This is a genomic window from Rathayibacter sp. VKM Ac-2857, assembly GCF_013205025.1.
In the GTDB taxonomy this organism is placed as follows: domain Bacteria; phylum Actinomycetota; class Actinomycetes; order Actinomycetales; family Microbacteriaceae; genus Rathayibacter.
In genome coordinates, this window is the sequence record NZ_JABMLE010000001.1 from 1 (window position 1) to 113,699 (window position 113,699).

The following is a 113,699-nucleotide window of genomic DNA, read 5'->3' on the forward strand; positions in this document are numbered from 1 at the left end:
GAGGTCGCCCCGGAGGTGACTCCGACGCAGCTGAGGAGGATCGTCGGCCGTCTGCGTGATCAGCTGCACGAGGAGCCGCTCGTCCAGCGCCATGCTCGGGCCCGCCAGGACCGTGCCGTCTGGATCACGCCCGACGTCGACGGGATGGCCACCCTCTGCGCGCTCCTCCCCGCGCCGGACGCGATGGGGATCGGCGACCGCGTCGACCGCATCGCCCGCTCCCTCCGCGACGGCGGCGACCAGCGCACCCTGGCCCAGCTGAAGGCCGACGTGCTCACCGACCTGCTGCGCGACGGCGACATCGCCGGCACCACTCCCGCGAGCGACGGGCCTCAGCTGTCCGCGTCGTACGTGCCCGGGATCCGCGCCGAGGTGCGGCTCACGCTCGCCGCGTCGACCGCCGCGGGTCTCGACGACGCACCGGCGGATCTCGACGGCTACGGCCTGATCCCGGCCGACCTCGCTCGTGCGCTGGTCGCGACGGGCGCGTCGTTCACCCGCGTCCTCACCGATCCAGACACCCGCGCCGTGAGGTCCGTCGGCCGCACCTACCGTCTCCCGCCGCCGCAGATGCGCCTGCACCTGCAGCTGCGCGATCAGACGTGCCGCTTCCCGGGCTGCACCCGCACCGCATCTCGGGCGGAGGCGGACCACACCCTCGAGTGGCGCAACGGCGGCGAGACCTCGCTCGAGAACCTCGTCTCCCTCTGCACCAGCCACCACCACGTGCGCCACGGCGACCGCTGGACCTACGTCCCCCGCCCGGACGGCGGCATCGGGTGGACCACCCCCACGGGCCGCATCGTCGTCGTACGCCCGCCGGCGCTGGCTGGGGCGCCGCCGGGCCCCCGCTTCGTGGACGTCCCGCCGTTCTGAAGGACGCGGGTCTCGATACGCGCTGCGCGCTACTCGACCAGGAGGGGCTGCCGCCGCGGCGGTTCCGTGCGCCGCCCGCATGCGTCAGCCCGCGCTCATCATGCTGGTCGAGTAGCCCCGCAGGGGCGTATCGAGACCCGCCGTCATCAGCAGGGCGGGTCTGCAGACCCGCGTTCTGACGCTGGTGGATCTCGATACGCCCGCTGCGCGGGCTACTCGATCAGCATGGCTTTCCCCCTCTACGCGCTGCGCGCTGCTCGACCAGCAGGGAACGCACGCGCTGCTCGACCAGCAGGGGCGCGATGCCGCTACAGGCCCGCGGGCTTGGACGGCGTGCGGAGCCAGGTGTCGAAGAAGGCGGAGAGGTCCTGGCCGGAGACCGACTCGGCGAGGTCCTGCAGGTCGGCCGTGGTCACGTTGCCGTAGCGGTTCTCGGCGGCCCAGCGCTGCAGCAGCGTGCCGAAGGCCTCCTCGCCGATGGTGGAGCGCAGCTCGACCAGCGTGAGGCCGCCGCGCGCGTAGATCGGGCTGTCGAAGAGGCCGAGCGCCCCCGGATCGGCGACCTGCGTCGCCCAGAACGGGTCGTCGGCGGGGATCGCCGCGACCTCGGCGGCCGACTCCTCGACGGTCGGGCCGCCGTCGTGCTCCGCCCACAGCCACTCGGCGTAGGTCGCGAAGCCCTCGTTCAGCCAGATGTCCGCCCAGACCCGCGGGGTGACGCTGTCGCCGAACCACTGGTGCGAGATCTCGTGCGCGACGGTCGAGGTGTCGGCGCCGCCCGAGTAGAACGACCGCCCCTGCGTCTCGAGGGCGTAGCCGATCTCGTCGTCGTCGACGACGGCGCCGCCCGAGCGGAACGGGTACGGGCCGAAGACGGTCGTGAAGTAGTCGATGATCTCGCCCTGGCGCGCGAGCGCGGCCTCCGTGCTCGCGCGAGCGTCGCCGGTGAGGTCGCGGTCGACGGCGTCGATGCTGACCACGCCCCCCGCCCGCGAGCGCACCAGGTCGTAGTCGCCGATGTTGACCATCGCGAGGTAGCTCGCCATCGGGCTGGTCTCGACCCAGCTGGAGGTGGTCCAGCCGTTGCGGGTGACGGGCGAGCCCACCGGGACGCCGTTCGCGACGGCGGTGCGCCCCTCCGGGACCGTGAGGGTGAAGGAGTAGCGGGCCTTGTCGGCCGGCGAGTCGTTGACCGGATACCAGGTCGAGGCGCCGTCGGGCTCGCTCGCGACCAGGGCGCCGTCGTCGGTCGACCACCAGCCGTACGGGGCGCCGGTGGCGTCGACCGGGTTGCCCGTCGTGCCGGCGTAGCGGATGTCGACCAGGGTCGGCGCGCCCTTCTTGAGCGAGCGGGCGGGCGTGATCGTGAGCTCGTCGCCGACCTGCGTGAAGGCGGCGCCCTTCGTGTTCACCGAGACCTTCGAGACCGTCAGGCCGCGGAGGTCGAAGGAGAACGAGCTCAGCTCCTGCGTCGGCGAGAGGGTCACGACGGCACGGCCGGTGAGCGCCCGCGGGGCCGGGTCGTAGGTGAGGAACAGGCTGTAGCTGAGCGCGTCGAAGCCCGAGCTGCCGAGGCCCGGGAAGTACGGGTCGCCGGAGCTGGTGCCACCGCTCGTGCCGGCCTTGGCGGCGGTGTCGGCGAGGGCCGGCGCCGGGAGCGCGACGGCTCCGGCGACGAGGGCGGTGGCGAGGAGCGCCGGAACGACACGGCGAGCGGAGGCGGGCATGCGGCTCACGCTAGACCCTCGGGTGCGCTCCCTAGCCTCGCCGCTCCAGCGCGGCCAGCAGGTACGGCGCCGTCCGGCTGCCGTCCGCCCGCGCGACCTGCTCCGGCGTGCCGGTCGCGACGATCGAGCCGCCCGCGTCGCCCGCTCCCGGGCCGAGGTCGATCACCCAGTCCGCGTCGGCGACGATCCGCATGTCGTGCTCGACGACGATCACGGTGTTGCCCGCGTCGACGAGGTGCTGCAGGTGGCCGAGCAGCCGGTCCGCGTCGGCCGGGTGCAGTCCCGACGTCGGCTCGTCGAGGAGGTAGAGGGTGTCGCCGCGCTGCGCCCGCCGCAGCTCCGAGGCGAGCTTCACCCGCTGCGCCTCGCCGCCGGACAGCTCCGGCGCGGGCTGCCCGAGCGCGACGTAGCCGAGACCCACGTCGAGCAGCGCGTCGAGGTGCCGGCCGATCTCCGTCTCCTCGGCGAAGACCTCGCGCGCCTCGGTGACGCTCAGCGCGAGGACGTCGGCGATCGAGCGCCCGCCCCAGGTGACCTCGAGGGTCTCGGCGTTGTAGCGAGTGCCGCCGCAGGCCGTGCACGGCGCCTGCACGGTCGGCAGGAAGAGCAGCTCGACCTCCATCGTGCCCTCGCCCTTGCAGACCGGGCAGCGGCCGCTGGGCATGTTGAAGGAGAAGCGGCCGGCCCCGTAGCGACGGCGCTTGGCCTCCGGAGTCGCCGCGAAGAGCGCGCGGACGCGGTCGAACAGGCCGGTATAGGTGGCGACGTTGGAGCGCGAGGTGCGCCCGATCGGCGTCTGGCCGACCTGCACCACCCGGCGCAGCCGCTCCGCAGGTCCGGTCGCGCTGCCGGTCGTGACGCCGGAGTCGGCGTCGAGCAGCGGGTCGTCGGAGGACGACTCGTCCGGCTCGGGGCTCTCCCCCGCGAGATCGGCCTGCAGGCTCGCGCGGAGCAGGTCCGGGAGCGCCTGATTGACCAGCGTCGACTTGCCCGACCCGGACACCCCCGTCACCGCGGTCAGCGCGCCGAGCGGGAATGCGACGTCGAGCCCGCGGAGGTTGTTGCGCGCCACGTCGACCAGCCGCACCTGCGCGTCGGGCGTCCGCCGTACGGGCAGCGGCGGCGTCGGCTCCGCGGTCTCGGGGAAGAGGTAGCGCCGGGTGATCGAGTCGCCCGCCTCGCGCAGGCCCGCGAGCTCGCCCGAGTAGACGACGGTGCCGCCGCCCGAGCCGGCCGCCGGGCCGATGTCGACGATCCAGTCGGCCTCGCGGATCACGTCGAGCGAGTGCTCGACGAAGAAGACCGTGTTGCCGCTGTCCTTCAGCGAGCGCAGGATGCCGAGCAGCGCCTCCGTGTCGGCCGGGTGCAGCCCCGTCGACGGCTCGTCGAGCACGAAGACCACGCCGAACAGCCGCGAGAGCACCTGGGTCGCGAGGCGCATCCGCTGCAGCTCGCCCGAGGACAGGGTCGGCGTCGACCGGTCGAGCGACAGGTAGCCGAGGCCGAGGTCGACGATCGGCGCCATCCGGCCGAGCAGGTCCGAGACCAGGCGCTGGGCGGCGAGCCGCGTCTCGGGAGGGAGGGGCGCGCCGCCCGCCGGGATCCAGTCCGGCTCGAGCACGCGGGTCAGCAGCGCCGCGAGCTCCTCCAGCGGCAGCGCCGACAGCTCGGTGATGTCCAGGCCCTCGAAGCTCACCGCCAGGGCCTCCGGCTTCACCCGCTTGCCGTGGCAGTCCGGGCAGGCGACGCTGACCAGGAAGGTCGCCGCGCGCTCGCGCATCCGGGCGCTCTTGGAACCGGCGAAGGTGTCCATCACGTAGCGGCGCACCCCGAGGAACGTGCTCATGTAGCGCGGTTCGGCCCCTGCCGCCACGGCCGCCCGCACCTCGGCCGGCCCGCGATCCGTCCAGACCGGGACCTGCGGCGACTCCTGCGTGTACAGGATCCACTCGCGCTCCTCCGCCGGAAGCGTCGTCCAGGGCACGTCGATGTCGTAGCCGAGCGAGATCAGGCTGTCGCGCAGCTGCTTGCCGTGCCAGGCGGTCGGCCAGGCCGCGAGCGCGCCGTCCCGGATCGAGAGCGAGCCGTCCGGCACCATCAGCTCCTCGGGCACGTCGTAGACGCGGCCGATCCCGTGGCAGGCGGGGCAGGCGCCCTGGACGGTGTTCGCGGAGAAGTCCTCCGCGAGGAGCATCGGCGCGCCCTCGGGGTAGGTCCCGACCCGGGAGAAGACCATCCGCACCACGGACGAGAGAGTGGTGGCGCTGCCGAGCGTCGAGCGGGCCGAGCCGCCGGAGCGGCGCTGCGGCAGCGCGACGGCCGGCGGCAGTCCGTCGATCGCGTCGACGTCCGGAACGCCGACCTGGTCGATCAGCCGCCGCGCGTACGGCGCCACCGACTCGAAGTAGCGGCGCTGCGCCTCCGCGTAGAGCGTGCCGAACGCGAGCGAGCTCTTGCCCGAGCCCGACACCCCGGTGAAGGCGACCAGCGCGTCGCGCGGGATGTCCACGTCCACGTCGCGGAGGTTGTTCTCGCGGGCGCCGCGGACGCGGACCCGGTCGAGGCGGTGGTCGTCGGGGGTGCGCGCAGTCATCCGACCAGCCTGCCCTGTCCCGATGTGCGCTCAGTCCAGGCGGGGGCGGTACGCGCGGACGACCGGCGGCGACTCGAGCGTCTCCCGCTTCACGACGTCGAGGCGCTGCAGCAGCGCGGGGATCGTCGGCGTCATCTCGAGCCGGACCTCGAGCTCGCCGTCGCGGCCGGGCAGGGAGAAGGAGACCTGGGCCGCGGAGGCGCTCCAGAGCAGCCGCTCGCGCAGGGGGCGAGCGGTGGGCTGCTCCGCGAGTCCGCCGACCTCTTCGAGCACAGTGGCGAGGCGGCGGGCTCGCACCTCGGCCGGCACGTCGCTGAGGAGGTTGGGGCTGAACAGCACGCCGCCGGACATCTCCTCCGCCTGACCGGGGTCGCCGGGACCGACGATCGCGGCCTCGACGGCGGCGGCGGCCGCCAGCGTCGACGGGTGCAGCGCGATCGTGCGGGCCGGCGGTTCGGCGTCCTCGAGCGCCGCGCGGAGGAGGCCCGTGGCCGCGGCGGCGAGCTTGGCGCCGTTCGTGGTCGCGAAGACCACGACGCCCAGACCGGACTCCAGGTGCCAGCGCATGTTCGAGGACCAGCCGGGCAGCCCGCCGGAGTGATGGGCGATCGCGCCGAAGCGGACGTCCTGCTCGATCACGAGCCCGAGACCGTAGGCCGAGCCGTCGAGGGTGCTCTCGCCGGCGCGGGGGCTGAGCGCGGGGACCGGGGTCCAGCCGCGCTGCATCTCGCGGCGGGAGGCGCGGCTGAGGACGGCGTCGTCATCGTTCCCGTCGGCACCGTCTCCGTTCTCACCGTTGTCGTCCGCGCCGACGAACGCCGACGACAACCAGCCGCTCCAGCGCGCGATGTCGCCGACGGTGCTGTACATGCTCGCCGCGCAGGCGCCCACGCCGGTGCCGGTGTACGGGCGGGCGGTCCAGGTCGCGCCCTCGTCGAAGCTGCTGAAGCCCCGCGCGAGGTCGGTCCCCGCGGGGTAGGCGTTCACGTCGTAGCGCGTGCTCGCCAGGCCGAGCGGCTCGAGGATCGTCCGGGTCGCGAAGGCGACGAAGTCCTCGCCGGAGACGTTCTCGACGATCACGCCGAGCAGCCAGAAGCCGATGTTGGAGTACTGGTAGACCTCGCCCGGCCGTTCCGTGAAGGTGAGCCCGCGCGCGATCAGCGCGAGGAACTCCGCGCGCGGCATCGCCATGACGTGGTCGGCCCAGCCGTTGTCCTCGGGCAGCCCCGAGCAGTTGCTGAGCAGCATCCGGAGCGTCACCGGCAGTACCCGGCCCGCGGCGTCGACCGGGTCCGCGAACTCGGGCACGTGGGCGCTCACGCGGTCGTCGAGGTCCAGCAGCCCGCGGTCGCGGAGGATCAGCACGGCGGCCGCCTCGAAGCTCTTCGACATCGACGCGATGCGGTGCACGGTGCCGGCCGCGGGCGTCGCACCGTCGAGGCGGTGCTCGCCGATCGCGTGCTGGAGGAGCAGCCCGTCGCGGTCGAACAGCGCCCAGCTCAGCGACGGAGCGACCGGCGCGCCCTCGTCGAACCAGTGCGCGAATCGGTCCCGGAGCTGCGGAGTCATCCCCTCATCCTTCCGCACGCGATCCCTCCGCACTCGCCCCTGGAGCTCGCACGGGGCCGTCCCTGCGCAGCTCCACGAGGATGCGGCGCAGGTGGATCGCGACCAGGACGCCCGGGCCCATGCTCGTCCCGGTCGCGGCGGCGCGGGCGTCCACGGCGCGCACGAGCTCCTCGACGGCGGCGTCCGCAGGCTCCAGGGAGCGGTCCTCCGGCGAGCCGCCCGTCACCACCGCATCGCCGACCGCGTGGCAGGCCGCGCTCAGCGGCGCCGCCAGCTCCGCGTCGAACGGCAGCGCGCCCGGGCGGTTCCAGATGGTGTCCGCCAGCGCGGCCGTCATGTCGCGGACGTGGAAGAGCGTCCCGTCGAGGGTCGCCAGGCGGAGGTGGTCGGTCTGCGAGCTGTGCCGGTGCAGCAGCGCGCGCGGATTGCCCTTCCGGCTCTCATCGCCGTCGACCAGCGCGCGCCGGACCTCGGCCGCGGTCGCCGCCAGCTGCTCGCCGTTGGTCGACCAGGCCTCGTGCTCGGGCGGCCAGGTCTCCTCGAGGGCGGTGCCCATGTCGTGCAGGTGGGTCGAGAGCTGGCGCTCGAACTCGTCGACGCGGGCCGTCGCGGCCTCGGAGGTGAGCCCCGGAGCGACCAGGAGGTTGACCAGCAGCCCGACCATCACGCCGACCGCCATCTGCACGAGGTAGCCGAGCGAGTAGTCCTCCGCCTTCGCGCCGCCGATGATCAGCACGAAGAGCGCCGCCATCGGCACGTACTCCCGCCCCGCGCCGAACCAGCCGGTGCCCGAGAGCACCACGCCGATGCCGACGATCAGCGGGATCGTCCACCAGGTCGGGCCGACGGTCACCACGACCAGCACGGCCAACCCGATGCCCGCCGCGAGCCCGAGGAGGGTCTGCAGCCCCGTCTTCGCCGAGCCCATCAGCGTCGGGTACATGCTGACGAGCGCGCCGAGCGGCGCGTAGTACGGGTACTGCTCCGCGACTCCGGGCACGTGCGGGGCGACGGCCCAGGCGATGCCCACCGCCACCGCGGTCTTCAGTGCGAGGAGCAGCCGCGGGCCGGAGACCGCGTCGCGCCAGGCCCGAGCGGCCCGGGTGAGGCGAGGGCCGGTCACGCCTGGTTGTCGAGATGCGCAGCGTCGAGGCGGGGTGCGTCGAGCCGCGCCGCGACGTCCGCGGGGAACCCGCCGGTCGCGATCGGGCTCCAGCGGGTCGGTGTGATGCGCAGCAGCGACTTGTCCTGCAGTCGCATCGCCGCGCGGTACTCGTCCCAGTCCGGATGCTCGCCCGAGATGCTGCGGTAGTAGTCGACGAGCGCGTCCTCCGCCTCCGGCATGTGCAGGACCTCGGCCTCGCCGTCGACCTGGATCCACGCGTCGTTCCAGTCGTCGGAGAGCACGAGGACCGAGGCGGCGGAGCGGCGCTCGGCATTGCGGGTCTTCGCCCGGCCGGGGTAGGTCGAGATCACCAGGCGGCCCTCGGCGTCGACGCCGCCGGACACCGGCGACATCTGCGGCCGGCCGTCGGCGCGGGTGGTGGCGACGAGCATCCGGTGCCGCGGTCGCACGAAGTCGAGCATGCCGTCGCGGTCGACGGCGGTGGTGGTGGAGACGGTTCTGGCCATCCACCCAGGCTAACGAGCACCCCTTCCGAACTAGGTGGTTCTACCCGGTCGTGTCGGCCGGAGCCCAGGAACGGCGTGCCTCCTCCCCCTGAGAGGGGCCGGGCCCGGGCGGGCGCTGGCGCGGAAGGACGGGCGCGCTGTCGCTAATTTCTGGACGGAACTCCCCCCCTCCCGGCCCCGAAAGGACCCCGTGCCCACCTCCTCCCCCCTCTCCCCCTCGCGCCGCTCCGTCGCGGTCGCCGCGGCCTGGTCGCTGCCCGTCATCGCTGTCGCCGCTGCGGCGCCGCTCGCGAGCGCCTCCACCGTCCCGGTCGTCCCCGGCCAGCCGGACACCTACCCGAACCCCACCTTCTCGGCCACCCGCCAGTCGGTCGGCGACCCGAGCCTCAAGGCGACCAACAACACCGGCTACGCCCGCACCGACTTCACCGCCGTCCCCGACGACGGCGACTACGCCTCGTACAAGACCGGCTGGACCTACGTCATCACCTCCGCGAAGCCGGTGTCGAACATCAGCTACGACACCACCAGCCTCGCGATCGGCGTGCAGGGCGCGCTGACCGACGGCCTCTACACCTACTCCTGGACCCTGACCCGCGCGGCGGAGACGACCTGGGTGCGGGTCAAGCCCACGGCCTTCCCGCAGGAGATCCGCTTCGTGCTGACCGACACCACGTCGAACCCGCAGGGCGTCGTCGGCAACGCGACGGCCACCTCGAAGGCGTAGGCCACCGGCGGGCTCGCCTACTCGGGCGAGCCCGCCTGCTCCGCCGGGCCGACCAGGCGTTGAAGCCTCGCGCGCTGCTCGTGGAGCACCACGACCAGCGTGCTGTCTCGCTCCCGGAGCCACTGCTCCAGCGACGCGTCGAAGAGCGCGGCCGCCGTGCGGGCGGCGAGCGCCGCGTCCTCCGCCGGGACACTCCGCTCGACCAGCGCGTCGCGCATCGCGTCGGCGAGCACCGCCGACTTCAGCAGCTCGCGCTCGCGCAGCGCCGGCTCGGACACGATCACCGCTCGCCGCGCCGCGATCTCTCCGCGCCAACCCTCGAGGTCCCCCGCCGCGACCGTCACGAGTCCGTGCATCAGCAGGCCCAGCGGATCGAGGCCCGCGGGCGCCGCGGCGAGCAGTCGCGCCACCACCTCCGGGAACTCCCGCTCGCGGAGGAACAGCACGTCGCGCTTGTCGGGGAAGTGCCGGAAGAAGGTGCGGGTCGTGAGCCCGGCCCGCTCGGCGATCGACGGCACCGTCGTCGAGGAGTAGCCGTGCTCGGCGAACAGCTCCATCGCGGCGCGCTCGAGGCGCAGAGCGGCGTCGGGGGCCCAGCGTGACATGGAGACAGGCTAGCCGATGACACGACGTGTCATCAAGTGTACGGTGACGACACGTCCTGTCATCGAGCACTGGAGACCCGTTGCCCTCGAACCCCGCTGTGCCCACGAACACCGCCGCCCGGCTCCCCTCCGCCCGCGCCGACCTCGTCGTCGGGCCCGCCGCGCTGCACGTCCCCGGGCCCGGCGAGCTGCTCGTGCGCAACCGCGCCGTCGCCGTGAACCCGCTCGACGAGCTCAAGCAGTGGACCGGCGACCTGATGTACCGCTGGCTGCCCTACCCCTCCGTGCTCGGCGAGGACGTCGCCGGCGAGGTCGCGGCGGTCGGGCCCGGCGTCGACCGCTTCTCCGTCGGCGACCGCGTCGTCGCCTACGCGGTCGGGATGGAGCGCGGGCGCCGGCACGACGCCGAGGGCGGCTTCCAGGAGTACACGGTCGTCCGGGCGGATCTCGCCGCGCCGATCCCGCCGCAGCTGGCGGACGAGCAGGCCGTGGTGCTGCCGCTCGCGGTCTCCACCGCCGCCACCGCGCTCTTCCAGAAGGACCGCCTCGCGCTGCCCCACCCGTCGGCCGAGCCCGTCGCCACCGGCCGGACCGTCGTCGTCTGGGGCGGCGCCACCAGCGTCGGCAGCAACGCGATCCAGCTCGCCGTCGCCTCCGGCCACCGCGTCGTCGCCACCGCCTCGCCCGGCAACCATGCCCGCCTCCGCGAGCTCGGCGCCGACGTGGTCGTCGACTACCGCGGCCCGAGTGCGGTCGCCGACGTCGTCGCCGCGATCGGCGGCGCCGAGGTGGCGGGGATCCTCGCGGTCGGCACCGGCTCCGCCGAGCCCTGCGTCGCCGTCGCGGCCGCCACCGGAGCCCGCCGGGTCGCCCTCGCCAGTCCCTCGGTCTCCTTCGGCTCCCTGCCGCGGAAGGCGGGGCTCTCCCTCCCGTTCGTGCGCACGATGTCGCGCCTCGTCGGCGCGAACCTCCGCCTCCAGTTCGCCGCCCGCCGCCGCGGCATCCGCGCCCGCTACGTCTGGGGCGCCACGCTGATGAGCAACGAGGTCGGGCCGATGCTCTGGCGCGACCACCTGCCGAGCGCGCTCGCCGACGGCCGGCACCGCTGCGCGCCCGAGCCCGAGGTCGTCGGCACCGGTCTCGGCGCCGTGCAGGGCGCGCTCGACCGGTTGCACGCGGGGGTGTCGGCACGGAAGCTGGTCGTGCGGCTCTGACCGCGAGCCGCTCCGGTGCGCCACTATGGACCGTGCCGCTCCCCTCCGCCGCCGGACCGTCCGTGCCCTCCACCCGCTCCTGGCTGCTCGTCGCGCCGTCGCTCGTCGTCCTCGGCTGGGGCGGCAACCAGTTCCTGCCGCTGATGCAGCTCTACCGCCAGCTCGAGGGCTACACGCAGACGCAGGTCACGATCCTGCTCGCCGCCTACGTCCTCGGCATCGTGCCCGGCTTCGCCCTGGCCGGCGGCTGGTCCGACCGCTTCGGCCGCCGGCCGGTGCTGCTGGCCGGCCTCGTCCTCGGGGTCCTCGGCAGTGTCGTGCTCGCCTGCTCCCCCGCCTCCGTGCTCGGTCTCGGCATCGGCCGCTTCATCAGCGGGCTCAGCGTCGCGGCCGGGATGGTCGTCGGCACGGCCTGGATCAAGGAGCTGTCGATCGCGACGGGAGCGTCCTCGGCCGGCGCCCGCCGCGCCTCCGCGATGCTCACCATCGGCTTCGGCGGCGGTGCGGGAGTCGGCGGCGCGCTCGCGCAGTTCGGCCCCTGGCCGACCGTGCTGCCCTACTTCGTGCAGTCGGCGGCCTGCGTCGCGGCCGTCCTGGTGCTCCTCCGCGCGCCGGAGACCCGCGCCTACGACCCGTCCGCCGGCCGCCTCGCCGGCGAGCTCAGCATCCCGCGCCCCGCCCGCGCCCGCTTCGCCGCCGTCGTCCTGCCGCTCGCCCCCTGGGTGTTCGCGGCGCCCGCCCTGTCCTTCGCGGTCGGGCCGAGCCTGGTCGCCGACCGCCTGCCCGGCGTCACCGTCGGCTTCGCGACCCTCGTCACCGTGATCACCCTCGGCTGCGGCTGGGTCACCCAGCTCTTCTCCGGCCCGCTGCTCGCGCGGCTGCGCGGCCGCGGCGCCCTCGTCGGCGGCGCGCTCACGGCGCTCGGCGCGCTGCTGCTGATCCCGGCCGCCGTCGGGCAGCAGCTCTGGCCGGTCCTCGTCGCCGCGCCGGTCTTCGGCTGCGGCTACGGCCTCGCGATGGTCTCCGGGCTGACCGCCTCGCAGGCCCTCGTCGAGACCCGCGACCTGGCGAGCATCACCGCCGTCTACTACTCGGTCACCTACGCGGGCTTCCTCGTGCCGGCGATCCTGGCCGCGCTGGCCGTCGCCCTGCCGATGCCGCTGCTGCTGGCGGCGACCGCGCTGGCGATCCTCGCCTGCGTCGCGCTCGCGGCCCGTGGACTGCGCCGCCGGTCCGCGCCTACGCTCACCTGAACCGTCGTCCGCCCGAAGGAGACCCCGTGTCAAAGGTCCGAGTCCACAACTTCTCCGTCTCGCTCGACGGCTACGCCGCCGGGGAGGGCCAGTCGCTCGAGACCCCGTTCGGCCACGCCGGCTCCCGGCTGGTCGAGTGGGCGATGGGGACCCGCACCTTCCGCAGGATGGGCCTGCCCGGTCCGGGCGAGGGCTCGCAGGGCGTCGACGAGGCGTTCGCCGGCGCCTGGGCGGACGGCGTCGGCGCCGAGATCATGGGCCGCAACAAGTTCGGGCCCCAGCGCGGTCCATGGGAGGACGAGGAGTGGACCGGCTGGTGGGGCGAGGACCCGGTCTTCCACACGCCGGTCGTGGTCCTCACGCACCACCCGCGCCCGACCGTCACGATGGCCGGCGGCACGAGCTTCCACTTCGTCGACGCCGACCCGGCGACCGCCCTCGAGCGGGCCCGCGAGCTGGCCGGCAGCGGCGACGTGCGCATCGGCGGTGGCGCGGCGACGGTGCGGCAGTTCCTCGCCGCCGATCTCGTCGACCGGATGCACGTCGTGCTCGTCCCGATCGTCCTCGGCCGCGGCGAGCGGCTGTGGGACGGGCTCGAGGGCCTGGAGCAGCGCTTCCACATCGAGGCGACGCCGTCACCGTCCGGGGTCGTGCACCTCGTCTTCGAGCGCCGGGAGCGCTAGAACCGCGCCGCTACCTCGTAGAGCACGTCCTCGTCGCCGGCGTACAGCCCCTCCATCCGCGGCCAGTGCGCGATCACGTCGGTGAAGCCCAGCGCCTCGGCGCGGCCGGCCGAGTCGGCGTAGCGGTCGACGCTCTCGAGCGAGTAGTCCGGGCCGGAGTCGAGCGAGAGGTGCCGCTCGATCGAGCGCGGGTCGCGACCGGCGGCCTCGAGCGCGTCGTCGAGGCGCTTCGAGAGCTCGGCGACCGCCGCCCACCACTCCTCGGTGCTGCGGCCCTCCGGACCCGTCGTCACCCAGCCCTGCGCCCGCTCGGCCACGAGCGCGAGGCCCTTGGGCCCGTTCGCCGCGAGCACGAACGGCACGCGCGGCGACTGCACCGGCTCCCCCACCATCCGGGCCCCGCGCGCGGTGAACCAGGCGCCTTCGAGGTCGATGCCGCCCGAGCCGGGCACCTCGTGCCGCAGCAGCACGTCGAGTGCCGCGACGAACTCCACGTAGCGCTCGTGCCGCTCCCGCGGCGAGTGCAGCTCCTGCCCCAGCACCGTCGCGTCGAAGCCCGTCCCGCCCGAGCCGACCCCGAGGACGAAGCGGCCGCCCGAGATCTCGTCCACCGTGGCGATCTCCTTCGCGAACGGCACCGGGTGCCGGAAGTTCGGCGAGGCGACGAAGGTGCCCAGCCGCAGCGTCTCGGTGACCACCGCGGCGGCCGTCAGCGTCGGGATCGTCGCGTGCCAGACCTGGTCCGCGAGCGAGCGCCAGGAGAGGTGGTCGTAGGTCCAGGCGTGATCGAAGCCGAGCCCCTCCGCGGACTGCCACTTGCGGCGGGCGGTGGACCAGGGCTCCTGCGGGAGGATGACGATGCCGTGTCGCATCGTCCGAGTGTAGGGAGGAACGTGTCGGTACGATGGTCGGCGGTGTGCCGGGAAGTCTGGTCGGCGGACGCGGCCCTCTGGCGCGTTCTCACGTGATCCGACGACCTCCCGAAGGAAGCCCCTCCGTGCCCCATACCCCTGCCGCCGAGCCCACCCGCTCCGAGCCCACCCGCCAGGCGCCGCACGCGATCTGGCGGGGCCTGCGCCAGACGCTGCGCTCCGACGCCGTCGGCGGCGCCCTGCTGCTCGGCGCGACCGTCCTCGCGCTGGTCCTCGCCAACTCGCCCGCGGCCGGCTTCTACGAGACCGTCCGCGACTACGAGTTCGGCCCCGAGGCGCTCCATTTGAACCTCAGCGTCGGCGCCTGGGCGGCCGACGGACTGCTCGCGATCTTCTTCTTCGTCGTGGGCCTCGAGCTCAAGGAGGAATTCGTCGTCGGCAAGCTCCGCGATCCGCGCACCGCCGCGCTCCCGGTGGCCGCCGCGTTCGGCGGGGTCGCCGTCCCCGCCCTGATCTACGTCGCGATCAACGCGACCGCCGGCCCCGACGCCCTCCAGGGCTGGGCGATCCCGGTCGCCACCGACATCGCCTTCGCCGTCGCCGTGATCGCAGTCGTCGGCAAGAGCCTCCCGGTCGCCCTGCGGACGTTCCTGCTCACCCTCGCCGTCGTCGACGACCTGCTCGCCATCACGATCATCGCCGTCTTCTACACCTCGGCGATCGCCTTCCTGCCGCTGCTGCTCGCGCTCGTCCCGCTCGGGATCTTCGCCGTCCTCGTCCAGCGCGGCGTCCGCACCTGGTGGATCCTGATCCCGCTCGGCGTCGCCACCTGGGCGCTCGTCCACGCCTCCGGCATCCACGCGACCGTCGCGGGCGTGCTGCTCGGCTTCGCCGTCCCGGTCGTCGCGACCGCCCGCGCCCGCGTCCGCACCGGAACCGGCAGCGACGGCGAGCCCGAGTACGACGGGCTCGCCGCGCACTTCGCCGACCGCTGGAGCGGCGTGTCGGCCGGCGTCGCCGTCCCGGTCTTCGCCTTCTTCTCGGCCGGAGTGACGATCGGCGGCCTCACCGGCCTCGTCGAGTCGTTCCAGGACAGCATCGCCCTCGGCATCATCGTCGGCCTGGTCGTCGGCAAGCCGCTCGGCATCCTCGCGACCACCTTCCTGATCACCCGGCTGCCCGGCCTCCGCCTCGACCCCGCGCTGCGCTGGCCGGATCTGGTCGGCATGTCGATGCTCGCCGGCATCGGCTTCACCGTCTCGCTGCTCGTCGGCGAGCTGTCCTTCGGCGTCGGCAACGCGGCGGGCGAGCACGTGAAGGTCGGCGTGCTGGCCGGCTCGGTGATCGCGGCGGCGCTCGGAGCGACGGTGCTGTCGGCGCGGAGCCGCGGCTACGCGCGGTCCGGAGTCCTCTCGGACTGACCCCCCGCCAGCCGCATCGTGCCGCCGGCCCGCGCCGCGAACGCCCGCGCGGTCGCCGCGATCGTCCGCTGCATGACCCGCACCGCCGCCGTCGGCGCGAGGTCCGCCGGGCGGGCGAGGCTGATCGTCCGGCTGAGCGTGGGCTCCTCGAGCCGGATCGAGCGGAGCCCGGGGCGGCCCTGCAGCACCATCGCCGGCACGATCGCGACGCCGAGCCCGCGCTCGGCGAAGCGCAGCACCGCGTCCATCTCGGCGCCCTCCAGCACGACGTCGGGCATCAGGCCCGCGGCGGCGAACGCGGCATCGGTCGTCCGGCGCAGGTCGTAGCTGGAGTTGAAGACGATCTGCGGAAGCGCGGCCACCGCCGCCAGGCCGAGGGCATCACCGGCGGCGAGCGCCGGCTCGTCCGCCGAGGAGACCACGACCAGCTCCTCGACCAGCAGCGGCGTCACCGTGAACGCGCCGACGGCCGCCGCCGTCGACGTCGTCACGAGCGCGAGGTCGAGCTCCCCGCGCGCGAGTCGATCGAACAGGCTCCGCGAGCCGTCCTCGGCCAGGTGCAACTCGATCGCGGGATGCGCCGCGTGGAAGGCGTGCAGCACCTCCGCGACGAGGCTGATGCAGAGCGTCGGCGTCGCGCCGAAGCGGACCCGCCCGCGCTCGAGCCCGGCGAGCTCGGCCAGCTCCCGCCGCACCGACTCGGCGTCCGCGAGCATGCGCCGCGCGAGCGGCAGCAGCAGCTCGCCGGCGGAGGTGAGCGTGCTGCCGGAGCGCGCCCGGTGGAACAGCTCGGAGCCGAGGTCCTGCTCGAGCGCGGAGATCTGGCGGCTCAGCGAGGGCTGCGCGAGATGCAGCTCCTCGGCGGCGCGGGTGAAGCTGCCGAGGCGCGCGACCTCGACGAAGCCGGACAGCTGCTCGAAGTTCATGGCCATAGCGTAAGCGCATGCCGAGCCCCAGCATTATGCATTGGAGTAATCGAAGCGCCCTGCCTAGCGTGGAGTCATGACCACTTCAGCGACCACCACGACCCCGGAGCGCCGGATCTCCACCTCCGTCCTCGTCATCGGCACCGGCGGCTCGGGACTTCGCGCCGCGATCGAGCTGGCCGAGGCCGGCGTCGACGTCCTCGCGCTGGGCAAGCGCTCGAAGTCGGACGCCCACACCTCGCTCGCCGCCGGCGGCATCAACGCGGCCCTCGCGACGATGGACCCCGACGACAGCTGGCAGCAGCACGCGGCCGACACGATCACCGAGTCCTACCAGCTCGCCAACCCGCACACGGTCGAGATCGTCACCTCGAACGCCGCCCGCGGCATCCAGGACCTCGAGCGCTACGGCATGCCGTTCGCCCGCGAGGACGACGGCCGCATCTCGCAGCGCTTCTTCGGCGCGCACACCTACCGCCGCACCGCCTTCGCCGGCGACTACACCGGCCTCGAGATCCAGCGCACGCTGGTCAACCGGGCGGCGCAGCTCGACATCCCGATCCTGGACACCGTCTACGTCACCCGCATCCTCGTCAACGAGGACGGCGCCGTCTTCGGCGCCTACGGCTTCGACCTCGTCGACGGCACCCGCTACCTGATCCACGCCGACGCGGTGATCCTCGCCGCCGGCGGTCACAACCGCATCTGGCGCCGCACCTCCTCGCGCCGCGACGAGAACACGGGCGACTCGTTCCGCCTGGCCGTCGAGGCCGGCGGGCGCCTGCGCGACCCGGAGCTGGTGCAGTTCCACCCGTCGGGCATCATCGAGCCCGAGAACGCGGCCGGCACGCTCATCTCCGAGGCGGCCCGCGGCGAGGGCGGCATCCTCCGCAACGGCCTCGGCGAGCGCTTCATGGGCAAGTACGACCCGGAGCGGATGGAGCTCTCCACGCGCGACCGCGTCGCGCTCGCCTGCTACACCGAGATCAAGGAGGGCCGCGGCACGCCGAACGGCGGTGTCTGGCTCGACGTCTCGCACCTCCCGCGCGAGACGATCATGACCCGCCTCCCCCGCGTCTACCAGACGATGCTCGAGCTGCAGATGCTCGACATCACGAAGGACCCGATCGAGATCGCGCCCACCGCGCACTACTCGATGGGCGGCGTCTGGGTCCGCTCGGACGACCACAGCACCGACGTCCCCGGCCTCTACGCCATCGGCGAGGCGTCCAGCGGTCTGCACGGCGCCAACCGGCTCGGCGGCAACTCGCTGATCGAGCTGCTCGTCTTCGGCCGCATCGTCGGGCAGGCGGCGGCGGAGTATTCCGCCTCGCTGACCGCTCAGACCCGCTCGGCGGCCTCGGTGCAGGTCGCCCGCGACGAGATCGCCGACCTGCTCGCCGCCGACGGCGAGGAGAACGTGCGGGCCCTGCAGCGCGCGATCCGCAACACCATGACCGAGCACGCCGGCGTCGTCCGCGACGAGGCGGGCCTGCTGGCCGGTCTCGCCGAGCTGAACGCCATCGAGGCGCGCATCGCCGGCATCGGCATCCACCCGGACATCGCGGGCTTCCAGGACCTCGCGCACGCCTTCGACCTGAAGTCCGCCGCGATGGCGGCGCGGGCGACCCTCGAGGCCGCGCTGGAGCGCCGCGAGAGCCGCGGCTGCCACAACCGCAGCGACTACCCCGAGATCGACCCGGCGCTCCAGGTGAACCTGGTCTGGTCGCCGTCCACCGGGATCACCCGCGAGGAGATCCCCGCGGTGCCGGAGGAGATCCAGGCGCTGATCCGCGAGGTCGCGACCGCGGGGAAGCTGCTCGAGTAGCGGCACCGCTCGCGCTCCGCGCACACGACGACGCCGGCCCGGATGATCCCGGGCCGGCGTCGTGTCGTTCCGCATCCGATCAGGCGCGGCTGCGGGCGCGTCCGCCGAAGCGGGTGTAGAGGAACAGCACGATGATCGCGCCGATGATGGAGCCGATGATCCCGGCCGGCTGGAGGAAGCCCTCCATCGGGTCGTGCTGGAAGATCAGGAAGCCGAGGAAGCCGCCGACGAAGGATCCGACGATCCCCAGCACGATGGTCATCAGGATGCTGATGTTCTGGCGTCCCGGCACGATGAGGCGGGCGAGAGCGCCGGCGATGAGGCCGACGACGATGAGGCTGATGATGAGTCCGAGCACGGGAGTCACCTTCCTGTCGAGCACGGCGGACCGTGCGGTGGGGCTCTGCGGTCGCTGAGCCGATGGGCAACCCAAGCAGTCGCGGAGGGGTGGCCGGTACACCCCTGGGGGTGTGGTCACGGTGCCCGGTGGCGCGGTACGGTCCGTGCATGCCCACGCCCCTGCCCACGCCCCTCACCGTCGCCCTCGTCGACGACTACGACGTGGTGCTCAAGGGCCTCGCGCACATGTTCGACCACTACCGCGACCGCGTCGTCGTCGCCGAGATCGACGCGAACGCCGCGCTCTCCGACCGCATCGACATCGTCCTCTACGACTCGTTCGCCCAGCCGGAGTCGGACCTGCAGGAGCTCGCCGACCTCGTCCGCAACCCGCGCGCCGAGCACGTCGTCGTCTACACCTGGAACTTCCACCCCGACCTCGTCGCCGACGCCCTCGACCAGGGCGTGCGCGGCTACCTGTCGAAGACCCTCCCCGCGCGCGAGCTCGTCGCCGCCCTCGAGGCCGTCCGCTCCGGCGAGCTCGTCGTCAGCGAGCCGCCCCGCCGCGCCGGCACCGCCCCCGGCCTCGACTGGCCCGGCCGGCACGAGGGCATCACCGACCGCGAGTCCGAGATCCTCGCCCTGATCACCCAGGGCAAGAGCAACGCCGACGTCGCCGCCCTCACCTACCTCAGCCCCAACACGGTCAAGTCCTACATCCGCAGCGTCTACGGCAAGATCGGAGCCTCCAGCCGCACCCAGGCCGTCCTCTGGGGCGTCGAGCACGGCTTCACCCCCGACCACCACCGCATCGACCACTGGCTCGGCGGGCCGTGACCGCGCACGCCCACCTTCGGCTCGTGAAACCGGCTCCGGCGCGCTGAATCGCGCCGTTCCGACGAGCCCGACGCGCTTCCGCGAGCCCGAGCCGCTCCGCCGCCCGTCCACGCCCCTCGAATCCGCCTAGGGTGAGCACACCGGAGCACGAGGGGGACGCGATGCCACGGAACCACCGGCACAGAAGAGCCACCGGCGCGGCGATCGCGCTGCTCGCCCTGCCGCTGCTCGCGGGGTGCGCGGGGCCGACGCCCTACTCGGACTTCGATCGGACGCGGGACGAGCGGGACGTGCTGCCGGATCTCGGCGACGTGGGCGAGCAGATCGACCCCGACTCGGTTCGCTTCGTCGGCACGGCCGAGGGCGTGGACGTCTACCTCGGCTCGTCGATCCGCGGTGACGACCACTGCGTGATCATCGACGGCGACGACGGGCCCGTGAGCGGCTGCGGCGGAGGCGGCGACCTGGAGGTGTCGCAGCGCACCTCGGTCGTGGTGCAGGTGCATCCCGACGGCGTCGTGCCGGAGGACTCCCCCGGTCTCGATTGGACGGCCCTCGGTCAAAACGTGTCGGTACGGTCCTACAACTGATCGCCGTCCCGCCTGCGGTAGGTCGCCAGCGCGACGCCACCGGGCAGCGCGAGCAGATCGACCGCCTCCAGCGCCACCGGCCGCGCGAGCCCGCCGAGCAGCGGGACGCCCGCGCCCAGGAGCAGCGGCGAGATCTTCACCTGGATCTCGTCGATCTCCTCGATCAGCTTCGCGGCGAGATCGCCGCCGCCGCAGAGCCAGATGTCGCGCCCCGGCTCCCGCTTGAGCGCCGCGACCTGCGCCCGGACGTCGCCCGACATCGTCTCCACCCGGTCGGAGGCGGGCAGGCGTCCGTGCGTCACCACGATCTGGCGCAGGTGCGGGTAGGCGCCGTCGACGAGCCCGGCGTCCACCGCGGGGGCATGGGTCCGGCGGCCGAGCAGCACGGTGTCGAACCGGCGCGGCGGCGCCGTGACACCGAGCGCCGCGCGCAGGTGCGCCGGGCAGGTCTCGGGGTAGCGCTCGAAGAGGTCCGCCAGGGTCTCCGGCGCGGTCGGGAACGCGGAGACGTCCCCCGCCGGGTCCGCGAGGAAGCCGTCGAGCGAGGTGGCGATGTAGTAGACGAGGTCGCGCATGCCACCGCACGGTACCTCTCGTCGGCGGGGGTCTTCTACCCTGGAAGGGCTCTTCTACCCTGGAAGGAGAGGAGGCCCCATGTCCGAAGCGAGGGATCGCGCCGCCCGGTACGCCGCGGAGCGCGCGGCCGGCGGCCGGCCGGAGACCGACGACGAGAGCACCGGCTCGCTGCCGGAGAACGCGGAGGACCGCGCCGCGTTCATCGAGACGTCGATCCAGCAGGCGATCCGCCGCGGCGAGTTCGACGACCTGCCCGGCGCCGGCAAGCCGCTCGAGGGGCTCGGCGAGCACCACGACCCGGACTGGTGGATCCGCCGCAAGATCGAGCGGGAGAACCTCACCGGCATCGGACCGGCCGCGTTCCTGCTCCGCGCCGAGGACCGCAGGCTCGACGAGCAGCTCGACCGCCTGATGCGCGAGTCCGAGGTGCGGGCCGTGCTGACCGACTTCAACGGGCGCGTCGTCGAGGCCCGCCGCCAGCTGCTGGGCGGCCCGCCGGTGGTCACGCCACTGCGCGACATCGACGCGGAGGTCTCCGCCTGGACCGAGCGCCGGAACGCCCGGTTCGCGGCGCCCGAGCCGCAAGAGCCCGCGCGGCCCCGCCGCCGGTGGTGGCGCCGGCGCTGACCGCTCCGCGCACGAGCACACCGATCCTCATCACTATGCTGGGAAACTCCGCGAGGGAGGGTCGGATGAAGGTTCCGCGCACCGCGACGACCCGCGTCGTCACCGAGATCAACCGGACGGCGATCGTCGACGCCCTGCGTCTGCACGGTCCCTCCTCCCGCAGCGCCATCGCGCGCCACACCGGCCTCAGCCCCGCCACCGTCGAGCGGCTCTGCTCGGCCCTCCTCGGCGAGGGCGTCATCGTGCTCGACGGCCGCGAGCGCTCCTCCGGCGGCCGGCCGTCCTCGCTCTACCGCTACGCCGGCGACGCGCGCGTCGTCGCCGCGATCGAGGTGTCCGAGGCGCAGGCGCACGGCCGCCTCGTCGACTTCGACGGCAAGACCGTGCGCGACGAGGTCCTCGCCTTCGAGCTCTCCGGCGACGGATCCGACGCCGACCGCCGCCTCGCCGGCACCATCGAGATGGTCGACCTGCTGATGGCCGCGTCGAAGCGCATCCGCAAGCCGTGCGCGGGAGTCGGCGTCACCATCCCGGGCATCGTGCACGGTCCGGAGGGCCGGGTCACCAACACGATCGAGCTCGGCTGGAGCGACGTGATGCTCGGCAGCATCCTCAAGGCCCGCGTCGGCGTGCCCGTGCTGGTCGAGAACGACGCCAACGCCATCGGCTTCGGCGAGTGGTCGCGCGGCGCCGGCCGCGGCACGCAGAGCCTCGCCACCTACGTGCTCGGCGTCGGAGTCGGTGCCGGCATCGTGCACGACGGTGCGCTGCTGCGCGGCTCGCGCTCGGCCGCGGGCGAGATCGGCTACCTGGTCACCGAGCGCTCGCACCTCGAGCGCCCGTACACGACGCAGGGCGACCTGGAGTCGCGGATCGCCGGAATCTCCCGCGGCTACGCCCGCGAGCACGCGTCCGACGCGGCGAACCCGCTCGGCGCCCTGCTCGACGCGGCCGCGGCCGGCGAGGAGTCCGCCCAGGCGCCCGCCGCCGAGGTCTTCGACTACATCGGCCTGTCCTGCATCGCGCTCTGCACCGTGCTCGACCCGGAGCTGATCGTGCTGGCCGGCCACCTCTCGCGCCAGCCCGCGTACGCGATCCAGGAGGTGACGCGCCGCCTGGTCGGCCGGATCACCATCCCGCCGCGCATCGCAACCGCCGAGCTGGGTGCCGACGCGGCGCTCGTCGGCGTCGCGCAGCTCATCATCGCCCGCTCGCGGACGGCGACCTATCTCAGCTGAGGCGCCGGTCGAGCGCTGCGGCCGCCTGCTGGTCCAGCAGCACCGTCACGTCCGGGTGGCCCTGCAGCGCCGAGGCCGGGCAATCGACGTCGACCGGACCGAGCAGCGCGCGCGCCACGGCGTCCGCCTTGGCCGACCCCGAGGCGAGCAGCACCAGCGAGCGCGCGGACAGGATGGTCGCGACGCCCTGCGTGATCGCCGACTCCGGCACCCGGTCGATCCGCCCGTCGAAGAACCGGGCGTTCGCCTCACGGGTGCTCCGCTCGAGCCGGACGACGTGCGTGCCGGCGTCGTGCGGGGTGCCGGGCTCGTTGAAGCCGATGTGCCCGTTGCCGCCGATGCCGAGGATCTGCAGGTCGACGCCGCCGACCGCGCGGATGGCCGCGTCGTAGTCGCGCCCCGCCTGCTCGCCGTCCGCGCGAGTGCCGTCCGGGACGTGCACGGCGCCCACGCCGAGCGGCACGCGCACCTCGCGGTCGAGGACCGCGCGGTAGCTCTCGGGATGCCCGAGATCGATCCCGACGTACTCGTCGAGCGCGAAGGCGCTCACCCCGGAGAAGTCGATCCGGCCCGCCATGACACGCTCGGCGAGCTCGCGGTACAGCAGCGAGGGCGTCGAGCCGGTCGCGACGCCCAGCACCGCGCGCGGGTCGGCGAGGACGCGCTCGGCGACGAGATCCGCGGCGGCGCGGGAGGCCTCGGCGAAGGAGTCGAAGACGCGGACGGTGGTGCCGGGGGCGAAAGCGGTGCTCCCGCGGGTTCCGGTCAGGCTCACGAGGCCACCTCCGAGAGGGTGCGCTCGGCGGTGGCGAGGGCCCGTGCGTGCGCCATCGCGCCCACCACCGGCGGCCGCCGCACGACGACGAACGCCAGCTGCGGAGCCCCCTCGGCCAGCCGCTCGCGGATCCGCCGCTCGTACGCGGGCTGGTTGACAATCACGCCGCCGCCCGCCACCACGAGCGAGCCGATCGCCCCGCGGCGCACGAGCGAGGCGACGCCCGCGGCCAGCGCCTGCGCGGCGTCCTCGACGATCCGCCCGGCGAGGGCCGACCCGGCGGCCGCCTGCTCGAAGACGAGCGGGGCGAACGCGCCCCAGGCCGCGCCGCCGGCGATGCGCGTCGCCTCGGCGGCGAGGGTCGCGGCGTCGCTCGCGCCGAACGCGGTGAGGACGGCGCCGATCAGCGGATCCGGGGCCCCGCCCTCAGGAGTGACACCGTTATCGCAGGCCACGAGGGTCGCCCGCAGCGCCGTCGACACGAGGTCGTGCGCGCTGCCGCGGTCGCCGAGCGGCCAGCCGTGGCCGTCGACGGTGATCCGGGCGCCGTCCGCGGTCGTCCCGCAGATCACGGCGCCGGTGCCGACGATCATCTGGATGCTCGGTTCCTCCTGCTCCGCGAAGCCCAGCAGCTCGGCGTCGTTGACGACCGTCACGGGCCGGCCGAGGCGGAGCGACAGCGTCGCCGTCGCCTCCCGCATCTGCCCGGGGGTGTCGCAGCCGTGCACGCCGAGCACCACGACGGCGTCCTCGGCGAGCGGGCGGAGGCGCAGCAGCACCTCGGCCAGTCGCGGCAGGTTCTCGGGGTCGGCGAAGAGCTCGCCGGAGCGCCAGGCGCTCGAGGGGAGGACGAGGTCCTCCTCCGCGCCGTCCGTGTCGAGGAGGCGGACGTGGGTCTTGGTGCCGCCCACGTCGACACCGACGAGGTGGGCTGCGGCCTGCGGAGGATTTTGCGTCACAGTGGCATGAAAGCATCTCTCGCCCCGTGGGACAAGGCGGCTGGCGCGTGATGCAGCCCCTCGCACACCCTCGCGTTACGGCGCTGTTTCCGCGAGTTACGGCCCGATCACGACTTCCGGCGCCTCGAAGATTCTTGTTGACCTATATGGGTCGTATTGATAAGAAAGCACTACCGCCTCGACGACGAAGCGCCCGCGCCTCGTCGACTGACAGACACATGAAAGGTGTTCCGTTGAAGAAGACAGCACGCGCCACCCTGGCGCTCCTCGGCACGGGAGTGCTGATCGCTTCTCTCGCCGGGTGCGCGAACGGCTCCTCCGGAGCCGGCGCCTCCGACCCGCTCCAGTTCGTCCTCTCCGGCGACGGGACCCAGGGCGGCGGCTACCAAAAGATGGCCGATCTCTACCAGGAGCAGACCGGTGTCGAGGTCGAGATCGTCGACGTCCCGGGCGACGACCTGACGACGCGCCTGCGCAACAGCGCTCAGGCGAACGACCTGCCGGCCCTCGCCGCGGCGGCGAACGTCGACCCGCTGTGGAAGGACCAGATCCTCGACCTCTCGCAGATCGCGACCGACCAGGACATCCTGCCGCTGCTCGCCGTGCCCGACCCCGAGGACGGCAAGGTCAAGGCGCTGCCCACCAGCCTCACCTCGGTCGGCATGTTCATCAACAAGTCGCTCTTCGACGAGGCCGGCGTCTCCTACCCCACCGACGCGACGCAGAGCTGGACCTGGGACGAGTTCGTCGCCAAGTCCGAGGAGGTCCAGGCGGCCACCGGCGCGCAGTACGGCATGGTGATGGACAACTCCGCGCACCGCCTCCGCTCCTTCCTCTACGAGTTCGGCAGCGAGGGCATCGTCGACGACGGCGGCACCTTCACCGCGAACGCCGAGACGAAGACGGCGCTGGAGTACTTCAAGAAGCTCAACGACGACGGGTTCATGCCCAAGTCGGTCTGGACCGCCGGCGAGGACGCCAGCGCGACCTTCAAGAGCGGCCAGGTCGTCTCCTACTACTCCGGCGTCTGGCAGATCGCGGACTTCCAGTCGAACATCACCGAGTTCGAGTGGGCCTCGGTGCCGACCCCGCAGCAGCCCGTCAAGGCGACCAACTACGGCGCCGCCTCGTGGATCGTCGCCTTCGACGGCACCGGCCAGGAGGAGGAGGCCCAGAAGTTCATCGACTGGCTCTACCAGCCCGAGCAGTACTCCGCGTACTGCGAGATCGCCGGCTGCCTGCCCGCCGTCACTGGCCTCGAGATGAACTACCCGGCCAACCAGGACGCGTTCGCGCTCTACAACGCCGAGATCGCGGCCTCGCCCGCCGTCTCCTCGCTGCAGACCGTCGACCAGCTGATCGGCGGCTACGAGGGCAAGTTCCTCCAGTCGGAGCCGCTCAAGGACGAGACGATCAAGTACCTCAACGACCAGCAGAGCGTCGACGAGACCATCGACAACATCCTGTCGACGACCCAGGCCGCCCTCGGCGAGTAGGTCCCCCGGGCGGTGCGGGGTCCTCTCCCCGCACCGCCCTCCCCCTCGACCGATCGCACCGCCGATCACCCGATCAGGAGAGCATCATGACCGTCCAGCCGCTCGTCACTCCGTCCTCACCACCGGAGGCGGTCCTCACGGTCCCCGGCGCAGGTCGCGGATCGAAGGGCTCGCGCCGGCGCCCCGTGCGCCGCCCCCGCTACGTCGTCAGCACGGTGCTGCTGACGGTCGGCGTCGCGATCCTCTTCGCCCTCTTCTTCGTCTGGCCGGGCGCGCTCGGCGTGATGTACTCCTTCACCTCCTACCGGGGCTTCGGCGACATCGAGTTCGTCGGCCTCGACAACTACACGGCGCTCGCGCAGGACCCGGTGTTCTACGCCGCGGTCGGCCGCACGCTCGTCTACGCGCTGTTCTCGGTGCCGTTCGCCTGCGGCCTCTCGCTGCTGATGGCCGTCGCGCTGAACAATGCGCGTGCCAAGGGCAAGATCGGCGCCCGCATCATCTTCTTCCTGCCCTGGCTGGTCTCCCCCATCGTCGCGGGCGTCATCTGGCGCTGGATGTTCGGCGAGAGCTTCGGCTTCGTCAACTTCGCCATCACCTCGCTCGGCGGCGGCGCCGTGCCGTGGTCCTCGAACGCCGATCTCTCGCTCTTCGTCGTGATCCTCGCCTCCGCCTGGGGCGGAGCGGCCTTCAACATGCTGCTGTTCATCGCCGCGCTGAACAACGTGCCGGTCTCGCAGTACGAGGCGGCCGAGCTCGACGGCGCCAACCCCTGGCAGCGCTTCGTGTCGATCACCCTCCCCGGCATCGCGCCGACCACGCTGCTCGTGGTCCTGCTCTCGACGCTCGGGCACATGAAGGAGTTCGCGATGATCCAGGCCCTCAACAACGGCGGCCCGGGCACCGAGAACCAGCTCATCGTCCAGTACATCTTCCAGACCGGATTCGCGCAGTCGAACGTCGGCTACGCCAGCGCCGCCTCGATGGTGCTGCTGGTGATCCTGCTGATCATCGCCGCCATCCAGCTCGCCATCAGCAAGAGGAGCCAGGCATGGTGACCACGACCCCCGCCCCCGTCCGCACGACCCGCCCGAAGCGCACGCCGGCCGCGCCCGCGCCGATGACCCGGAAGAAGACCGGCGAGTTCCGCCGCTCGATCGGCCCGACCGCGATGCTCTGGGCGATCGCGATCCTCACCCTCTTCCCGCTGCTCTGGTTCCTGCTCAGCTCCTTCAAGGGCGGCGGCGACCTCTTCACCTACCCGCTCTCGCTGCTGCCGCGCGAGTGGACCCTCGACGGCTACCAGCGCGCGCTCGAGCGGGTCGACTTCCTCCGCTACTTCTCGAACACCTTCGTGGTCGCGACGCTGACCACGCTGCTCACCGTCTTCTTCAGCGCGACGACCGGCTACGCCCTGGCGAAGTACAAGTCGCCGTGGCTGAGCGTGCTGGCGCTCTGCATCCTGGCGACGACGATGCTGCCCGGCGAGGTCATCCTCAACCCGGTCTTCACCGTGGTCCGCGACCTCGGCATGTACAACACGCTGATGGGCATCATCATGCCGTCGATCCTCACGCCCACCGGTGTCTTCATGTTCCGGCAGTTCTTCATCACGGTGCCGGACGAGCTGCTCGACGCCGCCCGGATCGACGGGGCGCGCGAGCTCTCGATCTTCTTCCGGATCATGCTGCCGCTGTCGAAGCCGATCATCCTGACGCTGTCGATCATCTCGTTCCAGTGGCGCTGGAACGACTACATCTTCCCGCTGATCATCCTCAGCGACCCGAAGAACTTCACCCTGCAGATCGCGCTCCGCCAGCTGATCGGCGCCCAGAACATCGACTGGGCGATCCTGCTCTCCGCCTCGGTGCTCTCGATGCTGCCGCTGGTGGCGATCTACCTGGTGTTCCAGAAGTACATCACCGGGTCCGACATCAACGCGGGGCTGCGCGACTAGAGATGCACCACGACGAAACCAAGGCCGCCGCCCGCGTCGACCGCTTCCTCGCCGAGCGCCTCCCCCTCGCGGTGACGGCCGAGCGGATCCCGCTCGCCGTCGCCGCGTGGACGGCCGCCGGCGAGCCGGTCGCCTTCGAGACCGCGACCGACCCGCGGAACAGCTACGAGACGATCGAGCCGGGAGCGCCGTGGGGCGCCGCCTGGGACACCACCTGGTTCCGGGTGACCGGGACGGTGCCCGCCCTGTGGAGCGACGTGGGCGACCGGTTCCGGATCGAGCTCTCGCTGGACCTCGGCTTCAACCGGGCCAAGCCCGGGTTCCAGTGCGAGGGGCTCGCCCGTGCCGAGGACGGCCGGGTGCTCAAGGGCCTCGAGCCGCGCAACCACCACGTGCCGCTCGACGCGGCTCCCGGGGAGGAGTTCCTCGTCTGGGTGGAGGGCGCGTCCAACCCCGACCTCACCGGCGGGAACGACTTCGCCGGCCCGGACGGCTTCTCGCCCACCCCGTTCGGCGACCGCGCCACCGCGCCCGTCGAGCCGCTCTACCGCCTCGGCCGCTTCTCCGTCGTGCTGGTCGACACCGTCGCCGAGCGGCTCGGCCTCGAGCTCGGCGTCCTCCGCGGGCTGCACGACGAGCTGCCGGTCACCGAACCGCGGAGGCACGAGATCCTCGCCGGGCTGACCCGGGCCCTGAACACCGTCGACCCCGACGGCCTCGCCGGCACCGTCGCCGACGCGCGCGCGGTGATCGCGCCGCTGCTCGCCGCGCCGGCCGCGCACTCCGCGCACCGCATCTCGGCGACCGGCCACGCCCACATCGACTCCGCCTGGCTCTGGCCGACCCGCGAGACCGTCCGCAAGTGCGCGCGCACCTTCTCCAACGTGCTCGACCTGATGGACTGCGACCCGGACGCCGTCTTCACCTGCTCCTCCGCCCAGCAGTTCGCCTGGATGAAGGAGCACCACCCCGGGATCTTCGCCCGCATCGTCGAGCGGGTCCGCGAGGGCCGCTTCGTGCCGGTCGGCAACATGTGGGTCGAGTCCGACGTCACCATGCCCTCCGGCGAGTCGCTGGTGCGCCAGCTGCAGCAGGGCGCGCGCTTCTTCCAGGAGGAGTTCGGCGCGATCAGCGAGGTCGGCTGGCTGCCCGACTCGTTCGGCTACCCGGCCGCGCTGCCGCAGCTGCTGCGGAAGGCGGGGCTGCGCTGGTTCTTCACGCAGAAGATGTGCTGGAACGAGACCAACGCGATGCCGCACCACTCCTTCGTCTGGGAGGGGCTCGACGGCTCGCGGATCTTCACCCACTTCCCGCCGTCGAACACCTACAGCGGCGACCTGCGGCCGACCGAGCTGGCGCGGATCGTCCGCAACTTCCAGGAGCACGGGCGGGCGACCCGCTCGCTGATGCCGTTCGGCTACGGCGACGGCGGCGGCGGGCCGACCCGCGAGATGATGGCGCTCGCCCGGCTGCAGTCCGACCTCGAGGGCTCGCCGCGGATCGAGTTCTCCTCCGCGCACGACTTCTTCGAGGCCGCCGAGGCCGAGTACGCCGACCCGCCGGTCTGGTCCGGCGAGATGTACCTCGAGTTCCACCGCGGCATCCTCACCTCGCAGGCGCGCACCAAGCAGGGCAACCGGCGCAACGAGCGGCTGCTGGCCGAGGCGGAGCACTGGGCGAGCGTCGCGTTCCTGCGGCACGGCGTGCCGTTCCCGTTCGACGAGCTCGACGCGCTCTGGCGGCGGGTGCTGCTGCTGCAGTTCCACGACATCCTCCCCGGCACCGCGATCGCCTGGGTGCACCGCGAGGCCGAGCGCACGCACGCCGAGGTGACGGACGCGCTCGAGCGGATGATCGGCGAGCGGCTCGCGGTGCTCGTCGGGCCGGGCGAGCGGCGGATCGCCCTGAACGCGGCGCCGGTAGTCGTCGGCGGGGTGCCGGCGCGGGGCGGGGCGGTGGTCACGCCCGTCGAGGGCCTGATCGTCCGCGCCGACGGCGAGGGCTTCGTGCTCGAGTCACCGCTGCTCACCGTCGTGGTCACGGCCACCGGGCAGCTCTCGAGCGTCGTCGACCGCGACTCCGGGCGCGAGCTGCTGCCCGCCGGACGGGTCGGGAACCTGCTGCAGCTGCACCGCGACGAGCCCAACCAGTGGGACGCCTGGGACCTCGACGCCGCCTACCGCGACACCGTCGTCGACCTCGTCGACGGCACGGTCGAGCTCGGCGAGGACGGCGCGAGCGTCGTCGTCCGCCGGAGCTTCGGGCGCACCGGCAGCACGGCGACCCAGACGATCGCCCTCGATCCCCGCGAGCCCGCGGTCCGGATCCGCACGGTCGTCGACTGGCACGAGCGGCGGAAGCTGCTGAAGCTCGCCTTCCCGCTCGACGTGCACGCCGAGCACTCCTCGGCCGAGACGCAGTTCGGCCACGTCCGCCGCCCGGTGCACACCAACACCAGCTGGGAGGCCGCGAAGTACGAGATCTGCGCGCACCGCTGGCTGCACGTCGGCGAGCCGGGCTTCGGCGTCGCCGTCGCCTCCGACGCGGTCTACGGCTACGACGTCCAGCGCACGATCGACGACGGCCGCGTCAGCACCGTCGTCCGCCAGTCGCTGCTGCGCGCGCCGACCTTCCCCGATCCGGAGGCGGACCAGGGCGAGCACGAGTTCCTCAGCACGCTCACGGTCGCGCCCGGCATCGCCGACGCCGTCCGGGCCGGCTTCGCCGCGAGCACCGCGCCGCGCGTCGTCCTCGGCGGCTCGGTCCCGGAGGCGCTCGTCGCCGTCGAGGACCCGGCCGTGGTCGTCGACACCGTCACCCTCGCCGCCGACCGCAGCGGCGACGTGATCGTCCGGCTGCACGAGGCGCTCGGCGGACGCGTTCGCACGGCGCTGGTCGTCGCACATCCGCTCGGCCGCGTCCGCGAGGTCGACCTGCTCGACCGCGACGTCGAGGGGACGGCGCTGCTGGGCGTCGACTCCGGCCGGATCGCGCTCGAGCTTCGGCCGTTCGAGGTCGTGAGCCTCCGCCTCTCCCCCGCTGCCGTTCCTTCCCCCGCTTCCGATCCTCACCCCGTGGAGACCCCGTGACCACCGTCGACGACGCCCCCTACGCCGCCCGGCTGATCGCGGACGCCCGCGTGCGGTGCGACGAGTTCGCCGGGCGCGCCCGGCAGCCGCTGAGCGGGCTCGGCCCGCGCCCGACCATGCGCGCCATCACCTCCCTCGTCGCCCAGGCGATCGCGGAGGGCGACGAGGGGCCGGAGCTGCGCGAGACGGCCGAGACCTACCTCCGGCACCTCGCCGTCCAGCAGCTCGACAGCGGGCTGTTCTCGAGCAGCGGCAACCTCGCCTCCCCGCCCGACACCGCGTTCACGATCAACGACCTCTGCGGCTGCGTCGAGCTGCTCGACCGCTACCGGCCCGCGGGCTTCGACGAGCTCCGAGCGGGACTCGCGGACATCGCCGTCGCGGCCTCGCCCGCGATGCTGGCGGGCGGCGTGCACACGCCGAACCACCGCTGGGAGCTGGCGAGCGCCCTCGCCGCCCTCGCGGTGCACGTGCACGGCGGGCGCTCGGCGGACGGCGCGTCGGGCGCCCTCGCCGCCGCGCTGCTCGACCGCGCCGACGCCTGGCTGGCCGAGGGCGTCGACATCGACGCCGACGGTCAGTACAGCGAGCGGAGCGCCGTCTACGCCACCGAGGTCACGAACCCGAGCCTGCTCGCGCTCGCGCACGACCTCGACCGGGCGGCGCTGCTCGAGCCGGTGCGGCGGAACCTCCGTGCTATCGCCGGCCTGGTCGAGGACGACGGCGAGATCGAGTGCGTGCACTCGCGCCGGCAGGACCAGACCATCCCCTACGACGTCGAGAACCTGCTCTCGCCCTACCGCCTGCTCGCGCTCGAGGACGGCGACCGCGACGCCGCCCGGATCGTCGGGCAGATCCTCGGCCGGACGCTGCGCGAGCCGGAGCGGCACCTCGCCGAGCTGCTGCGCCGCCCGGAGCTCGGCGGACTCCTGCCCGAGCCCGCCGCGACGCCCGCCTCCGTCACGCGCGGCTACCCGGTCAGCCGGCTGCTCCGCCGTCGCGAGGGCGCACTCTCCGTGTCCGTCTCGGCCGGCAGCGACTTCGCGGCCACCGGCCGGATCGGCTCCGGACTCGCCAACTCGGCGACCCTGCTCCGCGCCCGCGCGCACGGACTCGTCCTGCGCTCGCTCCGCGTCTCGCCCGCGTTCTTCTCGCTCGGCTGCGCGCGCCCGCAGACGCTGGAGCAGACCGAGCGCGGCGGCGTGCTCGTCGAGCGGCGCGTCTCGGGCTACTACGACACGCTCGGCGCTGACGCGCCCGCCGTCACCGCCGTCCCGGACAGCGAGGGCCGCTTCTTCTCGGTGATGGACTTCGCCCGCCGCGAGCGCTTCGACGTCGAGCTGCGCACCGAGGTGGCGGTCGAGATCGACGAGAAGGGGATCGACGTGCGGGTCTCCTTCACCGGGCTCGAGACGCGCTACGCGCTGGAGCTGGTCGTCGACGGCGACGCACTCGTGGCGGGGGCCGCGGCCCTCGAGGACGGCTGGTGGCTCGACGGAGCCTCCGCGACCGTCGCCACCGGCTCCGCCGTGCTCTCGATCGAGACCGAGCCGGGCGACGGCGTCCCGCCGGTCTTCGACGACGGCGAGATGTTCACGTACGTCGGCGGCGCCGACCGCGTCGCCGGCACCCGGATCCTGCTCGGCGGCTCCACGACCGAGCCGCGCCGCCTGCGGCTCGCGATCGCGGCGCGATGAGCATCCCGACGAGCACCCCGATGAGCGCCGACGGCTCTCACCACAGCACGGCCGGCTCCGGAGGCTTCCACGGCAGCACCGCCGCCGCCGGCTGGGAGACCGGGCTGATGGTCGGCACCGGGACGACCGGCGCGGCACTGTACGAGGGCGCCGACGGCGAGGGCCCCGAGGGCGAGGGCGACGGCGACGGCGGCGGCGGCGCGGTCGTCTCCCTCTCGCACGAGCGGCTGCGGCTGCCGGTCGACCCGCTGGTCGGGCCGCCGCTGCTCGCGCCGCTGCTGCCCGAGATCCGCGCGCTGCTCGCGCACGCGCCCGTCGGCGCCGCGGACGCCGAGCGGATGGAGGAGTGGCACACCCGCGCCTGGGCCGAGGAGGGGCACGACGGCTCGCTGCTCGACGCCGACCCGCTGGTACCCGCGGGGGTGCTGCGGCTCGAGCTGACCACCGGGTCCTCGGGCGGCACGCGCGAGCGCTCCGTCGACTACCCGACGGGCACTGCCTCCCTCACTCTGCCGACCGGCCTCGCCGTCACCGTGCGCGCCGATCGCGGCGCCGACCGGCTCCTCGTCTCGGTGCACGCGGACTCGCCCTTCTCCGGCCTGCTCCGGCTCGCCCCGGCCGACGAGCCGACCGAGCCCGACCTCGGTCCCGACGCCCCGCGCGACCACCGCGAGCACGCCGTCGTCCGCGCCGTCGACGGAGGCGAGACCCTCGCCCTCGAGACCGTGCCCCGCCACCCCCGCCCGGCGGGCTTCCGCTCCGCCCTCGTCGTCGCGCGCCTGCTGCGGGGCCAGGAGTCCGTCGAGCGGGAGCGCGACGCGCCCTGGCCCGTCTGGCGCGTCTCCGGCGCGCGCGAGCTCGAGCTGGAGCTGCGCGTCTCGGTCACCTCGACCGCGTCCGCGCCCGTCGCTCCGCCGGTGCTCGTCCGCTACCCCGCAGCGACCACCCCGCACGAGCGGCTCGTCGGCGCCTGCTCGTTCTCCCTCGGCGCCGCGACCGCGCGGAGCATCGAGGAGGTGCGCGCCGACCCCGCGGCGACCGACGAGCTCGTCGAGCGCGCCTTCGCCGCCGGCCGGCACGCGATCATCGCCTCGACCGGTGAGCTGCCCGCCAGCCTGCAGGGCGTCTGGGCCGGCTCCTGGGCGCCGGCCTGGTCCTCCGACTACACGCTCAACGGCAACGTGCAGAACGGCGGCGTCGCCTCGCTCGGCACGACCGGCACGCCCGAGCTGCTGCGCTCCTTCTTCACCGCCGTCGCCGAGTTCGAGGACGACTACCGCCTCAACGCCGAGCGCATCCTCGGCGCGCCCGGCTTCCTGCTGCCCACCCGCATCTCCGGGCACGGCCGCGCCAACCACTTCACGGCCGAGTACCCGCTGCAGTACTGGCTCGGCGGCGGCGGCTGGATCCTCCGCCTCGCCTGGGACCACTGGTCGGGCACCGGCGACGAGGAGTTCCTCCGCGACTGGGCCCGGCCCTTCGCCCGCGAGGTCGTCGCCTGCTACCGGCACGCGCTGGTGCTCGACGAGGACGGCACCGCGCACGTCTCGCCCGGCTACTCCCCCGAGAACCACCCCGGCGACCAGGAGACGCCGATCACGCGCGACGCGACGTCGGAGGTCGCGATGATCCGCGACGCCCTGCTGCTCGCCGCGCGCATCGAGCGGCTGGTCGCCCCCGACGCTTCCGACACCGCCGAGGAGTGGGAGGCGCTCGCCGCCGGGCTCCCCGGCTACCGCGTCAGCCCCGACGGGCAGCTGGCCGAGTGGCAGGACCCCGCCCTCACCGACCGGCCGGAGCACCGGCACGCCTCGCACCTCTACCCCTGGTGGTACGAGGGCGTCCCGGCCGCCGCCGATCCCGGCGTCGGCGCCGCGGCGCTCGAGGCGGTCCGCGCCCGGCTGCGCTGGCGCGCCGAGGAGCCGACCGCCCCGCCCGGCCGGATGGAGATGGCCTTCGGACTCGTGCAGGCCGGCGTCGCCGCCGCGACCCTCGGCGACGCCGACGCGGCGCTGCAGTGCGTCGACTGGCTGGCCCGCCTGCACTGGCGCCCGAACATGATGCCGACCCACGACGCCGACGCCATCTTCAACGTCGACGCGGCGGGCGGGCTGCCCGCCCTGGTGGCGCAGATGCTCGCCCGCTCCGACGGCACGACGCTGCACCTGCTGCCCGCCCTGCCCGCGCGCTGGTCGGAGGGCCGGATCACCGGCCTGCACCTGCGCGGCGCGCTGCGGGTCGAGTCGCTCACCTGGAGCCCGGAGTCCGTCGAGTGCGTGCTCCGCAGTCCCCTCGACGCGGCGGCGGCACGGCTCGGCGAGCGCGTGCTCGTGCGGCTGCCGGTCGACGTCGAGCTCGAGGAGGGCACGCCCGGAGCGCTCCAGGTCGACCCGCGCACCCTCTCGGTGGACCTGCGGAGTGGCGCACCCCTGCACCTCGCCCTGCGGAGGATCTAGCCCGTCGCGACCGGCTCGCCCGCGGCCCACACCGCCCGCACCTGCAGGGCGTCGTCCAGCAGGACCACGTCGGCCGCCCGGCCGACCGCGAGCGCGCCGAACCGCTGCTCCGCGCCGAGCACGCGGGCGGGAGTCGCGGTGACCGCACCGACCGCGGCCTCGAGACCCAGGCCGACGCCGGCTCCGACCGCCCCGGCCGCACGGCGGAGCGCCGCGTCGAGCGTCAGCGTCGAGCCGGCGAGCGTCGCCGTGCCCTCCAGCCGGGCGACCGCGCCCTGGACGTCGACGCGCAGCCGGCCGATCCGGTGGGCGCCGTCGCCCGCTCCCGCCGCCGCCATCGCGTCGGTGACCAGCGCGATCCGTCCGGGCGCCGAGGCGAACGCGAGCCGCGCCACGTCCACGTCCACGTGCTCGCCGTCGAGGATCAGCTCCAGCACCACCCGCTCGTCGGCCAGCGCCACCGGGATCGGTCCCGGCGCGCGGTGCCCGATGCCCGGCATCGCGTTGAAGGCGTGGGTGACCAGCCGAGCCCCGCGCTCGATCGCCGCGCGCGTCGTCGCCGCGTCCGCCTCGGTGTGGCCGACGGCGACGACGACGCCCGCCTCACTGAGCCGCTCGATCGCTTCGAGGGCCCCCGGCAGCTCGGGCGCGATCGTGATCTGCCGGAGCCTCCCGCGCGCCGCGTCGAGCAGCCGCTCGACCGCCTCGGGCGTCGGCGCGATCAAGGCGTCCGGGTCGTGCGCCCCGCAGCGGGACGGCGCGAGGAACGGCCCCTCCAGGTGAGCACCGAGGACGAGCGGATCCTCCGCCACGAGCGAGGCGACCGTGTCGAGCGACGCCTCCAGCTCGTGGAGCGGCGCCGAGACCAGGCTCACCAGCGAGCGCGTCGTCCCGTGCGCGCGGTGCAGCGCGAGCCCGGCCCGCATCCCGCCCGCGCCCTCGTCGAAGCTGCGCCCCGCCCCGCCGTGCACGTGCAGATCGACGAACCCCGGAGTCGCCGTCAGCCCGCCCGCGTCGTGCACCGGCGCGCCCTCGGCCACCCGCTCCCAGCCTCGCCCAGTCCCGACCTCGACGATCACACCGTCGTCCGCGACCAGCCAGAAGTCCTCGACGGTCCCCTCCGCGTCCACCATCCGCGCGCCGTGCAGCACCAGCCTCCCGCTCCGCTCCATGTCCCTCTCCTCACCTCCCGGGGCACCGCCCCCTCAGCTCATGCCGGCCGACCAGCGACGCAGCTCCTGCCGCCCAACCACCGGCGCAGCTCATGCTGGCCAACCACCGGCGCAGCTCATGCTTGCCGACTACCGGCGCAGCGGCCCTTCATGCCGGTCGAGTAGCCGCACAGCCGCCGTTCATGCTGGTCGAGTGGCCGCGCAGCGGCGTATCGAGACCCACGTCACCGGCACTCAAGCGCCCCGCCCCCAGCTCGCCTCGATCTCCTCCGCACCCAGCACCGAGTCCGCCAGCAGCAGCTGCCAGCTCCATTCCGCCTCGGCACCGGCCTCCAGTGTCCACGTCGCGCCGAAGAACGGCGCCGCGCACAGCATCGGCGTCTCGCTCGTCCGCACGAACCACGTCGTCGGATCCACCGGGTTGCCCTCGTCCGCGCGCAACGCGACCGTCGCGCTCCCGTCCGCTACCGCCAGCCAGCGCGACGCGACCCCCATCGGCTCCGCGACAGCCCCGTCCGGCCCGCTCACCGTGCTCCCGTCGAACGACGGATCCAGCCGCAGGAACAGCCCGCCGTACCCCGCGTCCGGCCGCCCCGCCGTGGTCGGCGAGCCGAAGACGAGCCGCTCCCCGAGCGCGCGCCAGCGGCTCTCGATCCGCAGCACCGTCACGTCCCCGAGCCGGCGGACGCTCAGGCGCCGCCGCTCGTCGAGGAACCGCCGTCCGCGCGCATCGAACCACCCCAGCGCGAGGTCGGCGGGATCCGCGCCCTCCGGCCGCTGCGAGCCGTTGTTGTCCACCTGCCGGTAGCCCGTCCCGGTCAGCCAGGTCGGGCCGCCCCACAGATTGGTGTCGAGCTCGTCCGCGCCGATGGTGATGTTCGACACCGCGAGCGACAGCCCGAGATGCCAGTCGTGGTCCGCGGGCCGCACGTCGCTGACGACGCGCCCGGCGGGCGTCCGCAGCGGATGCAGATACGGCCGCGGCGAGTCCCTCGGCGGCGTGTCCGGATCGGTGAGCACGAGGCGCCCGACCCCGTCCGGCAGTTCGACGGAGGTCGGCGAGTCCTGGTCCATGCGGCCGACGGTACACGCTTTCCCGGGCTACAGTGCGACGATGCCCCGCACCGGAACCACGCCCCGATCGTCGCGCCGATGACCGCCGTCCGCTTCGTCTCGATCGGCGACTCCTTCTCGGAGGGCGTCGGTGACGAGCTCCCCGACGGGACCGCCCGCGGCTGGGCCGACCTCACCGCGCAGGGCTGGGCCGACGCGCTCGGCGAGCCGATCGAGTACGCCAATCTCGCCATCCGCGGCCGCCTCATCGACCCGATCATCGAGCAGCAGCTCGAGCCCGCACTCGCCCTGCGGCCGACCCACCTGTCCTTCAACGGGGGCGGCAACGACATGCTGCGTCCGCGCGCCGACATCGAGCGCATCGCGGACCGCTACCTCGAGGTCCTGGCCCGCTGCGACGCCGAGGGCGTGACCCTGATCGCACTCTCCGCCCCCGATCCGTCCGCGCGCCTTCCGCTCGGCCGGCTGATCAAGCGCCGCGGCGACGCCCTCACCTCGGCCGTCCTGCGCCGCACGAGACAGCGCCAGGACATCGTCGTCGCCGACAACTGGACCGACCCGGCGTTCGCCGACCCGACCCTCTGGTCGGAGGACCGGCTGCACCTCGGGCCGCGCGGCCACCACCGCGTCAGCGCCCGCGTGCTCGGCGCGCTGGGGCTCCCGGTGCCGCCCGCCGCGGAGGAGGCGCCCGAGCGGCCGGCCGCGAGCGGCGGCTCGGCGCAGTACTACCGCACCCACGTCGCACCGTGGCTGCGCCGCCGGCTCACCGGCACGTCCTCCGGTGACGGCCGCACGGCGAAATACCCGCAGCTCGTGCGGATCGCCCCGACCGCCTAGGCGGGGCCGCCGGAGCTCGGCATCCGGCTCAGCGCCAGCCGTACCGCGCCGAGACGACCCGCGCGACCGCGTCGAAGCGCGCGCGCTCGAGCGCCGCACCCTCGCGCCGCATCCCCGCGGGGTGCACGCGGAAGACCCGCTCCGGGTCCGCGAAGCTCGGCCGCCCCTCCGGGTCCCACGGCCCCGCGCCCACTGCGAGGTAGCCGTCGTGCTCCTTCGAGCTCAGCCGGATCGCCAGCGCCGTGCCGGCCTTCTCGACGGCGAGGACGAGCACGGGCCGGTCCTTGCCGCGGCCGTCGTCCTCCTCGTAGGGCACCCAGGTCCAGACGACCTCGCCCGGGTCGGGATCGCCGTCCGGCGTCGGCGCGTAGCCGAGGTGCACGCCGCGCAGCCGGGTCGGATCGACCTCGGCGGTCCTGCCGATCCCGTTCGCACCCGGCGTCGGCGCCGTGGTGCTCAGGTACGGCCGCTGCGCGGGAGCCCCGGCGTCGGCGCGAGGAGCGCTCGCGCGGCCGAGCAGTCGGAGGAGCAGGGACACGACCGAGCGTGAGGAGGGCACGCGAAGACCCTAGCCGGGAAAACGGAAGGAGCCGGCTCCTGAGAGCCGGCTCCACCGGGGTGTCGCGCCGAGCGCGACGAGGGGTCGGGACTAGTCCGCGAGGACGTAGCCCGCCTCGCCGTGGATGGCGGTGTCGATGCCCGCGACCTCGTCCTCGTTCTTCACGCGGAACCCGATCGTCTTCTGGATGACCCAGCCGATCGCGTAGGTGAGGACGAAGGAGTAGATCAGGACGGTGAAGGCCGCGAGGGCCTGCTTGCCGAGCTGGCTGGCGTCACCGGTGAGGAAGAGGCCGACATCGGTGCCGAAGAAGCCGATGTAGAGCGTTCCGATCAGACCGCCGACGAGGTGCACGCCGACCACGTCGAGCGAGTCGTCGTAGCCGAGCTTGTACTTGAGGTCGATCGCCAGCGCGCAGACCGCACCGGTGATGATGCCGAGCACGATCGCCCAGAACGGCGAGAGGCTCGCGCAGGCCGGGGTGATCGCGACGAGGCCGGCGACGGCGCCCGAGGCTGCACCGATCGAGGTGGGCTTGCCGTCCTTGATCTTCTCGACGACGAGCCAGCCCAGGATCGCCGCGGCCGGGGCCGCGATGGTGTTGAGGAAGGCGATCGCCGCGAAGCCGTCGGCCGCGAGCTCGGAGCCGGCATTGAAGCCGAACCAGCCGAACCAGAGCAGACCGGCGCCGAGGAGGACGAAGGGCGGGTTGTGCGGCTGGTGCGCGCCCTTGGTGAAGTTGACGCGCTTGCCGAGGACGAGCGCCAGGGCGAGGGCCGCGGCTCCCGCGTTGATGTGCACCGCGGTGCCACCGGCGAAGTCGATGGCGCCGACGTTGTAGGCGATCCAGCCGCCGTCGACCACTCCCTCGTCACCGAGGGTGAAGTTGAAGACCCAGGAGGCGACCGGGAAGTAGACGATGGTCGCCCAGACGCCGGCGAAGACCATCCACGCGCCGAACTTGGCGCGGTCGGCGATCGCACCCGAGATCAGGGCGACGGTGATGATGGCGAAGGTCGCCTGGAAGGCGGCGAAGGCGAGGGTCGGGAACGCCGTCTCGATGTCGCCCTGCGCCTCGGCGTAGGCACCGGCGAGGCCGAGCTGGCTGAGGTCGATGCCGAGGACGCCGTCGATGCCGACGAAGTCGCCCACACCGGCGTTGGAGAAGGTGATCGCGTAGCCGTAGAGCACCCACAGGACGCCGATCAGGCCCATCGCGCCGAAGCTCAGCATCATCATGCTGATGACGCTCTTCGCGCGGACCAGGCCGCCGTAGAAGAACGCGAGCCCGGGGGTCATGAGCAGGACCAGCGCCGCCGCCAGGAGCAGGAACGCGGTATTGCCTTGATCCATTGTTGAACCTCTCGTGAGTAAGCAGAGTCGTGCAGGAGTCGTGAGTGAGGGCAGTGCAGTGCCCGATGCGGGCCGGCAGTCGCTGCACGACCCCGAAGACACGGCGTCTCGGAAGACGCGGGGGTGTCGGGTCACCTCGGGTAGCCGACAGTCTGGCCGCGCGACGTTACGTCCCGTGCGGCACGAGGTTTCGCGGATGTTACGAGCGGCGCCCCCGTGTGAACAGTGCGTTACGGCGCGCCGACGATCCCCCGCGCAGGAGCCGGGGAGTTGCCGCGCGGAGCCGACGCCGCGCGCCGGTCCGTCGTCAGGCGAACGGCCGCATCGAGGTCAGCGCGATCAGGCGCGACATCGAGCGGAGGTACTTCTTGCGGTAGCCGCCGCTGAGCATGTCGCCGCCGAAGACCTCGTCGAGCGCGACGCCGGAGGCGAGCACCGGGATCTGCGCGTCGTACACGCGGTCGATGAAGGCGACGAGGCGCAGCGCGTCAGTCTGGTCCGTGAGCGCCGTGACCTCGCGGAGCACGATCGCGTCGACCCCGTCGATCACCTTGATGTAGCGCGAGGGGTGCACGGTGCCGAGGTGGTCGACCGCGGCGCGGAAGGAGTCGTCGGTGACGACCGCACCGGCCGGCGCGGTGGCGACGAGCTCGTCGATCTCGCCGTCCCCGCGGGTGACCGCGTGGCCCTCGATGTCGCGGCGGCGGTAGTCGGTGCCGTCGATCCGCATCGTCTGGAAGTGCTCGGCCATCGCGTGGATCTCGCGGAGGAAGTCGGCGGCGGCGAAGCGCCCCTCGCCCAGCGCGTTCGGCGGCGTGTTCGAGGTCGCCGCGATCCGGGTGCCGGAGGCGACCAGCTCGCCCAGGAGCCGCGTCATCAGCATCGTGTCGCCCGGGTCGTCCAGCTCGAACTCGTCGATGCAGAGCAGCGCCGAGCCCTTGAGCAGCGAGACCGTCGCCGCGTAGCCGAGGGCGCCCACCAGGGCGGTGTACTCGATGAAGGTGCCGAAGTAGGTGCGGCCCGGCACCGCGTGCCAGATCGCCGCGAGCAGGTGGGTCTTGCCGACGCCGAAGCCGCCGTCGAGGTAGACGCCGGGCTTGACCGCCGGCGCCTTCCTCCGGCCGAAGCCGAGGAAGCCGCCGCCCCCACCCTTGGAGCCGCCGCCGGCCGCGAACGCGCGCAGCGCCTCGACGGACTCCCCCTGCGACGGGTACTCCGGGTCGGGCCGGTAGCTCTCGAAGGTGGCGCCCTCGAACTGCCGCGGCGGCACCAGGGTCGAGGCGATCTCGTGGCCGCTGATCTGCGGCGATCGCGCGGTCAGGCTGCTCGTCGAACGGACGTCGTCGGGGGTCACGCGCTCTCGCATTCAGGGTCGGCCTACTGTGTCGAACTCTTACGGGGCCGTCCGTGCACCCGCGCACGAGGGCGCGTACTGTCGCTGAAGGGCGGGCTCCAGCGTAGCCCGCTCGCACCGCCGCCCATCCGAGAACCACGCCGCGCTCCGCGCACCACCCTGGAGGTCCCTCTTGCCCGTTGAACTCGATCCGTCGCCGAAGTTCGCCACCTACGCGCACCCCGAACGACTCGTCAGCGGCGAGTGGCTCGAGCAGCGCCTCGGCACCCCCGGCCTCGTGGTGGTCGAGTCCGACGAGGACGTCCTGCTCTACGAGACCGGCCACATCCCCGGCTCGGTCAAGATCGACTGGCACACCGACCTCAACGACCCGGTGCAGCGCGACTACATCGAGGGCGCCGCGTTCGCCGCCCTGGCCGGCGCGAAGGGCATCGCCCGCGACAGCACCGTCGTCATCTACGGCGACAAGAACAACTGGTGGGCCGCCTACGCCCTCTGGGTCTTCACCCTCTTCGGCCACGAGGACGTCCGCCTTCTCGACGGCGGCCGCGACAAGTGGATCGCCGACGGCCGCCCGATCACCACGGACGCCTCCAGCCCCGCCGCGGTCGAGTACCCGGCGGTCGAGCGCCGCGACGAGGACATCCGCGCCTTCAAGGAGGACGTGCTCGCCCACTTCGGCAACCCGCTGATCGACGTCCGCTCCCCCGAGGAGTTCTCCGGCGCCCGCACCACCGCGCCGGCCTACCCGGAGGAGGGCGCCCTGCGTGCCGGCCACATCCCCAGCGCGCAGAACGTGCCGTGGGGCAAGGCCGCGGCGGAGGACGGCACCTTCCGCTCGCTCGACGAGCTGAACGGCATCTACCGCGACGGCGCCGGCCTGGCCGACGGCGACACCGTGATCGCCTACTGCCGCATCGGCGAGCGCTCCTCGCACACCTGGTTCGTGCTCACCCACCTCCTCGGCTTCGAGGGCGTCAAGAACTACGACGGCTCCTGGACCGAGTGGGGCAGCGCCGTCCGCGTCCCGATCGTCCAGGGCGCCGAGCCCGGCGAGGCGCCGGCGCCGCGCTGACCTTCCTGCGCTGACCATCCTGCGAGGGCCCCGTGCACACCTGTGCCGGGGCCCTCTCCCCTGCGTCCCGCCGCCCGGGCGGGTGGAAGAATGAGATCGATGACTGCCGACACGCCCACCACCGACACGCTCGGGCCCGCGCTCCGCGAGATCCGCGACGAGTTCCTCGCCCTCGAGAAGCCGGAGCGCCTCCAGCTCCTCCTCGAGTTCTCGAACGATCTCCCCGAGCTGCCCGAGCGCTACCGCGACCACCCCGACCTGTTCGAGCGAGTCGAGGAGTGCCAGTCGCCGGTCTTCATCGTCGTCGAGTTCGACGGCGACGTGATCCACCTGCACGCCACCGCCCCGCGCGAGGCGCCGACCACCCGCGGCTTCGCCTCGATCCTCGCCCAGGGCCTCGACGGCCTGTCGCCCGAGCAGGTGCTCGCCGTGCCCGACGACTTCCCGCAGACCATCGGCCTGTCCGAGGCCGTCTCACCGCTGCGGCTGCGCGGGATGAGCGCTCTGCTCGGCCGCACCAAGCGCCAGATCCGCGCCCACCTCGCCGCCTGAGCCCCGCGCAGAACCCGGCACCGTGATCCTCCAGCCGCTCGTCCCCGCCGGCGCGGCGATCCGCCTCGGTGACGACGGCGCGCGAGCGGCGATCGAGGCGGCCTACCGGCCCGGCGACGGCGTCCGCGTCCGGCTGAACATGATCGCGAGCGTCAACGGCTCGAGCATCGGCTCGGACGGCACGAGCGAGACGCTGACCAACCGCGTCGACCGGACGATCCTCGGCGTGATCCGCGCCCAGGCCGACGTCGTCCTCGTCGGCGCCGCCAGTGTGCGCGCGGAGGGCTACCGCGTGCCGAAGCGCGCGCCGCTCGCGATCGTCTCCTCCTCCGGCGACCTGGCGGGCCACCGCCTCGAGGTGCAGGAGGGCGCCCGCGTGCTCCTGCTGCTGCCGGAGGAGCGCGAGGCACCGGGCGATCTCCCCCGCGGCGTCGAGGTCGTCCCGGTGGCCGCGACCGAGGGCCGGATGACCGTGGACGCGATCCTCACGGCCCTGCACGCGCTCGGGCTCAGGCGGGTCGTCTGCGAGGGCGGCGCGTCGCTCTCGGGGCAGTTCCTCGCCTCCGGCCGTGTCGACGAGATCTGCCTGACCACCGCGCCCCGCGTCGTGCTCCCCGGGCTCCCGGTCGCGGCGACCGATGCCCGGATCGACGACTCCTACGCCTTGACCGCGCTCGCGGCCGACGACGCCGGCTTCACCTACGCGCGCTGGAGCCGGACCGGCTGAGCGCCCGATCGGCGAGCCAGCGCTCGACCGACGCCTCCCAGAGCGCCGGATCGTCGTTCCAGAGCCGGGTGTGCCCGGCGCCGTGGAAGAGCACGAGCTGCACCAGGTCCGGCCGCGCCGCCGCGAGGGCCTCGGACGGCCCGCTCGGCACGAAGTCGTCGTCGACGCTGTGCAGGAGCAGGATCGGCACGGTCAGCTCGGCGGCCCGCTCGACCAGGTCCAGCGCCGCCAGCGGGACGTGGCTGCTCTGCCCGGTCAGCGCCGCCGACCACGGCCGCTGCATCACCGTGAGCGCGAGCGCCGCGATCGGCGCCGGGATCCGGTTCAGCCGCGCCTGCTTGCGCAGGGTCACCCGCCAGTCGATGACGGGTGAGTCGAGCACGACCCCCGCGATCAGGCCGCGGCGGCTCGAGCGCAGCGCCGTCTGCAGCACGATCGCGCCGCCCATCGACCAGCCGACGAGCACGACCCGGCGAGCGCCGCGGCGCTCGGCGAAGCGGATCGCGGCGTCGATGTCGCGCCACTCCGTCTCCCCCAGCGCGTAGCGACGGTCGGGGCTCGCCGGAGCGTCCCCGTCGTTGCGGTACGACACGACCAGCGAGGTCAGCCCGGCACGGTGGAACGCCGCGATGCCGCGCAGCGTCTCCTCGCGCGTCGTCGCGCGGCCGTGCACGTGGATCGCCCAGACGTCGCCCTCTCGCTCGGCCGGGAAGAGCCAGGCGGGAGCGGCGCCGAACTGCGTCGGCACCTCCTCCGCGGTGAACGGCAGACCGGTCTCGCGCGGCGACAGCAGCAGCCAGCCGTTGATCCGTCCGCGGGCGCCGGGCCGCAGCGTCCCGCGATCGACCTGCCCGAGCTCCCGCACGACGCGGCCCTGCCCGGTCGCCAGGAGCCGGCCGATCCGCGCGTGACCCCGCCCCTGGTCGAACCAGAGGCTGAAGCCGCCCCGCGCAGCGGTGTCGGCGCGGGCCGTCAGCTCGATCTCGTGCACGTCCGGTCGGACGGCGAGCACCCGGATCTCCTCCGCGCGCCGCGAGGGCGGAGTGACCACGCCGCGGAGGAAGGCCGTGCCCAGCGCGGCGACCCCGACGGCCGTCAGTGCGGCGAGAGCCGGAGCCGCGAGGAGCCCGGCGAGGACGACACCGGTGTGCGCGCTCTCCGCGGCGTGCCTGCGGGCTTCGAGCATGCGGGAACTCTAGTCTGCGACCGTGCCCGAATTCCCAGCGCCGTCCCAGCTCCCGGAGGAGTTCCGCGCCGCGGTCCACTCCCTGCGCCGCGCGACGACGCGATCCGAGCTCACCGTCTCCGAGATCGCCTCGCCCGCCGGACTCGCGCCCTACGCCGTCGCCCTCTCCGGCGACGTCTCGCCGCGGTCCCACGGCCGCGACTCCGAGCTCGGCACCGGCCGCTTCATCCTGCTCTACGACCCCGAGGAGCCGGAGCAGTGGGGCGGTCCGTTCCGCGTCGTCTGCTTCGCCCAGGCCCCGCTCGAGATCGAGATCGGCACCGATCCCTTCCTCGCCGAGGTCGCCTGGTCCTGGCTGATGGACGCGCTCGAGGTCCGCGGTGCCTTCTACACCGCCGCCTCCGGCACCGCGACCAAGGTCCTCTCCACCGGGTTCGGCGAGCTCGCCGCCCAGGGCGACGGCGCGCAGATCGAGATCCGGGCCTCCTGGAGCCCCGAGGATGCGCAGCTCGCTCCCCACGTGGAAGGCTGGGGGGAGCTGTTGTGCATGCTCGCGGGCCTCCCGCCCGTATCGGGCGACGGCGTGACCTCGCTCGCCTTCCGACGGAACAACCGTGACTGATTACCGTGTCCTCTCCACCCCCGACGAGTTCCTCGCCGCGGTCGACGCCCTCGCCGCCGGCGAGGGTCCCGTCGCCGTCGACGCCGAGCGCGCCTCCGGCTTCACCTACTCGCAGCGCGCGTACCTGATCCAGGTCTATCGCCGCGGCGCCGGAGCGTTCCTCTTCGACCCGCCCGCGATCGGCCGGATGGACGCCCTCCAGGCCGTGATCGGCGAGGAGGAGTGGATCCTGCACGCCGCCAGCCAGGATCTCGCCTGCCTGCGCGAGGTCGGCCTCGACCCCGTCCGCATCTTCGACACCGAGCTCGCCGCGCGCCTGCTCGGCCTGCCCAAGGTCGGCCTCGGCGCCGTCGTCGAGGACCTGCTCGGCATCCACCTCGCCAAGGAGCACTCGGCCGCCGACTGGTCGACCCGCCCGCTCCCGCAGAGCTGGCTCGTCTACGCCGCGAAGGACGTCGAGCTGCTGCCCGACCTGCGCGACCGGATGGCCGAGATGCTGGTCGAGGCCCGCAAGACCCGGATCGCCCGTGAGGAGTTCGAGGCGACCCTGGCCCGGCAGCCCAAGCCTGTCCCGGCGGAGCCGTGGCGCCGCCTCTCCGGCATGCACGCCCTGCGCGGCCCGCGCGCCCTCGCCATCGCCCGCGAGCTGTGGCTGGCCCGCGACGCCTTCGCCCGGGAGCGCGACATCGCGCCCGGCCGGCTGATCCCCGACTCGTCGATCATCGCCGTGTCGCGCAACGTGCCGACCACCCTCGGCCAGCTCTCCGGCCGCCGCGACTTCACCGGTCGCGCCAGCCGCGGCGAGGTCGAGCGCTGGTGGGCCGCGATCGAGCGCGGCCAGAGCACCGAGGACCTGCCGAGTCCGGTGCGCCCCGCCGCCGACACCCTGCCGCCGCCGCGCGCCTGGGGCGACCGCAACCCGGCCGCCGACGCCCGGCTGAAGGCCGCGCGCGCCGTCGTGGGCGAGATCGCCGAGCTGCTCTCCCTCCCCGTCGAGAACCTGCTCACGCCCGAGCTGGTCCGCCGCCTCGCCTGGAACCCGCCGGAGCCGCTCGACACGGACTCCGTCGCCGCCGAGCTGGAGCGCGCCGGTGCCCGCTCCTGGCAGATCGACGCGACCGCCGGCTCGCTGGCCACCGCGTTTGTGGAAGCCGGGCAAGCACCGGTCGCGGGCACGGAAGCCGCTTCGTAGGAAGAAGCAAAGGATTCCGGCGCCCGTCGCCGCCTTCCTACGATCGGAAGGACGTCCGGTTTCCGAGAGGGCGTCCCGTTTTCAGGAGGCACTGTGGCCGAGAGATCCGAAGTCGTGTTCGTCGACGGAGTCCGTACTCCGTTCGGACGGGCCGGTGAGAAGGGCATGTACTGGCAGACCCGGGCCGACGACCTCGTCGTCAAGGCCATGATCGGTCTGCTCGAGCGCAATCCCGCGCTGCCCAAGGAGCGCGTGGACGAGGTCGCCATCGCCGCGACCACCCAGCAGGGCGACCAGGGCCTGACCCTCGGCCGCACCGCCGCGCTCCTCGCGGGCCTGCCGCGCTCCGTGCCCGGCTACGCGATCGACCGGATGTGCGCCGGAGCGATGACCTCGGTCACCACGACCGCCGGCGGCATCGCCTTCGGCGCCTACGACGTCGTGATCGCCGGCGGCGTCGAGCACATGGGCCGGCACCCGATGGGCTTCAACGCCGACCCCAACCCGCGCTTCCTCTCCGAGCGCCTGGTCGGCGAGGAAGCCCTCAACATGGGCAAGACCGCGGAGAAGATCCATGACCGCTTCCCGCAGCTCACCAAGAGCCGCTCCGACCACTACGCCCTGCGCAGCCAGCAGAAGCTGGCCGAGGCCTACCGGAACGGGAACGTCCAGCCCGACCTGATCCCGGTCGCCACCCGCAGCGCCGCCGGCTGGGGCCTCGCCACCGCCGACGAGGCACCCCGCCCGGAGACCACGCTCGAGGGCCTCGCGACCCTGCGCACCCCGTTCCGGCCGCACGGCCGCGTGACCGCCGGCAACTCCTCCGGGCTCAACGACGGCGCCGCCGTCTCGCTGCTCGCGAGCGCCGACGCCGCGAAGGAGCTCGGCCTCCCCGAGAAGATGCGGCTCGTCAGCTTCGCCTTCGCCGGCGTCGAGCCCGAGATCATGGGCATCGGCCCGGTCCCCTCGACCGAGAAGGCGCTGAAGAAGGCCGGGCTCGGCATCGAGGACATCGGCCTCTTCGAGCTCAACGAGGCGTTCGCCGTGCAGGTGCTCTCCTTCCTCGACCACTTCGGCATCGACGACGACGACCCGCGGGTCAACGAGTACGGCGGAGCGATCGCGATCGGCCACCCGCTCGCCTCCTCGGGAGTCCGGCTGATGATCCAGCTCGCCCGCCAGTTCGAGGCGCACCCCGAGGTCCGCTACGGCCTGACCGCGATGTGCGTCGGTCTCGGCCAGGGCGGCTCGGTCATCTGGGAGAACCCGCACTTCGACGGCAAGCGCGCACGACGGAAGGGACGCTGACCCATGCTCGAAGGATTCGAGGACCTGGTCGAACTCGCCGAGGGCGAGGTCGTCACCCACTCCTACGTCCGCGACGTGCCGCTGCCCAGCGGCCGCGTCCTGGCGCTGATCACGCTCGACAACGACCGCGACCACACCCGGCCGAGCACCTTCGGCCCCGCCGGGCTGTTCGAGCTGGCCGACGTGCTGCTCGCCCAGCAGGCGCGCGCGAAGGCCGGCGAGATCCAGGCAGTCGGAGTGACGGGCAAGCCGTTCATCCTCGCCGCCGGCGCCGACCTCAGCAAGGTCGGCAGCATCCCGAGCCACGAGATCGGCCGCCAGCTCGCTCGCCTGGGCCACAGGACCCTCGGCCTGCTCTCCGAGCTCGGCGTCCCCTCCTTCGTCTTCATCAACGGGCTCGCACTCGGCGGCGGCACCGAGATCGCGCTGAACGCGGACTACCGCACCGTCGACGCCTCGATCCCGGCGCTCGGGCTGCCCGAGGTCTTCCTCGGCATCATCCCCGGCTGGGGCGGCGCCTGGCTGCTGCCGAACCTGATCGGCATCGAGAACGCGCTGAAGGTGATCGTCGAGAACCCGCTGAAGAACAACCGCACCCTCAAGGGTCAGGACGTCTTCGACCTCGGCATCGCCGACGCGATCTTCCCCTCCGCGAGCTTCCTCGAGAACTCGCTGGTCTGGGCCGACGGCGTCCTCGGCGGGACCGTCGAGGTCAAGCGGCCGAACGTGCCCGGCAAGATCGAGCGCCTGGTCAAGTGGGACGCGGCGATCGCGATCGCCCGCAAGCAGCTCGAGTCCAAGATCGGCACCGTCGCCGCCTCGCCGTACCGCGCGCTCGACCTGCTCAAGGCCGCCAAGAGCAGCACCCGCGAGGAGGGCTTCGCCGCCGAGGACGAGGCGCTGGCCGACCTCGTCTCCGGGGACCAGTTCCGCGCGAGCATCTACGCCTTCGACCTGGTGCAGAAGCGGGCGAAGCGCCCCGCCGGCGCCCCGGACAAGAGCCTCGCCAAGCCGGTCACCAAGGTCGGCGTCATCGGCGCGGGCCTGATGGCCACGCAGTTCGCGCTGCTCTTCGTCCGCCGCCTCCAGGTGCCGGTGGTCATCACCGACCTCGACCAGGAGCGGGTGGACCGCGGCGTCGCGAGCATCGTCGGCGAGATCGACACCCTGCTCGCCAAGGGCCGCCTCTCCCCGGACGACGCGAACCGCCTTCGCGGTCTCGTCACCGGCACGACCGACCGCGCCGACTTCGCCGACGCCGACTGGGTGATCGAGGCCGTCTTCGAGGAACTCTCCGTCAAGCAGGAGGTCTTCGCCGACATCGAGCGCTACGTCTCCCCCACCGCCGTCCTCGCGACGAACACCTCGTCGCTCTCGGTCGAGCGGATCGGCGAGCGGCTGGAGCACCCGGAGCGCCTGGTCGGCTTCCACTTCTTCAACCCGGTGGCCGTGATGCCGCTGATCGAGGTGGTGAACACGCCGCAGACCGACGACGAGACGCTGTCGACGGCGATGGTCACGGCGGCGAAGCTGAAGAAGAACGCGGTCATCACCCGCGACACTCCGGGCTTCGTCGTGAACCGGGTGCTGGCCAAGGTGCTCGGCGAGGCGATGCACGCCGTCGACACCGGCACCCCGTTCGAGGTCGTCGAGGCCTCGCTCGAGCCGTTCGGCCTGCCGATGACGCCGTTCGAGCTGCTCGAGCTGGTCGGCCTCAAGGTCGGTGCGCACGTGCTCGACACGCATCACGCCGCCTTCCCGGACCGCTTCTACGACAGCGCGAACCTGCACCGCCTGGCGGAGCTCGGGCACGTCTTCGAGCGCGACGCCAAGGGCCGGGTGAAGGGCGTGGACAAGCGCGCCGTCGCGATCGTCAAGGGCGGCTCCGACCCGATGACGGCCGAGGAGCTGCGCCTGCGCGTCGAGACCGGGCTCGCCGACGAGGTGAAGCGGATGCTGGACGACGACGTCGTGCACGCCGCGGAGGACATCGACCTCTGCCTCATCCTCGGCGCCGGCTACCCGTTCCAGATGGGCGGGCTGACGCCCTACCTCGACCGCGTCGGTGCGAGCGAGCGCGCCTTCGGCGGCACGTTCCACGAGCCGGCCGTCCGCGGGGTGCAGTAGCCGCAGGAACGCAGGAGGGCGCCCACCGATCCGGTGGGCGCCCTCTCTCGTGCGTGGAGCGTGCTCAGTCGTTGAGCACTCAGTCCTCGAGCACTCAGCCCTTGCGCACTCAGTCCTTGCGCACGTCGTCGTGCGCGGCGACCTCTTCGGGCAGCGGGCGCGCGACCGGGATCTTGCTGCCGAGCACCTGCGCGACCACGTCGCGGGCGATGTGCTGCGGGGTCAGCCCGACGTCGTCGAGGATCTCCTCGCGCTTGGCGTGGTCGAGGAACTGATCGGGCAGCCCCAGCTCGGTGACGGCGGTGTCGACGCCGGCCTCGCGCAGGTCCTGGCGGATCCGCGTGCCGATGCCGCCGACGCGCACGCCGTCCTCGATCGAGACGACGATGCGGTGCTCGCGGGCGAGGTCGATGATGCTCCGCGGCACCGGCACGACCCAGCGCGGGTCGACGACGGTGGCGCCGATGCCCTGCGCGGCGAGGCGCCGGGCGACGTCGAGGCCCATCGCGGCCATGGGGCCGACGGTGACCAGCAGCACGTCCTGGCGCTCGGAGCGCAGCAGCACGTCCACGCCGTCGTCGAGGCGCTCGACCGCGTCGATCTCGTCGCCGACGTTGCCCTTGGAGAAGCGCACGACGGTCGGCGCGTCGGTCACACCGACGGCCTCGCGCAGCTCCTCGCGCAGGCGCACGGAGTCGCGTGGGGCGGCGAGGCGGATGTTCGGGACGACCTGGAGGATCGCGAGGTCCCACATGCCGTGGTGGCTCGGGCCGTCCGGGCCGGTGACGCCGGCGCGGTCGAGCACGAAGGTGACGCCGGCGCGGTGCAGCGCCACGTCCATCAGCACCTGGTCGAAGGCGCGGTTGACGAACGTCGCGTAGAGCGCGACGACCGGGTGCAGACCGCCGAAGGCGAGGCCCGCAGCGGAGGTCACGGCGTGCTGCTCGGCGATGCCGACGTCGAAGACGCGGTCCGGGTACTTCTCGGCCAGGCGGTCGAGGCCGACCGGGCGGAGCATCGCGGCGGTGATGCCGACGATCGTCGGGTCCTCGTCGGCGAGCGTGACGATCTCCTCGGCGAAGACCGAGGTCCAGGAGCGGGCGCCGCTCGCGCTGAGCGGCTCGCCGGTCTCCGGATCGATCTGGCCGACCGCGTGGAACTGGTCGGCGAGGTCCTGGACGGCGGGCTCGAAGCCCTTGCCCTTCTGGGTGATCGCATGCACGATCACCGGCGTGCCGTAGTCCTTGGCCTGCTGGAGCGCCTCCTCCATCGCGGTGAGGTCGTGACCGTCGATCGGGCCGAGGTACTTGATGTCGAGGTTGGAGTACAGCGCCTCGTTGTTGATGAAGCGGCTGAGGAAGCCGTGCAGGCCGCCGCGCACACCGCGGTAGACCGCCGCCGCGGGGCCGCCCAGGCGCTCGGAGACGGCGCGGGAGCCGCGGTGCAGCGTGCGGTAGGTGCGACGGGTGCGGACGCCGTTGAGGAAGCGCGCCATGCCGCCGATGGTCGGGGCGTAGGAGCGGCCGTTGTCGTTGACGACGATGACGAGACCGCGGGAGTTGTCGTCGCTGATGTTGTTCAGCGCCTCCCAGGTCATCCCGCCAGTGAGCGCGCCGTCGCCGACGACCGCGACCACGTGGCGGTCCGTCTGACCGGTCATCGTGAAGGCCCGCGAGATGCCGTCCGCCCAGGACAGCGAGCTGGAGGCGTGCGAGCTCTCGACGATGTCGTGCGGCGACTCGGAGCGCTGCGGGTAGCCGGCGAGACCGCCGCGCTGCCGGAGGCCGGAGAAGTCCTGGCGCCCGGTGAGCAGCTTGTGCACGTAGGACTGGTGCCCCGTGTCGAAGATGATCGCGTCGTGCGGCGAGTCGAAGACGCGGTGGATCGCGATGGTCGTCTCGACCACGCCGAGGTTCGGACCGAGGTGGCCGCCGGTCTTGGACACCTCGCGCACGAGGAAGTCGCGGATCTCCTGCGCCAGCGTCTCGAGCTCGGTCCGGGTGAGGCGATCGAGGTCGCGCGGTCCGGAGATGGTCTCGAGAACAGCCATTCGCGCCGCCTTCCGGGGGATGTCTGAGGGATGTGGACGTCTGCCGAGTCTACGCACGGCGCCCCGGGGGAACAGGTGTGCGCCTCCCCCTTGCGGGAAGGCGCACACCTCTGTCGGGTTTCCCGACCGCGGGTCGCTAGACCAGCGAGCGCAGCACGTACTGCAGGATCCCGCCGTTGCGGTAGTAGTCCGCCTCACCGGGGGTGTCGATGCGGACGACCGCGTCGAACTCGATCGGCTGCTTGCCCTCGGGCGAGTCGGAGGTCGGCGAGGCGACGACGTGCACCGTCTTCGGCGTCACGCCCTCGTTCAGCGCCTCGATGCCCGAGATGCTGATCGACTCGGTGCCGTCGAGCCCGAGCGAGGCCCAGGTCTCGCCCTGCGGGAACTGCAGCGGGACGACGCCCATGCCGATCAGGTTCGAGCGGTGGATCCGCTCGAAGCTCTCGACGATGACCGCCTTGACTCCCAGGAGGCTGGTGCCCTTGGCCGCCCAGTCGCGCGACGAGCCGGAGCCGTACTCCTTGCCGCCGAGGATCACCAGCGGGGTGCCCTGCGCCTGGTAGTTCTGCGACGCGTCGTAGATGAACGACTGCGGGCCGCCCTCCTGCGTGAAGTCGCGGGTGTAGCCGCCCTCGACGTTGTCGAGGAGCTGGTTGCGCAGGCGGATGTTCGCGAACGTGCCGCGGATCATCACCTCGTGGTTGCCGCGGCGCGAGCCGTAGGAGTTGTAGTCCTTGCGGTCGACGCTGTGCTCGGCGAGGTACTGACCGGCGGGGCTGTCGGCCTTGATCGAGCCGGCGGGGCTGATGTGGTCGGTGGTGACCGAGTCGCCCAGCTTGGCGAGCACCCGGGCGTCGGCGATGTCGGTGACCGGGGTCGTCTCCATCGTCATGCCGTCGAAGTACGGGGGCTTCCGCACGTAGGTGGAGTCCTCGTCCCACTCGAAGATCGAGCCCTCGGGGGTCTGCAGCGAGCGCCAGCGCTCGTCGCCGTCGAACACGCCGGCGTACTGCGTGTCGAACATCGACTTGTCGATCGAGGAGTCGATCGTCGCCTGGACCTCGGCCGCGTCGGGCCAGATGTCCTTGAGGAAGACGTCGTTGCCCTCGGTGTCGGTGCCGAGCGCGTCGACCTCGAAGTCGAAGTTCATCGAGCCGGCGAGCGCGTAGGCGATGACCAGCGGCGGGCTCGCCAGGTAGTTCATCTTCACGTCCGGGTTGATCCGGCCCTCGAAGTTGCGGTTGCCCGAGAGGACGGCCGTGACGGCGAGGTCGTTCTCCTGCACCGCGGTCGAGATCTCCTCGAGCAGCGGGCCGGAGTTGCCGATGCAGGTGGTGCAGCCGTAGCCGACGGTGAAGAAGCCGAGAGCCTCGAGCGACTCGGTGAGCCCGGCCTTCTCGTAGTAGTCGGTGACGACCTTCGAGCCCGGCGCCAGCGTGGTCTTGACCCACGGCTTGGCCTTCAGGCCCTTCTGCGCGGCGTTGCGGGCCAGCAGGCCGGCCGCGAGCATCACCGAGGGGTTCGACGTGTTGGTGCAGGAGGTGATCGCCGCGATCGCGACGGCGCCGTGGTCGATGGTGAAGCTCTCGTGGCCCTCGCCCAGCTCGACGGTGGTCGGCTTCGACGCGGTGGTCGGCGCGTGCGAGCGGTGGGTGTGCGAGTGCGAGCTGTACTCGTCCTGCGGCTGGAGCTCGCCCGGGTCGGACGCGGGGAACGACTCGGCGACGGTGAGGTCGACGATGTCGTGGGTGACCTCCGTGTAGTTGTTGAGGTCCGACTCGAACTGCGTCTTCGCCGAGGTGAGCTCGATGCGGTCCTGCGGGCGCTTCGGCCCGGCGATCGAGGGGACGACCGTGCTGAGGTCGAGCTCGAGGTACTCGCTGAAGACCGGCTCGACCGCGGGGTCGTGCCAGAGCTTCTGCAGCTTGGAGTACTGCTCGACCAGGGCGATCTGCTCGTCGCTGCGGCCGGTGAGGCGCAGGTAGTCGAGGGTCACGTCGTCGATGGGGAACATCGCGGCGGTGGAGCCGAACTCGGGGCTCATGTTGCCGATCGTGGCGCGGTTGGCGAGCGGCACCTGGGCGACGCCGGCGCCGTAGAACTCGACGAACTTGCCGACGACGCCGTGCTTGCGCAGCATCTCGGTGATCGTGAGGACGACGTCGGTCGCGGTCACGCCGGCCGGGATCGCGCCGGACAGCTTGAAGCCGACGACCTTGGGGATGAGCATCGACACGGGCTGGCCGAGCATGGCCGCCTCGGCCTCGATGCCGCCGACGCCCCAGCCGAGCACGCCGAGGCCGTTCACCATGGTGGTGTGCGAATCGGTGCCGACGCAGGTGTCGGGGTAGGCGCGGAGGACGCCGCCGACCTCGCGGGTCATGGTGACGCGGGCCAGGTACTCGATGTTGACCTGGTGGACGATGCCGGTTCCCGGCGGGACGACCTTGAAGTCGTCGAACGCGGTCTGGCCCCAGCGGAGGAACTGGTAGCGCTCGCCGTTCCGCTCGTACTCGAGCTCGACGTTGCGCTCGAGGGCGTCGGCGGTGCCGAAGAGGTCCGCGATGACCGAGTGGTCGATGACCATCTCGGCGGGCGCCAGCGGGTTGATCTTGTTCGCGTCACCGCCGAGGGCCGCGACCGCCTCGCGCATGGTGGCGAGGTCGACGATGCAGGGCACGCCGGTGAAGTCCTGCATCACGACGCGCGCGGGCGTGAACTGGATCTCGGTGTCGGGCTCCGACTCCGGCACCCACTCGCCCAGGGCGCGGATGTGGTCGGCCGTGATGTTGGCGCCGTCCTCCGTGCGGAGCAGGTTCTCGAGCAGCACCTTGAGGCTGAACGGGAGCTTCTCGTGACCGGGGACCCGGTCGATGCGGAACACCTCGTAGTCGGCCGAGCCGACCTTCAGGTTGTCTTTCGATCCAAAGCTGTCTACCGCGGACACGTCGCCCTCTCCTTCGCTGACGTGGGCTCCGCCGACGGGCGCACCCACATATCCGTCTCCATCTTGGCGACCGCGCACAGCGCCCCGCCACCAAGGAGGACCTAACTATTTATCTTGACGTCGAGACAACTCTACGCGCGATCGGCGGGCGGAGCCGCGTCGTCGCGCTCCGCCGCGCCCCGGTACTCCGCCCGCACGGCCAGGACGGTGAGCACCAGCAGCGGCGCGTACAGGGGCAGGCCGAGCACGAGCTTCCAGGTGCCCAGCGCCGTCGCGTCCCCCGCGAGGAAGAGCGGGTACTGCACCGCGAGCCGGACGAAGAACAGGGCCGCCCAGGCGAGCGTGAGCAGCGAGAAGAGCCGGCGCTTCCGCCGGTCGTCCCGCCAGGCCGTGCCGTCGCCCATCAGGTAGCCGGCCGCGACGCCGATCAGGGGCCAGCGCGCGAGCACCGAGACCAGGAAGACGAGGCCGTAGACGAGGTTGGTGATCAGGCCGGGCACGAAGTTGTCGACGGCGCGGCCGGTGATCAGCGCGAGGGCGGCCGAGATCACGACGCCGAGCAGACCGCCGACCGCCTGGATGACCGGCGTGCGCCCGAGGATCCGCGCGACCGTGAACAGCACGGCCATCCCGACCGAGGCGACCAGCGAGAGCACGAGCTCTCCCGTGATCGTGAAGAGGAGGACGAAGGCGACTCCGGGCACGACGGCCTCGAGGATGCCGCGGACGCCGCCCATCGAGCCGAGCAGTGCGCGGCCGTCGAACGGCTCGCCGTCGGCGACCACGCCGAGGCCGGAGCGGCGGGCGGCCTTCGCGATCGCCTCGCCGACCTCCGGCTGACCTGCGCGCTCCAGCCACTCGGGCTGATCGGCGCGCTCCGGCTGCGGGTCGCCCTCGGGGCGCATCCCGCTCAGCTCGCGCTCTGCTGGGTCTGGCCGCTGTCCGGCATCTTGAGGGGGATCAGGTCGCGCGGGGGCATCGGGCCGGAGCCGCGCACCACGACGACGCTGCGGAAGAGGTCCTCGACGGCGGCCGCGGCCTGCTCGTCGGTGGCGCCCGCTCCGGCGATGACGCCGCGGAGGAACCAGCGCGGCCCGTCGACACCGACGAAGCGCGCGACGCGCACGCCGCCGCCGGCCAGCGGGAGCTGAGCGACGATCTCGGGGCCGAAGACGCCCTCGCGCTCCTCGGTGCTGCCGCCCTGGCGGCCGATCTGCTCGGCGATCTGGCCGCGGATCTCGTGCCAGAGGCCGGAGGAGCGCGGCGCCGCGAACGGCTGCACCTGGAGGGTGGACCCGGCGTAGTCGAGGCCGACCGCGATGACGCGCTTGGTCGCCTCCTCGACCTCGAGGCGGATGTGCATCCCCTCGCGGGGCAGCACCTTCACCCCGCCGAGGTCGATGTAGGGACGGACCGGGTTGGCCTCGCGCTCGTCGAGCGGGCCGGCCTCGGCGCGGTCGGCGGGCGCGGACTTCTCGAAGTCCTGCGCGGCGGTCTCGACGGCCGCGTCCTCGGTGCCGGCGGGCTGGATGTCGCTCATGCGTTCTCCTCGTTGGTGCGGGCGTCTGATGCTTCTGCGGTGGCGTAGCCGGTCGAGCCGAAGCCGCCGGTGCCGCGGACGGAGTCCGGGAGCTGCTCGACGGCGGTGAAGCGGGCCCGGACGACGGGCAGGATCACGAGCTGCGCGATCCGGTCGCCGACGGCGATGCGGTACGGCTCGCGGGCGTCGGTGTTCAGCAGCGCGACCCGGATCTCGCCGCGGTAGCCGGCGTCGATGGTGCCGGGCGAGTTCACGATGGTGAGCCCGTGCTTGAAGGCCAGCCCGCTGCGCGGCACGACGAAGCCGACGTGGCCGTCCGGCAGGGCGATCGAGACCCCGGTGCCGACGCTCGCCCGCTCGCCGGGAGCGAGCACGAGCTCCTCCGTGGAGCGCAGATCGGCTCCGGCGTCGCCGGGGTGGGCGTAGAACGGGACCTCGTCCGCGCGGATCGGGACGTCGACGGTTTCGTTCACGTGACGAGGGTAGACCAATCGTCTGATGCAATAGGGACATGCCGTCCTACCGAGAGAGGCTGTGGCCCGCGCCCTGGCTCTTCGTCTCCACCGCCCTCGTGATCCCCGCCAGCATCCTGGTCTTCGCGCCGATCAACCTGTTCGCGGGGGTGGTCGTCGCGCTCGTGCTCTACGGCGGCACCGTGGCGACGCTGCTGGCCACGTCGCCGACCATCGAGGTCGTCGACGGCGAGCTGTGGGCGGGCCGGGCGCACATCCCGCTCGAGCTGGTGGGCGACGCGGTCGCCTTCACCGGCGAGCGCGCGTTCGCTCAGCGCGGACCGCGATTGGACGCCAGGGCGTTCCTCGTCATCCGCGGCTGGGTGCGCGACGTCGTGCGGGTCCCGATCGAGGACCCCGCCGACCCGACGCCGTACTGGCTGCTGTCGAGCAGGCGCCCCAACGACGTCGTCGCCGCGATCCGGGAGGGATCACGGCGACGGGGCGCTGGTCTTTCGGAGCCGGGAGAGGCCTAAGCGGCGCACTCCAGGCAGATCGGGCCGAGCTTCTCCTCGTGGTCGATCTGCGAGCGGTGCTTCACCAGGAAGCAGCTGACGCACGTGAACTCGTCCGCCTGCGGCGGAAGGACCACGACGTCCAGATCGAGGTCGGACAGATCGGCACCGGGCAGTTCGAATCCGCCCGGGTTGTCGGCGTCATCGACGTCGACGACACCGGACATCTTGTCGGGGACTCGCTCCTTCAGGGCCTCGATCGACTCGGAGTCGTCATCGGTCTTGCGGGGGGCGTCGTAGTCCGTAGCCATTCCCATCCACTTCTTAAATTCAGTCGTTCAACAAATCGGCGGGGACAGTGTGCATCAAGAAGTATCGATGCGCAAACCGCTTCGAACGCGTCTTGACAGCCGCTGCCGCGCCCTCTTCCGCACCAACTTTCGACCCGCCCGCGGTATTCCCGGGGAACGGCCCGTTCGCGTGCGATCCTGAGCCGGTTCGCGGCAGGCACGGGCTCGTCCGCGGCCAGAAGGAGGTCCAGCACGATGATGGAACTGAAGGTGATCGGCGTCGAGAGCGGATCGCTCGTCCTCGTCTCGGACGGCGGGGAGCGGTTCTCCGTCCGCATCGACGAGACGCTGCAGAGCCAGCTGCGCCCGCGCGTGCACTCGCTGCCGCCGCGGGAGAAGCGCGTGTCGCCCCGCGAGATCCAGGCGCACATCCGTGCCGGCCTCTCCGCTGAGGAGGTCGCCGAGCTCACCGGTGCCGACCTCGACTACGTCGCCCGCTTCGAGGGCCCGGTCACGGCCGAGCGCGAGCACATCGTCGCCTCCGCCCTCGCCGTCCGCGTCTACACCAGCGCCGATCCCGACCCGCTCGAGGAGGGCACGCCCTTCGGCGACGTCATCCGCGAGCGCCTGGGCGCCCTCGGCGCCGACGGCGAGCAGTGGTCGAGCTGGAAGGAGGAGGAGGGCTGGGTCGTCAAGCTGCTCTTCCGCTCCGACGAGATCGACCACGACGCCCGCTGGCGCTTCGACCCCAAGAAGGCGCTGCTCTCCCCGCTCACCGCCGAGGCGACCACGCTCTCGCAGCAGGGCGAGATCCGGCCGACGCTCATCCCGCGCCTGCGCGCCGTCATCCCCGCCGCGGTCGACGAGCTGGCGACCCGCTTCGACACCGACGCCTTCGCGAAGCCCGCCGAGCCGTCGCGCCCCGAGCGCACCGAGCGCCCGGCTGCCGCGCGCCTCCCGCACTCGCGCCCCTCCGCCGCCCGCCCCTCCGACACCGAGCCGCAGCCGGCCCTCTCCGACACCCCGCGCCCGGTCTCGACGCTCCCCCGCCCGGTGACCAGCACGACCGAGCAGCGCGAGCGCAACCTCAACGACACCGCGGACCTCCTCGACGCCCTCCGCCGCCGCCGCGGGGAGCGCGACCACGCCTCCTCGGCGCGGGTCCGCGAGGAACCGCAGCCGGAAGCGCCCGCGATCGTCGCCCCGAAGGCCCCCGAGCCCGAGCGCCCCGCGACGCCCGCCGCCGAGCACCCCGCCGCGGGCGGGCGGAACTCGATCCGCCGCGGCCGCGCCGCCATCCCCAGCTGGGACGAGATCGTCTTCGGAGCCCGCAGCGACGACTGACCGAGCGTCGGCCGGCAGAGGGGCGCTCCCGGGGGTCAGATCCCGGAGAGCGCGCCGAAGCCGAGCAGCGGCACCTGGGTCTCCTCGGGCGTGAGCGAGCCGTGCTGGCCGATCATCGACCGGCCGGAGGCGTCCTCCGCCGAGTAGTAGGCGATCGCCTTGCGCGCGGCGACGAACACATCGCCCATCCGCTCGGCCGCCGGCGCGCCGATCTCGCCGAACCAGCCGCTCGCGGCGACCTCGTCGCGCGTCGCGATCCAGGCCCGGGAGCCCTCCGCCTGGGCCCAGCGCGCCGCGACCGCCGCGGGATCGACCCCGGCCTCGAGGTGCAGCTGCAGGCAGCGCGGCTCGCCGGCCAGGTGGCGCACGCCCTCGAGGAGTGCTGGATCGCGCACGAGGACGTGCGAGGAGGCGGGGACGTCGAGCACGCCGTGGTCCGCGGTGACCAGCACGCCCTCGCGCCCGGAGAGCCCGCGGACGAAGCCCGCGACCTCGCCGTCGAGCTGCTCCAGGACCGTCGTCCACTCCGGCGACTCCCAGCCGCGGGCGTGCGCGGTCATGTCGAGCTCGGGGACGTAGAGGTAGACCAGCTGCCGGCCGCCCCGGTCGAGCAGGTCGCGCGCCGCGGCGAAGCGCTCGGCGACTCCCCCGGCGACCCGGTACTCGGCGCCGCGCAGGATCGCCCGGGTCAGCCCCGAGTGCGCGTAGCGGGCGGCGCCGATGACGCTCGCCGCGACGCCCTCCTCGACGGCGCGCTCGAAGACGGTAGGGTGCGGCTGCCACTGCTCCGGGACCATCCGGTCGTCCCAGCCGGAGAGCTGGTTCACCAGGCGGTCGTGCGCGCGGTCGAGCACGCGGTAGCCGACCATCCCGTGCTCCCCGGGCCGCCGGCCCGTGGTGAGACTGGCCAGGGCCGCCGCGGTCGTCGTCGGGAAGCCGGAGACGAGGGTCGTCGCCTTCGTGAGCGCGGGCACGAGCGTGCGGGCGTGCCCGGCGCGCTGGCGCAGGTTGGCCGCGCCGAGCCCGTCGACCAGCACGACGACGATCCGCTCGACGCGCGGCGAGCCGAAGGTCCCCGGGCGGCCGAGGAGGGCGTCGAGAGCGCCGGGGAGGACGTCGGCGAGGCTCCGCCGCCCGGCGGGGACGGCCGGTAGCATGGGGGTCATCGCGCCCAGTTTCGCACGCTGCGCCCTCCCGCGGAGCGTGCCCCGCCGTGCCCGCGCCCGCTACCGAAGTGAGACATGAACGCTGCACCCCCTCCCTCCGGCTCCTCCCTGACCGAGCGCATCGAGGACGTCGACGTCTCGGCCGAGATGGAGGGGTCGTTCCTCGAGTACGCCTACTCGGTCATCTATTCGCGCGCCCTGCCCGACGCCCGCGACGGCCTGAAGCCCGTGCAGCGCCGCATCCTCTACATGATGAGCGAGATGGGTCTGCGCCCCGACCGCGGCCACGTGAAGTCGGCCCGTGTCGTGGGCGAGGTGATGGGCAAGCTGCACCCGCACGGCGACGCCTCCATCTACGACTCCCTCGTGCGCCTCGCGCAGCCGTTCACGCTGCGGGTCCCGCTGGTCGACGGCCACGGCAACTTCGGCTCGCTCGACGACGGCCCGGCCGCCGCCCGCTACACCGAGGCCCGCCTCGCCGCGGCGGCGACGGCGATGACCGAGCACCTCGACGAGGACGTCGTCGACTTCGTCCCCAACTACGACAACTCGCACGACCAGCCCGTGGTGCTCGCGGCGGCGTTCCCGAACCTGCTCGTCAACGGCGCGAGCGGCATCGCGGTCGGCATGGCCACCAATATGGCCCCGCACAACCTGATCGAGGTGATCGGAGCGGCGCGGCACCTGATCGCGCACCCCGACGCCTCGCTGGACGACCTGATGTCCTTCGTCCCCGGCCCCGACTTCCCCAGCGGCGGCACGATCGTCGGCCTCGCCGGCGTCCGCGACGCCTACGCGACCGGCCGCGGCAGCTTCAAGACACGCGCGCGCGTCTCGGTCGAGAGCATCACCGCCCGCAAGTCGGGCCTGGTCGTCACCGAGCTGCCGTACCTCGTCGGCGCCGAGAAGGTCATCGACAAGATCAAGGACGGCGTCCAGAACAAGAAGCTCAGCGGGATCGCCGACGTCACCGATCTCACCGACCGCGACAACGGCCTGCGCCTCGTGATCGGGATCAAGACCGGCTTCAGCCCGGAGGCGGTGCTCGAGCAGCTGTACCGCTACACCCCGCTCGAGGACGCCTTCTCGATCAACAACGTCGCGCTCGTCGACGGCCAGCCCCGCACGCTCGGCCTCAAGGAGCTGCTGCAGGTCTACGTCGGCCACCGCCTGACCGTGGTCACCCGGCGCTCGCGCTACCGGCTGCGCAAGCGCCAGGAGCGGCTGCACCTGGTCGAGGGACTGCTGATCGCGATCCTCGACATCGACGAGGTCATCCAGCTGATCCGCGCGAGCGACGACACCGCCGCCGCCCGGGCCCGGCTGATCGAGGTCTTCGACCTCAGCACGATCCAGGCCGACTACATCCTCGAGCTCCAGCTGCGCCGGCTGACGAAGTTCTCCCGGATCGAGCTCGAGACCGAGCGCGACACCCTGCTCGCCGAGATCGCCGAGCTCGAGGCACTGCTGGCCAGCCGCAGCCGCCTCGAGGCACTCGTGTCCGACGAGCTCGACGACGTCGCCCAGCGCCTCGGGACGCCGCGCCGGACGCTGCTCACCGAGGCGCGCCCCTCCGTCGCCACGACCGGACGCAAGACCGCCGCCGTGCTCGAGATCGCCGATCTGCCCTGCCGCGTCCTGCTGAGCACCACCGGCCGGATGGTCCGCATCGACCGCGACCCGGAGGCGGCGCCGCACCCCGAGCGCGCGACCCGCCGCAGCAAGCACGACGCGGTGCTCAGCACGATCGACACCACCACGCGCGCCGAGATCGGTGCGGTGACGACGGCCGGCAGGCTGCTGCGCTTCTCCCCCGTCGACGTGCCCGCCGTCCCGTCCTCCTCGGTGCAGCTCGGCGCGGGCGTCCGGATGAGCGACTACCTCAGCCACCTGGCCAAGGACGAGCGCGTCCTCGCCCTGGTCGCCCTCGACGACCCCCGCCCGATCGCCCTGGGCACCCTGCAGGGCACGGTCAAGCGCGTCGCCCCCGGTGACCTGCCGAACCGCCCGGACATCGAGCTGATCGCCCTGCGGCCGAAGGACGCGGTCGTCGGCGCCGCACCGTCGGCCGACGAGGACGAACTCGTCTTCGTCACCGGCGAGGCCCAGCTGCTGCGCTTCTCCGCCTCGGCGGTGCGTCCGCAGGGCCGGACCGCGGCGGGCATGGCCGGAGTCAAGATCAGCGAGACCGACGAGGTCGTCTCCTTCGCGGTCGTGCCCGAGTCCGAGCGCGACGAGACGGTCGTCGCGACCGTCGCCGTCGACAGCTGGGCCCTCACCGGCACCGACACCGGCAGCGCCAAGGTGTCGGCGTTCTCGGAGTTCCCGCCCAAGGGCCGCGCGACCGGCGGCGTCCGCGCCCAGCGCTTCCTCAAGGGCGAGACCGCCCTCGGCGTCGCCTGGGTCGGCCCCGGCCCGGCGCACGCGCTCGAGGCCGACGGCAGCGTCGCGGCACTGCCCGACTCCGGGATGAAGCGCGACGGCTCCGGCGTCGCCCTCGCGGCCCCGGTCGCCAGCATCGGCGCGGCCCCCGAGCAGTTCTGACGCCGCGCGGACGACGCGCAGGCCCTCCTCGACGACCGGCGATCGCATGCTGATCGAGTAGCCCTCGGAGAGGGCGTATCGAGATCCTCCGTTCTGCAGGACGTGGGTCTCGATACGCCCCTTCGGGGCTACTCGACCAGCATGGGGTGGCCGCTGTCCGGCTACTCGACCAGCATGATGTGCCCGCCGTGCGGCTCCTCGACCAGCATGGGGTGGCCGCGGTCCGGCTCCACCAGCATGATGTGGCATGCTGTCCGGCTACTCGACCAGCATGGGGAGGAGAACGGGCGGGGCGCGTCAGACGTCGATGCGGTCGCGCGAGAGCGTCTCGGAGCCGCGGACGATGAACTCCTTGCGCGGCGCCACCTCGTTGCCCATCAGCAGCTCGAAGACCCGGCCGGCGTTCTCGGCGTCCGAGACCTTCACCCGGCGCAGCGTCCGCCGCGAGCGGTCCATCGTGGTCAGCGCGAGCTGGTCGGCGTCCATCTCGCCGAGGCCCTTGTAGCGCTGGATCGGGTCCTGGTAACGCCGGTTCGCCTTCGAGAGCGCGGCGAGCACGCTCTGCAGCTCCTTCTCGGAGTAGGTGTAGATCGTCTCGTTCGGCTTCTTCCCCGAGTTCATCACGACGACGCGGTGCAGCGGCGGGACCGCGGCGAACACCCGGCCCGCCTCGACCAGCGGCCGCATGTAGCGGAAGAACAGCGTGAGCAGGAGCGTGCGGATGTGCGCGCCGTCGACGTCGGCGTCGCTCATCAGGATGATCTTGCCGTAGCGCGCGGCGGGCAGCTCGAAGGAGCGGCCGGATCCCGCGCCGATCACCTGGATCATCGAGGCGCACTCGGTGTTCGAGAGCATGTCGGCGATGCTCGCCTTCTGCACGTTGAGGATCTTGCCGCGGATCGGCAGCAGCGCCTGGTACTCGCTGTTGCGGGCGAGCTTCGCGGTGCCCAGGGCCGAGTCGCCCTCGACGATGAACAGCTCGCTGTTCTCGACGTCGTTGCTGCGGCAGTCGACGAGCTTGGCCGGCAGCGAGGAGGACTCGAGCGCGTTCTTGCGCCGCTGGGTCTCCTTGTGCGCGCGGGCCGAGATCCGGGACTTCATCTCGGCGACGAGCTTCTCGAGCAGCTGCGACATCTGCGCCTTGTCCTCGCGCTTCGTCGAGGCGAACACGGCGCCGAGGGTCGAGGTGATCGTCTGCGCGACGATCGCGCGGACCGCCGGCGTGCCGAGGATCTCCTTGGTCTGGCCCTCGAACTGCGGCTCGGGGAGGCGCACGGTCAGCACCGCGGTGAGACCCGCGAGCGCGTCGTCCTTCTCCAGCTTGTCCGAGCCGGCCTTCAGCTTCCGGGCGTTCGCCTCGACCTGCGCACGCAGCAGCTTCAGCAGCCCCTGCTCGAAGCCGGTCTGGTGGGTGCCGCCCTTGGGCGTGGAGATGATGTTGACGAAGCTGCGCAGCACGGTCTCGTAGCCGGTGCCCCAGCGCAGCGCGATGTCGACCTCGCAGGTGCGCTCGACCTCGGTCGGCACCATCGCGCCGCCGGGAGTGAGCACCGGCACGGTCTCGGTGAAGGTGCCGCTGCCGGTGAGCCGCAGCACGTCGGTGACGGCCGCGTCCGGAGCGAGGAACTCGACGAACTCCGAGATCCCGCCGTCGTAGCGGAACATCTCGGCGCGGCGCTCCTCCTCGCGGTCGTCGACGAGGTCGATCGTCAGCCCCGGCACCAGGAAGGCGGTCTGGCGGGCGCGGGTGACCAGCTCGTCGGTCTGGAAGGCGGCGCCCTTCGTGAAGATCTGCCGGTCGGCCCAGTAGCGCACCCGCGTGCCGGTGACGCCCTTCTTCACCTTGCCGACGATCTCCAGCTCCGAGCCGTTCTCGAACGGCGAGAACGGGGCGTCCGGAGTCGGCTCCCCCGAGTCTGCGAAGCGGCCGGGCTCGCCGCGGTGGAAGGACATCCGGTAGGTGCGGCCGTCGCGGTCGACCTCGACGTCGAGGCGCTCGGACAGGGCGTTCACGACCGAGGCGCCCACCCCGTGCAGTCCACCCGAGGCGGCGTAGGAGCCTGAGCCGAACTTGCCGCCGGCGTGCAGCTTGGTGAACACGACCTCGACGCCCGTCAGCCCGGTCTTCGGCTCGATGTCCACCGGGATGCCGCGGGCGCGGTCGCGGACCTCGACGCTGTCGTCCTTGTGCAGCACCACGCTGATCTCGGTGCCGTGCCCCGCGAGGGCCTCGTCGACCGAGTTGTCGATGACCTCCCACAGGCAGTGCATGAGCCCGCGGGAGTCCGTCGAGCCGATGTACATGCCGGGGCGCTTGCGCACCGCCTCGAGGCCCTCGAGGACGGAGAGGTGCCGTGCGGAGTAGTCGGTGGAGGCCATCCGCTCAGTCTACTTTCGAGGGCCGACACCCCGACGGCGGCGCGACGGGCGGAGCGAGGCCGCGGGATCGGGAGGGGAAGTGATCCCGAGGACCTACGCGCAGAGCGAAATGCCACAGGAACGACTCTGCCGGGAAACATCCGCGTGCTTTGATGGTTGGACCAAGGGAAGGACGGAGCCGTGACAGGCCGAGTCCCACCGAGATCGAAGACCCGAGCGCAGGAGGCCACGTCATGTCGACCACAGCAACCCAGAACGGCGTGGACGAACTCGCTGGATCGCAGCAGCTCTCCGCAGCCGACCGCTGCGACAGCTGCGGTGCCCAGGCGTACATCCGCGTCGTCGTGAACAGCGGAGAGCTCCTGTTCTGCGCCCACCACGGCAAGAAGTACCAGGAGAAGCTGTCCAGCATCGCCCAGAGCTGGCACGACGAGTCGGCGCGCCTCTTCGAGGAGCAGCGCCCCTAGCCCGTCGCCCACCCGTCGGTGGGGAGCGGGACTCCCTACCGGCCGACTCCGAGCCGCTTCGCGATCACTTCGCGGGCGGCTCGAGCTGTCTCATCGACCGCGCGGATGCGCTCGTCCTGCGTGGAGTAGTCCAGGCCGTGCCGCCCGGCCACGCGGTGCAGGATCGCGTCCGCGAGCGCGGGGTTCTTCGCCAGGACCGGGCCGTGCAGGTGCGTGCCGAGCAGTGCGCCCGCGGCGAAGCCCTCCACGCCCGCGCCGTCGCCGGTGCCGTGCAGCACCCGGCCGAGGACGTGCGCGGAATCGATGCCCTCGAAGCGTCGTGCGTGGTTCTCGAAGCCGACGAGGACTCCGGCGCTCGACTCGACGATCAGATCGTCGGTCGTCCGCTCGCTCGTCACCGCCCGCCCCGGGAGGACCCCGATGCCCTCGACCACGGCGCCGGGGGTCGCGAAGGACTCCGCGAGGAGCTCCCAGCCCGCTCCGACGGCGACGACCTCGGTCTCGTCCCGCACCCAGCCGTGGACCGTGTCGCGCACGGAGCGCAGGAGGTCGAGCACATCGGGCAGGTCCTCGTCCGCTCCGGTGCCGGCCACGAGCACGTCGGGGCGCTCGGAGAAGTCGGCCTCCGCGCGCAGCGGCAGCACGCGGGCGTCGAGCCCGGCCCAGCCGGCGCGTGCCGCGAGGACGCGGGCGTTGGCCGCGTCGCCGTTGCTGTCCAGGACGTCGGGGGCGAGCACGCCGATCAGCAGGGTGGTCACGCGGTCTCCTCGCGGTTGGAGGCGAGCTGGAGGTGGGCGCGGGTGCGCCGCATCGAGTCGGCGGAGAAGACGATCGTCTTCCGTCCGTGGCTCGGAGCCGGCAGCGCGAGGAAGGTGTCGAGCGCACGGCCGAGGTCGTCGTCGACCGCGTCGATCGCGACTCCGTCGTAGCGCAGCTGCAGCGCGGCCTCGTGCGCCTTCGAACCGGAGACGACGCGGACCCGCCCGAGGCGGGCGGTGTCGACCGGCCAGAAGTAGGACGGGTCGCGGACGTCCGAGCCGAGGGCGAGCATGATCTGCTCGGTGCCCTCGGGGATCTCCGCGATGTTGAGGCGGTAGCTCGCCGGGTTCTGCACCAGGACGAACTCGACCTCCTGCCCGCGGACCGTCACGATCTCGCCGCGTCCGAAGACGGGCTCGATCGAGGAGAGCGCCGAGGCGGTCGTCGCCGGGAGGAAGCGGGTGCCGAGGATCGCCCGGGCTGCGGAGACCGCCGAGGCGGCGTCGACCGCGTAGTGCACGCCACGGGCCGGCAGCCGGACGTCGAGGACGTCGCCGTCGCTGCTGATCGTCGCGGCGGCTCCGGTGGTGCTCTCGACGACGGTCGTCGCGCGCCCGTCCTGGCCCTCGGCGTCGGCCGCGTAGCCGAGGCCGCCGACGGCCGCCTCGCGGACGGCGGGCGAGACGCCGTACCAGCGGATCCGGTCGGTCGGCAGTGTCGTCGCGATGTCCGCGACGTGGCGGTCGTCCGCGTTGAGCACGACCGGCCCTGTGGCCCGGCCCGCGATCGTCGCGAGCATCCGCGCGACCATGGCCGGGTCGAAGAAGCGGTCGATCTGATCGACGACGACGTTGGTGAGCAGGACGACGCGCGGGCTCATCCGGGGTGCGAGACGCGCGCCGTGACCCTCGTCCATCTCGAGGACGGCGATGTCCGCGTCGATCCGCCCGCGGAGGTCGGTGCGCTCGAGCAGCGCCGAGGTCAGCCCCTGCGCGATGTTCGCGGTCGAGGGATTGGTGAAGACGCGCAGCCCGTGGGCGCGCAGGACGGCGACGAGCATCTTGGTCGTCGTCGACTTCCCGGCCGAGCCGGAGACGACGACGAGGCCGTCGGTGAAGCCGTCGAGCACGGCCGGGAGGAAGCCCGGCGCGAGGCGGTTCACGACGAGCCCGGGCACGGCGGAGCCTCCGCCGGGCTTGCGGACGCGCGCTGCGAACCGGGCGGCCCTCCCGAGGAGGACCGCCGGCGCGTAGCGGATCATCGGCTTACTCGAGGTAGTCGCGGAGCGACTGCGAGCGGGACGGGTGGCGCAGCTTGGCCATCGTCTTGGACTCGATCTGGCGGATGCGCTCGCGCGTGACGCCGAAGGTGTCGCCGATCTGGTCGAGCGTCTTGGGCATGCCGTCGCCCAGGCCGAAGCGCATGCGGATCACGCCGGCCTCGCGCTCGGACAGGGAGTCGAGGAGCGACTCGAGCTGCTTCTGCAGCATCGTGAAGCCCACCGCGTCGGCCGGCACGACCGCCTCGGTGTCCTCGATGAGGTCGCCGAACTCGCTGTCGCCGTCCTCACCCAGGGGCGTGTGCAGCGAGATCGGCTCGCGGCCGTACTTCTGCACCTCGATGACCTTCTCGGGGGTCATGTCGAGCTCGCGCGAGAGCTCCTCGGGCGTGGGCTCGCGGCCCAGGTCCTGCAGCATCTGGCGCTGGACGCGGGCGAGCTTGTTGATGACCTCGACCATGTGCACCGGGATGCGGATGGTGCGGGCCTGGTCGGCCATCGCGCGGGTGATCGCCTGGCGGATCCACCACGTCGCGTAGGTCGAGAACTTGAAGCCCTTGGTGTAGTCGAACTTCTCGACCGCGCGGATCAGACCGAGGTTGCCCTCCTGGATCAGGTCCAGGAACTGCATGCCGCGGCCGGTGTAGCGCTTGGCGAGGCTGACCACGAGGCGGAGGTTCGCGCCGAGCAGGTGACTCTTGGCCCGCTGCCCGTCCTTCGCGACCCAGCGCAGCTCGCGGACGAGCTCCGGGCTGAGGTCGCTCGAGTTGGCGAGCTTGTCCTCGGCGAAGAGGCCCGCCTCGATGCGCATCGCGAGCTCGACCTCCTCGGCCGCGTTCAGGAGCGCGACCTTGCCGATCTGCTTCAGGTAGTCCTTGACCGGGTCGGCCGTGGCGCCGGTGATCGCCGTCGAGTAGACGGGGACCTCGTCGTCGTCGCCGCCGAAGGAGAGGACGAGCGCGCCGCTGGGCAGCGGCTCGGCCGGAGCCGCGGCCGCGACGACGGGCGTCTCGGCGTCGTCCTTGACCTCGGCCTCGGTCTCCTCGACCACGACCGCGGTCTCCTCCTCGGCGTCGGCGTCGCCGTCGACGTCCTCGGGCTCGGTGGGCTCCTCCTCGGTCGCGGCGGGGGCCGCGGCCTTGGTGGTGGCGCGGGCGCGCGTGGTCTTGGCCGCCGGCTTGCGCGCGGCGGGCTTCTTGGTCGTCGTCACGTCGTCGTCGACGGCGTCGAGCGTTGCGGTCTTGGTAGCTCTGGTGGCCATGGCGGCACCTCTCCATCCGTTGCGTCCCGGCTGCGGGCGAGGCCGGGAGGCGTCGTCCGTCGGTGGGCATTACGAGGACCCATGTCAAGTCGAGGGGATCGCACGCCCGACGTGGGCGCCGTGCTCCTCGACCCGAACGGGTCCTATTGACAATTATTGCACGCCTGAGTAGTGCGGCCGTGCGCTCAGGAGTTCGGCACTCCGAGGGGAGTCCGACGCGGGACCAGGCGGGGCCTCGCGGGAGGACGGGGAAGGGCGGATCCGACGGTCAGCGTCCTGCGCGGCCACGACGGAGACGGTCGTTCAATGCAACCCACAGGGGGGCCACCGTTATTCCCTCGTCCTCGGCGAGCCGGCGCCGGGTCCTGCGGCGAGCGGTGATCAGTCCGATCACCCCTGCGCCCACGATCACGTACTGGATGCACCAGGCCAGCCGGAAGTGGTCCATCGAGTAGAGCTCGGCCGAGTCGGCGCCCGGCCCGGCGAGCGAGTCGAGCAGCAGCCCCATCAGGAACATCATCGTGAAGCTCGCGAGGAAGCCGCCGACGTTGACGACGCCGTTGGCGGCACCGAGGCTCCGCGAGGGGTTGAAGGTGCGCGCGAAGTCGAAGCCGATCATCGAGCCCGGGCCGCCGGCGCCGATCACGATCAGCAGCAGGACGACCAGCCAGTACGGCGGGACGCCCGGCCAGAGCAGGACGACGGTCCAGGCCACCGCCATCGCCGAGACGATGCCGAGCACGAGGTTGCTCCGCCGCATCGGGTGCCGCGCGGTGAGGACGCCGAGGATCGGACCGACCACGATGCCGGCGACCACGACGATCGTCAGCGTCGGAGCGGCGACCCGCGGATCGAGGCCGATGGCGTAGACGAGGAAGGGGTACCCCCACAGCAGCGTGAAGACGGTGCCGGAGGACTGCGTCACGAAGTGCGACCAGAATCCGAGCTGCGTGCCCGGCCGGCGCAGGCTCACGCCCAGCTGGGCGATCGTCGCGCGGAGCGTCGGCGGCACCAGGACGATCGGCTCGGTCCGGGGCGGGACGTCGGTGATCAGCAGCAGCACGCCGAGGAACGCCACGGCTCCGATCCCGGCGACGGAGAGGAAGGCCGGCGTCCAGCCCGCCGCGTGCAGGATCGCGGCGAAGGGCAGTGCGGAGAGGATCTGGCCGACCTGGCCGATGTTGCCGATCCACTGCGAGAGCTGCGGCACGATCGGTCCGCTGAACCAGGTCACGGTCAGCCGGATCACCGAGGTGAAGATCGCGGCGTCGCCCGCGCCCACCAGGATGCGGCCCACGATCGCGACGCCGAGGGAGGGCGCGAAGGCCAGGACGATCTGGCCGACCATCATCAGCGCGGTGCCGCTGAGGATCAGCGTCTTCGGGCCGAAGCGGTCGATCAGGATGCCGACCGGGATCTGCATGCCGGCGTAGACGATGAGCTGCACCACCGCGAGGGAGGAGAGCATCGCGGCCGAGATGCCGAAGCGCTCCGCCGCGTCGACGCCCGCCACTCCGAGCGTCGTGCGGTCGAGGACCGCGACCAGGTACGCGAAGGCACCGGCACCGAAGACGAACCAGGCTCGACGAGATCGCACTCGCCAGAGACTACCAAGCGCCGCCCGCCTGCTCCGCGGCTACGGGGCGGTGGGCTCCTCGCCCGGGCGCTTGATCGCGAGGAACTTCTCCAGCTCGGCCGCGAGCGCGTCGGCGGTCGGGACGAAGCCGTCCTCGTCGGTGAGCGGCGAGCGCAGGCTCGTCCCCTCCATGTAGGTGTCGTGCCGCGACTCGAGCGCCGAGACCAGCTTCTGCAGCTCGTCGTTCGCGCCGACCTGCTCGTCGACCTTCGCGAGGAACTCGCGACCGCTCTCGCGGAGGCTGTCGGTCGGGAAGATCAGCCCGGTCGACGCCGAGATGCTCTCGAGCGCCGCGACGGCCGCCTGGGGGTAGGCGGTGTCGGAGAGGTAGTGCGGGATGAGCAGGGCGAAGCCGACGGCCGGCTGCGCGCGGTCGTACAGGCGGAGCTCGAGCAGGTGCAGGACGTTGGCGGGCACCTGGGTGACCGGCTTCCAGACCGACATGGCCTCGATCAGGTCCTCGCGGTTGCCGCTGACGGTCACGCCGACCGGGCGGGTGTGCGGGACGGGCATCGGGATCGCGTGCACCCAGGTGGTGCTCGCGACCTCGAGCCGGTCGATGAGCTCGAGCACCGCCCGGGTGAAGCGCTCCCACTGGTAGTCCGGCTCGAAGCCGGTGAGCAGCAGGAACGGCTGGTGCAGCTCGTCGTGCGCGAGCGAGAGACGGAGGGTCGCCGGCGTGTAGTCGGTGAGGTGGTCCTGGTCGAAGGTGATGATGGGCCGGCGCGCGCGGTAGTCGAGCAGCTGGTCCGGGTCGAACTCGACGACGGTCCGGTGCTCGAGAGTGCCGTGCAGGTGCTCGGCGAGCTGGCCGACGGCACCGCCCGCGTCCGCGAACCCGGTGAGCCCGGCCACGAGGTGGAGGCCCCGCGGGACGTCGGCGAGGTCGCCCTCGATCGCGAACAGGTCTGCAGGATCCGGCATGCGATCAACCCTAGACGGCCCACGGCGGCCCCTCCCCGGCGGCGCTGAGCCCTGAGCGAACAGCCGAGCCGGGGCGGCGGAGCGCCGTCGCAGCCGCACCTAGCATTGCGCTCATGCCCCTCTCCTCTCTCGAGTACACGACCGTTCCCGCCTCCGACCTCGACACCGGCGCCCTCGTCCTCGGCGTCGCGCCCGGACCGGACGGCCCGCGACTCGTCGGCGTGGACGGCTTCGACGACCTGGTCGCGGCTCTCCCGGCGCTCGGGGTCACCGGCGCCGCCGAGTCGGTGACGCGCGTCCCCTCGTCGGTCCGCGCGGGCGTGCTCGTGCTGGTCGGCCTGGGCGCGGCCGAGCCGAGCGCCACCGTGCTGCGCACCGCCGCCGGACTCGCCGTCCGCAGCCTCGCCGGCACCCCCTCGGTCGCCCTCGCGCTGCCCACCCACGGCGAGGGCGCGCTCGCGGCCGTCGCCGAGGGAGCCGCGCTCGGCTCCTACAGCTACACCGCCTTCCGCCACAGCACCCTCGACGCCGCGAAGACTCCCGTCGAGCGCGTGCTCCTCGTGACGACCGGCGACTCCGCCGACGCGGCCGTCCTCGAGCGCGCCCTGGTCGTCGGCCGCGCCGTGTCCGCCGTGAAGGACCTGGTCAACGCCCCGCCGTCGCACCTCTACCCGCAGACGCTGGCCGAGGCCGTGCAGGAGGGCGTCGAGGGGCTGCCCCTCGAGGTGACGGTCTGGGACGAGACGGCGCTGGAGCGCGACGGCTTCGGCGGGATCCTCGGCGTCGGCAGCGGCTCCTCGCGCCCGCCGCGCCTGGTCAAGATCGCCTACTCCCCCGAGACGACGACAGAGCAGACGGCGCCGGAGCAGGCAGCGCCGAAGCACCTCGCGCTGGTCGGCAAGGGCATCACCTTCGACAGCGGCGGACTCTCGCTCAAGCCGCCGGCCTCCATGATCGGCATGAAGGACGACATGACCGGCGCGGCCACGGTCTACGCGGTCGTCCGCGCGGTCGCCGAGCTGCGCCTGCCCGTGCGGGTCACCGCCTGGCTCTGCATCGCCGAGAACATGCCCTCCGGCACGGCCATCCGGCCGAACGACGTCCTCACCATCCGCGGCGGGAAGACCGTCGAGGTGCTCAACACCGACGCCGAGGGCCGGCTCGTGCTGGCCGACGGCCTCGTCGCGGCGAGCGAGGAGCAGCCCGACGCGATCGTCGACGTCGCGACGCTGACCGGCGCCGCCGTCGTCGCGCTCGGCAACCGCTACGCCGGCGCCTTCGGCGACGACGAGCTGGTCGCGACGGTGCTCGAGTCGGCTCGCAGCACCGGCGAGCTCTTCTGGCACATGCCGCTGCCCGCCGAGCTGCGCCCGCTGCTGAACTCGGAGATCGCCGACATCGCCAACATCAAGCCCGGCAACACCGCCGGCGGCATGCTGATCGCCGCGCACTTCCTCGAGGAGTTCGTCGGCACCCGCGGCGAGGGCCCCGAGGCCACGAGGATCCCCTGGGTGCACCTCGACATCGCCGGGCCGGCGAACAACGGCGGCGGCGCCTACGGCTTCACCGGCACCGGCCCCACCGGTGTCTCGGTGCGCGCCCTCGTCGCCCTGGCCGAGGGCCTGGCGAGCGCGTAGTAGGGTCGACGGGGCGGGATCTCCCGCCTCGTCCCCCCTCCGTCCGGCCCGCGCCACCGCGCAGGAGCCCGCGGAGGCGAGGGGAACCGCACGTCGCAAGGGAGTCACTGGGTGTCGGAAGAGCGCTACGACCTGGTCGTGCTCGGAGGTGGCAGCGGCGGGTACGCGGCGGCACTCCGTGCGACCCAGCTCGGCATGAGCGTGGCGATCGTCGAGCGCGACAAGCTCGGCGGCACCTGCCTGCACCGCGGCTGCGTCCCGACCAAGGCCCTCCTGCACGCTGCGGAGCTCGCCGACGGTGCACGCGACGCGCAGAAGTACGGCGTCCTCGCCGGCTTCCAGGGCATCGACGTGCCCGGCGTCACCCGCTACCGCGAGGGCGTCGTCGCCGGCAAGTACAAGGGCCTGCAGAGCCTCGTCTCCTCGCGCGGCATCACCGTCGTCTCGGGCGAGGGCCGGCTGACCGGGCCGAAGACCGTGACTGTCGGCGAGCACGTGCTGCACGGCGGCTCGATCGTCGTCGCGACCGGCTCCGCCTCGCGCACGCTGCCCGGCATCGAGATCGGCGGCCGCGTGATCACCAGCGACCAGGCCCTCGAGCTCGACCACGTCCCCGAGCGGGTCGTCGTGCTCGGCGGCGGCGTCATCGGCGTCGAGTTCGCGAGCGTCTGGCGCTCCTTCGGCGCCGAGGTGTCGATCGTCGAGGCGCTCCCCCACCTCGTGCCCAACGAGGACGAGAGCGTCAGCAAGCAGTTCGAGCGCGCCTTCCGCAAGCGCGGCATCTCCTTCACCCTCGGCTCGCGGGTCACCGGCGTGGTCCAGACCGGGAGCGGCGTCTCCGTCTCGCTCGAGAGCGGGGCGAGCGTCGAGGGCGACCTCCTCCTCGTCGCCGTCGGCCGCGGCCCGGTCACCGCCGGGCTCGGCCTCGAGGAGATCGGCGTGACGCTCGACCGCGGCTACGTGATCACCGACGAGCGCCTGCAGACCTCGGTCCCCGGCGTCTACGCCGTCGGCGACATCGTGCCCGGCCTGCAGCTCGCGCACCGCAGCTTCCAGCAGGGGATCTTCGTCGCCGAGGAGCTCGCCGGTCTGAAGCCGCAGACCGTCGCCGACCTGAACATTCCGAAGGTCACCTACAGCGACCCGGAGGTGGCGTCCGTCGGCCTCACCGAGGCGCGCGCGATCGCCGAGTACGGCGCCGAGCGCGTGGCGAGCTACGACTACGGTCTCGGCGGCAACGCGAAGAGCACGATCATCGGCACCGCCGGCTCGGTCAAGGTCGTCCGCGTCGTCGACGGACCCGTCGTCGGCGTGCACATGATCGGCGCCCGCGTCGGCGAGCTGATCGGCGAGGCCCAGCTCATCGTGAACTGGGAGGCGCACCCCGAGGACGTCGCCCCCTTCGTGCACGCGCACCCCACGCAGAACGAGGCGCTCGGCGAGGCGCACCTCGCTCTCGCGGGCAAGCCGCTGCACGCCCTCTAGAACCATCGCGGGGCGGCGACCGGCCGCTCCCGCCTCACTAAACTGAAGCAACGAACACAAGCGTCTTAAGGAGACAGGCTCATGAGCGAATCCGTCAGCCTCCCGGCACTCGGAGAGAGTGTCACGGAAGGAACGGTCACCCGCTGGCTGAAGAACGTCGGCGACCGCGTCGAGGTCGACGAGCCGCTGCTCGAGGTCTCGACCGACAAGGTGGACACCGAGATCCCGTCGCCCGTCGCCGGAGTCATCGAGGAGATCCTCGTCCAGGAGGACGAGACCGTCGAGGTCGGCGCCGAGCTGGTCCGCATCGGCGACGGCTCCGGAGCCGCTGCCGCGGCCGAGCCCGAGGCCCCCGCCGAGGAGTCGCCCGAGGCCGAGGCCGCCGAGACCGAGCCGACCGACGAGGCCACGCCCTCCGTCGACGCGGAGACCGAGGAGGAGGCTCCGGCCCCCGCCGAGCCCGAGCCGGCTCCCGCCGCCGAGAAGCCCGCCGCTCCCGAGGCGGCCGCGCCCGCTCCGTCGGTCCCGGCGCCCGCCGCCGCCGCTCCGGCCGCTGCTGCCCCCGCGCCGGCCGCGAGCCCCGAGCCCACCGACTCGAACCCCGGCTACGTCACCCCGCTGGTGCGGAAGCTGGCCGGCGAGAACGGCATCGACCTCTCGACCCTCACCGGCACCGGTGTCGGCGGGCGCATTCGCAAGCAGGACGTGCTCGACGCCGTCGAGGCCGCCAAGTCGGCTCCCGCCCCGGTCTCGGCTCCCGCCGCCGCCGCGGCGAAGGCCGCCCGCACGCCGCTGGAGACCTCGCCCCTGCGCGGCACGACGCAGCCGATGACCCGCCTGCGCAAGGTCCTCGCGCAGCGCGCCGTCGAGTCGATGCAGTCGACCGCTCAGCTCACCTCGGTCGTCGAGGTCGACGTCACCGCCGTCGCCCGCTTCCGCGACTCGGTCAAGAAGACCTTCAACGAGAAGACCGGCGCCAAGCTGTCCTTCCTGCCGTTCTTCGCCCTCGCGGCCGCCGAGGCCCTCAAGGCCTACCCGGTGATCAACTCGACGCTCGACGGCGACTCGATCGTCTACCCGGACCACGAGAACATCAGCATCGCGGTCGACACCGAGCGCGGCCTGCTGACCCCTGTCCTCAAGAACGCGTCGGAGCTCACCCTCGCGCAGATCGCCAGCACCATCGGCGACCTCGCGGAGCGCACCCGCAACAACAAGCTCAAGCCCGACGAGCTCGCCGGCGGCACCTTCACCCTGACCAACACCGGATCGCGCGGTGCGCTGTTCGACACGCCCGTCGTGTTCCTGCCGCAGACCGCGATCCTCGGCACCGGCATCGTCACGAAGAAGCCGGCCGTCGTGCAGGTCGACGGCAGCGACGCGATCGCGATCCGCTCCACCGTGTTCCTCGCCCTCTCCTACGACCACCGCACGGTCGACGGCGCCGACGCGGCCCGCTTCCTGGTGGCCATCAAGGAGCGCCTCGAGGAGGGCTCGTTCGAGAACGACCTCGGCATCTGACGCCTCGTCGCTGACGCGCCGCACTAGCGGCCCCCGTCGGTGAAGACGTCGCGCAGCAGCCAGACGGCCTCCATCCTGATCATCAGGACGGAGGCCGTCGTCGTTCCCGGGTCCGGCCCGATCGCGACCACGGCGGAGGCGCCGTTCACGTCCGCGTGCACCGCCGTGACGGCGGTCTCGTGCCGGAGAGCCACGGCGACGGCGGCCCACTCCGACCGGAGCGGCGAGTCGGTCGTGGTCAGCGCCGCGGAGCAGCTCGGGCTCGCAGCACCGCAGTCGCGGACGGCGGCGAGCAGGGCGACGGCGGCCGCCTCCGCACCGAGATCCGCGGGCGGCGGCTGGACCGCGGGCACGGGGACGGGTGTCGGCGTCGGCGTAGGCGTAGGCGTCAGAGACTGTGGCGGCGTCGGGTGGCGGCAGGGGGACGCTCCTGCGCCGCGGGCTGCGCGCTCGAGACCCGCTCCGGCCCCCACGCCGCCATCGCCAGTGCGCCGATGAGGACGACGAGCGCCGCGGCGAGGGGACCGCGCCGACGAACGACGAGGGCCAGCACGCGGTCCCGCCAGCCGTCCAGCGGATGCGTCCGGCGGTGACGACCCGGCGAGGCCTCGCGCACGCACTCCGGCCCCTCCGCCGCTCGCGCCACGCGCTGCGACGCCCCGAGCGGCAGCGGAGCCGCGGTGCAGTAGAGCAGCGCCTCGATCGCCTCGAGGTCGTCGTCGTCCTCGGGACTCCCCCGCCACGCGGGGCAGCGCTGCCGGCAGCGGGCGAGGAGGCCGCGGACCGCCGCCCGCACCTCGGACTCGGACGCTCCCGCGGCCGCCTCGCTCAGCAGCAGCACGGGTCGGCCCTCCTCGGTCAGCCCGATCGCCTCCGCACCGGGCACCGGGAGCACGCCCGCGGCCACGCAGTCCCGCAGAGCGCCGACGATCGGAGCGAGAAGGGTCACGACGACACCCGGTGGCAGTGCGGCTCCGGACTCGAGGACCTCCTCGAGGGTCCTGACGACCGGCGGCTCGCTCAGCAGGACGAGCCCGTCGCGGTGCACGCCGACGTCGACGAGCCGCTGCCGGTGCTCGTGCCGCCCGAGCCGGTCGAGCCCCGAGCGCAGCGCGTCCTCCGCCCGCTCCTGCGAGAGGACGGCGGCGTTCGATCGCCGCCCGGCACCGTCGCGGACGAGCGGACCCAGCGCGCCCGCGCCCACCACGACGTAGCCGGCGATCCGCTCGGCGGGCCGCCCTCCGCTCCCGTTCCGATCGCCGCTCGCTGACATGCTCCGAGAGTGCCTGCCGGGTCCGTCCGCCGGAGCGCCGGGCGGCCGATCGGTGGACGGATCGCCCGCGCCGCCACTGGGGAGGAGCGGCGACCCGGCGGATCCGCCCGGATCGGTCTCCCCCGCCGGGTCCGCTCGGTATCCTGGAGGAATGGCACGCAGCACGGAACCGTCGACGAAGGCGGTCAAGGAACCCGGACGTCTCAAGCAGATGTGGCAGGTGTTCCAGATGACCCGCCGCTACGACAGCAGCGCGGTCTGGATCATCCTCCTCGCGCTCGCCGTCCCGATCCTGATCGGCGTGCTCCTCGGAGTCCTCCTCAGCGACGGCAACGGCTTCGTCATCGCCCTGTGGATCATCGTCGGCGTGATGGCCGGACTGGTCGCCGGCCTCGCGGTGCTCTCCCGCCGCGCCGAGCGCGCCGCCTACGGGCAGATCGCCGGGCAGCCCGGGGCCGTCGGCGCCGTCCTGCGCAGCGGGCTCCGCGGCACCTGGACCGGCGGCGAGATGCCGGTGGCCGTCAACGGCAAGACGCAGGACGCGGTCTACCGCGCGGTCGGACGCGGCGGCGTCGTGCTGATCGCGGAAGGACCGACCGGTCGCACCAAGCGCATGCTCGAGGACGAGCGCCGCAAGGTGACCCGCATCCTCCCCAACGTCCCGGTCACCTTCGTCAACGTCGGCCCGGACGAGGGCGCCGTGCCGCTGCACAAGGTCCCCCGCACCCTCGCGAAGACCAAGAAGGTGCTGACCAAGGCCGAGGTCGTGGCCGTCAAGAACCGCCTCGCCTCGCTCAACACCTCGCTGCCGATCCCGAAGGGCGTCGACCCCTTCAAGGTGCGCCCGCAGCGCTCGCGCTGACGCGCACCTCGGTGCACGGAGGAACGGGCCGGTCGGGATCACTCCCGCCGGCCCGTTCGTCGTTCCCGGGAACGCCTTCCCGGTCAGTACCGGACGAGCACCGTTCCCGCGACCTTGTCGTGGAAGCCGCGCTGGTCCGAGTCCCAGACGAGAGCCGGCACCAGGACGGCGAGCAGCACCGAGCGCACCAGCGGCCGCCAGACGCCGACCCAGCCGCCGCCGAGGCGCACCACGCGCAGTCCCAGCAGCCGGTGGCCGATGCTCCCGCCGATGGTGGGGATGAAGACCGCCTGCAGCACCACGAAGAGGACGATGCTCGCCCAGCGGTCGTAGCCGAAGAAGACGAAGGAGATCAGCGCGACGATCGCGAAGTCGACGGCGAGGGCCGCGAAGCGGCGTCCCGGGCGGGCGATCGACATCCGGCCGGTCTCGGGCAGCCCGAGCCGCTCCCCGGGCCGCGTGCTCGGGGCGACGTCGGCGAAGGTCCTGCGTTCGGGTGCTGGCATCCTCCGATGCTACCCGCGCCGCCCCTGCACCGGCCGGGAGCCGGATCGCGGGAGCGACTCGCTCGACAGAGCTTCGCGTAACATGCTCGAAACAAAGGGGACACGGTGGGGAAACCCCCCATGACTACCCTGGAACGGCTGCGCTCTGCAGCAACCCGTTACGCCATAGGAGACCTTTGCATGTTTAAAGATTCTTCCGAGGTGCTCACGTTCATCAAGGACACGGACGTCAAGTTCCTCGACATCCGGTTCACCGATCTCCCCGGTGTCCAGCAGCACTTCAACATCCCCGCCTCGACGGTCGACGAGGAGTTCTTCTCCGTCGGCCAGCTCTTCGACGGGTCCTCGATCCGCGGATTCGCGAACATCCACGAATCGGACATGCAGCTGATCCCTGACGTGACCACCGCCTACGTGGACCCGTTCCGCGTCGAGCGCACGCTGATCATCGTCTTCGACATCTACAACCCGCGCAACGGGGAGATCTACTCGAAGGACCCGCGCCAGGTCGCCAAGAAGGCCGAGAAGTACCTCGCGTCCACCGGCATCGCCGACACCGCGTTCTTCGCCCCCGAGGCCGAGTTCTACATCTTCGACGACGTGCGCTACGAGGTCACCCAGAACTCCGCGTTCCACTCCGTCGACTCCGTCGAGGGCGCCTGGAACTCGGGCCGCGTCGAAGAGGGCGGCAACCTCGGCAACAAGACCCCCTACAAGGGCGGCTACTTCCCGGTCAGCCCGGTCGACAAGCAGGCCGACCTCCGCGACGACATCTGCCTCAAGCTGATCGACGCCGGCCTCATCCTCGAGCGCTCGCACCACGAGGTGGGCACCGGCGGCCAGGCCGAGATCAACTACCGCTTCGACACGATGGTCCACTCCGCGGACGACATCCTGAAGTTCAAGTACATCGTCAAGAACACGGCCGAGCAGTGGGGCAAGACCGCCACGTTCATGCCGAAGCCGCTCTTCGGCGACAACGGCTCGGGCATGCACACCCACCAGTCGCTCTGGAACGACGGCAAGCCCCTGTTCTACGACGAGAACGGCTACGGCGGACTCTCCGACGTCGCCCGCTGGTACATCGGCGGCCTGCTCAAGCACGCCCCCGCGGTCCTCGCGTTCACGAACCCGACGGTCAACTCGTACCACCGCCTGATCCCGGGCTTCGAGGCGCCGGTCAACCTGGTCTACTCGGCCGGCAACCGCTCCGCGTCGATCCGCATCCCGATCACGGGCACGAACCCCAAGGCCAAGCGCATCGAGTTCCGCGCGCCCGACGCCTCGGGCAACCCGTACCTCGCGTTCGCCGCCCAGCTGATGGCGGGCCTCGACGGCATCAAGAACCGCATCGAGCCGCACGAGCCCGTCGACAAGGACCTGTACGAGCTGCCCCCGGAGGAGGCCAAGCTCATCCCGCAGGTCCCCGCCTCGCTCGAGGAGGCCCTGGCCGCCCTCGAAGCCGACCACGACTTCCTGCTCCAGGGCGGCGTGTTCACCCAGGAGCTCATCGAGACCTGGATCGACTACAAGCGCGAGAAGGAGATCAAGCCGCTCGCGCAGCGCCCGCACCCCTTCGAGTTCGAGCTGTACTACGGCGTCTGATCCCGCCGGAACGCACGAAGGGCCGTCCCTCCTCGGAGGGGCGGCCCTTCCGCGTTCCCGGGCCGCGCCGCCGAATCGGACGGCACGGGGGCGGACGTGGCTACTCGTAGAGGTAGAAGGTCCGGGCGCAGGCCGCGGAGCAGAACGGATCGCGTGGGCGGGACGGCCGGAGGCCGCAGGCCTCGCAGAGACGGGAGTCGCGGCGGCGCGACCGGCGGAGCAATGCGAGGAGTCGAGCGAGCAAGCGTCCCACCTTCGGGTCACAGCACTGGGCTGCATCTAGGGAATATACCGAGCTTCCAGCGTGCCGCCCATCCGCTTGACAGACCCCCGCCCAGTTCGGGTGGCACGGCAGCGGCTCGGCCCGAGCGCGCGGACGTCAGCGGTAGCTCGGCGCGTCGGTCTCGGCCGGGCCGTAGAAGCGCCGCTCGAAGACCGCGCGAGCGCGACGGGTGGCACCGAGGTAGTCGTCCTCGAGCCGGGTCGCCGAGTCGGCGGGGTACTCCAGGAGGCGGGCCACGCCCTCCAGCTGGCGGCGGTCGCTCGGCAGCACGTCGCCGGTACGGTTCGTCCAGAGCGTCATCGCCGAGCGCACCCGGGAAGCGAAGATCCAGGCCGCGCGCAGCCGCTCGGCATCGGGCGTGGAGACCAGGCCCGCCTCTTCGGCGACCGCGAGCGCGGTCAGAGTCGACGTGGTCCGCAGTGCCGGGATCGTCCGGGCGTGCTGCAGCTGCAGCAGCTGCACCAGCCACTCCACGTCGCTGAGCGAGCCGCGCCCGAGCTTGAGGTGCCGCTTCGGATCGGCGCCCTGCGGCAGCCGCTCGCTCTCGACGCGGGCCTTGATCCGCTTCACCTCGCGCGTGTCGCGGTCCGAGATCGCGGCCGGGTAGCGGACGCCGTCGGCCAGCTCCTCGAAGTCGGCGATCAGCGCCGCGTCGCCGGCGACCCCGCGAGCGCGCAGGAGGGCCTGCGCCTCCCAGGTGAGCGACCAGCGGGCGTAGTAGGCGCGGTACGAGTCGAGCGAGCGCACCAGCGGGCCGTTCTTGCCCTCCGGCCGCAGATCCGCGTCGAGGTCGAGCGGGAGGCGCGAGTCCTCGGTCAGCCGGACGAGCTCGGCGACCAGGAACTGCGCGTAGAGCTGCGCCTCGTGCGGGTCCGCCTCGCCGGGTCGCTGCACGTACATCACGTCGGCGTCGGAGCCGAAGCCCAGCTCGGCTCCCCCGTAGCGCCCCATGCCGATCACGGCGAACTGCGCGGCGGATCCGCGGCGGCCCGTGCTCGAGCGGCGGACGGCGGCGAGCACCCCGCCGAGGAGCGCGCTGATGATGTCGGAGAGGCTGGTCGCGATCTCCTCGATCGTGCTGAGCCCGAGGACTCCGCCCATGGCGGTGCGGAGCACCTCTCGACGCCGCATGCCCCGCAGGGCCGTGGCGACGGCCTCCGGAGTGTCGTGCCGCGCGAGCACCGCGCGCACCTCCTCGGCCAGCCGATCGGCGCTGCGCGGCCGGAGGGCGTCGTCGTCCTCGAGCCAGGCCGCCGACTCCGGGATGCGGTCCAGCAGCTCGCCGACGAAGCGCGAGCCCGAGAGGACCGTCGTCAGGCGCTTCGCGGCCCCAGAGGAGTCGCGCAGCATCCGGAGGAACCAGGGCGTGCCGCCGAGCGTGTCGCTGAGGCGCCGGAAGGCGAGGAGTCCGTAGTCAGGATCCGCGCCGTCCGCGAACCACTGCAGCATGACGGGGACGAGGTGGCGCTGGATGCTCGCTCGGCGCGAGACGCCCGAGGTCATCGCGGCGATGTGGCCGAGGGCCCCGCGGGCGTCCGCGAAGCCGATGGCGGCGAGGCGCGCCTCCGCCTGACCGGTCGACAGCTCGATCCCGCCGTCGGGCAGCGCCGCGACCGCGGAGAGCAGCGGGCGGTAGAACAGCCGCTCGTGCAGTCCTCGCACGCGGTGCTTGATCGAGTTCCAGACGACCAGGAGCTCCTCGGCGCTGCGGGCGAGACCGCTGGCCCGTGCCAGGGTCCGCAATTCGTGCTCGTCCCGCGGCATCAGGTGCGTGCGCCGGAGCCGTCGCAGCTGGAGCCGGTGCTCGAGCAGGCGCAGCGCCCGGTAGTCCTGCGCGAACTCCTCCGCCGCCGCGCGGCCGATGTAGCCGCGATCGGCGAGGGCGCCCAGGGCGAGCAGGGTGCCCGGCATGTGGATCTCGTCGTCGGTCTGGCCGTGCACGAGCTGGAGCAGCTGGACGGTGAACTCGATGTCGCGCAGCCCGCCCGGGCCGAGCTTGATCTGGTAGTGGACGTCGTTCTGCGGGATGTTCTCGGTGACCCGCTCGCGCATCCGCTGCACCGACTCGACGAAGTTCTCCCGCGAGGCGCTCGACCAGACCTTCGGCGCCACGGCGTCCACGTAGGCGCGACCGAGCTCGAGGTCCCCAGCGAGCGGACGGGCCTTCAGCAGGGCCTGGAACTCCCAGCTCTTGGCCCAGCGGTCGTAGTAGGTGATGTGCGACTCGAGGGTCCGCACGAGCGCGCCCTGCTTGCCCTCCGGGCGCAGGTTCGGGTCGACCTCCCAGAGCTCCGGCTCGAGCGCGAGCGCGGAGGTGCCGCGCATCAGCAGGACGGCGAGCCGGGTCGCGATGTCGATCGCGCGCGCGTTCGAGAGGCTGCGCTCGGGGTCGCCCTCGGCGACGAAGATCACGTCGACGTCGCTGACGTAGTTGAGCTCGGAGGCGCCGGCCTTGCCCATGCCGATGACGGCGAAGCGCGTCGCCTCGACCTCCTCGCGGCTGAACCGGCCGGGGCCGGAGCCCGCGATCAGATCGGCGCGCGCGACGGCGAGAGACGCCTCCAGCGCGGCTCCGGCCAGATCGGCGAGGGTGCGCGCGACCCGGTCGACCGCCGCGACCGGATCCGCCTGACCGAGGTCGTGCACGACGACGCGGGTGAGCAGCCGGCGGTAGCGGACCCGCAGGGCGGTCCAGCCGTCCTCCTCGTGCAGCGCGGCGACGCCGTCGACGGCACCGACCGAGTCGAGCAGCTCCTGCTTCAGCTCGGCGCGGCCGGACAGGACCCGGACGGGATCCAGGAAGCCTGCCAGCTCATCGGGCCGGCGCTGCAGGAAGTCCGCGAGACCGGAGGAGGCACCCAGGACGAGCAGCAGGCGCGTGATCGCCGCGTCGTCCGCGAGGACGGCGTCCATCCGATCGCGATGGCTGCGCAGCAGATCGAGCAGCGCACCGAGCGCCGCGTCGGGATCGGCCACCCTCGCGAAGGCCGGGACGACCGACTCCAGCGAGCGGCCCGCGAGCTCCTCCGCCTCGGCGAGCCGCGCCCCGGTCTCGCCGAGGTCGGCGAAACCGAGGCGGGCGACCTCGCTCAGCGTGCGTTCGCGGGGCATGGCGCGAGGGGTCAGAGCATCTCGAGGTTGCTGCGCAGCTCGTACGGGGTGACCTGGGCCCGGTACTCGGCCCAGTCCTTCCGCTTGTTGAGCAGCACGAAGTTGAACACCTGCTCGCCGAGGGTCTCGGCGACGAGCTCCGACTCCTCCATCAGCGAGATGGCCCGGTCGAGGCTCGCGGGCAGCGGGCTGTAGCCCAGGGCCCGGCGCTCGGCGTCCGAGAGCGTCCAGACGTTGTCCTCGGCCTCGGCGGGGAGCTCGTAGCCCTCCTCGATGCCCTTGAGCCCCGCGGCCAGCAGCAGCGAGTAGGCGAGGTAGGGGTTCGCGGCCGAGTCGAGCGCGCGGTACTCGATCCGCGAGGACTGGCCCTTGTTGGGCTTGTAGAGCGGCACGCGCACCAGCGCGGAGCGGTTGTTGTGGCCCCAGGACACGTAGCTGGGCGCCTCGTCGCCGCCCCAGAGCCGCTTGTACGAGTTGACGAACTGGTTCGTCACCGCGGTGATCTCGGGGGCGTGCTTGAGCAGTCCGGCGATGAACTGGCGGCCGAGCTTGGACAGCTGGTACTGCGCGCCCTGCTCATAGAACACGTTCATGTCGCCCTCGAAGAGCGAGAGGTGCGTGTGCATGCCCGAACCGGGGTGGCCGGAGAGCGGCTTGGGCATGAATGTAGCGTAGACGCCCTGCTCGATCGCCACCTCCTTGATGACCGTGCGGAAGGTCATGATGTTGTCGGCGGTGGTGAGCGCGTCCGCGTAGCGGAGGTCGATCTCGTTCTGACCGGGGCCCGCCTCGTGGTGGCTGAACTCGACCGAGATGCCGAGGTCCTCGAGCATCCGGACCGAGCGGCGGCGGAAGTCGTGCGCCGTGCCGCCGGGGACGTTGTCGAAGTAGCCGGCGGAGTCGACGGGCTCGGGCCCCTCGGCGCCGAACGTCGACGACTTCAGCAGGTAGAACTCGATCTCGGGGTGCGTGTAGAACGTGAACCCGCGCTCGGCCGCCTTCGCCAGCGTGCGCTTGAGCACGTTCCGCGGGTCGGCGACGGCGGGCTGGCCGTCGGGCGTGGTGATGTCGCAGAACATCCGCGCCGTCGGGTCGATCTCGCCGCGCCACGGCAGGATCTGGAAGGTCGACGGGTCCGGGTGCGCCAGGACGTCGGCCTCGTAGGAGCGGGTCAGCCCCTCGATCGCGGAGCCGTCGAAGCCGAGACCCTCGGCGAACGCCCCCTCGACCTCGGCCGGCGCGATCGCGACCGACTTGAGCGTGCCGACGACGTCCGTGAACCAGAGGCGAACGAATTTGATCCCTCGCTCTTCAATGGTGCGAAGAACGAAGTCCCGTTGCTTGTCCATCAAGGCCCTTCCTGTTTCGGTCCCAGGCTAGTGGCTCCGCCCCTCCCTCGCTGGGCGCCCGGCCGTTCCCCGCGGACCCGCGACAGGGCGCGGATAGACTCGTCCGCATGTCAGCGCAGCCCGTGAAACGCGTGAGAACCCGCCACTTCCAGACCGCGAAGGACTCGGGGGTGCGGATCACCGGACTCACCAGCTACGACGTGCTCACCGCCCGCATCTTCGACCAGGCGGGCATCGACTTCCTGCTCGTGGGCGACTCGGCCGGCAACACGGTGCTCGGCTACGACACGACCCTGCCCGTGACCGTCGACGAGCTGATCCCGCTGGCCCGCGCCGTCGCGGGCGCCGTCGAGCGCGCGTTCGTCGTCGCCGACCTGCCCTTCGGCTCCTACGAGTCGGGCGCGGACGACGCGCTGCACACCGCGTTCCGCTTCATGAAGGAGACCCACGCGCACGCCGTGAAGCTCGAGGGCGGCGTCCGCTCCGCCGAGCAGATCCGGCGGATCGTCGAGGCCGGCATTCCGGTGATGGCGCACATCGGCTTCACACCGCAGAGCGAGCACGGCCTCGGCGGGCACATGATCCAGGGGCGCGGCGAGGGGATCGAGCAGCTGCTCGCCGACGCCCGCGCGGTCCAGGAGGCCGGCGCGTTCGCCGTCGTCCTCGAGATGGTGCCGAGCGAGGCCGCTCGCCGGGTCACCGAGGAGCTCAGCATCCCCACGATCGGCGTCGGCGCCGGACCGCACGTGGACGGTCAGCTGCTCGTCTGGACCGACTTCGCCGGGCTCACGACAGGCCGGGTGCCGCGCTTCGTGAAGCAGTACGCCGATCTCCGGGGCGTCCTCACCGGGGCGGTCACCGCGTTCCGCGAGGACGTCGAGGCCGGCGCGTACCCGGGGGCCGAGCACAGCTACGAGTAGCGGCCGGCCGAGCCGGGTCGGCGCCGAGGATCAGCTTGAGGGGTCAGCGGTCCTCCGCGTCCTCCTCGTCCCAGCGGCGGGTGTTCTCGCGCATCTTCTCGAGAGCGTGGGAGGCCTCCTCGCGGGACGAGTACGGGCCCGCGCGATCGACGGACGGGGACTGGAAGCCCTGCTCCACCGCGCCGGACTTGAGGTTGTACCACCAGGAGTTCGCATCACCGTCAGACATGCGGCGATCCTACGCCGGGGCCGGTCGCCGGTCGCTCCCCCTCCGGCCTCGCTAGCATGGCCGGTATGACTGCTGCTGCGACCGCGATCGGTATCGACATCGGAGGGACCGGCATCAAGGGGGCGTACGTCGACCTCGGCGAGGGCGCCCTCCTCAGCGACCGGATGAAGGTTGCCACTCCCGAGGGCGGACGACCGAAGGACATCGTCGCCACGGTGCAGCAGATCCTGGGCATGCTCCCGGACGCGCCGGCCGACACTCCGGTGGGAATCTGCTTCCCGGCCGCCGTCGTGCACGGCCGCACCATGTCCGCGGCGAACGTCTCGGACGAGTGGATCGGTCTCGAGGCCGAGAAGCTGTTCGAGGACGCCATCGGCCGCGACATCTTCTTCGTGAACGACGCCGACGCCGCCGGCTACGCCGAGTCGCGCTTCGGCGCGGCGAAGGACAAGAAGGGCCTGGTCCTGATGACCACGCTCGGCACCGGCATCGGCACCGCCCAGATCTACGACGGCGTCCTCATCCCCAACGCCGAGCTCGGCCACCTCGAGATCCACGGCGGCGACTACGAGAAGAAGGCGTCCTTCGCCGCGAAGGAGCGGGACGACCTGGACTACAAGCACTGGGCCAAGCGCCTGCAGCGCTACTACTCCCACCTCGAGGCCCTCCTCTGGCCGGACCTGATCATCGTCGGCGGCGGCATCTCGAAGCACCACGAGGAGTTCCTGCCCCTGCTCGACCTGCGCACGCCCATCGTCCCGGCGGCGCTGCGCAACAACGCGGGCATCCTCGGCGCCGCGGCCCTCGCGGGCGGCGGCGTGCGCCGCTGAGGCGGCGCCCTCCTCCGCGGCGGTCCCCGCCCACCGAGGCGCCGTCGCGGCGTACCCTCCGCGGCGGTCCCCGCCCGCCGAGGCGCTGTCGGCCTCGACACGTGGACGCGTTCCGCAGAGCGTCTCGCCGTCGGCTACGACGAGACGCTGGCACGCGTTCCGCCGATCAGCCTCGCTGCGCGAGAGCGGTCTGCAGGGCCCGCGTCCCTGACGCCCGCCCCCTTCGCGGTCGGGTGCCCCCCTCTTGCTGGTCGAGTAGCCGCGCAGCGGCGTATCGAGACCCACATCACCGAACGGCAGCCTCACGCCCGCGTCCAGCAGGGCCGGATCTCGATACGCCCCCTCCGAGGGCTACTCGATCAGCATGGACACAGCTCCCCTCCTGCACGACGGATGTGGCGCCCCGCCTTAGCGGACGGGCCAGCCTCCCTCTTGCTGGTCGAGTAGCCGCGCAGCGGCGTATCGAGACCCACGCCACCGAACGGCGGCCCCGAGCCAGCGTCCAACAGGGCCGGATCTCGATACGCCCCCTCCGAGGGCTACTCGATCAGCATGGATGCGCACCCCTCCTGCACGACTGACGTGGCGCCCCTCCTGCACGGACGGGTCCGCCCACCTCTTGCTGGTCGAGTAGCCGCGCAGCGGCGTATCGAGACCCACGCCACCGAACGGCAGCCTCACGCCCGCGTCCAGCAGGGCCGGATCTCGATACGCCCCCTCCGAGGGCTACTCGATCAGCATGGACACAGCTCCCCTCCTGCACGACGGATGTGGCGCCCCGCCTTAGCGGACGGGCCAGCCTCCCTCTTGCTGGTCGAGTAGCCGCGCAGCGGCGTATCGAGACCCACGCCACCGAACGGCGGCCCCGAGCCAGCGTCCAACAGGGCCGGATCTCGATACGCCCCCTCCGAGGGCTACTCGATCAGCATGGATGCGAGGACGGCGCTCTACAGGAGCGTGCGGAAGCAGGGCCGAGGCGAGCCGGGGAAACGCGTGCCAGCGTTTCTCCGGAGCCGGACGCAGGGCGCTCCGCGGAACGCGACCACGCACCCAGGCCGACCGCGGCGCGGCGGGCGGGGACCGCCGCGCAAGACGGGCACCGCCGAAAAAGGCCCCGCAGAGCGGGGCCTTTTTAGGCGAAGGGGTCGGCTATTACGCCGGGTTCTGTTCACGCCGCGCCTCTCGGCGGGCGCTGGACGGCCATCTCTCTCGGGGGCACGTCACCGTGACCCTCCAGCGGTCTACCCGAGGACCCGACGAGCAGCCGCATCGTCCTCTGTCTGACCTTGCTCCGGGCGAGGTTTACCGAGCGGACCGGATCACTCCGGCCCCTGGTGGTCTCTTACACCACCGTTTCACCCTTACCGCGGGCCGGAGCCTGCGGCGGTCTGTTCTCTGTGGCACTGTCTCGCGGGTCGCCCCGGGTGGGTGTTACCCACCGCCCTGCTCTGCGGAGCCCGGACGTTCCTCGGCGCCGGGGCTCTCACCCCGGCGACGCGACCGTCTTGCCGGCCCGTTCGCGGCTCCAGTGTACGGCGCGGCTCAGGCGAGCGTCGACTCGTCGCCGCGGACGAGGATGCAGCCGCTGTCGGGGCAGAGCACGACCTCGTCGGGCGCGGTGGTGCGGATCCAGGCGAGGTCGGACTCGGTGAGGGCGACGCCGCTCCCCTCCGACACCTTGCCGCGCAGGAGCGCCGCGCCGACGCCGTAGCGGGCGCGCTGCTTCTCGTAGAGTTCGACGAGGTCCGCCGGGATCTTCTCGACGAGCGAGGCACGGTCGCGGGCGAGCGCCTCCTGCTTGCCGGCGAGCTTCTCGGCCTGGGCGTCGCGCTCCTCGGCGAGGGTCGCGATGCCGGCGACGACCTCGTCGCGCTCGGCCTGGGCGGCGGCGACCTCGGCCTCGATGCCCTCGATCCGCTCCATCAGCGTCAGCTCGATGTCCTCGAGGTCGCCACGGCGCTTGACCAGCGAGGTGATCTCGCCCTCGAGCGCGGCGATGTCCTTCGCGGACGACGCGGTCTGCAGCCGGTCGCGGTCGCGGGCGAGGCGCTTGTCGACGACCTCGACGTCGGACTCGATGCGGCCGAGCTCGGTGCGGGCGTCCTCCAGGCGGCCGTTGCGCTCCGCGAGGGTGCGACGGGTCTCGTTGTCGCGGGTCTGCATCGCCTTGATCGCCGCGATCTGCGGCAGGGTGGCGACGGCGTGACGGAGCTGGTTGCCCCTCGTGTCGAGACTCTGCAGAGTCAGGAGCTCTCGCTGGTCGGCGGGGCTGGCAATCACGTCGCGGTCCTCGTTCCCGGCACGGAGGGTGGGCGTGCCGGCTCCATTCTCGCGCGCCCGCGGAGCGTCAGTGGACGATGGCGAAATCCCAGGGGTCGGTGCGGGTCTCGCTGACGTCGACGACGACCCCCGGCAGCGCGGTACGCAGGGCCTCGGCGGCGACGTCGAGCCAGAGCCACTCGCTCGCCCAGTGCGAGACGTCGAGAAGCGCCGGTCCGGTGCCGTGGCGGGCCTTCTCGCGCGCCTCCGACGCCGGGTGGTGCCGGAGGTCGGCCGTGATGTAGACGTCGCTCGTGCGGACCGCAGGGCTGTCGAGGAGGGAGTCCCCCGCTCCGCCGCAGAGCGAGACCCGGCGCACGGGCGCCTCGTAGTCGCCGGCGGCGCGCACTCCCCCGGCGGTGGCGGGCAGCAGCTCGGCGACGGCGCGGGCCAGGCGGCCGAGCGTGACCTCCTCGGCGAGGTCGCCGACGCGGCCGAGGCCGACCGACGGGTCCTCACCCGGGACGAGGGGCGTCGTACCGGTGAGGCCGAGCCGGGTCGCGATGACGTCGGAGACCCCGTCCGCGACGATGTCCGCGTTGGTGTGCGCGGAGACGAGCGCGCAGCCGTGCCGGATCAGCTCGGCGAGCAGGCGGCCCTTGTAGCCGTCCTCCGCGATCGAGGTGACCCCGCGGAGGAGGAGCGGGTGGTGGGCCAGGAGGAGCTGGTAGCCGCCGTCGACGGCCTCGGAGACGGTGTCGGCGACGACGTCGACCGTGAGGAGGATCCGCTCGATCTGCGCGGCCGGGTCACCGGTGACGAGACCGGGGGCGTCCCAGTCCTCGGCGGCACCCTCGGGCCAGAGACGGTCGATGACGGCGTGGACGTCGCGCAGCGTGGGCATGGCTCCAGGGTAGGGCCGCCGCTCCCCCGCCGGAGCGCGCCTCAGTGCGCGTCTCAGTGCGCGTGATCGGTCTCGACGGCGCGGATGGCGGCGTCGGAGCTGCCGACCTCGTCGTCGAGGTCCGCGGCGAGGAAGTCCTCCGACTCCGGGAGGCGCACGGTGAGGCCGGCGTACTGCTCGACCGCCAACTCGCCGCTCAGCCCGGACGCCGCGAGGACGTGGCCGCCGACGGTGCCGCTCGTGTCGACGAAGTGGGTGTGCAGCCCGGCGACGCTGATGCCCTGGAACGGCTTCGGGCCGTAGAAGCCGACGATCGTGCCCTCGACGTCGTCCAGGTGCACCTCGCGCTGGTCGCGCATCGCGTCGGCGAGGCGGAGGTACGGCTTCACCTGGGCGATCGGCTGCCGCAGCGTCAGGTGCCCGATGCGGCCGCGGAGACGGACGCCGACGAACACGTTGGGGCTCGGCACGGTCCGCCGGACCGCGGTCAGCAGGGCGTCGAGCGACGGCACCGCGTCGACCGTCTCCGTGCTGTCCGGAGCGAAAGGAGCCAGCTCGGCGAAGGCGATCGTGTCCTCCGGCTCGAGGACGACGACCGAGCCGTCGCCGCGGAAGAGCCGGTGGACGCCGTCGAGCACGACCAGCTCTCCGTCCATGTGGTCGCCGCAGCCCAGCCCGAAGTCGCCGGCCTCGTCGGCCTCGGCGCGCGTGACGACGCCGTCGAACAGACCGGCCAGCAGCGCGTCGACGATCGAGAACTGGGTGATGAGGCCGCGCGGAGCGGTCGGAGTCGGCATCCCGCCATTGTGGCGGAGCACTCAGCTCTCCAGCGCCAGCCGGTACCGCTCCCGCGCCACCCGGTCCGACGTCTCCGCCGCACGCCCGAGCCGCGCGTGCCGGTCCGGATCGAACGCGAGGAAGTGGAAGGCCGCGGGCACCGGGGTCAGCCCGCGCAGCCGCTTGAAGCGGTGCGCGCTCTTGCCGAGCCACACCCGCTCCACTCCGGCCCCGATCGCGAACTCGACGGGATCGAGGTAGCCGAGCATCGAGTAGAGACGGTCCGGGACTCCCCGGGACGGACGCGCCCAACGCAGGACGTGCATCGTCGTGTCGTCGTGGATCGCCATCGCGAATCCGACCGGCCGCTCCTCGTCATCGACCGCGACCCGCATCCGCGCGCCCGGGAGCGCCGAGAAGGAGCCGAACGCGTCGTCGGTGAACTCGGCTCCGCGGTGCCCGTGATCGGTCATGAACTCGCGGTGCAGCCGCGGGGCGAACGCCTCGTCGCCCGGCTGCCAGTCCCGGATCGTGCAGTGCGTCCTCGAGAAGTGGTTCCGGTCACTCGCGAACTGCTTCCTGGCCGTGCGGGGCAGGGCGGCGAGGAGACCGTCGAGATCGGTGGACCCGCCGGTGTCGAGCCGCCAGTCGGCGTCGGAGAACACCGCTCGGAATCCGAGGTCGGCCAGCAGGCTTCCTCTCTCCCCGTCGTCGAGGTCCACCCAGGGCACGACGACGCCGTCGAGCCCCCACGCCCGGCACTCCCGGCCCACCCGCTCGAGGAGGGGAGCGAGTGCCGTCGCGCAGCCGTACAGGGTGTGCCGGAGGCGCACCGGAGTACCCACGATCAGCCAGCGCTCCCCGGTCGCACCACGCGGGACACCGAGCAGGCGCGAGAGATCGAAGCTCAGGGGAATCGGCTCGCCCGAGTACTCGAACCCGACCACGGCGGCGCTCTCGTCCTCGGACCACCAGGAGCGGAGGTGCACGTCGCCGGCGAGCGAGTCGCGGAGGAACGCGAGGGTCGTGGACCGGCGCATCGGGTCATCGGCCAGGGCGTCGAGGAGATCGGCGGGCACGCGGACGACGCTCGACGCACCGTGGCGCCTGATCGAGTGGTGAGACATCCCAGGGATGGTAGGCACCGACTCGGAGGTCGTGCGCGGTGGCGCACGGTGACCGGTCGCCCGATGCTGCGCCTCGGAGAACGAGACAAGCCCCGCGCTTCCGGAGAAGTGCGGGGCTTTCTGCCTTGCGGTGGATCCGAGGGGATTCGAACCCCTGACCCCCTGCATGCCATGCAGGTGCGCTACCAGCTGCGCCACGGACCCTTGGTGCGCTTCTCGAACGGGAGGTACCGGCCTTGCGGCCCGCTCCTCCGCCCGGCGGAAGCAACTCGAATAAACTACAACACGAAGCGCGTGGAGCGAAATCGAGCGGCGCCGCCGGGCGTGTTCCTCAGTTCGAGGAGGCCGCGGAGTCGGCGGGAACGGCGTTCGCCACCGTGATCGGGACGACCGGGCAGTCCTTCCAGAGGCGCTCCAGCGAGTAGTACATCCGGTCCTCCTCGTGGAAGACGTGGACGACGAGGTCGCCGAAGTCGAGCAGGATCCAGCGGCCCTCGGCGCGGCCCTCGCGGCGCAGGAGCTTGGCGCCGGACTCGTTGAGGCGGTCCTCCACCTCGTTGGCGATGGCCACGACGTTGCGCTCGGAGCGCCCCGTGACCAGGAAGAAGATGTCGACGAGCGGCAGCGGTCCCGAGACGTCGAGCGCGACGAGATCCTCCCCGCCCTTGGAGTCGGCGGCGGTGGCCGCGAGGTCGAGCAGGGCGCGGGCGGAAGCGGTCGCAGTCATGAAGCCTTCAGTGTCGGTGGTGGATCAGAAGATGTTGAGGACGAAGCCGCCGATGAACAGCGCGATCGAGGCGACCAGCAGCACGGCGGCGGTGATGGCCAGCACGACGGGGACGCTGACGGCGCGGCGCTTCTGCGGGGCGATCATCGCGGTGCCCGCGGCGTGGGTGGAGACGGCGCTCGACGCCCGGACGGGCTCCGAGTCGGAGGCGGGCTGCTCGCGGTCGATGCGGTCGACGTAGCGGTCGACATCGGGCGAGTCGTAGAGGTTCGGGTGCTGACCGGTGGAGCCGAGGCTGCGCGGCAGGTCGAAGGAGCCCGTGACGAGCACCTCCCCCGTGTCCGTGCGGACGGGCGAGGCGTCGCCCGCGGTCGGCAGGATGAGGGCGTTCGTCGTGGTGACGGCACCGGTCGCGGCGACTCCGCTCGCGATGAGGGAGTCGAAGGAGGCGTCGACCTCCTCCTTGGACTTGCTGTCGAGCTCGTCGGTGATGGCGAGGTGCTCGATCGGCGGGTGGAAGCTGCCGGTGATCTCGGTGGCCTTCTCGTCCGCGATGTCGAGCGTGCCGACGGTGGCGAAGAGGGCGGTGTTGAGCTTGGGCTGCTCGGGCTCGTCGAGCGGCTGCTCGGGCTCGTCGGCCCGCTGCTCGGACTCGTCGATCTGCTGCTCGGGCTCGACCTCGTCGGTCTGCTCCGGGGCGGATGTCTCGGCGGCGGTCGTGGGCTCGGCGTCCTGCTCGGCGTCGGCCGGCGCGACCTCGGGGGTCGCGGCGACCTGCTCGGCCTGCTGCTGCGCGAGCAGCGCACGGAGCTCTCGACGGGTGAGCGTGCTGCGGTCGACGCCCTCGGGGAGCACCACCTCGATGGCGGAGGTGCTCAGCTCGGGCTCGGCGGCCGGGGTCGGAGCGACGACGGGGACGCGGAGGGCCTGGGTCGCGGTGAGCACGGGCATCTCGCCCGCGGCGGTGACCGACGCGGTCGCGGCGCGGCGGGAGGTCGTCGGTGCGGCGGCGGGCGCGGCGCCGGCCGCCGCTCGCTCGCGCTCGCGGATCTCGCGCCGGGTGAGCGGCGCGCCCTCGTGCTGAACTGTCATGGCGTGCTCCGATACAGGTGGTGCTTCGAGATGTACTGGACGACACCGTCGGGAACCAGATACCAGACCGGATCACCCCGGTTCACGCGGCTCCGACAGTCCGTCGAGGAAATCGCTAGCGCCGGAATTTCCAACAAGGATACGTCCTGAGCCGGCAATCCCGAAACGGACAGGGCGTGACCCGGCCGGCTGACGGCGACGAAGTGCGCCAGCTCCCAGAGCTCGTCGTAGTCCTTCCAGCTCAGGATCTGCTCGACGGCGTCGGCTCCCGTGATGAAGAACAGCTCGGCGTCGGGGTGCGCGAGGTGGATGTCGCGGAGGGTGTCGATCGTGTACGTCGTGCCGATGCGGTCGATGTCCACGCGGCTGACGGTGAAGCGCGGGTTGGACGCGGTCGCGATGACCGTCATCAGATAGCGGTGCTCCGGTGGCGTGACCGTCTTCTTGTGCCACGGCCGGCCGGTCGGCACGAAGACGACCTCGTCGAGGTCGAAGGACTGCGCCACCTCGGAGGCGGCGACGAGGTGTCCGTGATGGATCGGGTCGAAGGTGCCACCCATCACGCCGATGCGCGGACGCCGCGGGTCTCCGCTCGCGGCGGACGTCACGATCGCAGGGCCGCCGGACTAGTGGCCGTGGCCGTGCGAGTCGTGCGAGCCGGCGCCGGTCTTGTGCGAGTGGCGGTTGGCGACGTCGCGGTAGCTCCACGTGACGAAGCCGAGCGCGGTGAAGGCGACGACGGCGATGAGCCCGTAGACGATGGTCGGCATCGGCAGCTCGGTGTGCGCTGCTTCAGCGAGGACGGTCGTCACGAGGGACATGCGGTGCTCCTTGGAATCGGGATCGCCCACTCAGGGCGTCGTCGAGTCTACCCGGACACCGCCGCGAGCCGGGTGCGGCACTAGGCGCGGACCTGACCGGACCCGCGCAGCAGCCACTTGGTGCTCGTCAGCTCGGGCAGTCCCATCGGGCCGCGGGCGTGCAGCTTCTGCGTCGAGATGCCGACCTCGGCACCGAAGCCGAACTCGCCGCCGTCGGTGAACCGGGTGGACGCGTTCACCATCACGACCGCGGAGTCGACCTCGGCGAGGAAGCGCTCGGCGCTGCGCAGGTCGTTCGTGACGATCGACTCGGTGTGGTGGGTGGAGTAGCGGGCGATGTGGTCCATCGCCGCGTCGAGGTCGTCGACGACGGCGACCGCGATGTCGAGCGAGTAGTACTCGGCCGACCAGTCCTCCTCGGTCGCCGGCACGGCGTCCGCGATGATCGCGCGGACCCGCTCGTCGCCGTGCACGGTCACGCCGGCGGCGGCGAGGCGGCCGAGGACGGGCGGCAGGAGCCGCTCGGCGGCGTCGCGGTGCACGAGCAGCGTCTCGAGCGCGTTGCAGGTGCTCGGGCGCTGGGTCTTGGCGTTGTGCACGATGTCGACGGCCCACTGCTCGTCCGCGCTGGCGTCGAGGAAGACGTGCACCACTCCGGCGCCCGTCTCGATGACCGGCACGGTCGACTCGGTCACGACCGACTCGATCAGACCGGCGCTGCCGCGGGGCACGAGCACGTCGACGTAGCCGCGGGCGCGCATCAGAGCCTTGGCGCCCTCGCGGCCGAAGTCGTCGACCGTTTGGATCAGCTCGGCGGGCAGGCCGACGGAGGCGACCGCCTCCTGCAGCAGCTCGACGAGGACGCGGTTGGTGTTCTCGGCCGCGCTGCCGCCGCGGAGGATCACGGCGTTGCCGCTCTTGAGCGCGAGGGCGGCGATGTCGATCGTGACGTTGGGACGCGCCTCGTAGATGGCGCCGACGACGCCGAAGGGCACGCGCACCTGGGTGAGCGAGGCGCCGTTGGGCAGGTTCGAGCCGCGGACCGTCTGGCCGACCGGGTCGACGAGACCGGCGACCGCGACCACGGCGTCGGCGAGCGAGCCGAGACGCGCCTCGTCGAGGCGGAGGCGGTCCTGCAGCCCGGCGCTCATGCCGTTCTCGCGGCCGTTCGCGAGGTCGAGCCCGTTCGCCGGGACGACCCGCTCGACGGATCCGCGGACGGCGTCGGCGATCGCGAGGAGGGCGCGGTTCTTGAGGTCGGTCGTCGCGCTGCGCAGGGACCGCGAGGCCGTGCGGGAGGCGGCGAACCGCTCGGTCAGGACGGAGCTGTCGAGGGTCGTCTGCGGCATCCGGCCAGTGTATTCGCCGACGGCCCCTCGCCGAGGGCGGTGCCGAGGAGTCAGACCTCCTCGGCGTCGCCCACCAGGTCGTCCTCGTCCGAGACGCGCCAGACGCCGCCCTGGCGCTCGCGGTCGAGCTCGGCGCGGGCGGCCGCCTTCGCGTCCATCCGCTCGAGGTAGTTGTCGCGGCGCTCGGCGCGGGTCTTGCGGTTGTTCTCCTCGAGCCGGAGGTCGGTGCCGCGCGGGGCGGTGATCAGCTCCGCCGTCGAGGTGAGCGTGGGCTCCCAGTCGAAGACGACGCCGTCGCCCGGGCCGATGACGACGGTGGAGCCGGCGACGGCCCCGGCCGAGAAGAGGCCGTTCTCGACGCCGAGCTTCGCGAGGCGGTCGGCGAGGAAGCCGACGGCCTCGTCGTTGGTGAAGTCGGTCTGCGCGACCCAGCGCTGCGGCTTGGTGCCGAGCACGCGGTAGACGTTGCCGTAGGAGCCGCCCTCGACGCGGATCTCGTAGTCCTTCTCGTCGACGGCCCGGGGGCGGATCGTGATCCGCTCGACCTTGGGCTCGGCCGCGAGGGCGAGGCGGTGCTGTTCGACGATCTCGCCGAGCGCGAAGGTCAGCTGGCGCAGACCCGAGTGGCTCACGGTCGAGATCTCGAAGACGCGGTAGCCACGGGCCTCGAGGTCGGCGCGGACGAAGTCGGCGAGCTCCTGGGCCTCCGGCACGTCCACCTTGTTCAGGGCGATCAGCTGCGGACGCTCGAGCAGCGGCACCTGGCCGTCGCCGACCGGGTACGCGGCCAGCTCGCCGAGGATGATGTCGAGGTCGGTCAGCGGGTCGCGGCCCGGCTCGAGCGTGGCGCAGTCGAGCACGTGCACGAGGGCGGTGCAGCGCTCGACGTGGCGGAGGAACTCGAGGCCGAGGCCCTTGCCCTCGCTCGCGCCCTCGATCAGGCCGGGGACGTCGGCGACGGTGTAGCGCGACTCCCCCGCCTGGACGACGCCGAGGTTGGGGGCGAGCGTGGTGAAGGGGTAGTCGGCGATCTTGGGCTTCGCCGCCGAGATGGCGGCGACGAGGCTGGACTTGCCGGCCGAGGGGAAGCCCACGAGCGCGACGTCGGCGACGGTCTTCAGCTCGAGGACGACGTCGCCCTCCCAGCCCGGCGTGCCGAGCAGGGCGAAGCCGGGGGCCTTGCGCTTGGTGGTGGCGAGCGAGGCGTTGCCGAGGCCGCCCTGGCCGCCGGGGGCGATGACGAAGCGGAGCCCCGGCTCGTCCATGTCGAGCAGCTCCTCGCCCGTGGGCGACTTGACGACCGTGCCGACCGGCACCAGCAGCTCGAGGAGGTCGCCGTTGCCGCCGGCGCGGTGGTCGCCCATGCCGGGCCCGCCGTTGGCGGAGGAGCGGTGCGGGTGGCGGTGGAAGGCGAGCAGCGTGGTGGTCTGCGCGTCGGCGACGAGGACGATGTCGCCGCCGTGACCGCCGTTGCCGCCGTCCGGGCCGGCCAGCGGCTTGAACTTCTCGCGGCGGACGGAGACGCAGCCGTTGCCGCCGTGCCCGGCGCGCAGGTGCAGCGTGACGTTGTCGACGAAGGTGACCATGGTGTGTTCCGTCCGATGGGGAGGTGGCGGCGTCGGAGTGTCCGACGCCGGATGCCGAGGAGAGCGGCGCTCACGAGCTCGGGGCTCGCGGTGAGGGTGCCGCAGCAACGCGCAAGGGGCGAGCCGAAGCCCGCCCCTTGCGTCCTGTGCCTGCTCGGCCGAGGAGAGCTGCCTAAGCGGCGGCCACCACGATGTTGACGACCTTCCGGCCGCCCTTCTGGCCGAACTCGACCGCACCGGCCGAGAGGGCGAACAGGGTGTCGTCGCCGCCACGGCCGACGTTGACGCCGGGGTGGAAGTGGGTGCCGCGCTGGCGGACGATGATCTCGCCCGCGCTGACGACCTGACCGCCGAAGCGCTTCACGCCGAGGCGCTGCGCGTTCGAGTCGCGACCGTTGCGGGTGGAGCTTGCGCCCTTCTTGTGTGCCATTTCTCATCTCCTCGAGACCGGGGGGCCGCAGCCCCGTGCTGATGCTCTGCGGAGCGATGGCTCCCGCCGCAGATCAGCGAAGTGTGGGTGTTACTTGATGCCCGTGACCTTGACGCGCGTGAGGTCCTGACGGTGCCCCTGGCGCTTCTTGTACCCGGTCTTGTTCTTGAACTTCTGGATGATGATCTTCGGACCGCGGAGCTCCTCGAGCACCTCGGCCGTGACCGACACCTTCTCGAGCGCCGCGGCGTCCGAGGTGATGGAGTCCCCGTCGACGAGGAGCACGGCAGCCAGCTGCACGGTGCCGTTCTCGTCGGCCTTGATGCGGTCCATCGTCACGATGGTGCCGACCTCGACCTTCTCCTGCCGGCCACCGGCGCGCACAACTGCGTAAACCACTTCTCGTACCTGTTCTCTCATCTGGACGGCGCGTGAGCGCTGTCCGGGGCTTGTAAGGACGGGGTCGGACCCCGGTCTTCCCGGTCGTACCCGTCTCTCGTACGAGACGAGGGGACCGGCACCGCGGCTCGCACCCCGTGAGGGGCCGAGCGGCAACGGAAATCTGCGTGAGCACATGGATCGCGCCACACCAACGGTCAAGAGTACGGGATCCGTGCTCCCCGGTCAAACGCGCACCGCCCCGGAGGGGGTGCCGTCCGACCGACGACCCCGTCACGATAGTGCAGGCCGTGCCGCGGATCGGGCAGGCGCGCCGCCTACGATCGACGGATGGCGATCCTCCTCGACGCGGCGCGCTGGCCCGCCCACGACACGCTCTGGGCCCACCTCGTCAGCGACTCCTCCCTGGAGGAGCTGCACGCCTTCGCGCGCCGCGTCGGGCTGCCGGAGCGCGGCTTCGACCTCGATCACTACGACGTGCCCGCGGCGCGTCGCGAGGAGCTGCTCGCGGCCGGAGCGCTGCCGGTGAGCAGCCGCGAGCTGGTCGAGCGGCTCCGCGATAGCGGGCTGCGGGTGAAGGGTCGGGACCGGGACGCGGAGAGGGCCCGGCGCCGGCTCTCGCCGGGCACCGGGCCCCACTGATCCTCGCGGACCGCTCTACTGCGCGCGGCGCGGCGTCTGCTCGGGCACGACCGCGATTCCGGTGAGCGCCGCCGTGGTGACGCGTCGGCTCTTCGCGCGGCCCTGGCCGGGCTGCTTGGGTGCGGGCAGCGCATCCAGGACGGAGTCGAGCAGGTGCTCGGCGACGGCGCTCGGGACGCGGCGCTCGGCGACGACCGGCGCGGGCGGGATCGGGATGTCGAGGATCGGGACGACCGGAGCCTGAGCGGCGGGGGCCTGAGCCGCGGGGGCCTGAGCGGGCTCCTGTGCGCTCTCCTGAGTCGCCTCGCGGGCGGCGGGAGCGGACTCCTGCTGCTCGCCGGACTCGGCCGTCTCCTGGCGCGGCTCGCGGTCGCGACCGCGGCGACGGCGCTCGCCCCGGGCGGGACGCTCGCGGCGGCCGGACGGGTCGCCCTGGCGCTCCGCGGACTGCTCGGCCGACTGCTCGCCCTGCTCGGAGGACTGCCCGGTCGGCTCCGACTCGGCCGCGGTGGTGGTGGCCTCGTCGACGAGCGCGACGGCCTCCTCGGCCGCGTGTCGAACGGCGGCCGGGTGGATCGTGCTGGCAGCGATCTGCGCGAGCGCGTTCTTGGCGTCGTCGGTGATGGCGTGGGTGCTGACCGGCTTGGAGCCGTTGCCGTTCTGGCCGGTGGCGCCGTTCTGAGCCGAGCGGCCGTTCGAGGGCTGCTCGCCGGCCGGCTTCCCGCCGCGGCGGCGCTCCTGCTGCGGGGCGGCCGTCGAGCGGTGCTTGACGACGGGGTCGTGCTGGACGATCACGCCGCGGCCCGCGCAGACCTCGCAGTTCTCGCTGAAGGTCTCCAGGAGGCCGAGGCCGAGCTTCTTGCGGGTCATCTGCACGAGGCCGAGCGAAGTGACCTCGGCGACCTGGTGCTTGGTCCGGTCGCGGCTCAGGCACTCGACCAGGCGCCGGAGCACGAGGTCGCGGTTGGACTCGAGGACCATGTCGATGAAGTCGACGACGATGATGCCGCCGATGTCGCGCAGCCGGAGCTGGCGGACGATCTCCTCCGCGGCCTCGAGGTTGTTCTTGGTGACCGTCTCCTCGAGGTTGCCGCCGGAGCCGACGAACTTGCCGGTGTTCACGTCGACGACCGTCATGGCCTCGGTGCGGTCGATCACGAGCGAGCCGCCGCTGGGCAGCCAGACCTTGCGCTCGAGGGCCTTCTCGATCTGCTCGGTGATGCGGAACTCGTCGAAGGCGTCCTGCTCGCCGGAGTAGACCTGGACCCGCTCGAGCAGGTCCGGGGCGACCTGGCTGAGGTAGAGCTCGATGGTCTCGCGGGCGTCGTCGCCGGCGATCACCATCTTCTCGAAGTCCTCGTTGAAGACGTCGCGGACGATCTTGATCAGCAGGTCGGGCTCGCTGTGCAGGAGCGCGGGGGCCTGGCCGGTCGCGGCCTTCGTGCTGAGCGCGGTCCACTGCGCGGTGAGGCGCTCGACGTCGACCGTGAGCTGCTCCTCCGTGGCGCCCTCGGCGGCCGTGCGGACGATGACGCCCACGTTCTCGGGAAGGACCTCCTTGAGGATCTTCTTGAGGCGCGCGCGCTCGGTGTCCGGGAGCTTGCGCGAGATGCCGTTCATCGAGCCGTTGGGCACGTAGACGAGGTAGCGGCCCGGGAGCGAGATCTGACTGGTGAGGCGGGCGCCCTTGTGGCCGACCGGGTCCTTGGTGACCTGGACGAGCACGCGGTCGCCCGGCTTGAGGGCGAGCTCGATGCGGCGCGGGCCGCCGGCGTTGTTCGCCGCGTCCCAGTCGACCTCACCGGAGTAGAGCACGGCGTTGCGGCCGCGCCCGATGTCGACGAACGCCGCCTCCATGCTGGGGAGGACGTTCTGCACGCGGCCGAGGTAGACGTTGCCGATCAGCGACGCCTCCTGCGAGCGGGCGACGTAGTGCTCGGCGAGGACGCCGTCCTCGAGCACGCCGATGCGGATGCTGTCCTCCTTGGAGCGGACGACCATGACGCGGTCGACGGCCTCCCGGCGGGCGAGGAACTCGGACTCGGTGACCACCGTGCGGCGGCGGCCGGCGTCGCGGCCGTCGCGGCGGCGCTGCTTCTTGGCCTCGAGGCGGGTCGAGCCCTTGATGCGCTGCGGCTCGGTGATGAGCTCCGGCTCGCGCGCCTCGCGGGGCTCGCGCTGCTCGCGCGGCTGGCGGACGCGGACGACGGTGTTCTCGGGGTCGTCGGAGCCGCCGCGGTCGCTCTCGCCGCTGCGGCGGCGCGACCGGCGGCGGACGGAGCCCTGCTCCTCCTCCGGCTCGTCGCGCTCCTCGCGGACGCCGAGCGGGGCGCCCCGGGGCGGGAGCGGGGTCAGCTGGACGTAGTCGGGCAGGATCGGCGCCTGGAAGAGCAGCGACGTGCTCGGCAGCGGCGGGCGGCGGGGAGTCGTCTCCTCCGTCGGGCTCTGCTCGGCGGCGGCCGGGGCCTGCGGCGCGGCGTCGGTCGGGACCGACTCCTCCGTCGCCTCGACCTCGGCGGTCGTGTCCGGGGTGGTCGTCTCCGGGGCGGTCGTGTCCGAGCCGGTCGTCTCCGAGGTGGTCGTGTCCGACCCGTTCTGCTCGGTCTCGTTCGTGTCGATGATCGTTTCCCCTGTCGCTGATGCGCTCGATCCGGCCCGTCGGTTCGTCCGACGGCCACCGAAGAGGCGACTGATCTTCCTGGCCCCGCTGCGGGGCTCGTCGCGGTCCGGTTCGGATCCGCCTGTGCTGTTGTCTTCCACCATTGCTGGTGCACTCCTCGGCCGGGTCGTGCGCCGCGCCGTCGACCCGGATGCTGTTCTCGAGCGACGGGCCTCGGCCCGCCGCGAATCCTTCCGCTCCCCCGGTCCCGTCGCTCACGTGGCGCAGGACTCCGGTTGCAGCTTCTCCTCGGAACTGACTATCCGACACGTGGAGATGCGTCGCGCTCATTCGCGGAACGCTGTCGATCTCCTGTGGCCCGGTGCTCGCCCGGTAAACCTTCTTCGCGTCGGTGCGGGATCTTCCGGGCCGACGGCTCCGATTATCGCACGCATTCTCAGAGGCGCCGATTCGCCGCGTGCCATAATCCCCCGGTGTCCAGCGATCCCGAGGTGCCGAGCGCCCCCACCCAGCAGCGACCGGTCCTCTTCGCGGTGCTCCTGATCGTGCTCGGCGTGATCGGCTGGATCGCCGCGTTCGCGCTGACGCTCGACAAGTTCGCGGCGCTCACCGACCCGACCGAGGGGCTCGGCTGCGACTTCAGCCTGCTCGTGCAGTGCAGCGCGAACCTCAAGTCGGCGCAGGGCGCGATCTTCGGCTTCCCGAATCCGCTGATCGGCGTCGCGGCGTGGATCGCGCCGATCGTCGTCGGTGCCGGACTGCTCGCGGGGGCGCGCTTCGACCGCTGGTTCTGGGCGCTGTTCAATCTCGGCTTCGTCTTCGCGCTCGGCTTCGTCGGCTGGCTGATCGCGACGAGCCTCTTCGCCCTCGGCACGCTCTGCCCCTGGTGCATGCTCACCTGGGCCGTCGTCATCCCCGGCTTCTGGCTGGTGACCCTGCGGAACCTCCGCGAGGGCGTCTTCCCGGTCCCCGCCGCCGTCCGCCGCTTCGCCGGCGCCGCCTACGGCTGGACGCCGTTCATCACGCTGGTCTGCTACCTGGCGATCGCCGTGACGGCCCAGGTTCGACTCGACGTGCTGTCCTACCTCTGACGCTGCCGGGCTGACAGCCGACGGCGCCCCCGGAGGCGGAGGATCTCGATACGCCCACTCCGCGGGCTACTCGATCAGCATGGTCGCCGGCCGGCGCGCTGCCTTCAGCATGCGCAAGGCGCCCGAAGCCGGACGCGGCACGCGACATGCCGGCCGGCCTCCGCGAGACACGGCACGCCACATGCTGGTCGGCCTCCACGAGATAAGGCGCGCCACATGTTGGCCGGCCTCCGCGAGATGCGGCGCGCCACATGCTGGTCGAGTAGCCGCGCAGCGGCGTATCGAGACCCACCGTTGTCAGGACTACAGCCCGCCGGCCCGCCCGCGGACCCCGGTGGATCTCGATACGCCCGCTGCGCGGGCTACTCGATCAGCATGCTCGCACGCGGGCGACCGCCTCGGAGGCGCATCCGGGAAAGCGCGTGTCAGCGCTTTCCCGTCGCCGAGCGCAGGACGCTCTGCGGAACGCACCCGCCTACGAGAGCCGACCGCGGCGTCGCGGATTACCGCGGCGCAAGACGGCACCGCGGCGGTTCGCCCGTCAGGCGAACCAGAGCGAGAGCTCACGCTCCGCGGATTCAGCGGAGTCGCTGCCGTGCACGAGGTTCTGCTGGACCTTGAGGCCCCAGTCGCGGCCGAGGTCGCCGCGGATGGTGCCGGGGGCGGCGGTGGTGGGGTCGGTCGTGCCGGCGAGGGAGCGGAAGCCCTCGATGACGCGGTCGCCGGCGATGCGGAGGGCGACGATGGGGCCGCTCTCCATGAACTCGACGAGGGGCTCGTAGAACGGCTTGCCCTCGTGCTCGGCGTAGTGGGCGGCGAGCAGCTCGCGATCGGCCTCGACCAGCTTGATGTCGACGAGCGAGTAGCCCTTCGCCTCGATGCGGCGGAGGATCTCGCCGGTGAGGTTGCGGGCGACGCCGTCGGGCTTGACGAGGACGAGGGTCTCCTGGATGGCCATGGTTCAGCGGTCTCCTTAGGTCGGGGTGGGGTCGGTGGGCCCGTCCGCCGCACGGCGGGTCTGGGTGTCGAGCTTGGTGCCGGTGACCATGCAGTACGTCCACAGGGCGACGAACGCCGCGCCGATGACGAACATGATCGGGACCAGGGCACCGGTGGCCACGATAACGAACTGGAGGACCCAGCCGATCCGGAAGCCGGCCGGCCGGTTGAGCAGCCCGAGCGTCGCGACGAGGGCGAGGCAGACCACCGCTCCCCCGACGAGGACGACCACCGGGTCGGCCGCCTTCAGCCCGAAGGCGACGAGCGTCGCGAGGAAGACGATGACGGCCTCGAAGCCGAGGACGATCGAGCCGAGGCTCTCGCGGACGGTCCGGGTGCGGCGGGGCCGGCCGGCCCTCACGCTCCGAGCCAGTTCTCGTCGCGGGCGACGGTGATCGTCCGGCCGACGAGGGTGATCGAGCCGGTGACGAGCAGGGCGCCCTTGTCGATGCGGGCGGCGAGCAGGCGGCCCGCCGTGAGCGCGCCGTCGACGTCCTCCGCGACGCGGACCGACTCCGCGGGGAACACGGTGCGGGCCAACTCGGCGAGCTCCTCGGCCGGGACCGCACGGTCGCTCGGCGCGGTGGTGACGATCAGCTCGTCGACGACCGGCAGCAGCGCGCGGAGGATGCCCTCCGCGTCCTTCTCGGCGAGGACGCCGATCACCGCGGTGACGCGGTCGAAGTCGAAGTAGCGCTCGATCGCCGCGGCGAGGGAGGCGGCGCCGTGCGGGTTGTGCGCGGCGTCCACGACCGTGCGCGGCGACTGGCCGACGATCTGGAGACGACCCGGCGAGGTCGCCGCGGCGAAGCCCTCGTCGAGGACGTTCCCGGTCAGCTCCTGCGTGCCGCCGCCGAGGAACGTCTCGACCGCGGCGATCGCGACCGCCGCGTTCTCGGCCTGGTGGTCGCCGAAGAACGGCAGCAGCAGCTGCTCGTAGCGGGTGACGAGACCGCGGACGGAGACGAGCTGGCCGCCCACGGCGACCGTGGTCGACTCGACGTCGAAGTCGGCGCCCTCGAACACGATCGTCGACTCGGTCAGCTCGGCGGCCTGCCGCAGCACCGCCTCCGCCTCAGGGGTCTGCTTCGCCGACACCACGGCGGCCGCGGGCTTCACGATGCCGGACTTGGTGCGGGCGATCTCCTCGATCGTCGCGCCGAGCTGCCGGGTGTGGTCGAGCGCGATCGGCGTGAAGACGGCGACCTGCGCGTCCGCGACGTTCGTCGAGTCCCACTCGCCGCCCATGCCGACCTCGATGACCGCGACGTCGACCGGAGCATCCGCGAAGGCCGCGTACGCCAGCACGGTGAGCGCCTCGAAGAACGAGAGCGTGCTCTCGCCCCGCCCGACGAGCTCGGCGTCGGTCATGGTGAGGTAGGGCTCGACGTCGATCCAGTTCGTGGCGAGGCTCAGGTCGGAGATCGGCTCGCCGTCGATGACGATGCGCTCGTTGAAGCGCTCGAGGTGCGGACTGGTGAAGAGGCCGACCCGCAGCCCGTGGGCGCGGAGCAGGCTCTCGATCATCCGGCTGGTCGAGGTCTTGCCGTTGGTGCCGGCGACCTGGATGACGGGGTAGGCCTGCTGCGGGTCGCCCATGTAGTCGACGGCTCGCCGCGTCGGCGCGAGCCGCGGGCGGGGGTTCGCCTCCCCGAGCCGCTTCAGCAGGCTCGCGTAGACGGCGTCGGCCGCCTCACGCGCGAGCCGGGCGTCCTCCTCGGAGTAGCGGTCCTTGTCAGACATCGGAGGCCTCCACCTTCTCGACGCGGATGATGGCGGTGCCTGCGGGCCCGAAGGTGATCGCGCCCTCGCCGCCCTCCAGCGCCGTGGTGAGCGCGGCGAACCCGAAGCCGGTCGCGAGGGTCTCCTCGGCGATCCAGAGCGCGTGCGGCTCGAGGGCCGCCATGCTCATCTCGTCGAGGACGATCTCGAGCTCGATGCGGTCGCTGACCTCGAATCCGGCGGCCTTGCGAGCGTCCTGCACCGCGCGGATCAGGTCGCGGGCCAGGCCCTCGGCCTCGAGCTCCGGGGTGGTCGCCGTGTCGAGCAGCACGAAGCCGCCGCGGGGCAGCAGCGCGATCGCGCGGTCGTCGGCACCGGAGCCGCCGACCTCCAGGGTCAGCTCGTACTCGCCCTCGACCAGCTCGACACCGCCGGCGGTGACGACGCCGTCGGTCTCGCTCCAGTCGCCGGCCTTCGCCGCCTTGATGACGGTCTGCACGCCCTTGCCGAGGCGCGGGCCCGCGGCCCGCGCATTGACGGAGAGGCGCGAGGTGACGCCGTAGTCGGCCGCGCTGGACTCGACGAGCGGGACCAGCGACACCTCCTTGACGTTCAGCTCGTCGCGCAGGATCGCCTCGAACGGCGCCAGCTCGGCGGCGTCGTCGACGACCACGGTGAGCCGTGCGAGCGGCAGGCGGACCCGCAGGCCGGCCTGCTTGCGCAGCGACAGCGCCGTGGACGAGATGCCGCGGACCGCGTCCATCGCGTGCACCAGCGTCTCGTCGACCGGGAACTCGGCGGCGTCGGGCCAGTCGGCCAGGTGCACGCTCCGCCCGCCGGTCAGGCCCTGCCAGATCTCCTCGGTCATCAGCGGGAGCAGCGGCGCGGCGACCCGGCAGACGGTCTCGAGCACGGTGAAGAGCGTGTCGAACGCCTCCGTGCCGCGGCCCTCGGCGTCCACGCCCTGCCAGAAGCGGTCGCGCGAGCGGCGGACGTACCAGTTGGTCAGCACATCGGCGAAGTCGCGCAGCGCCGCCGCCGCGAGGGTCGAGTCGAGCGCCTCGAGGTGGCCGGTGACGGTCTCGATCAGGTCGTGCGTCTTGGCCAGCAGGTAGCGGTCGAGCACGTCGTCGGAGTCGGTGCGGCGACGGGCGCTGTAGCCCTCGCCCGCGGCGTCCACGGACGCGTTGGCGTAGAGCGAGAAGAAGTACCAGGTGTTCCAGAGCGGCAGCAGCACCTGGCGGACGCCCTCGCGGATGCCCTCCTCGGTGACGATCAGGTTGCCGCCGCGCAGCACCGGGCTCGACATCAGGAACCAGCGCATCGCGTCGGAGCCGTCGCGGTCGAAGACCTCGGCGACGTCCGGGTAGTTGCGCAGCGACTTGGACATCTTCTGCCCGTCGTTGCCGAGGACGATGCCGTGGCTGACGACGTTGCGGAAGGCCGGCCGGTCGAAGAGCGCGGTCGAGAGCACGTGCAGCGTGTAGAACCAGCCGCGGGTCTGCCCGATGTACTCGACGATGAAGTCGGCCGGGTTGTGCGAGTCGAACCAGTCGGAGTTCTCGAACGGGTAGTGCACCTGCGCGAACGGCATCGAGCCGGAGTCGAACCAGACGTCGAGCACGTCGCTGATGCGGCGCATCGTCGAGCGGCCGGTCGGGTCGTCGGGGTTCGGGCGGGTGAGCTCGTCGATGTAGGGACGGTGCAGGTCCTGCGGGCGCACGCCGAAGTCGCGCTCGAGCTCGTCGAGCGAGCCGTAGACGTCGATGCGCGGGTAGTCGGGGTCGTCGCTCTTCCAGACCGGGATCGGCGAGCCGAAGTAGCGGTTGCGGCTGATGGACCAGTCGCGCGCACCGGAGAGCCACTTGCCGAACTGGCCGTCCTTGACGTTCTCGGGGACCCAGGTGATCTCCTGGTTGAGCTCCTCCATCCGGTCGCGGATCGCGGTGACCCGGACGAACCAGCTGGAGACGGCCTTGTAGATCAGCGGGTTGCGGCAGCGCCAGCAGTGCGGGTAGCTGTGCTCGTAGCTGGCCTGGCGGAGCAGGCGGTGCTGCGCCTTGAGGAGCTGGGTCAGCGGCTTGTTGGCCTCGAAGACCTGCAGGCCGGCGACCTCGATGATCTGCGGCAGGAAGCGGCCGCCGTCGTCGACGGAGATGATGACGGGGATGCCCGCCGCCTCGCAGACCTTCTGGTCGTCCTCGCCGTAGGCGGGCGCCTGGTGCACGATGCCGGTGCCCTCGCTCGTGGTCACGTAGTCGGCGACGAGGATGCGCCACGCGTTCTGCGTGCCCCACTGCTCGGTGTCGGCGTAGTGGTCCCAGAGGCGGTCGTAGCTGATGCCCTCGAGCTCGCTGCCGCGGTGCGTGCGCGAGACCGCGGCCAGCGCCGACTCCGCGTCCTCGTAGCCGAGGTCCTTCGCGTAGGCGCCGACCTGGTCGATGGCGAGGAGGTACTCGGCCGAGAGCTCGCGCTCCTCCGGCTCGCCCTTGCCGTCGGCGGCGCCGTTCGGGCCGGCCGCCAGCACGGCGTACTCGATGTCGGGGCCGACGGCGAGCGCGGCGTTCGTCGGGAGGGTCCACGGGGTCGTCGTCCAGGCGAGGGCGCGGACGGCGGTGAGGTTCAGCGCCTCGGCGGTCTCGCCGACGAGCGGGAAGGTGACCGTGACCGTCTGGTCCTGGCGCATCTTGTAGACGTCGTCGTCCATCCGCAGCTCGTGGTTCGAGAGCGGCGTCTGGTCGCGCCAGCAGTACGGCAGCACGCGGTGGCCCTCGTAGGCGAGGCCCTTGTCGTGGAGCCGCTTGAAGGCCCAGATGACGGACTCCATGAAGGTGGGGTCGAGGGTCTTGTAGTCGTTGTCGAAGTCGACCCAGCGCGCCTGACGGGTGACGTAGTCCTGCCACTCCCCCGTGTAGCGCAGCACCGACTCCTTGGCGGCGGCGTTGAACGCGGCGACGCCCATCTCCTCGATCTGCGACTTGTCGGTGATGCCGAGCTGCCGCTCCGCCTCGAGCTCGGCGGGCAGGCCGTGCGTGTCCCAGCCGAAGCGGCGGTGCACCTGCTTGCCGCGCATGGTCTGGAAGCGGGGGAAGACGTCCTTGGCGTAGCCGGTCAGCAGGTGCCCGTAGTGCGGCAGGCCGTTGGCGAAGGGCGGGCCGTCGTAGAACACCCACTCCGGGGCGCCCTCGCGGGAGCGGATCGACTCCTGGAAGGTATCGTCGGCCTTCCAGTAGGCGAGGACCTTCTCCTCGATCTGCGGGAACCGCGGCGACGCGGGGACGCCGCGGCCGAAGGCGGAGCCGGTGCTCGCGGGGACGCCGGTGCTCGGATCGTCTCCGGCGCTCTCGGCGTCGCGGGGGGTGGGCGGGGTCAGGGGGTAGGTCACGTGCGGTCTCCTGGCAGTGCTGCTGGTCTGCACGAGGACGGCCCGCCCGGATCTCAGACCCCGGGCCGGGTCGCGGTACCACCTCGCTTGAACCGCCCAGGACCGGCCCTCGCGGACTGTCCCTGGTCGTTCCCACTCGATCGGCTGTCACGGGCCGTACCCGTCCGGGTCTACTGGGCCGCGGCCGGAGCCGGGCTGTTCTTCCGGAGACTCACCGGTGATGGCCGGGTCGAAGTCGTCCAGCCGTTATCCTAGCGCGTCGGCGGTCGCCGGCCAGGGGCGGAGGCGGTCATGGCGCGGACAGCGGGAGCGGGTCGCGGGCGGCCGCGCGCATCGTCGCGCTCCATGCTCGAGGACGCCGCCCTCGATCTCTTCGTCGAGCAGAGCTACGCGGGGACGACGGTCGAGCAGATCGCCCAGCGCGCCGGCGTCTCGCGCAACACCTTCTTCAATTACTTCGCCTCGAAGAGCGACGTCTTCTGGGTGCTGGTCGACGACCGGCTGGCCGAGCTCCCGGCGGCGCTCGAGGCCGCCGATCCGGGCGCTCCGGCGATGGACGCCCTCCGCGGCGCGCTGCTCGCGGTCGGTGCCGGATTCGGCCCGTCGAGCGTGCCCTGGGCGCTGACCCAGACCGAGCTGATCGGCAGCGTGCACGAGCTGCAGGCCTCGGCGCTCTCGCGGCTGACGCGGCAGGCGGAGATCGTCGCGGACTTCGTCGTGGCGCGCGCCGGGCGTCCGCTGCCCGCGCACGTGGCGCACGCCGTCGCCTACGCGAGCGTCGGGGCGGCGGTCGCCGCGGTGCAGGCCTGGGCCGCCGCGGGGCCGACCCGCGGCGAGCTGGTGCCCTACCTCGACGAGGCGCTGACGCCGGTCTGCCGCGGTTTCGCGCCCGTCGTCGGCTGACCGCGCCTGCCCGCCGCGGCTCCCCGACCCCGCGGTAGGATCGTCGCGGCCGGTGAGCGACACGCTCCGAGAGCCCCCACCCAGGCATCATCACCACCGACGCGGTGCCGCCCATATCGAACCGGAGAACCATGACCGTCGCCGACCGCCTCCCCGCCAAGCCCGCCCTCGAGGGTCTCGAGAGCAAGTGGGGCCTCGTCTGGCAGACGGACGGCACCTACCGGTTCGATCGCACGGGGCTCTCCCGCGCGGACGTCTACTCGATCGACACCCCGCCGCCGACCGCCTCCGGCTCGCTGCACATCGGGCACGTCTTCTCCTACACGCACACCGACGTCGTCGCGCGCTTCCAGCGCATGCGCGGCAAGAGCGTCTTCTACCCGATGGGCTGGGACGACAACGGCCTGCCCACCGAGCGCCGCGTGCAGAACTACTACGGCGTCCGCTGCGACCCGACGCTGCCCTACACCCCCGACTTCGTGCCGCCGTTCGAGGGCGGCGACAACAAGAGCAGCAAGGCGGCGGACCAGAAGCCGATCTCGCGCCGCAACTTCATCGAGCTGTGCGAGCGCCTCACCGTCGAGGACGAGAAGCAGTTCGAGGACCTCTGGCGCACCCTCGGCCTCTCGGTCGACTGGACGCAGAGCTACCGCACCATCGGCGAGGAGTCGCAGGCCGCCTCCCAGCGCGCGTTCCTGCGCAACCTGGCCCGCGGCGAGGCCTACCAGGCGCAGGCGCCGACCCTCTGGGACATCACCTTCCGCACCGCGGTGGCCCAGGCGGAGCTCGAGGACAAGGACCAGCCCGGCGCGTACCACCGCATCGGCTTCCACCGCGACGGCGCGGAGGACGTCTTCATCGAGACGACCCGCCCCGAGCTGCTGCCCGCCTGCGTCGCCCTCGTCGCGCACCCGGACGACGAGCGCTACCAGGCGCTCTTCGGCACGACCGTGCGCACCCCGCTCTTCGACGTCGAGGTGCCGGTGCTCGCGCACCACCTCGCGCAGAAGGACAAGGGCTCGGGCATCGCGATGATCTGCACCTTCGGCGACCTGACCGACGTCGTCTGGTGGCGCGAGCTCGACCTGCCCAACCGCGCGGTCATCGGCTTCGACGGCCGGCTGATCTCCGAGGCGCCCGCCGCGATCGAGAGCGAGGCCGGCCGGGCCGCCTATGCGCAGCTCGCCGGCAAGACGGTCTTCTCCGCGAAGCAGACCGTGGTCGCGCTGCTCACCGAGTCGGGCGAGATGGTCGGCGAGCCCCGCCCGATCGTGCACCCGGTGAAGTTCTTCGAGAAGGGCGACAAGCCGCTCGAGATCGTCTCGACCCGCCAGTGGTACATCGTCAACGGCGCCCGCGACGCGGCGCTCAAGGAGCGCCTGCTCGAGCTCGGCCGCGACGTGCGGTTCGTGCCCGAGTTCATGCGCGTCCGCTACGAGAACTGGGTGAACGGCCTCGCCGGCGACTGGCTGATCTCGCGCCAGCGCTTCTTCGGCGTGCCGATCCCGGTCTGGTACCCGCTGGACGGCGACGGCAACCCGGTGTTCGACGCGCCGATCGTGCCGGAGGAGTCGGCGCTGCCCGTCGACCCGTCCTCGGACGCCGCTCCCGGCTACTCGGAGGACCAGCGCGGCGTCGCCGGCGGCTTCCAGGGCGAGCTCGACGTGATGGACACCTGGGCGACCTCCTCGCTCACCCCGCAGCTCGCCGGCGGCTGGGAGCGCGACGACGAGCTCTGGCAGCTCGTGGCGCCCTACGACCTGCGCCCCCAGGGTCAGGACATCATCCGCACCTGGCTCTTCTCGACCCTGCTCCGCTCGCAGCTCGAGGACGGCCGCGCGCCCTGGAGCACCGCGACGGTCTCCGGCTTCATCGTCGACCCGGATCGCAAGAAGATGTCGAAGTCGAAGGGCAACGTCGTCACGCCGGCCGGGATGCTCGAGCAGCACGGCTCGGACGCGGTCCGCTATTGGGCCGCCTCCTCGCGACTGGGAACCGACGCGGCGTTCGACCCGCAGAACCCGACGCAGATCAAGATCGGCCGGCGCCTGGCGATCAAGGTGCTGAACGCGGCGAAGTTCATCCACGGCTTCCCGCTGCCGGAGGGCGCGACGGTCAGCGACCCGCTCGACCTGAGCATGCTCGCCGCCCTCGACGGCGTGGTGGTGGACGCGACGACCGCGCTGGAGAACTACGACCACGCCCGCGCGCTCGAGACCACCGAGGCGTTCTTCTGGACTTTCTGCGACGACTACCTGGAGCTGGTGAAGGAGCGCGCCTACGGCGAGGACGGCGCCTCCGCGGCCGCCGCTCTGCACCGCGCGCTCGACGTGCTGCAGCGGCTGTTCGCACCGTTCATCCCGTTCGCGGTCGAGGAGACCTGGTCCTGGTCGCACGAGGGCTCGGTGCACGTGCAGCCGTGGCCGGAGCAGGCCGCTCTCGGCGGCGACCCGGCCGTGCTGACCGCGGCCAGCACCGTGCTCACCGCGATCCGCCGGGCGAAGACCGATGCGAAGGCGTCGCAGAAGACGCCGGCCCGCTCCGCCGTCGTCACCGCGCCGGCCGAGCTGGTGGCGTCGCTGCGGCTCGCCGCGGGTGACCTGGCGGCCGTCGGCCGGATCGCGGCGCTCGACTTCGCCGAGGGCGACGTGCTGTCCGTGCAGATCGAGCTCGAGACCGAGCCGACCGCCTGATCACCCGGGGAGCGGGCTCCGGTCCGCTCCCCCTCTTCTCGAGAGGAACACCCATGCAGCTCGGAACGCGCTGGCCGGTCGGCGGAAACACGCCGTCCACCCTGCCCGAGATCGTCGTCACCGCTGTCCGCGACGTGGAGGGCGAGCTCGCCTCCGCCGGCACGGACAGCTCCGCCTGGCGCTGGACGCTGACCTGGCTCGAGGGCAAGCCGGTGCTCGAGCTCGACGACGGCACCACCATCACCTACCGTCCGGACGAGGACGCCGCCTACATCACCCAGCCGCAGGGCCGCGTCGAGGGCGAGGACGAGGACTGGGGCTGAGCGGCTGACGGCGTGGATCTCGATACGCGCGCTGCGCGCGCTACTCGATCAGCATGATGGGCCGCTCCGCGTCGCACGGTGCTCGAGCACCTCTGCATGGGCGGTTGCATGCTGGTCGAGTAGCCCCGCAGGGGCGTATCGAGACCCACACACTTCAGCAGGGCGAGTCTGCAGGCTCCACTTCCGGCGACGGTGGATCTCGATACGCCCGCTCCGCGGTCTACTCGATCAGCATGCTTCGCCGTCTCCAGCAGGGCGGGACCACGGACCTCGCGCGCAGCGGCGGCGCCCCTAGGCTCGCTGGATGAGCACTTCCGCCGCCGTCGCCGTCCTGATCGAGCCGAGCGGGCTGCCGCACGGGCTGCCCGACTTCGCCGCCGTCGAGCCGGAGGCGTACCGCCCGGCCTTCGACGAGGCGCTGCGCCGCCACCGGGCCGAGATCGAGGCCATCGCCTCCTCCGCCGACGAGCCGACGGTGGAGAACACGCTGGTGGCGCTCGAGCGCTCCGGACGGGAGCTGCGCCGGGTCAGCGCGGTCTTCTTCACCGTGGGTGCGTCCGATCGCACGCCGCTGACCGACGCCGTCGAGGAGGAGCTCGCTCCGCTCCTCTCCGCGCACGACGACGCGATCACCCTCGACCCGCGCCTCTACGCGCGCATCCAATCCCTCGCCGATCGAACGCAGACACTCGACCTCGACGACGAGACCGCCTACCTCCTGGATCGCGTCCTCCTGCGCTTCGAGCGCGCCGGCGCCCTCCTCGACGACGCCGGCAAGTCCCGCCTCAGCGCACTGAACGAGCAGCTCTCCAGCCTCACGACGCGATTCGACAAGAACCTGCTCGCCGACACCAACGAGCGGGCCGTTCTGCTGGAGCGCGCCGAGCAGCTCGACGGGCTCGACGCGTCCGAGGTGTCCGCCGCCGCCCGCGCCGCCGCGGACCGCGGTGCCGACGGCTACCTCGTGACGCTCCCCCTCTACT

The 113,699-nt window shown here is 72.4% G+C and carries 96 protein-coding genes, 1 tRNA gene and 1 other RNA gene (1 of these 98 running past the window's edge); 42 read left to right on the forward strand and 56 right to left on the reverse strand.

All coding sequences use genetic code 11. The annotated features are described in order from the left end of the window. On the forward strand, positions 1–876 hold an 876-nt coding region (locus HQQ86_RS00005), incomplete at its 5' end, for an HNH endonuclease signature motif containing protein (RefSeq protein WP_173285427.1). Between the two features lie 308 nt (positions 877–1,184). On the opposite strand, the gene HQQ86_RS00010 is transcribed toward HQQ86_RS00005, so the two are convergent. Genes HQQ86_RS00010 through HQQ86_RS00030 form a run of 5 tightly spaced genes read right to left on the reverse strand, consistent with a single transcriptional unit; the run spans position 1,185 to position 8,397 of the window. Next, positions 1,185–2,603, reverse strand: coding sequence for a M1 family metallopeptidase (locus tag HQQ86_RS00010; RefSeq protein ID WP_173285429.1), 1,419 nt, complete (start codon positions 2,601–2,603; stop codon positions 1,185–1,187). Positions 2,604–2,634: 31 nt separating this feature from the next. Continuing rightward, entirely contained in the window at positions 2,635–5,196 is a 2,562-nt protein-coding gene (locus HQQ86_RS00015; RefSeq protein ID WP_173285430.1) for an excinuclease ABC subunit UvrA, read from the reverse strand. A gap of 30 nt (positions 5,197–5,226) precedes the next feature. Then, positions 5,227–6,765: a serine hydrolase gene (locus HQQ86_RS00020; RefSeq protein WP_173285432.1), complete on the reverse strand. Its 1,539-nt coding sequence runs from the start codon at positions 6,763–6,765 to the stop codon at positions 5,227–5,229. 4 nt (positions 6,766–6,769) lie between these two features. Continuing rightward, positions 6,770–7,888, reverse strand: coding sequence for an aromatic acid exporter family protein (locus HQQ86_RS00025; RefSeq protein WP_173285434.1), 1,119 nt, complete (start codon positions 7,886–7,888; stop codon positions 6,770–6,772). Next, positions 7,885–8,397 (reverse strand): PPOX class F420-dependent oxidoreductase, encoded by a 513-nt coding sequence (locus HQQ86_RS00030; protein ID WP_173285436.1) that lies wholly within the window; start codon positions 8,395–8,397, stop codon positions 7,885–7,887. The genes HQQ86_RS00025 and HQQ86_RS00030 overlap by 4 nt, the downstream gene beginning before the upstream one ends. A 190-nt stretch (positions 8,398–8,587) precedes the next feature. Here HQQ86_RS00030 and HQQ86_RS00035 point away from each other — a divergent pair, with 190 nt between their 5' ends. Continuing rightward, complete coding sequence (locus HQQ86_RS00035) at positions 8,588–9,124, forward strand: hypothetical protein (protein WP_173285438.1); 537 nt, start codon at positions 8,588–8,590, stop codon at positions 9,122–9,124. Positions 9,125–9,141: 17 nt separating this feature from the next. On the opposite strand, the gene HQQ86_RS00040 is transcribed toward HQQ86_RS00035, so the two are convergent. Beyond that, the gene (locus HQQ86_RS00040) at positions 9,142–9,729 is read right to left on the reverse strand and encodes a TetR/AcrR family transcriptional regulator (protein ID WP_173285440.1); all 588 of its coding nucleotides are present in this window, start codon (positions 9,727–9,729) and stop codon (positions 9,142–9,144) included. A 98-nt stretch (positions 9,730–9,827) separates the two neighbouring features. On the opposite strand from HQQ86_RS00040, the gene HQQ86_RS00045 reads away from it, so the two are divergent. Genes HQQ86_RS00045 through HQQ86_RS00055 form a run of 3 tightly spaced genes read left to right on the forward strand, consistent with a single transcriptional unit; the run spans position 9,828 to position 12,879 of the window. Further along, on the forward strand, positions 9,828–10,943 hold the full coding sequence (locus tag HQQ86_RS00045; protein ID WP_173285442.1) for a zinc-binding alcohol dehydrogenase family protein: 1,116 nt from the start codon (positions 9,828–9,830) through the stop codon (positions 10,941–10,943). A gap of 32 nt (positions 10,944–10,975) precedes the next feature. Continuing rightward, complete coding sequence (locus HQQ86_RS00050; protein WP_173285444.1) at positions 10,976–12,196, forward strand: MFS transporter; 1,221 nt, start codon at positions 10,976–10,978, stop codon at positions 12,194–12,196. A gap of 26 nt (positions 12,197–12,222) precedes the next feature. Continuing rightward, positions 12,223–12,879, forward strand: a complete 657-nt coding sequence (locus HQQ86_RS00055) for a dihydrofolate reductase family protein (protein WP_173285446.1) — start codon at positions 12,223–12,225, stop codon at positions 12,877–12,879. On the opposite strand, the gene HQQ86_RS00060 is transcribed toward HQQ86_RS00055, so the two are convergent. Then, on the reverse strand, positions 12,876–13,751 hold the full coding sequence (locus HQQ86_RS00060) for an LLM class flavin-dependent oxidoreductase (RefSeq protein ID WP_173285448.1): 876 nt from the start codon (positions 13,749–13,751) through the stop codon (positions 12,876–12,878). The genes HQQ86_RS00055 and HQQ86_RS00060 overlap by 4 nt on opposite strands. 200 nt (positions 13,752–13,951) lie before the next feature. Here HQQ86_RS00060 and nhaA point away from each other — a divergent pair, with 200 nt between their 5' ends. Further along, a complete protein-coding gene (gene nhaA / locus HQQ86_RS00065; protein ID WP_254071797.1) occupies positions 13,952–15,172 on the forward strand; it encodes a Na+/H+ antiporter NhaA in 1,221 nt (406 codons plus the stop codon). On the opposite strand, the gene HQQ86_RS00070 is transcribed toward nhaA, so the two are convergent. Continuing rightward, positions 15,142–16,098, reverse strand: a complete 957-nt coding sequence (locus tag HQQ86_RS00070; protein WP_173285452.1) for a LysR family transcriptional regulator — start codon at positions 16,096–16,098, stop codon at positions 15,142–15,144. The genes nhaA and HQQ86_RS00070 overlap by 31 nt on opposite strands. A 76-nt stretch (positions 16,099–16,174) precedes the next feature. On the opposite strand from HQQ86_RS00070, the gene HQQ86_RS00075 reads away from it, so the two are divergent. Further along, on the forward strand, positions 16,175–17,926 hold the full coding sequence (locus HQQ86_RS00075) for an L-aspartate oxidase (protein ID WP_173285454.1): 1,752 nt from the start codon (positions 16,175–16,177) through the stop codon (positions 17,924–17,926). A 79-nt stretch (positions 17,927–18,005) separates the two neighbouring features. On the opposite strand, the gene HQQ86_RS00080 is transcribed toward HQQ86_RS00075, so the two are convergent. Continuing rightward, a complete protein-coding gene (locus HQQ86_RS00080; RefSeq protein ID WP_123445883.1) occupies positions 18,006–18,284 on the reverse strand; it encodes a GlsB/YeaQ/YmgE family stress response membrane protein in 279 nt (92 codons plus the stop codon). Positions 18,285–18,433: 149 nt separating this feature from the next. On the opposite strand from HQQ86_RS00080, the gene HQQ86_RS00085 reads away from it, so the two are divergent. Continuing rightward, positions 18,434–19,102: a response regulator transcription factor gene (locus tag HQQ86_RS00085; RefSeq protein WP_173285456.1), complete on the forward strand. Its 669-nt coding sequence runs from the start codon at positions 18,434–18,436 to the stop codon at positions 19,100–19,102. A 161-nt stretch (positions 19,103–19,263) separates the two neighbouring features. Beyond that, complete coding sequence (locus tag HQQ86_RS00090; protein WP_173285458.1) at positions 19,264–19,692, forward strand: hypothetical protein; 429 nt, start codon at positions 19,264–19,266, stop codon at positions 19,690–19,692. Here the strand turns inward: HQQ86_RS00090 and HQQ86_RS00095 are convergent. After that, positions 19,683–20,267 (reverse strand): dihydrofolate reductase family protein, encoded by a 585-nt coding sequence (locus HQQ86_RS00095; protein ID WP_173285459.1) that lies wholly within the window; start codon positions 20,265–20,267, stop codon positions 19,683–19,685. The two genes, HQQ86_RS00090 and HQQ86_RS00095, sit on opposite strands and share 10 nt — an antisense overlap. 79 nt (positions 20,268–20,346) lie before the next feature. Between HQQ86_RS00095 and HQQ86_RS00100 the strand changes: the two genes are divergently transcribed. After that, complete coding sequence (locus tag HQQ86_RS00100) at positions 20,347–20,895, forward strand: DUF1992 domain-containing protein (protein WP_173285461.1); 549 nt, start codon at positions 20,347–20,349, stop codon at positions 20,893–20,895. Between the two features lie 65 nt (positions 20,896–20,960). After that, a complete protein-coding gene (locus tag HQQ86_RS00105; protein ID WP_173285463.1) occupies positions 20,961–22,133 on the forward strand; it encodes an ROK family transcriptional regulator in 1,173 nt (390 codons plus the stop codon). Here the strand turns inward: HQQ86_RS00105 and HQQ86_RS00110 are convergent. Then, on the reverse strand, positions 22,126–22,908 hold the full coding sequence (locus tag HQQ86_RS00110; RefSeq protein ID WP_367948491.1) for a glucosamine-6-phosphate deaminase: 783 nt from the start codon (positions 22,906–22,908) through the stop codon (positions 22,126–22,128). The genes HQQ86_RS00105 and HQQ86_RS00110 overlap by 8 nt on opposite strands. Next, positions 22,905–23,867 (reverse strand): BadF/BadG/BcrA/BcrD ATPase family protein, encoded by a 963-nt coding sequence (locus HQQ86_RS00115; RefSeq protein ID WP_173285465.1) that lies wholly within the window; start codon positions 23,865–23,867, stop codon positions 22,905–22,907. Before HQQ86_RS00115 ends, HQQ86_RS00110 begins: the two co-directional genes overlap by 4 nt. Before the next feature lie 233 nt (positions 23,868–24,100). Here HQQ86_RS00115 and HQQ86_RS00120 point away from each other — a divergent pair, with 233 nt between their 5' ends. From HQQ86_RS00120 to HQQ86_RS00145, 6 genes are all read left to right on the forward strand, one after another. Continuing rightward, a complete protein-coding gene (locus tag HQQ86_RS00120; protein WP_243839919.1) occupies positions 24,101–25,363 on the forward strand; it encodes an ABC transporter substrate-binding protein in 1,263 nt (420 codons plus the stop codon). An 86-nt stretch (positions 25,364–25,449) separates the two neighbouring features. Then, entirely contained in the window at positions 25,450–26,421 is a 972-nt protein-coding gene (locus HQQ86_RS00125; protein ID WP_173285467.1) for a carbohydrate ABC transporter permease, read from the forward strand. Beyond that, positions 26,415–27,320, forward strand: a complete 906-nt coding sequence (locus HQQ86_RS00130) for a carbohydrate ABC transporter permease (RefSeq protein ID WP_254071763.1) — start codon at positions 26,415–26,417, stop codon at positions 27,318–27,320. The genes HQQ86_RS00125 and HQQ86_RS00130 overlap by 7 nt, the downstream gene beginning before the upstream one ends. 2 nt (positions 27,321–27,322) lie before the next feature. After that, a complete protein-coding gene (locus HQQ86_RS00135) occupies positions 27,323–30,409 on the forward strand; it encodes a glycoside hydrolase family 38 C-terminal domain-containing protein (RefSeq protein ID WP_173285469.1) in 3,087 nt (1,028 codons plus the stop codon). Beyond that, complete coding sequence (locus HQQ86_RS00140; protein ID WP_173285471.1) at positions 30,406–32,106, forward strand: hypothetical protein; 1,701 nt, start codon at positions 30,406–30,408, stop codon at positions 32,104–32,106. The genes HQQ86_RS00135 and HQQ86_RS00140 overlap by 4 nt, the downstream gene beginning before the upstream one ends. Continuing rightward, positions 32,103–34,562 (forward strand): glycoside hydrolase family 95-like protein, encoded by a 2,460-nt coding sequence (locus tag HQQ86_RS00145; RefSeq protein ID WP_173285473.1) that lies wholly within the window; start codon positions 32,103–32,105, stop codon positions 34,560–34,562. The genes HQQ86_RS00140 and HQQ86_RS00145 overlap by 4 nt, the downstream gene beginning before the upstream one ends. Here the strand turns inward: HQQ86_RS00145 and HQQ86_RS00150 are convergent. Continuing rightward, complete coding sequence (locus HQQ86_RS00150) at positions 34,559–35,734, reverse strand: N-acetylglucosamine-6-phosphate deacetylase (RefSeq protein WP_173285479.1); 1,176 nt, start codon at positions 35,732–35,734, stop codon at positions 34,559–34,561. The genes HQQ86_RS00145 and HQQ86_RS00150 overlap by 4 nt on opposite strands. Positions 35,735–35,968: 234 nt before the next feature. After that, positions 35,969–36,808, reverse strand: a complete 840-nt coding sequence (locus tag HQQ86_RS00155; RefSeq protein WP_173285481.1) for a DUF6807 family protein — start codon at positions 36,806–36,808, stop codon at positions 35,969–35,971. Between the two features lie 78 nt (positions 36,809–36,886). On the opposite strand from HQQ86_RS00155, the gene HQQ86_RS00160 reads away from it, so the two are divergent. Continuing rightward, on the forward strand, positions 36,887–37,645 hold the full coding sequence (locus HQQ86_RS00160) for an SGNH/GDSL hydrolase family protein (RefSeq protein WP_173285483.1): 759 nt from the start codon (positions 36,887–36,889) through the stop codon (positions 37,643–37,645). A 28-nt stretch (positions 37,646–37,673) separates the two neighbouring features. On the opposite strand, the gene HQQ86_RS00165 is transcribed toward HQQ86_RS00160, so the two are convergent. From HQQ86_RS00165 to zapE, 3 genes are all read right to left on the reverse strand, one after another. Further along, a complete protein-coding gene (locus HQQ86_RS00165) occupies positions 37,674–38,204 on the reverse strand; it encodes a type II toxin-antitoxin system PemK/MazF family toxin (RefSeq protein ID WP_367948492.1) in 531 nt (176 codons plus the stop codon). A gap of 90 nt (positions 38,205–38,294) precedes the next feature. Continuing rightward, positions 38,295–39,557 (reverse strand): ammonium transporter, encoded by a 1,263-nt coding sequence (locus tag HQQ86_RS00170; RefSeq protein WP_160089185.1) that lies wholly within the window; start codon positions 39,555–39,557, stop codon positions 38,295–38,297. Positions 39,558–39,864: 307 nt separating this feature from the next. Further along, positions 39,865–40,911 carry a cell division protein ZapE gene (gene zapE / locus HQQ86_RS00175; protein ID WP_367948493.1) on the reverse strand — a complete coding sequence of 349 codons (1,047 nt, stop codon included), beginning with the start codon at positions 40,909–40,911 and terminating at the stop codon, positions 39,865–39,867. Positions 40,912–41,083: 172 nt separating this feature from the next. Here zapE and HQQ86_RS00180 point away from each other — a divergent pair, with 172 nt between their 5' ends. The 3 genes from HQQ86_RS00180 (at position 41,084) to HQQ86_RS00190 (ending at position 43,265) form a co-directional block, all read left to right on the forward strand. Beyond that, positions 41,084–41,986, forward strand: coding sequence for a sulfurtransferase (locus HQQ86_RS00180; protein WP_173285487.1), 903 nt, complete (start codon positions 41,084–41,086; stop codon positions 41,984–41,986). 99 nt (positions 41,987–42,085) lie between these two features. Next, a complete protein-coding gene (locus tag HQQ86_RS00185; protein WP_173285489.1) occupies positions 42,086–42,538 on the forward strand; it encodes a SufE family protein in 453 nt (150 codons plus the stop codon). 22 nt (positions 42,539–42,560) lie between these two features. Then, positions 42,561–43,265 (forward strand): dihydrofolate reductase family protein, encoded by a 705-nt coding sequence (locus HQQ86_RS00190; protein WP_173285491.1) that lies wholly within the window; start codon positions 42,561–42,563, stop codon positions 43,263–43,265. On the opposite strand, the gene HQQ86_RS00195 is transcribed toward HQQ86_RS00190, so the two are convergent. Next, the gene (locus HQQ86_RS00195) at positions 43,234–44,451 is read right to left on the reverse strand and encodes a S9 family peptidase (protein ID WP_173285493.1); all 1,218 of its coding nucleotides are present in this window, start codon (positions 44,449–44,451) and stop codon (positions 43,234–43,236) included. The two genes, HQQ86_RS00190 and HQQ86_RS00195, sit on opposite strands and share 32 nt — an antisense overlap. Before the next feature lie 22 nt (positions 44,452–44,473). On the opposite strand from HQQ86_RS00195, the gene HQQ86_RS00200 reads away from it, so the two are divergent. The 4 genes from HQQ86_RS00200 to HQQ86_RS00215 all read left to right on the forward strand — a co-directional run bounded on the left by HQQ86_RS00200 (position 44,474) and on the right by HQQ86_RS00215 (position 49,700). After that, positions 44,474–45,073 (forward strand): DUF3000 domain-containing protein, encoded by a 600-nt coding sequence (locus HQQ86_RS00200; protein ID WP_173285494.1) that lies wholly within the window; start codon positions 44,474–44,476, stop codon positions 45,071–45,073. After that, a complete protein-coding gene (locus HQQ86_RS00205; RefSeq protein WP_173285496.1) occupies positions 45,066–46,265 on the forward strand; it encodes a ribonuclease D in 1,200 nt (399 codons plus the stop codon). Before HQQ86_RS00200 ends, HQQ86_RS00205 begins: the two co-directional genes overlap by 8 nt. 93 nt (positions 46,266–46,358) lie before the next feature. Then, positions 46,359–47,573 carry a thiolase family protein gene (locus HQQ86_RS00210; RefSeq protein WP_173285498.1) on the forward strand — a complete coding sequence of 405 codons (1,215 nt, stop codon included), beginning with the start codon at positions 46,359–46,361 and terminating at the stop codon, positions 47,571–47,573. A gap of 3 nt (positions 47,574–47,576) precedes the next feature. Next, positions 47,577–49,700, forward strand: coding sequence for a 3-hydroxyacyl-CoA dehydrogenase NAD-binding domain-containing protein (locus tag HQQ86_RS00215; RefSeq protein ID WP_173285500.1), 2,124 nt, complete (start codon positions 47,577–47,579; stop codon positions 49,698–49,700). A 109-nt stretch (positions 49,701–49,809) separates the two neighbouring features. On the opposite strand, the gene dxs is transcribed toward HQQ86_RS00215, so the two are convergent. The 5 genes from dxs to dut form a co-directional block, all read right to left on the reverse strand. Then, on the reverse strand, positions 49,810–51,750 hold the full coding sequence (gene dxs, locus HQQ86_RS00220; RefSeq protein ID WP_173285502.1) for a 1-deoxy-D-xylulose-5-phosphate synthase: 1,941 nt from the start codon (positions 51,748–51,750) through the stop codon (positions 49,810–49,812). Between the two features lie 136 nt (positions 51,751–51,886). After that, positions 51,887–54,700 (reverse strand): aconitate hydratase AcnA, encoded by a 2,814-nt coding sequence (gene acnA / locus HQQ86_RS00225; protein WP_173285504.1) that lies wholly within the window; start codon positions 54,698–54,700, stop codon positions 51,887–51,889. A gap of 131 nt (positions 54,701–54,831) precedes the next feature. Beyond that, the gene (locus HQQ86_RS00230) at positions 54,832–55,605 is read right to left on the reverse strand and encodes a DUF3159 domain-containing protein (protein ID WP_173285506.1); all 774 of its coding nucleotides are present in this window, start codon (positions 55,603–55,605) and stop codon (positions 54,832–54,834) included. 5 nt (positions 55,606–55,610) lie between these two features. Beyond that, positions 55,611–56,240, reverse strand: coding sequence for a DUF3710 domain-containing protein (locus HQQ86_RS00235; protein ID WP_123445858.1), 630 nt, complete (start codon positions 56,238–56,240; stop codon positions 55,611–55,613). Beyond that, the gene (gene dut / locus HQQ86_RS00240; protein ID WP_173285508.1) at positions 56,237–56,713 is read right to left on the reverse strand and encodes a dUTP diphosphatase; all 477 of its coding nucleotides are present in this window, start codon (positions 56,711–56,713) and stop codon (positions 56,237–56,239) included. The genes HQQ86_RS00235 and dut overlap by 4 nt, the downstream gene beginning before the upstream one ends. A 38-nt stretch (positions 56,714–56,751) precedes the next feature. Between dut and HQQ86_RS00245 the strand changes: the two genes are divergently transcribed. Then, complete coding sequence (locus HQQ86_RS00245) at positions 56,752–57,228, forward strand: DUF3093 domain-containing protein (RefSeq protein ID WP_173285510.1); 477 nt, start codon at positions 56,752–56,754, stop codon at positions 57,226–57,228. On the opposite strand, the gene HQQ86_RS00250 is transcribed toward HQQ86_RS00245, so the two are convergent. Beyond that, on the reverse strand, positions 57,225–57,518 hold the full coding sequence (locus tag HQQ86_RS00250; RefSeq protein WP_055792269.1) for a DUF4193 domain-containing protein: 294 nt from the start codon (positions 57,516–57,518) through the stop codon (positions 57,225–57,227). The two genes, HQQ86_RS00245 and HQQ86_RS00250, sit on opposite strands and share 4 nt — an antisense overlap. Positions 57,519–57,752: 234 nt before the next feature. Here HQQ86_RS00250 and sepH point away from each other — a divergent pair, with 234 nt between their 5' ends. Then, positions 57,753–58,841, forward strand: coding sequence for a septation protein SepH (gene sepH, locus HQQ86_RS00255; protein ID WP_173285511.1), 1,089 nt, complete (start codon positions 57,753–57,755; stop codon positions 58,839–58,841). A 35-nt stretch (positions 58,842–58,876) separates the two neighbouring features. Here sepH and HQQ86_RS00260 read toward each other — a convergent pair whose 3' ends face one another. Next, positions 58,877–60,007 carry an alkaline phosphatase family protein gene (locus HQQ86_RS00260; protein WP_173285513.1) on the reverse strand — a complete coding sequence of 377 codons (1,131 nt, stop codon included), beginning with the start codon at positions 60,005–60,007 and terminating at the stop codon, positions 58,877–58,879. Positions 60,008–60,082: 75 nt separating this feature from the next. Here HQQ86_RS00260 and HQQ86_RS00265 point away from each other — a divergent pair, with 75 nt between their 5' ends. After that, a complete protein-coding gene (locus HQQ86_RS00265; protein ID WP_173285515.1) occupies positions 60,083–62,551 on the forward strand; it encodes a DNA topoisomerase (ATP-hydrolyzing) subunit A in 2,469 nt (822 codons plus the stop codon). Positions 62,552–62,848: 297 nt separating this feature from the next. On the opposite strand, the gene HQQ86_RS00270 is transcribed toward HQQ86_RS00265, so the two are convergent. Then, a complete protein-coding gene (locus tag HQQ86_RS00270; protein ID WP_173285517.1) occupies positions 62,849–64,930 on the reverse strand; it encodes a type IIA DNA topoisomerase subunit B in 2,082 nt (693 codons plus the stop codon). 233 nt (positions 64,931–65,163) lie between these two features. Here HQQ86_RS00270 and HQQ86_RS00275 point away from each other — a divergent pair, with 233 nt between their 5' ends. Then, positions 65,164–65,397: a hypothetical protein gene (locus HQQ86_RS00275; protein WP_123445851.1), complete on the forward strand. Its 234-nt coding sequence runs from the start codon at positions 65,164–65,166 to the stop codon at positions 65,395–65,397. 35 nt (positions 65,398–65,432) lie between these two features. Here the strand turns inward: HQQ86_RS00275 and HQQ86_RS00280 are convergent, their stop codons facing one another. The 5 genes from HQQ86_RS00280 to HQQ86_RS00300 form a co-directional block, all read right to left on the reverse strand. After that, the gene (locus tag HQQ86_RS00280; RefSeq protein WP_173285519.1) at positions 65,433–66,155 is read right to left on the reverse strand and encodes a hypothetical protein; all 723 of its coding nucleotides are present in this window, start codon (positions 66,153–66,155) and stop codon (positions 65,433–65,435) included. Next, the gene (locus HQQ86_RS00285; RefSeq protein ID WP_173285521.1) at positions 66,152–67,417 is read right to left on the reverse strand and encodes a Mur ligase family protein; all 1,266 of its coding nucleotides are present in this window, start codon (positions 67,415–67,417) and stop codon (positions 66,152–66,154) included. Before HQQ86_RS00285 ends, HQQ86_RS00280 begins: the two co-directional genes overlap by 4 nt. Before the next feature lie 4 nt (positions 67,418–67,421). Then, a complete protein-coding gene (locus tag HQQ86_RS00290; RefSeq protein WP_254071764.1) occupies positions 67,422–68,696 on the reverse strand; it encodes an RNA polymerase sigma factor in 1,275 nt (424 codons plus the stop codon). Positions 68,697–68,964: 268 nt separating this feature from the next. Continuing rightward, on the reverse strand, positions 68,965–70,293 hold the full coding sequence (locus HQQ86_RS00295; RefSeq protein WP_173285523.1) for an MFS transporter: 1,329 nt from the start codon (positions 70,291–70,293) through the stop codon (positions 68,965–68,967). Between the two features lie 39 nt (positions 70,294–70,332). Then, positions 70,333–71,256 carry a proteasome assembly chaperone family protein gene (locus tag HQQ86_RS00300; RefSeq protein WP_173285525.1) on the reverse strand — a complete coding sequence of 308 codons (924 nt, stop codon included), beginning with the start codon at positions 71,254–71,256 and terminating at the stop codon, positions 70,333–70,335. Positions 71,257–71,369: 113 nt separating this feature from the next. On the opposite strand from HQQ86_RS00300, the gene HQQ86_RS00305 reads away from it, so the two are divergent. The 3 genes from HQQ86_RS00305 (at position 71,370) to sucB (ending at position 75,899) form a co-directional block, all read left to right on the forward strand. Then, positions 71,370–72,893 carry a leucyl aminopeptidase gene (locus tag HQQ86_RS00305; RefSeq protein ID WP_173285527.1) on the forward strand — a complete coding sequence of 508 codons (1,524 nt, stop codon included), beginning with the start codon at positions 71,370–71,372 and terminating at the stop codon, positions 72,891–72,893. Positions 72,894–73,004: 111 nt separating this feature from the next. Further along, positions 73,005–74,378, forward strand: a complete 1,374-nt coding sequence (gene lpdA / locus HQQ86_RS00310; RefSeq protein ID WP_173285529.1) for a dihydrolipoyl dehydrogenase — start codon at positions 73,005–73,007, stop codon at positions 74,376–74,378. Between the two features lie 81 nt (positions 74,379–74,459). Further along, a complete protein-coding gene (gene sucB / locus HQQ86_RS00315) occupies positions 74,460–75,899 on the forward strand; it encodes a 2-oxoglutarate dehydrogenase, E2 component, dihydrolipoamide succinyltransferase (protein ID WP_173285532.1) in 1,440 nt (479 codons plus the stop codon). A 23-nt stretch (positions 75,900–75,922) separates the two neighbouring features. On the opposite strand, the gene HQQ86_RS00320 is transcribed toward sucB, so the two are convergent. Together HQQ86_RS00320 and HQQ86_RS00325 are read right to left on the reverse strand one after the other, a co-directional pair. After that, complete coding sequence (locus HQQ86_RS00320; protein WP_173285534.1) at positions 75,923–76,252, reverse strand: hypothetical protein; 330 nt, start codon at positions 76,250–76,252, stop codon at positions 75,923–75,925. 35 nt (positions 76,253–76,287) lie between these two features. Next, the gene (locus tag HQQ86_RS00325) at positions 76,288–77,172 is read right to left on the reverse strand and encodes a hypothetical protein (RefSeq protein ID WP_173285536.1); all 885 of its coding nucleotides are present in this window, start codon (positions 77,170–77,172) and stop codon (positions 76,288–76,290) included. Positions 77,173–77,323: 151 nt separating this feature from the next. On the opposite strand from HQQ86_RS00325, the gene HQQ86_RS00330 reads away from it, so the two are divergent. Continuing rightward, the gene (locus tag HQQ86_RS00330; protein ID WP_173285537.1) at positions 77,324–78,034 is read left to right on the forward strand and encodes a DUF4191 domain-containing protein; all 711 of its coding nucleotides are present in this window, start codon (positions 77,324–77,326) and stop codon (positions 78,032–78,034) included. A gap of 83 nt (positions 78,035–78,117) precedes the next feature. Here the strand turns inward: HQQ86_RS00330 and HQQ86_RS00335 are convergent, their stop codons facing one another. Continuing rightward, positions 78,118–78,540 (reverse strand): RDD family protein, encoded by a 423-nt coding sequence (locus tag HQQ86_RS00335; protein ID WP_173285539.1) that lies wholly within the window; start codon positions 78,538–78,540, stop codon positions 78,118–78,120. 180 nt (positions 78,541–78,720) lie between these two features. Here HQQ86_RS00335 and glnA point away from each other — a divergent pair, with 180 nt between their 5' ends. Then, a complete protein-coding gene (gene glnA, locus HQQ86_RS00340; protein WP_160089129.1) occupies positions 78,721–80,145 on the forward strand; it encodes a type I glutamate--ammonia ligase in 1,425 nt (474 codons plus the stop codon). Between the two features lie 379 nt (positions 80,146–80,524). On the opposite strand, the gene HQQ86_RS00345 is transcribed toward glnA, so the two are convergent. Both HQQ86_RS00345 and HQQ86_RS00350 read right to left on the reverse strand, forming a co-directional pair. After that, positions 80,525–83,539: a bifunctional [glutamine synthetase] adenylyltransferase/[glutamine synthetase]-adenylyl-L-tyrosine phosphorylase gene (locus HQQ86_RS00345; protein ID WP_173285541.1), complete on the reverse strand. Its 3,015-nt coding sequence runs from the start codon at positions 83,537–83,539 to the stop codon at positions 80,525–80,527. Between the two features lie 11 nt (positions 83,540–83,550). Further along, the gene (locus tag HQQ86_RS00350; RefSeq protein WP_123736929.1) at positions 83,551–84,888 is read right to left on the reverse strand and encodes a glutamine synthetase family protein; all 1,338 of its coding nucleotides are present in this window, start codon (positions 84,886–84,888) and stop codon (positions 83,551–83,553) included. 107 nt (positions 84,889–84,995) lie between these two features. Between HQQ86_RS00350 and panB the strand changes: the two genes are divergently transcribed. Then, positions 84,996–85,808 carry a 3-methyl-2-oxobutanoate hydroxymethyltransferase gene (gene panB, locus HQQ86_RS00355; RefSeq protein WP_123703541.1) on the forward strand — a complete coding sequence of 271 codons (813 nt, stop codon included), beginning with the start codon at positions 84,996–84,998 and terminating at the stop codon, positions 85,806–85,808. A 43-nt stretch (positions 85,809–85,851) separates the two neighbouring features. Here panB and HQQ86_RS00360 read toward each other — a convergent pair whose 3' ends face one another. After that, on the reverse strand, positions 85,852–86,037 hold the full coding sequence (locus HQQ86_RS00360) for an SPOR domain-containing protein (protein WP_123445835.1): 186 nt from the start codon (positions 86,035–86,037) through the stop codon (positions 85,852–85,854). Between the two features lie 65 nt (positions 86,038–86,102). Here HQQ86_RS00360 and ppgK point away from each other — a divergent pair, with 65 nt between their 5' ends. Continuing rightward, the gene (gene ppgK / locus HQQ86_RS00365; RefSeq protein WP_132437043.1) at positions 86,103–86,867 is read left to right on the forward strand and encodes a polyphosphate--glucose phosphotransferase; all 765 of its coding nucleotides are present in this window, start codon (positions 86,103–86,105) and stop codon (positions 86,865–86,867) included. 1,137 nt (positions 86,868–88,004) lie between these two features. Here ppgK and rnpB read toward each other — a convergent pair. From rnpB to rplU, 14 genes are all read right to left on the reverse strand, one after another. Beyond that, an RNA gene (gene rnpB, locus HQQ86_RS00370) (RNase P RNA component class A) lies at positions 88,005–88,383 on the reverse strand. Between the two features lie 26 nt (positions 88,384–88,409). Next, positions 88,410–89,147 carry a hypothetical protein gene (locus tag HQQ86_RS00375; RefSeq protein ID WP_173285543.1) on the reverse strand — a complete coding sequence of 246 codons (738 nt, stop codon included), beginning with the start codon at positions 89,145–89,147 and terminating at the stop codon, positions 88,410–88,412. A gap of 67 nt (positions 89,148–89,214) precedes the next feature. After that, complete coding sequence (locus HQQ86_RS00380; RefSeq protein WP_173285551.1) at positions 89,215–90,030, reverse strand: Nif3-like dinuclear metal center hexameric protein; 816 nt, start codon at positions 90,028–90,030, stop codon at positions 89,215–89,217. Between the two features lie 53 nt (positions 90,031–90,083). Further along, positions 90,084–90,827, reverse strand: a complete 744-nt coding sequence (locus tag HQQ86_RS00385) for an acetolactate decarboxylase (protein ID WP_173285553.1) — start codon at positions 90,825–90,827, stop codon at positions 90,084–90,086. A 21-nt stretch (positions 90,828–90,848) separates the two neighbouring features. Further along, a complete protein-coding gene (locus HQQ86_RS00390; RefSeq protein ID WP_173285555.1) occupies positions 90,849–91,934 on the reverse strand; it encodes a peptidogalycan biosysnthesis protein in 1,086 nt (361 codons plus the stop codon). 131 nt (positions 91,935–92,065) lie between these two features. Next, positions 92,066–92,138: transfer RNA gene (locus HQQ86_RS00395), tRNA-Ala, on the reverse strand. 127 nt (positions 92,139–92,265) lie between these two features. Continuing rightward, positions 92,266–92,661, reverse strand: a complete 396-nt coding sequence (rsfS, locus tag HQQ86_RS00400) for a ribosome silencing factor (protein WP_123445829.1) — start codon at positions 92,659–92,661, stop codon at positions 92,266–92,268. A 24-nt stretch (positions 92,662–92,685) separates the two neighbouring features. Continuing rightward, complete coding sequence (locus tag HQQ86_RS00405) at positions 92,686–93,753, reverse strand: hypothetical protein (RefSeq protein WP_173285557.1); 1,068 nt, start codon at positions 93,751–93,753, stop codon at positions 92,686–92,688. Further along, positions 93,750–94,361 (reverse strand): nicotinate-nucleotide adenylyltransferase, encoded by a 612-nt coding sequence (gene nadD / locus HQQ86_RS00410; protein ID WP_123732279.1) that lies wholly within the window; start codon positions 94,359–94,361, stop codon positions 93,750–93,752. Before nadD ends, HQQ86_RS00405 begins: the two co-directional genes overlap by 4 nt. A gap of 18 nt (positions 94,362–94,379) precedes the next feature. Beyond that, entirely contained in the window at positions 94,380–94,574 is a 195-nt protein-coding gene (locus tag HQQ86_RS00415; RefSeq protein WP_123445826.1) for a hypothetical protein, read from the reverse strand. A gap of 80 nt (positions 94,575–94,654) precedes the next feature. Beyond that, a complete protein-coding gene (locus HQQ86_RS00420; protein WP_173285559.1) occupies positions 94,655–95,923 on the reverse strand; it encodes a glutamate-5-semialdehyde dehydrogenase in 1,269 nt (422 codons plus the stop codon). Positions 95,924–95,973: 50 nt separating this feature from the next. Continuing rightward, complete coding sequence (obgE, locus tag HQQ86_RS00425; RefSeq protein ID WP_173285561.1) at positions 95,974–97,509, reverse strand: GTPase ObgE; 1,536 nt, start codon at positions 97,507–97,509, stop codon at positions 95,974–95,976. Positions 97,510–97,681: 172 nt separating this feature from the next. Then, the gene (gene rpmA / locus HQQ86_RS00430) at positions 97,682–97,939 is read right to left on the reverse strand and encodes a 50S ribosomal protein L27 (RefSeq protein WP_123445823.1); all 258 of its coding nucleotides are present in this window, start codon (positions 97,937–97,939) and stop codon (positions 97,682–97,684) included. A 90-nt stretch (positions 97,940–98,029) separates the two neighbouring features. Continuing rightward, positions 98,030–98,338 (reverse strand): 50S ribosomal protein L21, encoded by a 309-nt coding sequence (gene rplU / locus HQQ86_RS00435; RefSeq protein WP_123445822.1) that lies wholly within the window; start codon positions 98,336–98,338, stop codon positions 98,030–98,032. A gap of 330 nt (positions 98,339–98,668) precedes the next feature. Here rplU and HQQ86_RS00440 point away from each other — a divergent pair, with 330 nt between their 5' ends. Then, entirely contained in the window at positions 98,669–98,980 is a 312-nt protein-coding gene (locus HQQ86_RS00440; protein WP_173285563.1) for a DUF4031 domain-containing protein, read from the forward strand. Positions 98,981–98,995: 15 nt separating this feature from the next. On the opposite strand, the gene HQQ86_RS00445 is transcribed toward HQQ86_RS00440, so the two are convergent. Then, positions 98,996–101,743 (reverse strand): Rne/Rng family ribonuclease, encoded by a 2,748-nt coding sequence (locus tag HQQ86_RS00445; RefSeq protein ID WP_173285564.1) that lies wholly within the window; start codon positions 101,741–101,743, stop codon positions 98,996–98,998. Between the two features lie 330 nt (positions 101,744–102,073). On the opposite strand from HQQ86_RS00445, the gene HQQ86_RS00450 reads away from it, so the two are divergent. Beyond that, complete coding sequence (locus tag HQQ86_RS00450; protein WP_367948494.1) at positions 102,074–102,691, forward strand: vitamin K epoxide reductase family protein; 618 nt, start codon at positions 102,074–102,076, stop codon at positions 102,689–102,691. Positions 102,692–103,232: 541 nt separating this feature from the next. On the opposite strand, the gene ndk is transcribed toward HQQ86_RS00450, so the two are convergent. From ndk to ileS, 4 genes are read right to left on the reverse strand one after another with little or no spacing between them, the layout of a single operon-like run. Further along, entirely contained in the window at positions 103,233–103,649 is a 417-nt protein-coding gene (gene ndk, locus HQQ86_RS00455) for a nucleoside-diphosphate kinase (protein WP_133962204.1), read from the reverse strand. Positions 103,650–103,664: 15 nt separating this feature from the next. Beyond that, the gene (locus HQQ86_RS00460; protein WP_367948495.1) at positions 103,665–104,051 is read right to left on the reverse strand and encodes a DUF4233 domain-containing protein; all 387 of its coding nucleotides are present in this window, start codon (positions 104,049–104,051) and stop codon (positions 103,665–103,667) included. Further along, positions 104,048–105,433 carry a folylpolyglutamate synthase/dihydrofolate synthase family protein gene (locus HQQ86_RS00465; RefSeq protein ID WP_173285566.1) on the reverse strand — a complete coding sequence of 462 codons (1,386 nt, stop codon included), beginning with the start codon at positions 105,431–105,433 and terminating at the stop codon, positions 104,048–104,050. The genes HQQ86_RS00460 and HQQ86_RS00465 overlap by 4 nt, the downstream gene beginning before the upstream one ends. Next, positions 105,426–108,785, reverse strand: coding sequence for an isoleucine--tRNA ligase (ileS, locus tag HQQ86_RS00470; RefSeq protein WP_173287437.1), 3,360 nt, complete (start codon positions 108,783–108,785; stop codon positions 105,426–105,428). The genes HQQ86_RS00465 and ileS overlap by 8 nt, the downstream gene beginning before the upstream one ends. 357 nt (positions 108,786–109,142) lie before the next feature. On the opposite strand from ileS, the gene HQQ86_RS00475 reads away from it, so the two are divergent. The 4 genes from HQQ86_RS00475 to HQQ86_RS00490 form a co-directional block, all read left to right on the forward strand. Next, positions 109,143–109,700, forward strand: a complete 558-nt coding sequence (locus tag HQQ86_RS00475; protein ID WP_254071765.1) for a TetR/AcrR family transcriptional regulator — start codon at positions 109,143–109,145, stop codon at positions 109,698–109,700. Positions 109,701–109,831: 131 nt separating this feature from the next. Further along, entirely contained in the window at positions 109,832–112,393 is a 2,562-nt protein-coding gene (valS, locus tag HQQ86_RS00480; RefSeq protein ID WP_173285570.1) for a valine--tRNA ligase, read from the forward strand. Positions 112,394–112,446: 53 nt separating this feature from the next. Beyond that, positions 112,447–112,716, forward strand: coding sequence for a hypothetical protein (locus HQQ86_RS00485; RefSeq protein ID WP_173285572.1), 270 nt, complete (start codon positions 112,447–112,449; stop codon positions 112,714–112,716). A gap of 304 nt (positions 112,717–113,020) precedes the next feature. Continuing rightward, positions 113,021–113,699: the 5' end (the start) of a M3 family metallopeptidase gene (locus tag HQQ86_RS00490; protein ID WP_173285574.1), read on the forward strand. The gene runs 1,385 nt beyond the window's last position; only the first 679 of its 2,064 coding nucleotides appear in the window; its start codon is at positions 113,021–113,023; its stop codon lies beyond the right edge, outside the window.

Excerpts from the sequence above, each read along its gene's own strand:
- HQQ86_RS00285 (WP_173285521.1), bottom strand. The coding sequence starts at position 67,417 with ATGATCCGCTACGCGCCGGCGGTCCTCCTCGGGAGGGCCGCCCGGTTC.
- HQQ86_RS00265 (WP_173285515.1), top strand. The coding sequence starts at position 60,083 with ATGAACGCTGCACCCCCTCCCTCCGGCTCCTCCCTGACCGAGCGCATC.
- HQQ86_RS00465 (WP_173285566.1), bottom strand. The coding sequence starts at position 105,433 with ATGTCTGACAAGGACCGCTACTCCGAGGAGGACGCCCGGCTCGCGCGT.
- HQQ86_RS00030 (WP_173285436.1), bottom strand. The coding sequence starts at position 8,397 with ATGGCCAGAACCGTCTCCACCACCACCGCCGTCGACCGCGACGGCATG.
- dxs (WP_173285502.1), bottom strand. The coding sequence starts at position 51,750 with ATGGCTGTTCTCGAGACCATCTCCGGACCGCGCGACCTCGATCGCCTC.
- HQQ86_RS00170 (WP_160089185.1), bottom strand. The coding sequence starts at position 39,557 with ATGGATCAAGGCAATACCGCGTTCCTGCTCCTGGCGGCGGCGCTGGTC.
- HQQ86_RS00380 (WP_173285551.1), bottom strand. The coding sequence starts at position 90,030 with ATGCCCACGCTGCGCGACGTCCACGCCGTCATCGACCGTCTCTGGCCC.
- HQQ86_RS00360 (WP_123445835.1), bottom strand. The coding sequence starts at position 86,037 with ATGTCTGACGGTGATGCGAACTCCTGGTGGTACAACCTCAAGTCCGGC.
- HQQ86_RS00160 (WP_173285483.1), top strand. The coding sequence starts at position 36,887 with ATGACCGCCGTCCGCTTCGTCTCGATCGGCGACTCCTTCTCGGAGGGC.
- HQQ86_RS00405 (WP_173285557.1), bottom strand. The coding sequence starts at position 93,753 with ATGACAGTTCAGCACGAGGGCGCGCCGCTCACCCGGCGCGAGATCCGC.
- HQQ86_RS00075 (WP_173285454.1), top strand. The coding sequence starts at position 16,175 with ATGACCACTTCAGCGACCACCACGACCCCGGAGCGCCGGATCTCCACC.
- HQQ86_RS00305 (WP_173285527.1), top strand. The coding sequence starts at position 71,370 with ATGCCCCTCTCCTCTCTCGAGTACACGACCGTTCCCGCCTCCGACCTC.
- HQQ86_RS00040 (WP_173285440.1), bottom strand. The coding sequence starts at position 9,729 with ATGTCACGCTGGGCCCCCGACGCCGCTCTGCGCCTCGAGCGCGCCGCG.
- HQQ86_RS00015 (WP_173285430.1), bottom strand. The coding sequence starts at position 5,196 with ATGACTGCGCGCACCCCCGACGACCACCGCCTCGACCGGGTCCGCGTC.
- HQQ86_RS00420 (WP_173285559.1), bottom strand. The coding sequence starts at position 95,923 with ATGCCGCAGACGACCCTCGACAGCTCCGTCCTGACCGAGCGGTTCGCC.
- HQQ86_RS00060 (WP_173285448.1), bottom strand. The coding sequence starts at position 13,751 with ATGCGACACGGCATCGTCATCCTCCCGCAGGAGCCCTGGTCCACCGCC.
- HQQ86_RS00325 (WP_173285536.1), bottom strand. The coding sequence starts at position 77,172 with ATGTCAGCGAGCGGCGATCGGAACGGGAGCGGAGGGCGGCCCGCCGAG.
- HQQ86_RS00300 (WP_173285525.1), bottom strand. The coding sequence starts at position 71,256 with ATGCCGGATCCTGCAGACCTGTTCGCGATCGAGGGCGACCTCGCCGAC.
- HQQ86_RS00230 (WP_173285506.1), bottom strand. The coding sequence starts at position 55,605 with ATGCGCCCCGAGGGCGACCCGCAGCCGGAGCGCGCCGATCAGCCCGAG.
- HQQ86_RS00345 (WP_173285541.1), bottom strand. The coding sequence starts at position 83,539 with ATGCCCCGCGAACGCACGCTGAGCGAGGTCGCCCGCCTCGGTTTCGCC.
- HQQ86_RS00290 (WP_254071764.1), bottom strand. The coding sequence starts at position 68,696 with ATGGCCACCAGAGCTACCAAGACCGCAACGCTCGACGCCGTCGACGAC.
- HQQ86_RS00195 (WP_173285493.1), bottom strand. The coding sequence starts at position 44,451 with ATGCTCGAAGCCCGCAGGCACGCCGCGGAGAGCGCGCACACCGGTGTC.
- HQQ86_RS00235 (WP_123445858.1), bottom strand. The coding sequence starts at position 56,240 with ATGAGCGACATCCAGCCCGCCGGCACCGAGGACGCGGCCGTCGAGACC.
- HQQ86_RS00095 (WP_173285459.1), bottom strand. The coding sequence starts at position 20,267 with ATGCGCGACCTCGTCTACTACATCGCCACCTCGCTCGACGGCTTCCTC.
- HQQ86_RS00085 (WP_173285456.1), top strand. The coding sequence starts at position 18,434 with ATGCCCACGCCCCTGCCCACGCCCCTCACCGTCGCCCTCGTCGACGAC.
- ndk (WP_133962204.1), bottom strand. The coding sequence starts at position 103,649 with ATGGCCATCCAGGAGACCCTCGTCCTCGTCAAGCCCGACGGCGTCGCC.
- HQQ86_RS00070 (WP_173285452.1), bottom strand. The coding sequence starts at position 16,098 with ATGAACTTCGAGCAGCTGTCCGGCTTCGTCGAGGTCGCGCGCCTCGGC.
- HQQ86_RS00135 (WP_173285469.1), top strand. The coding sequence starts at position 27,323 with ATGCACCACGACGAAACCAAGGCCGCCGCCCGCGTCGACCGCTTCCTC.
- HQQ86_RS00215 (WP_173285500.1), top strand. The coding sequence starts at position 47,577 with ATGCTCGAAGGATTCGAGGACCTGGTCGAACTCGCCGAGGGCGAGGTC.
- HQQ86_RS00385 (WP_173285553.1), bottom strand. The coding sequence starts at position 90,827 with ATGCCGACTCCGACCGCTCCGCGCGGCCTCATCACCCAGTTCTCGATC.
- valS (WP_173285570.1), top strand. The coding sequence starts at position 109,832 with ATGACCGTCGCCGACCGCCTCCCCGCCAAGCCCGCCCTCGAGGGTCTC.
- HQQ86_RS00260 (WP_173285513.1), bottom strand. The coding sequence starts at position 60,007 with ATGACCCCCATGCTACCGGCCGTCCCCGCCGGGCGGCGGAGCCTCGCC.
- HQQ86_RS00415 (WP_123445826.1), bottom strand. The coding sequence starts at position 94,574 with ATGTCCCTCGTGACGACCGTCCTCGCTGAAGCAGCGCACACCGAGCTG.
- HQQ86_RS00020 (WP_173285432.1), bottom strand. The coding sequence starts at position 6,765 with ATGACTCCGCAGCTCCGGGACCGATTCGCGCACTGGTTCGACGAGGGC.
- HQQ86_RS00350 (WP_123736929.1), bottom strand. The coding sequence starts at position 84,888 with ATGGACAAGCAACGGGACTTCGTTCTTCGCACCATTGAAGAGCGAGGG.
- HQQ86_RS00130 (WP_254071763.1), top strand. The coding sequence starts at position 26,415 with ATGGTGACCACGACCCCCGCCCCCGTCCGCACGACCCGCCCGAAGCGC.
- HQQ86_RS00440 (WP_173285563.1), top strand. The coding sequence starts at position 98,669 with ATGGCGATCCTCCTCGACGCGGCGCGCTGGCCCGCCCACGACACGCTC.
- HQQ86_RS00125 (WP_173285467.1), top strand. The coding sequence starts at position 25,450 with ATGACCGTCCAGCCGCTCGTCACTCCGTCCTCACCACCGGAGGCGGTC.
- ppgK (WP_132437043.1), top strand. The coding sequence starts at position 86,103 with ATGACTGCTGCTGCGACCGCGATCGGTATCGACATCGGAGGGACCGGC.
- HQQ86_RS00330 (WP_173285537.1), top strand. The coding sequence starts at position 77,324 with ATGGCACGCAGCACGGAACCGTCGACGAAGGCGGTCAAGGAACCCGGA.
- HQQ86_RS00475 (WP_254071765.1), top strand. The coding sequence starts at position 109,143 with ATGCTCGAGGACGCCGCCCTCGATCTCTTCGTCGAGCAGAGCTACGCG.
- HQQ86_RS00145 (WP_173285473.1), top strand. The coding sequence starts at position 32,103 with ATGAGCATCCCGACGAGCACCCCGATGAGCGCCGACGGCTCTCACCAC.
- panB (WP_123703541.1), top strand. The coding sequence starts at position 84,996 with ATGTCAGCGCAGCCCGTGAAACGCGTGAGAACCCGCCACTTCCAGACC.
- HQQ86_RS00245 (WP_173285510.1), top strand. The coding sequence starts at position 56,752 with ATGCCGTCCTACCGAGAGAGGCTGTGGCCCGCGCCCTGGCTCTTCGTC.
- rpmA (WP_123445823.1), bottom strand. The coding sequence starts at position 97,939 with ATGGCACACAAGAAGGGCGCAAGCTCCACCCGCAACGGTCGCGACTCG.
- HQQ86_RS00275 (WP_123445851.1), top strand. The coding sequence starts at position 65,164 with ATGTCGACCACAGCAACCCAGAACGGCGTGGACGAACTCGCTGGATCG.
- HQQ86_RS00335 (WP_173285539.1), bottom strand. The coding sequence starts at position 78,540 with ATGCCAGCACCCGAACGCAGGACCTTCGCCGACGTCGCCCCGAGCACG.
- HQQ86_RS00485 (WP_173285572.1), top strand. The coding sequence starts at position 112,447 with ATGCAGCTCGGAACGCGCTGGCCGGTCGGCGGAAACACGCCGTCCACC.
- HQQ86_RS00390 (WP_173285555.1), bottom strand. The coding sequence starts at position 91,934 with ATGTCTCACCACTCGATCAGGCGCCACGGTGCGTCGAGCGTCGTCCGC.
- HQQ86_RS00090 (WP_173285458.1), top strand. The coding sequence starts at position 19,264 with ATGCCACGGAACCACCGGCACAGAAGAGCCACCGGCGCGGCGATCGCG.
- HQQ86_RS00445 (WP_173285564.1), bottom strand. The coding sequence starts at position 101,743 with ATGGTGGAAGACAACAGCACAGGCGGATCCGAACCGGACCGCGACGAG.
- HQQ86_RS00155 (WP_173285481.1), bottom strand. The coding sequence starts at position 36,808 with ATGGACCAGGACTCGCCGACCTCCGTCGAACTGCCGGACGGGGTCGGG.
- HQQ86_RS00105 (WP_173285463.1), top strand. The coding sequence starts at position 20,961 with ATGAAGGTTCCGCGCACCGCGACGACCCGCGTCGTCACCGAGATCAAC.
- rsfS (WP_123445829.1), bottom strand. The coding sequence starts at position 92,661 with ATGACTGCGACCGCTTCCGCCCGCGCCCTGCTCGACCTCGCGGCCACC.
- glnA (WP_160089129.1), top strand. The coding sequence starts at position 78,721 with ATGTTTAAAGATTCTTCCGAGGTGCTCACGTTCATCAAGGACACGGAC.
- HQQ86_RS00185 (WP_173285489.1), top strand. The coding sequence starts at position 42,086 with ATGACTGCCGACACGCCCACCACCGACACGCTCGGGCCCGCGCTCCGC.
- obgE (WP_173285561.1), bottom strand. The coding sequence starts at position 97,509 with ATGGTCACCTTCGTCGACAACGTCACGCTGCACCTGCGCGCCGGGCAC.
- HQQ86_RS00270 (WP_173285517.1), bottom strand. The coding sequence starts at position 64,930 with ATGGCCTCCACCGACTACTCCGCACGGCACCTCTCCGTCCTCGAGGGC.
- sucB (WP_173285532.1), top strand. The coding sequence starts at position 74,460 with ATGAGCGAATCCGTCAGCCTCCCGGCACTCGGAGAGAGTGTCACGGAA.
- HQQ86_RS00150 (WP_173285479.1), bottom strand. The coding sequence starts at position 35,734 with ATGGAGCGGAGCGGGAGGCTGGTGCTGCACGGCGCGCGGATGGTGGAC.
- HQQ86_RS00250 (WP_055792269.1), bottom strand. The coding sequence starts at position 57,518 with ATGGCTACGGACTACGACGCCCCCCGCAAGACCGATGACGACTCCGAG.
- sepH (WP_173285511.1), top strand. The coding sequence starts at position 57,753 with ATGATGGAACTGAAGGTGATCGGCGTCGAGAGCGGATCGCTCGTCCTC.
- HQQ86_RS00010 (WP_173285429.1), bottom strand. The coding sequence starts at position 2,603 with ATGCCCGCCTCCGCTCGCCGTGTCGTTCCGGCGCTCCTCGCCACCGCC.
- HQQ86_RS00100 (WP_173285461.1), top strand. The coding sequence starts at position 20,347 with ATGTCCGAAGCGAGGGATCGCGCCGCCCGGTACGCCGCGGAGCGCGCG.